This is a genomic window from Bacteroides sp. AM32-11AC, assembly GCF_003603515.1.
Classification (GTDB): domain Bacteria; phylum Bacteroidota; class Bacteroidia; order Bacteroidales; family Bacteroidaceae; genus Bacteroides; species Bacteroides uniformis.
In genome coordinates, this window is the sequence record NZ_QTNH01000004.1 from 1 (window position 1) to 115,343 (window position 115,343).

Here is a 115,343-nt window from a genome sequence, read left to right on the forward strand (position 1 = left end):
GATAAACTCGCCGAACTTCAACAGAAAATTTGTGCCGTCAGACTGGTCTTTGCGAAGGAACATATCCTCCATTCCTTCAACGTAACCGGCTTTGTCCGCGTAACCGGCCTTTATCTTCTGACCATTTACCAATAGATAGTTCTCAATATATGAAAGCAACTCAAGCAAATCATAGTTACGGTGTTTGTGACCGACTCCACCACCAGAGCCATAAACGCGGGACATAAAATCTGCCAAAAAATAAGCAATGGCATCCACAGATGTTGTTGACCATTTTTCTGAATACGGATTTTGAACAGGAAACAGTGCCCCCCCGGATAACGATAGATGGGGAAATTCAGCAAGCCGAGGGGGCACTGTAAAAGAACCGACTTCAGGTACGGTAATGTTGAGAACGTCTGTAGGGACATCGGTTCGGGAAAGATTTAGTAATGGACGAGCGTCGGCATACTTGAATGTGAACGTATAATTGCTTGGAAGTTCGTGGTCTGTATAGCTGACATTGCTGTCTGTTACGACTATCCGGCGCAAATAATTACCGGCGTACAGATACTTGCCATTTGACGGGAAGAAATCAAGCAGCCATTTGCGCTCATCTCCATTCAGGTAACCAGTGTTTTTTTGAAACTTCCTCTCTGTGTCTACACGGTATTCTGAAAAAAATTCGTCAATTTCAGCAATATTATGCGTGTGTTCGCCATTGAATACAGTGTTACCATATGCCCGGAATGTATCGACACCTCCCAAAGAGTTTTCAAATAATATCCACTGTTCCTGCTCGGAGCGCATATCCTCAGCATAGTAACGCTGTATATATGTAAGACGCTGGCCGGAGGTGTTCTCGACCCATACATCATAATATGCAGGTAATTTATGTTCCAGCCATCCCGCAACGACAGAGTATTGTAGAGGCATGGTATAAGCTATACCTGGCATCAATTCTGTAACAGTATAATCACTCTGAGATTTAACAGTTCCAGACTCATCAGTAAAGTATGCGCGGAGTTTGACTGTACCGGCAACCACAGCATAGTAGGTCAGGAATTCCGGAGAATAATACGTGACCGACTTTACATTCGGTTGCCAGGTGAGGAAATTCTGTGTCAGAAAATTGGTGGGAGAGTCAGTCAAGCGGTCCACTCCAGAGCGGATAACGCGAAAGGTGATTTCAGTGGAGTCGATGACTGCTGTGAAATCGGCAACCAGGTTGGTTTGCTGATATACCTCTCCGATGTCTTTCAAGCTGTATGAAAGAAACGAGTGTACAATCTCATGTATATCTATCTCCATCACTCCGTTTTCATCAGGAGCATATACCTGAGACACCAGTTCTTTGTCGCCGGCCTTCAGAGTGAATGTCGTCTGCCGGGAAGAGCCGATGATGAAATTCTTCAGGTTCATCGAGAGCGACAGCATGTCGGGCTGTTGGATGATATTCATTTTACATTCTGTTTTTGGTGCGAATTTATGTGGATTGATTGCATGCAGAAAGGACAACGCATCATCAACCGCCTTAATCTGTAATCAATTGGGGAGTCATGTAAACGGACACTCTTCTATAACAGATTTCACCTTCTCCCCGGCGTGGATAATACATATAGCTGTAGTAGTCCGTCCGCTTGTGGTACTGTCCGCCTGCGGCATACTGTTTCTCGGTGGGCGGTGCAAGATAAACGATGGTCATGTCCACCAACGCGCCCGCCTCGAAGCCTGCTGCTGTCCATTCGTCTTCCGTCATTTCGGATAGCGTACAGTTTACCTTCCACTTGTAGGCAGGCATCTTCATCCGTTCGCTCTCGTCCATGGCCATGGTTACGGGCTCCTGGAGCTGCGTAGTGAGCAACGTTGTATCCATTGGCATATTGTTGCCTCCGAGAGTGTACTTCAGCACGTCGATGAGGTATTCCGAACCGCCCAGTGCCACTTTCCGGTAGACGGGGAGGGCTTGCTTCATTGTGTTCGTCATCAGTAGCGGAACTGTTACCTTGTGCAGGGCATTGCGCAGCAAGGTGTCGAAGTCTCGCCAGAATTTTTCATAGATACCGATAGGGCCGTTGTACAGAAGGGAGTAGCCACGCGCGGCATCGTGGTTTGCCCCGACGGGCAGTCCGGTACTGTTACTGTTACTCAAGGCGAAAGCCAGCATGGGATTCTGGTCATGGGAGGTTTCGGTCAGGTAGGGATCGCTTGTCGTTTCCTCACTTTCCTCACTTTTCGTACTTTCGTCCGCTACCCAGATAGTACTGTTGAGCATCCTTCCTTCTCCGATATAGGGGGCAGTTACGGAATTCCCGTATTCTCTTCCGTTGATAGTGCCCTGCACGAAGAACATTAGGCTGTCGAAACAGAACTGACTGTCGGGCACCTCCACTTCATAGTCATCCAGTCCTTCTTCTCCGGCATAGAACGGCAGGTTTCCGTCGGACACTACCCTGATAACGCCCTCCCTGCCATAGCCCATCCTTACGTATCTGCCGGATGCCATGTCATAGTAGGCCGTGGGGTATTTGCGCTCCAGCTCGGTGGTGCTGTCAAGAGTGCTTCCATTGCTGAGGGAGCTCTTTGACGATAGCTTCAGCTGACGGGCTGTCTCGTAATTGATTTCCGGTTGTCCGGCCAGACAAGCCGTCAAGTCTGTCGGGTTGCGTGCGGCTATCATGTCTTTGAAAAACTCTATGCGGACGGTCTTGGCCACTTCGTCTGGAACAAACTCGCAACAGAACTTCTTGCGGAAGACTTCGAGCAGGGTGGAGCATAGGCAGTCGGGCACCAGGTGGGCCAGCAGGATGGTGCCGTTCACCAGCGCATCGGCAGTATTGTTGATGAACACCATGCTTTTGAAAGGCTCGGTCTCGGTGAAAAAATTCGGTTGCAAGGTATAGCCGAAATAGGAGAAGATACGTTCCAGTAGGTAGGTGGCACGGATGAAGGGCGTAATGTAGTAACCGGGATCAAGTGTGATTATACGGCTGTCCACCTTCTCTGTACGGGCATATGAGTTGTATAAGCCTTGTTTCCTTGTGACTCTGGGACGGACCTGCATCGGCCTTCCATTCTCGTCCATTACGCAGGTGACGTTCACTCCGCGTTTTTCCCCGTCCAGCTCGATGATGACGGGGAAGAGGGTGAAATGCGGATTGGTGTTGTCGAGCAACGAACGGCACCAGTTGATACCCTGCTCTACGGTTTCTACTCCGGGTACGGTCTCGCTGCCGAAAACGGCCGGTACGGCAACTTTCTCGATGCGCGAAAGGAAACTGCCCTCGTTCATGTAGAATGTCGTCGTTATCTTCTCTTTCCGCTTGGCACCGAGTATGGCTTGCCGGGCGGTCACACAGTAGTCACCGTCTCGGATGCTGCATGTGATGTCTGTCTGCGGCTTTTTACGGTTGGCCACCATATCGGGGTAACCGGTCAGTTCCCGGTTCAGGTCTGTATCCGGGAGATCCACCGGAAGTGACTGCTCACCATAATCATTGAAGAACAGATTCGGACGTTCGATTTCAATTTGCGTGTCAGGTGCCAGTTGATAGGCTTTTCCTGAAGAATGTACTATTTTCATGATGAAATGTTATTTGCTTCCTATTTTACGCGAACGGTTCCGCAATTCCTGCTTGCGTTCAAGTTCAGATAGAGTGACGGATGCTGGGATGCCTTCTTCATCAATACGGATGATTGCATTGGCCAGGCGTTCCATCAGTCTTGGAGGCAGAGAGGTTCCTGATAGCGCAGGCGGTACCGGCACTGCAGATTTCTGGGCATCAATGGAGCCACCGGATGAATAACCGGCCATTCGAGCACGGATTGCCTGGTTAAGGTCAAGTGTCCTTATGGTACCGGCCTGCTGGGACTTGTCCAGTATGTCAAGTATCGGTGCGACGGTAGGGTTGCTTACAGCTGCATTGCTGGCCACCCATTCTTTGGATTGTCCGGAAGGCCCTTCACCTACTATGACAGTAGGACGGTCAATGAATCCCCGTGCATCAGGGTCGTAGTCGGCATCGGGAAAGAGCTTTCCATCCTGGGCGCGCCGGACATCAATCTTGCCTCCGGACTGGCGACCGGTGGCAACGCGTGCGCCGGTACCGGAACTGCCGGAATTACTGCCGGAAAGAGTCATATTTTTGATTTTATCCCGTTCAGCTTTGGCACTGGCCAATTGTGCGGCTCCGGTCACGCCCATAAGGGCTGCTGCGATTGAACCCGCAATCGGTCCCAAATCTGCATATGCTTTCATGATTGACACAGCTGTGTCTGCGATGATTTGTGATGCCTTGATTGCAAAATTCACGTCCGCATATTTTTTCTGTATATCAAGCTTTTTCTGGGCCTTTTCGTTTTCCAGACGTTCCACTTCTTCCGTATTACCTTGGGCTGCCTCAATTTCCGCATCATATTTTGCATCGACCTGGTCCATTTCCGCTTGCTGCAATGCTTGAATGGCTCCGGAAAACAGACTGGAATAATAGTCAAACTGCTTTTTATAACTGTCCCGTTTGAGGTTCTGGACGGCTTGCTCATATTGTTCCTCAGTCAGAAACTGCTGTTCACGTGCGAGCCTGAGCTGTTCCAGTTCCGCATTGAACCGTTCCTGCTGTGTAGATAAGCCATACTGGTCACGAATGGACTGGATACGTTGTTGATGTTCGGATTCAAGTTGTTCCTTAGCTCTAAGGTAGGCACTGTCCAATTCTGTCGTATCAAGATTGTTTTTCTCAGCCATTTCCTTACGCGCCTGGTAGGATGCCTCAAGAACCTTGAGTTGCGCGGCATAGTCTTCATCAACTGTAGTAACCTTGAACTCTGATTTGAAGTCCTTGACAAGGGTATTCAGCTTTTCCTGCAGTGAAGCACGCTTGGCATTCGCCGCCTTCTCCGCATCAATGACACGTTGATTGGACTTCCGGACGAGATTTTCCTTGGTTTCTGCATTGGAAATGGCCATGGATATGGCGTCCTCATAATAAGACTGTTCTATGATGAGCCTATTTTCCGCATACGATTTTTCAAGTTCGAGTACCAGCATTTCATTTTGTTCCTTACTCATTTTTCCTGATGCCAGAAAAGCTGAAAGAGCGGCAAACGAATCATTATACCATTTCTGTTGGGATTGCAGTTCTTCCTCCCTTAATGCTTCAAGAGACTTGGCGGCTTCCTGCTCCGTAGAGACTTTTGCTTTCTGCTCTTTTTCTGCAGCCGACTTTGCTTCTTTGGCAGCCTTTTCAGCCTTCTTCCTGGTCGCGTCAGAGTCCTCTGCCGGGAAACGTTTGTTGTATATTTCTTGGGCTATTTCCACATACTCACCGGCTGCATCCTTATTGTTCTTTATCCAGGCTTGCAACTGAACCTTCTCCATCTTGTTGAAGTTCTGGCGTACTTCTGCAAGCTTCTGCTGGTTCTTGACGGTTTCTTCAATAGTCTGGCCGTTCAGTTGTTTCAATTTCTCTTCGGCACCCAGAATGAGGTCACCATACTTTTTTATATCCTGCACTATTTGCGGAAGAGCTTCCGTATTGATGTATGCTGTCGGTGCGGCAAACATACCGTTGCTCTGGAAAACAGTCCTTCCACCTTGTTTCTGCTGTTCCAACAGATTCTTATACGCCTGGCGGTATTCTTCCAATTGCTCTGTTGTTTCCCGGATGGCTTTCTGATTCTCAAACTTTAGCAGCGCCCTTTGTTTCTTAAGGAATTCCTCCACCTTTTCGCCTGAAATTTCGATGGCATTCCCGTACTGGTCGAATGCTGTCGCTGCGCCAGGTACCATGTTCCTTATCTGGGCTATGACATTGGCCAACTCTTTCTGTTCCTCAGCGGAACGGGAGGACTTGCCGGTCAGTTCCTCGTATCGGTTCAACAGTCCCGGCAATGCGCTCTCAAGCTGTACCATCTTGTCGAAATGGTTCTCGTAAGTTTCCGTATAAGTGGTGAACATTTCCCCAAGTTTAGTGAAGAATCCATTGGCATACTTCAACATGGATTTCCAGAACGGCTCCAGCTTTTTTCCCACTTTATTGAAAAAGGCATCCATTGTGTCTCCAAGGTTGGACTGGATTCCTTCAAGTTCCTGCATCTGCACGGCCATGGAACCAGCAATGCCGTCGACACGACCGAGAGAAAGAAGATAATCCTTGATGGCATCCTCAGAATTGCGCACTTCGGTAGTCACTCCTCGGAAAGAGAACTTTGTAGTCTCTCCGGATTTGGAAGCCTTGATACCGAACTCCTTCAGACGTTCGTTCTCCCCGGTCATCGCATCAAGTATAGCCTCAATGAGCTGATCGACGGACTTTCCTTGGGAAGCGGCAAGGTCTCCCATGTTGACAAGCTCCTGGCTGGTAGGCTTGACCCCACGATTAACCAACTTGATATATGCTTCAGTCCATTCCTGCAAGGACGATGGGGTGTCTGCTGCCAATTGCTGAAGCATCTTCATGGCATCATTGGCCTTCTTCTGCGACTGGAAAGTATTCCGAAGGACCGCCTCGTATTTGGCGAATTCCTTGCGTGTCTCGTATGCCTGGTTATGGACATCCTTAAGCCATCCGACAACCTTAACGGCAATGAAAGCCTTGGCTGCCATTTTTAACTTGGACATCCAATTCACGCTGTTGCCGAACTCATTGTTCATGTTGTTACCTGCACTGCGTAACTCGCTCATGCGGGCACGGACTTCTCTGAGACGGGTATTGAGTTTGGCATATTCTTCCGGATTCGCAGATTCAGTCATATCATCCAAAGCAGCGGAAAGCTCCTTAGCTTCTTTCTTGAGCTGTCTCATGGTGAGATCGTTGACTTTCAAGTTACGGGTCAGCAGACTTATTTTCTCATTGTTTTTGGAAATTTTGGCAGTATAGTCTTTGCACTCTTTCGCAAGGTTCTGATAGTCTTTCGTGTTCTTTTTGCCTTGGGCTTCGAGCTCCACCATAGCCTTGCGGCGTTCGGCCTCTTCCTTTTTCAAAGCCTTGGTTTCCTTGGTCAGTGTATGCAGCTCTTCCTGAAGCTTGGAACTGTCACCTGAGATTATGAGTTTGATTTCGTCTTCGGATAAATGCTTTTTTGCCATAATGTTACCAGTTTGAGTTTTCATATTGAAGGGCCTGCTCCAGTTCCTTGCGAATATTGGTACGAACTTCTTCCGTGAAACCGTACTTTATTTCCGGGAATGTCTCATGATACAGCACTCCCCAGACCACCCGGTTATAAAGAGCAAGATTACGGCGAATATGACGGGAAATACGGTCACCGGCTCCACGACGATAATAGATGTCAAGGAAGCGGAGATATGGGAATATACGCAGATAATAGGCTTGTTTCGTATCTGATTCCTGGGCAATGAACGGACGTTTCTGAAGATGTGCCACCAGGTCACCAGACCGTGAGTTGAGATATGTACGCACAACTTTTTCTTGTGTTTCATAAATAAGGTTGATGCCTTGAGACATTATATCATGGACAAAACGTTCTCTGACAAGCTGGTCTGTAATCATATTCACTGTTATTTCCAGCGAAGATAGAATAGGGGAGGGGGTACGGAAAGGACATAAAACGAAGGGGCAACTATTCATCACGAACAATTACCCCCTATATGACAGTAGTATTTAGTTTCTCGCTTGGAGCATCCACCGGAAGTCCAGTCCTGATGAACCAGGACGGTTCTGGTATTTATAACCGGCATCAAGCATGGCTTGATGAACCTGCTCCTTACTAATATGCGCTCCAGGATCAATGCGACGAATGGCGTCGTAGACTTCATCCGTAGTGAACCAATGGGTGGCATGGCGTGCATCCGGGGCAGGTTTGAACGATGCGGACAAGGATGCTATATGGATACTGATATCGGTAATTTTCTGTTCTTGCTCTTTATTTTTCATTTTGTCCTCCTTTCTCATTAACATCAAGCGCATGCTGCAGGCAGGAAATGATTTCACGGGCATCCTCCGCAGAGATGTCACACATCACAAAGTTGCCATAATAAGCAAGGCAATATTTATACTCACTTGTTTCAGTTCCTGTGCAGAGACGTTCGGCTTGAACATAAATGTCTTTTTGTGTTATAGACTTGATACGATTCATTTGGCACCTCCTTTCTGGCACTTCTTTGCCTTATAAACGCACAATGCAGTGACCACAACCAATGGTGGGAACACCATTCCGGCACATGCCCATACGATGGCACGGAAGTACCAGCGGTCGGCTTCGGTCTTTATTTCGCAATCGGGAGCCAAAGCACGGTAGTAACGGCGCTGAAGGTTATTGACTTGCTCGGTAAGAGCGTTAACGGATTCGCCCACGGTAGGGATACCGGAGGCAGGCACGTTGAGAGTGCCAGAAATTTGATTTTTCATATACGAATAACTGTTGTAGCAATGGTAGAAAAAAGAACGGCTACCAAACCCGTTGCTACAACAGTTGATTCAACCCCGCCGAAGCGTTGGAATAAATGTTCGGGAATGATAGCCGTATAAGTATATATGCATACTTTACGCAATGTCTTCTTGTTCGTATATGAATTTGCTGGCGACATTCATGTCGGGAGCAAACCTATGGGCATAAAAAAAGCCCAAATTCGTATTTGGACAAATAGCCGTTTGTCCGGTCGGGGTTGAAAAAACAGCTCAACCAACTGTTGTAGCACTGCAAATATGGCAAAAGTTTTTGGAATGGCAAAAGAAAAGCGGAGTTTTTTAGACTCCGCTTTCAACATTTATTTGGCTTTTGCTTTGTTCACAGTAGCAATGGCAGATATTATGTTCCTATTAAAAACATCTTGCAGTTGCCATATACGATTCCTTGTTTCAAGATTAAACACAATATTTGGTTCTGAATATTGGTCGTTTATTTCTGTACATCCAGTGACATGTATTTTAGTTTGATTTAGTTCATCCATTATATTTATATCTACCTGCAGATTTCGATTTGCTACATTTTGAATATCATCTAATTTTAGACTTAATTGCTTAAATACTTCTTTGATGGTACGGGCATCATATTTACTTAAACAGATATCTCTACAAAAATCATTGTATTCATTTTTTATACATTGAAGTTCTTGAATGAAAAAATCTTTTAAACTCCGGTCATCATTCAATTTCTTAGGAACAATATAAGCTAATATACAAGCAACTGCCCCTCCCGTCAGTAAATCAACCACAATAGACAACCAATCCGTAAGCTGGCTTAAGAAAATTATGCAGAATGTACCCATACGTCTTCTAATAATTCTCCATTTATTAATCTATACCATGCATTATGATCCTTTTTGCTGGTTTTCAATGGTTCTTCATTATTCACTCTATGTTTTGCCCATTCAGGTATTACTTCATTACTAATAAGTTTCGTCCAAACATCTTCTTCTTTGGAAACAACTCGTAAATATGTTTTTACAGCTTCTTCTCCAAAATCATAAACTAAATTACCAATAGCTTCATCTAAGAAAGATGACATATAACCATCTGTTCCATCTAAATCTAAAACTAATTGTGCTGAATTTTTGTATGCTTCAGCAAACCTTCGATTCAGTACTTTATGGTAAAATTCCTCGCCAGAATCTGGTCCTTGCTTGCAATATCTTGGTCCCGGAGACATACTGAAATCAGATAAAACTTTAATTTGTTCAGCTATCATATTTTTATATTATTAACAAAATTATCAATGCATTCATTATCAACTTCCCAATAAAATAGTACGCCAGAGAAAGGATTGTTCATTTTATGCTTCTCTTTTATATTATTAAAATCCAAATATACATCATTTGTGATTACCTTCAAATTCTTAATCAAACCGGAGTTAAATTTATCTAAAATACAAGGTAATCCTTTATTACGATTGACTAATTGAGTCGAAGAGCCATATTTCCTTAAAAAAGCACGATATAATATATCGCTATTATCTTTCAACGTAACTGTATCTTTTATTTCCTTTAAAAATTTCCTATGAAGCGTTTTTAATATACCAGTACCCGTATCAGTCATGGTGAATGACACATGATCATCTACATAACAAATTCCTAAACGCCAATGTTTAGGCCTTTCGATATAAGCGTGTTCCACCGAGTTAGAACAAATTTCCATTGCTACGGTGTAAGCAGGTTGATATCTTTGTGGAGAACCTAATAGAAAACCAGATGCTTTTCGAACTGCTTGTGCAATATCTTTATTCCTCGTCTTATTAGTACCTGCTTCAACTATAAGATTAGGAACTTCAATTGCAAAATTCTTTCCATGACTATCTTTCATATGATTTAAAAAACCAGACTCTATGAAAAACTTCGCACAATCAGTTCTCTTTGGATAGTTACCTGTAACCTTGATGCCATAATTACTTAATTCACAAACTACAGATAATAAAAGACAAATCGCAGCAGAATCTATTGTTTGGACATCTGTTAAATCTAAATTAATTTCTTTCAATCTCCGATTAGAATGCATATCCAATAATTCTGCAACAAAAGCAAACACTTCATCTTGATTTGTCAATACTTCAAACTTTGAAGGCATTACTTTTGATATATGTTTGTCACGGATACATTTCTTATAAAGACGAGGATACCGAATAAAAGCTATTCCTTGAGCCTTACAAATCAACCGTTGCTTATGCTTTTTTTGGAATGCAATTTGCCTTAACATCAAATGCCTTGCCCTATTTGCTAAAGACTTTCTATATCTCGTTCTTCCTCCTATCATTAAAATTATATATGGCGAATCCCTTATCAAGACATGCCCAAAAGTCATAGTGCAAACTTTAACCCGATTTTACGGATTATATCTTGAAAAGGGATTCATATTATATCTTAATGTCATACTATTATTTATTGGGCATAGCAAATATGGTGAAAGTTTTTGGAATGGCAAAAGAAAAAGGTTATTTTTGGAATAAAAGAAAGAAGTTATGCAAGACCAATACAAATTAACTCAGTTGGAGGATAGAATCAATAAAGTATGTACGGATTTCAACTTATTGAAAGAATCTGTCAGCTGGCTTCCAATCATCATCATGATATGCTTTTTATCGGGTCTGATAATAGGACTCCTGATAGGCTTCCTATAAGTGCAAATATACCCCATTTCTGCACATGTTAAAATTTTCATGTGCAGAAAATGCATTTTTGTTCAATAAAGAAGAAATATATAAAATTTTCTTTATGGAATTTGTGCATAAAGAAATATTTATGTATATTTGCATTGTCATTAAAACAAAGAGATATGGAAAAAGAAACAAAAATGCAACTGGTTGCAAAGCTTACCCAGTTAAAATTGTTATCTAAAATGTATGAACACACTTTCAAGAATGCAGGAAACCAAATGAGTAGGCAGAAGATGGATGAACTCTTGGATGCAAAACTGGAAACAGACAAACAGATAGCACTTTTAGAAAAGGTTTTGAAAGAATTGGAAAAATGAAGTTAAACAAGCTCCCCATAAGGGGAGCACAAAACAATAAGCTTATGGCACTTAAAGATGATTTGAAGAAATTGCATGAAATCGCTCACTCCGGCACACCGGATGCCATGGAGAAATATGTTGCTCTCTCTGATGAAATAACCAGTAAATACACAGATCAAAAAGATGTTGATGCAATAGCCGATTTCCTAATCAATGGCTACAAGGAGGTTTCATCAGAAGCTGAAGAATTGAACAACTATATCACATTGAAGCAACAAATAGCTCCCTATACGGAAATCATTCCATTGGGATACATTGCCAAGAAGTATTTCGGTAAAAGTACCGCATGGCTTAGCCAACGTATCAATGGCAGCAAAGTCAGGGGTAAAGTTTATACGCTCAGCAAAAAGGATTTGGAGACATTCAACTTCGCTCTCCAGGATATAAGCAAACAATTAGGTTCACTCTCCATATCTTGAGAGACGTTTTATGACAACTTATCCCCGTAGTATGAACCGCTACGGGGATTTTTCGTTCTACCGACCACATCAATATAAAGAAGGCTTTCACACAAGTTGGAAGCCTTCTTTTGTTTGGAGGGGATTATTCTACTTTCATATACCCGTTGGAAAGCAAATCCTCCCAAAAATGCTCCGGGGTATCAGCTCGGACTACATGCCCCGTCTGGTCATGGAAACGGTCGGCGAAATGGTACATATATTCCTGGTCGGTACATTCACTGTCGAAACGGCTGCTTTCACGGAGTTTGGTTACAAAGTCTGCAGGGCAGGAGGCGGCAATTATACCGCCATCCTGCAAAGTGTAAGTTGTCATCATATTATGCTAATTTTTTGGTTCTCAATTTGAAAAATACTTTTTGGTCGGCTGTCAGAAAGGGGATATTTGAAAGCGGGCATCCCAAATTCACCATGCCGTGTTTTGCAAAGGTAATCATGTTGGCGGCAAACCGTATCCAATTTTCCATCTTTGTGAAATTGGTGGTACCCGAATGCTGGCGAAATTCAACTGTGCGGTGGCGTGCGTAAGCCTCAAGGTTCAATTTGTGGTAGCGGTCGTTTCCAAAGGCTGAACGTAGCTGCATGATGTTCTCTGCCTCCGTTATACTGCGTTCTGAAATTCCGGTAAGGCATTTGCAATATCTGTTGTTCCGGCGGGTACCCGGCATAAAGGAGTCGATTACCGGTTCGAGGCGGCGGTAAGTTATTGCAAGGTTGCGCCAGGTTTCAATGGTAAAGTCTGCAGCGTCCATGTGTATATGAAGGCCGCAGCTGTCGTTCACCTTCACATTGCAATAATCGAGCACCCAGCATACCTTCTGAAGTTCCTGCAATCCGGCTTCCCCTTCAAGTATCGGGCTTACCAGCTCGAAAGTATCGTTCCCTCTAAGACTTCTGTCTGTAACCAGCTTCCAATGGTCGCGGGTGTTATGGTTGTAACCTTCCACTGCAACTGCAATTCCGGCCTCACGAAGTTCACGGGCAAGAACTCCCTTTTCGCAGTTATATGCCTCTATCTCGATGCCGAAACGTCTGTTGAAAGTATAGTCCAATTCGGGGCAGGCTGCGATGGCCGGTTGCTGACCGAATCTTCCGGCTTCCAGCATTTTCTTGTATACGTTCTGCACGAAACCGTAATTTCCGTTTGTTACCAAATCGGCTATCTGGCGGCGGGTCAGACCTAAAAGAAGGAGCTGCTGTATCTTTGCCGTCTTTGTTATGCTTTGGTTAAGAATGTTTGTAACTTGTTCGTTCATAATGTTTTATCCTTTATTTTTCGTACAGCTAAGGTAACACTATTAACGCGCATAACGTAGTAATATCTTGTTTATTATCAGTGCATTAGCTTTGTTTAGCTTGAGTAAAAGAATGATTATTTCTCGTGGTAGGGATGACGGAAAAGAGTAATCATGAGTAGCTCCTGGTCGCGAACTTCGACAGCCCACGACCAGGATGGAAATAAACAACATGAACAAAAAGTTTCTGAATTATTTAATGATTGGCACAACAGTATCAGCTACTCATTAAGGGAAGGTTTAGCATTGAACAAATCGGTCGCGGCAGAACTGAACATGAGTGTCCAACCTATGGATTTGAATTCGGATGAGACAAAAGGGATAATGTCATGATTCTCCGATATCTTATCAAGCCATGGCAAATCCTCAGACCGTGAATCAAAAATAAGCCTTTTTCTGAGTTCCGCAAGGAGAGACAATGTTATTTCAGAGGCAATGGCCGTCTCAACCATGTCTGCGGAATCCGAAACTTTCATGGCTATGGTAGCTGCAAGTTTCTGGCTGTCAAGAATGGAGTTGTGTGTGTCACGGCTTGATGTGAATTCTCCGAAATCCACGAACAGATAGTTGCCGGTAATATTATCGACGCGCTTCTTTACGTAATCGTATGACTGCCCGAAAACAAGATTCTCAAGTTCGGGCATTATCGGTTCCGGGAGTTTTTTGACATACCCAAGCAGTTCCGTATATTGGATAAAGTCACTTGAGCCGTTGGCGAACATGGAGACAACCCCTTCCTTTTGGGGAAAACGGGCAAAATATCTGAGTAAATCAAGTATCATAGGATTTCATTTATTATGTGGATTGGAAGTCTGACTTCTCTGGCAATATCCGCTTTATCCATTTTGGCCGCATGCAGGCTGCGCACTGTATCAATAATTTTCTTCCGGAGGATGGTCAAATACTGGATGACATTCATCTGTTCGATGGTTTCAATATCCCCAAACCCGTCTGAACTCAAGTTGTACAGAGACTCAAGTGCACCCGTGGAAATGGCAGAAACTTTGGTCTCCTCAAGTTCTGTAAGCAACTTGAACTCAGTTTTGGTAAACAGATAATTGGTGAAGGCCTGAAAATTGAAGGCTATGGAAATAAGCTCATCCATCGGCATCCCAGTGAACTTCTGTGCCAACTTATGCGCTCCGGCAGATGAATACCGGTCCGGATAGTAAAGGATAGCGGCCAATAACGGAAGCTGTTCTTTCGGACATCCAAGGAGACCACGTGCCTCAATGAACTGGAGTGCCGTAAGCGAGCAAGTAAGCCGGTTGAACATGGTTTCTATATTATAGGCAAAAAAAGTTTCATCCTCAAGATGTATCGCCGGAACCAATTGTTTGCAGAAACATGAGTCGACTGCATATTTGTAGTCCAGTCTGTCCAGATACCTGGATATGGTTATTCCATGCAACCGGTGTGGTGGTATCTTCTTACAGAGTCTGTATGTTTCAGAATCCAGTTCCTGGAGTGCTGCATCATTATCCGGATAGACAATTGTGAAGGGAAATGTCACTTGCTCTGCAAGCCAGGCCACATTTGCCCATCCATCCGTATTCCTTATTTTTTGAAGATTCCATCCCATAATTCGGCAAACATAATTCACACGAACCATGCCGACGGATATTTTTCCATCCGCAAACCTTTGTATATCACGCATGAGTGCTTGGAAGTGATAAGGAGTTAATCCATCCCAGGAATTGGGGATGCTGTATTGCATTCCTTTTGCTATAAAATCTATTGTCAACATGGCATCAGCATTATTATGTCGTCCGGACGGTTAAAGGATGTGTTCGTATCTACAGAGCCGGAACTGTCCGTTGACAAAAGCAGATCTATATTGGCCAGTTCCCGCTTCACCTCTTCAAGCAGAGAGTCTGACAGAGCAAGTAAACGTTCTTGCTCTTGAGTACCATATCGCATAACTTTTGAGTCTTCAAATAAATTGCGAATCGTACTTGGAAAATCGAGAATATCAAAACGCCGCAGGGCAATGGCTATGGTCTGCTTGGCGAGGCATCGTTTGAGCAGACGCAGTATCTCTTCCTTTTTTTCTGCCCGCTCAAAATAGGCCGATATCCCGTCATCCAGCGCTTCGCTCTGGATCGGTATAGTCCGGAAAAAGAACAGATAGGACATGTCTATCGTATACAGCATGTCGAACTCCTCCGTACTCTTTATTTTAAGAACATCAAGCATCTTCTTGTATCTCGTTTCTTTCCAGGAGGGCACGGTCTGACTGTTATCAAGCAATTGGATGACAGTATCCATGGCATTATAATAGTTCTCAATATACGACCTGCGCATGCTTTCCTGCTCATGCTTGTATATATCGACATCATCCTTACGCTTGGATACAACATCAAAAATGAGCTGTTTGGCCATGGTCAGATTGGCCATCGCAAGACGCAGGGCCTCCTTCAATTCGCCCTCGTCTGCCGTCAGTTCGGTGTAGACATCTTTGGTAAGGATGATAACCATCTGCTTTTTCGCAGAAATGGCAGACGAATTGAGCTGGTCGAAAGTGACATTGCTCTCTGCATAGGGAGCATACTTCCGAAATTCCGAAATGGTGGTAAACAGTTCTTCCAATATTCTCATGACTGTTGCTGATTTAGTCTGTTTTGAGGTGAAACATCTTCCTGGCGTGCCGGAACTTCGCGATAGAATCCAAGACGGTACCCCTGGCTGTATAAATGGGGAAAGTTTATCTGTATGGCCATATTGAACGGTTCGGAGCAGATTTCGTCTTCCGATGTCAGTGACATAATGTATATCAGATAGTTGTAATACGCATCGGCTCCTGATTTGGATATGACCCCGTCCTTGCTGACACTGGATATGGAGGAGTCAAGTCCCACGCTTGACAGCAGCACCTCATCAGCGCGTTTGTCATAGGATATCAAGGCATCGATATATTCCTTGTATTTCAAATCAACCGTCTCTATCTTCCAGCGTTCCTCTTCGCCCTGGCTGTTCTTGAAGCTGATTGTCGCATACGCCTTACCCTGGTTGTCTGCACCGGACAGATAGCGGGAGATCTTGCGCAGTTCAGACTGCAGATACTTTATCAGGGTGGATTCCTTGAATTCCGAACCAATCACGATGCCATTGTACATCAGTTCTTCCTCATTGTTTTTCTTGCGCCGTTTATTCTCGTCGCAGAGTTTGGTTATCTGGATCCTCTTGGACTCAAGCCAGGCATTGGGGATGACAATGTGTATCTTGGCGGCAAGCGAATTACGTAAAAAGGAGTTGATATAATCAGCCGTATCGTTGGAACCCTTGATGTAGGAGCGGGTACCGGCATGGGTCTCGTTCACACCGTAGAACTCATCCACGGATTTTTCCCGGTGATGGGAAATGGCCGCGAATCTGTAATTGGCAAGCTCCGAAAAGGAAAACTTCGGATAGATGCGGAAAGTGGATGTGCCATACCCCCAACGCCCTACGGCAATGTAGCGGAAATCCCGGTAGTAGACAACATCTGTCGCCACATCCTTCTTGGTGGTGGCCAGCCGGCAATGTCTGTTCTCCATGGATTCAAGGCCGGCAACGGGCATCGTCCCTCTTGCTTTTCCCTTTGTGAAGCGCCACTTTACGAAACAGTCCCTGAAATAGTAGTAGTTCTTGATGATTGATTTGGCCACTTCCTTATAACCCGATTCAAGACCGCGCTGTTCCCAACTGTTGAGCCAGTCCATGATTTCCGGACAGTCAACCCACTGTTTCTGAAGTTTCCCGTCCACGATTGCCGGCTTGTACACGGCAAGCCCATGGCCATACAGCATGCTGACCTGCTTGGTAATCAGTCTTGGCAGAAGCCGGTTCTTCTTTATGTCGGACGCGACTTCCTCGCATTTCATGTTGTTGAAGCCACGGCTGCACACCTGGAATCCTTGGATGCTCTGCCACTGCGTATCCGGAAGACTTCCTCCACTCAGGGGGAACATCGGGTCCGGTTCCAGGACTGAAGCCATTGGCCTGTCTCCAATCTGGAAGGATATTACATTGTCATCGTCAAGATAGCAACCGAAGTTGCCTACCATTTTGAGATTGCTTTTACTCATAACCAATCTATTTTATGAAGTTTGAAACCATCTTGAGGAAAGCCCATGTACCTGATGAGAATACGGTAGCACATCTTGGGTTCCCCGTCTGCGTCTGTAAACAGAAAGAAGTTGTCACTGTCTATACTGAATCTTTCTTCAGGCAGTTGAGTACGCCATCTGCATCCTTCTTTAACTGTCAATGTGGCTGATGCCTCCCCCTTATGCCTGGAACACGGGAAGAAGGCAATGGTAAAGCAGCCGTTAGGCAGTTTTGATATCTCTTTGGCCCATAGCATCGCTTGAATACCGGTCATTGTCATTTCCATGCCCGAAAGTAGCAGGTTTCTACTGTGGGAAAAAGGACGAGAAGCACCCTCCGTCATATTTCCGAGGAATGCTGGAGGATGCCTTGCAATCCCAAAACTCAGCGATGCGTGCTAAACAGTCCCTCACGAAGAAAACGCTTTTCGCTTTCAAAAACATAAACACCTGGTTTCCAGATAAAAATCATTTGTTTCAATGTCAAACGACACCATTATTGTATCTTTACTGACTATTTTTATAGTGAAAAACAGCCGTTATATAGTCAGATTATCAGGTAAATTGTCCGGCATGGACGATAATTCACTCAACACTTTGTTTCCATAACGCCCGAAAAGAAGATAAATCAGGGCGCTGGGAAGCTGCGTTGTCAGTCCGGCCTGGTTCTTGAGAGGCACTTTCTTTTCCGAAGATTTGTCCAGCTCGATGCGACCTTCCGTTTTTTTCAACGGTGACAGCATAATGGCACTGCAAAGGTTCCTGCACTCGTTTTCGTCTATCAAAATTTCCGGCAAGGCATTGCTCCGGCCTCCAAACATAAGAAGCAACAACTTGAACTGTTGCCAATGATATACGGTGGCCTGCCCTTCGTTCATCAGTTCCACCTCAAAGCCATAACTTTCCAACTCACGCTTCAGGGCACGGCTGTCGGTGGTAATCTGCTCCAGTTCTTCACGACGTTTATTCCCGGCACGGTCAGGATAGAGGACGATACGTTTATTCAGAGCATCGGTACCGAAAAACTCGTAGAACTGACGGGCGAGTTCGGGCTGTTCATCCGGGTAGCAGCAATAGAACTCTTTGATTATACGGAGCTGACGGCCGTATTCCTTTTCCTGCCCGACAACAAGGCTGGAAAAGTGGCCGGGGTCATATCCTACCAGTAGCTCGTCACGCTTGTTGTAGTGCTTCAAATAGCGGGCTGTGAGTAGAAAATGTTCCCGCAGGTCAAGTCGTAGAATGGATTCATAGATATAGCTGTCTGCATACTGATGTTTCTCCTTGTTGTAGTTGGCGAAGAACTTGTTGATAACCTCCTTATGGCGGATAGCGCAGATGGAAGTGAGGAATTCGTCCATATCCAAGGTCTCAAGCTGCGTCTTGAAGAATTTCGGACCAAGAATATCCTTGTTGCAGAAGGAACTGGCACGGACGTACAACGTGGCGTTACGGCGCATGTCCGCCAGGCGGGGCTGCCATAAGGATATGATGCGATCCTGCCTGATGATTTCAAGACGGATACGCTCAAGGGTAACGGGGTTAGTCGTTTCCCGTTGTGAGTTTATAAGCTTGTATTTATGATAGATAGCTGCATTCACATGAAGCGCGACTGTAGATATTTCCTCCATCAGTTTCGTATCCATATTCTTCTCATATTCCTCGAACCAGTCATCTTCGCCGAGGTCCACACGCGCGGTATCGGATACGCCCGTGATTCCTTGGTAATAAGGTGACCGGCGTATTTCGGCACTGGCACCACGGAGGGAAGGGAACAAGCGGGTTTTCAATTTCTCCCCTTTGTTGTGTTTCATCTCTTCAATGATGGCGTGGACGGCAGAGCGTCCGGCAACGGACTCCGGCTGGTCCGAACTTACCAACTGGATGTGATGGCCATCCCGGAAAACGACACTGTGTTTGGGGTAGGATATGGGATATCGGGGCTTGCGGAAATGAGAAGGGAGCTTATTTTCGCCCACCACATAGTCAATACCATATTCCAGCATGGAACGCACCTTCCCACCTATGGTGACTTCCCTGGAGAAATAAGCCTGAAGGTTGGGCCATACGTTCGTCATCAGGGCAACGTAGGTCTTATGTACCAGAAACGACAGCTCGCCTGGCATGTCATTGGCCACACGGATGATACGTGGGCCGGTGATACCTTCCGTCTTGCCACCTGCACGCGCCACCTCGGCAAATATGTTGTTGGCATCGATGACATTGACCAGTATCTGCATCTGGTTCATGTAGTATTCCTCAAACCGGGAAGTGGTTTCAATATCTGTTTCCATTTCACTCTTCATTAAGTTCTTCGTATTCAGCTTCCTCAATATCCGCATCGCGCAGCAGGCGCTTCTTCTCGGCCTTCTCGATGGGAAGGTTCTCTATCAAGTTCAGATAGAAGCCTTTATTGTGCTTGGAGGCAATCTCCTTCAGGGAGGCCTTGCTGTATCCCAGGTCTTCCGGAGTAAGTTCGGGAGATATCAGGAAGACGATCCCCAGGTTACGGTCGGCTTCGGCAATCTCGGCGGCACGGCGACGGCACTCCAGGGCGGCGGCATAGCACTTGCCCTGGGTCTTGTAGTCACCGGCAGCCGCACATAGTTTGGCAAGATCCTCGTACTTGTCGGCATAGTTGGACTCCCACACCTTGATGGACACATTGTTGTCGATATTGAAGTAATTGATGGCCGCATAAATGCGTGCCTTACATGTACGTTCATCCACATTTATCTGCTGCTGGGCATTGATGCGCTGGCGCAGCTGCTTGGCGGCACGGGTGATGTTACGCTCGTATTCGTAAATCTCCGCTGCCCATTGCAGCTGCTTGAGGAATAACTGCACATCGGCAGGAATGCCGTCACACTTCCCGGTGGTGAGGAATGCGGATATCAAGTCCGGATGTATCTTATCAAGGGTGTCGAGTCTGGTCATATTCCAAATAGTTGGTTTCTTAAGTCTTTGACTGTCCGTTCCTGCTTACGTGTTTCCAAGGTCTCAATGGCCGACACATCACCGGTCTCGGCTTTCTTGGCAAGTTCGGCATCGATATTGTATTCTCCCAGGGCACAACCGTTACGGTAGGCGTCGTAATATACGTCACCGGGTATCGACAGACGGACTATAAGTGCCGTTTTTCCTTTTCCACGCAGGCCGAGAAGCGTACATATACGTTGGGGAGTGTACCCCAAGGCACCGAAAGTACGCACTTGGGATACATATTCGTCACCTATCAAGGTGGCCTTATCGACATTTGAAGTTGGACTGATTTCATTTTTCATGTTATTGTTCTATTTCGTTGATGGTCTTATATATCTGATATATCACTTGCGGCACCATGGCATTTCCATAGGCTTTTATCGCTTCTGTCCTCCATCTGGAATAAGGGTTTTGACGGATGGACCGGGAGCCTTTAAAAATGGCATCAGTATCCAATAAGTCGGAAATCCCATCATCTCCTCGACAAATAGGGGGTTGAGTTGGGAAGTCTTCCCAATACCGTAATCCGCATGTATTTCCCCACGCAGACTCGTTCTCTGGAGAGAGGGGTTTTTCCTTGTCGAGCCTCCCTTCCAATCCGATGCAGTCGGTGTGCTCATCAGATGGAAAATCCTTCCAAGTCCTACACTTCCGTTCGAACCGTTCTGATTCACTTTCCGAAACATCCCGTTCTTCGTAATGATAAAGCGGTCGTTCTGTCCTATTACTGCACCAATTGAACTGTCTGCCGCTTGAGGAGTAGGAAGAAGTCCCCCATAAACAAGCTGGCTTAGCAGACTGTTGTATGTCGTTCCGTTCTTGTATCCCTTTTTGAGTGCCCTTTCCTTCATTTTTTCCGGTGCTTCGCAACGTTGGACAGTCGTGGGAGTCTGCAACAAATTCGTACGGAGGTATTCTGCCATCCGTATCCGATTTTCCTTCACTCTTTTTTTTTCGTAATCTGAAGCTGTTGTTACAAGCGATGAACCAGACTCTGTCTCTTCTATGGGGCGCACCGACGGCACAAGCCGGTATAACAATCGGTTGGACAGTATATCCTTCGGCTTCAAGGTCCTTGCAGATGGTTTCGATGACAAACTCCTGTTTATCCTCATGCTCCGTAGCCGGCATACTTTCCATGTCAGCCTTCTTGCTGGGTTGTACCATTGATAAGATGCCAGCAACATTCTCACCAACAACCCAAGGCGGTCTGATTTCCCGTATGGCACGTTTAAATTCCGGCCAGAGATAGCGGTCATCTTCTGCTCCCTTTCTCTTTCCGGCCACACTGAACGGTTGGCATGGAAATCCTCCCGTGAGGACATCAATTGTTCCTTGCCATTCTCTAAAATCTGTTTTTGTGATATCCTCATAACTTTTTGAATTAGTGAACCAATAATTAAGTACTTGTCTACAAAATGGGTTGATTTCACAATGGAATACATTTTCCCAACCCAACCAATAAGCGGCCAATTCCGGCGCACCTATTCCGCTGAAAAGTGATGCATGTCTCATTGGATTACCTTGTTTTGGTCAGCTATCATATCAGCTGTCTGTTCCACATCCAGTAATTCTCCGTTTCGGACTAACCGGACGGGCTGTTCAGGGAACATGGCGCGGTACCGGTGAATGGTGGCTGTAACATATTTCGGATCAATCTCCATAGCATAACAGATACGGTCTATCTGTTGGCATGCCATGAGGGTTGAACCGGAACCAGAGAAGATGTCGAGGACTATCTGACCGAGAGTGCTGGAATTGGATATGGGATATGCCATAAGGGCTATGGGCTTCATTGTCGGATGTATGGCATTGCGCTGCGGCTTGTCGAAATTCCAGACGGTAGTCTGCTTACGGTCGGAATTCCATTGATGTCCGGCACCCGGTTTCCAGCCATAGAGACAAGGTTCATGCTGCCATTGATAATCCTGGCGTCCCATCACCATAGTATTCTTTACCCAGATGCAGCATTGTGCAATCTTGAATCCCGCTTTCCTGAGAGAAGCCCGGAAATTCTCGCCTTCACTGTCCGCATGGAATATATAGTAGGATCCTCCCGGCTTGAGTACGGCGAACATGACAGAAAACACTTGCCTGAGAAAGGTGGCGAACAAGTCGTTTTCCATGGAATCGTTCTGAATGGTGAGTTCCTCCTCTGTACTGCCTTCATAGTTCACGTTGTACGGCGGGTCTGTGACGCACAAGTCCGCATGCTGCCCGTTCATTAGCGCCGTGATGTCCGCTTTGGAACGGCAATCGCCACACATCAGCCGATGACTGCCGAGCAACCATATATCGCCGGGTCTGGCAATTACAGTATCTTCAGATGCAGGAACATTAAAATCGGTGGCATCTTCCTGCACATTTTCCGACTCATGCTCTTGGGCAAACAAGGGAGATACCTGCCCGAAATCAGTGGTCTTGACCTCATAACCCAGGTTGAAGCGCTGCAGGGTGTCAGAATCTATATTATATTTTTTGAACAGCAGGGTATCCGGATTCCTGGTGGCAAACTCGGAATTATAGGCTGCGATTTCCTCTACCGCTTCCTTCTTGTCTGCCGCAAAAATGGGTTCATAAGGTATTTCCGGTATTGTAAACCCGGACTTGCGCAATGCAAGCAGTGCTTTCCGTCTCTGATGGGCATCGATAATCCAGAGCTTTCCGTCCGGATCCTGCCAGGCTTTGAACGCATACTTGAAACCACGGGTGATGATAAGCATCTGCAGTTTCGATAATTTGTCAGGATCAGACTTCTTGAAGTCCTCCTGAAGCTCCAAGAACGAATCCAGCGGGGCAGTAGGCAAACCACCCAAATTAAATACTTCTATCAGCTTTTCCATTTTACTTCGAATTGAATTTTTGCAATATTGTTTTGAACAGTGATTCCCGTTCACGGTGACGTCGGAGATTCTCCTTGTCTTGGGTGCGCTTGTTTTGCCTGTCAGCGCGTTTCAGGTAACACTCGTATCTGCGGATATTGTCCGTCACGTTCTTATGCAGGCGCAGGAACTCCTGCGGGTCCGTCTGCAGCAGCTTCTCCAGTTGTGCTCTCTCTGACTGGTGGGCTATGAGCGGATGAATGTAGAGGAACTTCCCAGTGTCGTTGAACGATTGCAGCTCATCGAATGCCTGGAGATTACGGATACGCAGTTCCACCATGTCCATGATGTCACGCTTCTGCGGTTTTCTTTCCAGACTTTCGTCGAGCTGCTTCATCTGTTTCCAAGTGACCACACGGTCGTTGTAGATGAGTGTGGCTATTTGGACTTGCGGGTCGAAGAGGTTGTCCCAGTCGATTTGCGGGTATTCCTCTTGTTTTTGGACTTTTCCGGAGTTTCTTTGGCCGGCTCTTTTTTTTTCTCTTCTTCCAGAGCCTGCTCAGTCTCCTGGGCACGGGCTTCCGCTTCATCCCTGGCTTCCTCCGCTTCATCGGCACGCTGTTCGGCTTCTTCAGCACGGGCTTCCGCTTCCTCAAGCGCTTGTTTCAACTCTTCTGCCGAGTTGTCTGCCGGAGCTGCTTCAGGCTTTTCCACGTCATCATGTGGACCGGTCTCTTCAGTATGTGTTGTTTCCCCTTCGGGCATTTGCTGTTTTTTTTCGGCCGTTTTTTTCGTAGCAGGACCTTTTGTTTTCTTTTCTCCGGCATCTTCAGCCTCTTTTGCGATCATAGCCCGGCGATACTCACGTATCTTCTCACGTGTAGCACAATCTAACAGTGCATAAAGGATATCATCGGCATAACGTTTGGGATTGCGTGAGAATGTGGCAAGCTGCGGAAATCCAGGAACTTCTTTAGCCAGTAACTCAAGGTCATATTGTGCCACATCCGGATTCCGGAGAGCCACGAAATGTGTCTTCTTTTCTTTGAAACTATACATAACATACAGATTTAAGTCTTACAAGCCAACACGCTGCCTATAAGGGAATTCTGCTGACTTGTAAGAGGTGTTTTTTACTAAGCTGTCTGCACACGGCTGCCGGATACCTCGACAAGTGTAGAGGCATCAAGCACCATGAAGGTGATGGAAGAACCCGCTTTGGCTGTCCAGGTGGCGCCGTCCTCAAGCACAAAGCTGTTGCCGTCGGCAATGGTGGCCGCCTTGTCGGTACCGGTACCCTCAAGTGTGATGTAACGTCCCTTATCATTGGCTGTCAATCCGCTGACAGTGGAAATGGCGTATGTGCCTTCACTGCCATCGGGGATGGTATAACGGTTGTTGGTGGATTTAATGGCAAGTGCCGTTGCGCCAGCCGTGTGAGCCGCTGCCGGAGCACGGACAATATCGCCCGTATACTTGTAGTACTGGTCAATGCTTGTACGTGTGAAGGTATAGGTTACATAACGCCCGTCCTTGTCATTTTTGGACTCGAAGGAGGAGAGTACCATCGGACGGTCATAGTTGCCGAGGATGTACCACTGCGCATCGCCCACTTCCTTGAAAAGGATGATGAACTTGCCTCCGGCATGCTGTTCAATGAAATCGAGCAGCTGGTCACGCATGCCGCCCATGACGGCAACAAAAGTGTTGGTACCGCTGGTGGTAATGTCACCTTTCTCACCGGTTGAAGTGTAGGTGGGAATATCGTGCGCCGCAAAGTACTTCATGTATTGTCCGGCTTTCATCGGGATGGTGCTTATCTCTCGTTGCTGGTTAGGAAGCGGAAAGGGCACATCGGAATTTACCTGGTCGATATCCACCAAATAAATCTTATAGGCGATGTTTGAGCCATGCGTCTTACGGTCGGATACATCGTCCACGTCACCGATGACCATCATGGCGGCCAGTGTGGTACCGGAAAATCCGTAAATTCCCAGCACAGAACCGGGAGACATGACCATGTCAAGAATAAACACGAGTGCCAGAAGCACCATCAGCGAAAGGAAAAACCGGACCTGCATCTTACGGGCGGCCTGGTTCCCTTTACGGAAAGGATTTGAAATTCTTTTTGCTTTCATACAATTTTAATTTTTAAGTTATAAAAAACGGAGCGGGCTTAAGTGGACCCGCCCCGCGCTACCTGAAAACAATCTGTTCTTATAGACAACCAATTATCTGACTCCAGGAATGTTGGGCTGGAGTGCAGCGTTCACCTTGCGTACACCGCCTACCTGACGTTCCAGTTCCAGGAAGTTCCCCTTGCTGTTCAGGATTATCATGATATAGTCACCCTCTTTGGTAGGAGTATAAGCTTCCGTAATATCGGCGAACTTGTCCGACTTGGCGATGGTAGTGGCATTCTCTGTGCTGCCACATTCAATGATGTAGGCTACACCGGCTTTGGCTCCCGTAATGTCCGTAATGGCTTTGGCGGCAGTGTTGGCCGCTGTTATCTGCCAGAATCCCTTTGAAGCATCGACAGTGGTCGCGTCCGCTGCCATATCGACGGCAGGTTTGTTCATGAAGATCTGCTGCCATTCGTAATTGTTGGCCTTCAGTTTTTCCAGGCTGTCAAAACGGCGGCCGGTGAACGAAGCGGCGGTACCTTCTTTCCAGGTGGACCATGCCTTTACCAGTTCCATGTCCTCTTTCACCTTGATGGAGAGCATCTCTCCCGGTACGAATTCCAGGAACTGGAGGTTGCCCGGAATATCCATGAACATGAGGGGAAGCTGGCCGAGGTAAGGCAACCAGATGATACGCATATTCGTGTCAGGTACCACATTGCGGTAACTGTCCGGACCGGAAAAATCAATGTCCTTTCCATATTTGGCGCGGACATTCTTAATCCACCAGGGCAAATGGGTTTTATTCAGATAGAGGACGTGGCGGTCAAGGTCCATGTCTTCCGTGCAGGAAGCCACCACATCGCCGACAAACTCCTGAACGGAATCCAACATGTTGGAAGCCGTGTAGCTGCGATAGGACTCATCGTCATGGGGAAGAATCTTAAACTCATGCATGTAGCGGACCAGCGTGTATATGATTCCGGTCGACGCGTTCAAGTAATTGCCTGCAACACCCGTTTCCGGCTTGACATAGATCCCCCGCATACGGCGTTTGTTCTGCTCCACCTGCGCAGTTTCCAATGAGTTCAGGATGCAGAACTCGATCATGTTCCACTTGATAGGATCGGAGCCTTCCTTGTTCAGATAAGCGATGTACATGCGCTCCAGTTCTTTCATCGGACCGAACTTGAGCTTGATCATCGCATCATCCACATGACCCATCTCGTTCTCAAGCTTCATGTCACCCTTCCAGATTTCACCCTGCTGGTAAGCTTGGGAAACTTCGGAGAAGAAGGCATTGAACACGAGGTCATGGTCTTGAATTCCATAGCGGACGGGAAAATACTGCGTGAGGTCGCGGACTGAGAGTACACGGGCAATCAAATAGTCCTGACGCAGGACCACATACTGGTTGCCCACACCGGCTGTATCCACCCCTTCGTAGTTCGTACTGAATTCTCCGGCTGCCAGACGTTTGGCGTCAAGCATGCCGTTTCTGTGCAGATAATCGTAACGCTGCTGCAGTGAACGGGAGAAAGTAACGGCCTGGCGACGGAAAGCGGCCCCTTCAATCTCTTCATTCCATGGACCGTAAGAAGAAGCGGAGGCCGGATTGACAGCAATCTTGTTCCAACGTTCGGACATGGAGAACATCTGGTTTTCGATACCGAAAAGATACCGGGAACGGTCTGCCGGTCCCGTGAACATGATGGAAGCGGCTGTCACTGTCCGGGAAGGGATATCATCCTCCGCGCGGTTGTTCATATTGTCAACCAGGCTCTGCACAGCAGTGGCCAGTTGCACCAGACCTTCACCGTTGGCTGGCTGTGAAATGGTCTGCACCGGTCCATTCCCGCCGTTTCCCTCTTCCGTGGCTGTTGAATTGGTTTGTACCGGATTGACGATACTTCCAAGAATGGACTGTACCTGGTCAATCTGTTCCTGGGTGACGGCAACCGTTTGCCGTTGCGCCGCCTGGTCCGCAGCCAAGTCATCCTGAAGGATAGACTGATACTCCTGATTATAGGAGTTGACTATCTGTCCCCATTCTTCCTGGGTCAGTTGATTGGCTTTCGCTTTGTCCAGCAGATTCAGTTTCTGCAGGACGGTCTGAATTCTTTCCTTTAAATTCATGATAAACAAAAGTTAAGTTATAAATAGTTGAGAGCACTTCTTTTTATATTCTCAATCTCCATATAGCTGCGACCGAGTTCTACAGCCTTAGCCACAGCTTCGGGAAAAGTCATGGAGGCGTCAACCAGCCCTTTATCGATGGCATGCGGAGTATCGAACGTTTCACCACGGAATACCGGATCGTCTTCCGGCAGGTTGCCCAGTTGCGGTCTGGACGCAAGAACGGCGGCAAGGAACTGTTCATTGGGTGGATCCAGTTCTTCTTTGATGTACTGTTCCGGTTTCCCTCTGAGCAAGTCATCCGTCTTTTTATTCTTCAGGTCTGATTTCGTGGCTTTGGCCTGGATGAGTTTGAGACCCATCTTTTCGAACCATCCGTCATAGTTACAAGTGGAAATCATGGTTCCTATGCAGCCGATGGTATCATAGGCCGTGAGTGCGGCAATGAATTTGGAATGGCAGGTTATATAATAGCTGGCCGAACAGTTGCATTGCTCCACCAATGTCATGACAGGCTTGCCGAGTGAGCGCATCGTTTCACTGAGTCTGTCCATATACCATGCTTCCCCTCCCGGAGAGTTCACATGCAGGAAATGGCAGGTTATGGCCGGATTGGCTTCTGCCGCAAGCAGGTCCCGTTCGAACTGCTTGGAGGAGAAATACCACTGACAATCTGAGGTGATGAATCCCCAGATACGGTGATAGGCGATACTGCCTTCAGGAAGTTCGTCAGAAGAGAAGTCATCGGTGACGGTTATACCTTGGAGTTCTGAACGGGCCTTCATTTCCTGCTGAAGAAGTGAAAGGGCCTTTTTCGATGTCTCCTTATATGTGGGGGGATTTTCATTGAAGAAAAAGGATGTCGGCTGCAGACTGTCAGCGGACACCAATGGAAAAGCCTCTATCATGGCAGAAGACAAGCCCTCTGCCGTGATAAGAAGCCGGTGTATATTTAAAGTAAGAAGCTGGCGTAGATAAGTTCTGTTCATTGCGTATCTTTTCAGCGAAGATAGGCAGCCTGCAGAAAGGGGTGAAGGACGCTACAATAGCGGGGAACTGAGCATTTTGCACTCAATTTTCAGAGTCGCCGAATTCAGATTGGGCGATATCGAGACAATGGCGGGTATTTTTTTGTCCCCGATCCGGAAACTCCGGTGCCTGGTGTCAGTGAACTCGACAATGCAGAACCTGCCTGCCAGGAAGTCTTTCATCACTCCGGATGGAGGAAGGCTTATGCTTATATCTTTATTGCAATTGAAACAGCGGCCCGCCTCTGAGGATTCCGGTACCGGAGTAAACTCAAACTCATCGGCCATGAACCGATAGACATCCTGGCGCATGTTACTCACCGGATAGACTTTAATCTGAATGGAAAGTTCTTTCATATTAGGATATTTATTTGTAATTCAACAAGTTCGCCATACATAGGACATCTTGTCCGCCATTTTGGGACAAAACGCATAGTTCGGTCGGTGATTTTTTAGCCGTTTTTTAACTTCTTTTTATATTCGCGGCGTTTTTTCCGCTTGCGGATGTTCTCCCGCCACCGATAGAAGTTCTTCAGCAACGCATCCTCACTGATGCTGTCTATGCAATACGCACATAGGAAATTGTGAACGATATCGAGATTGTTCAACTCATGCCCGTTCAGGTCGTTCTCGTCCATTGCCGTATGAAGTTCCCGGTTGAACATCCTGCGTATTTCCGTTTCTATGATTTTGGCCGACCGTGGAGACAGATAGTTGTATATTTCCGGATCCTTACCGATACGCCTCTCCGGGAGTATGATAGTCAGATTACCGTCATCTATGGGAGACTGGTTCTGATGACGCCGCGACATCAGCGTCCATATCACATGGTACAAGTCCGTATTGTCAGGAATACGGAAAGGTTCATCCGCACCGTTGTTGTACTTTCCACGCAGATATTCAGCCAGGTAAGGTGTAATTGAAATACTCGTCGTAATCATGCTCATTTCCTTAAAAAAATTTTTTGAAACCGTTTTTGTTTATTTTTGCTTCCAACTGTCCTACAGTCCAACAGCATTATTAAAGTTACTGATTATTATTTAGTTATACAAATTTACTATAAAGAAAATACTGTTGGAGGACGTCCAACACGTCCAACAAGCCGCATTTTTTGCCGTTTTTGTTGGACGGAGCCAGTTGGATGGTTGAAAAATGGCAATCCAACACGTCCAACAGCGTCCAACAAGACAACGCCATTGTAGTATATATATATGATTAAATAGAAAATATATACTACTATACAACAGAGAGTTACATTTTAAAATTCTTTCTCTTGTTGGACTGTTGGACTGTTGGACGCCTCTTTTGAAATATTTTCTTTTCAAAACTCCCTCTATATTGCTTATCTTTTTATTCCAGGGGGTCCGGGGGATGGAGTAGGGAAGTATCATAATATACCAGGGTGATGAAACCGAACGAAATGTCCGTAAATCAGAATATAAAAAAGCATTTATTCCCGATGGGGCGGCCACCGGGAATAAATGTCTGGTTTGTGATATAGGAAAATGTAACATCAGAACTTCAGCTCTTGGGGGGCACCGATTGCTCCGATAGGGTCATTGTCGGGATTATCGTCAACACGGGATTCTTCAGAACCGCGTTGTAAATCAATGCTATATAATTCTCTGAAAATTTCGTAGTTGATAGCTATGCAACTGGAATTGGTACACTTCTTCTCAACTTTACGCACCATGTCATTGTTGAGCTTTACCGGAATTCCGGTTTCATTGGGAGTATCTTCCTCGAAACCGCCGCGTGGTACCTCCACGACTTCATACCAATTGAACCGGCGTGCATGGACAAAGCCCAGGTAACTGGGATGGGAGCGGAGGTTCTGCTCGATGGTCGACTGCGTTGAGTCTTCCTGATTGTAAGAAGAACGTGCGTACTGCGTATAGATGGTACTGACGCGTAGGAATAACACGCGGGTTCCTGCAGGAATAGGAACCTCCTTCTTCTCTCCTCCGGGCAGCTTGATGGTGATTCGTTCCGGTGTATCAATGGCGAAGTCCCTGCCTTCCCTGATTGCCTTGGTATCAATCATCACATCCATAGCCTTGAAGAATGTGGCCAGCTTATCCGTCTTGGAAATCAGTTCCACCTGAAATTTGATTTTATCGCAGGCTATTTTAAAAAACTCCTCATAGGTGAACGGCATTTTCAACTCTGTATAATCCTCAATCAGTCTGCATGTTGCCAGAAACAATGATGCAGTCTTCATGAGCCGGTCAATCTCACCGGCATTCACCAGTGCCTGCTTCAATTCATCATAGGATTTCTGCTTCAGTGCCCGGAAATGCTGCATTACCAGCGGACGCAGCTGAAGGACTTCAAAGAGGACATTCGACAACCCGATTTTGACCGGATCTTCTATATCCTTGAGTTTGTTGAAAAGCTCCACTTCCTCCCTGGTCCGGTTTTTCGGTTTGGGGACTTCGCAGACTATAATACGTGACATGAGTGCATTGTCATCACGTTGGGGAGTTTCCTGGCCGCAAATGATAACCGGCGCGTACACCTTGTCGTTTTCTATCTCCTTGCCGGATGTGCCTTTACGCTTCTGTCTTCCATCGCCATCATATACTATTCCTTTAAGTGCCTGGAACTTTATATCTGATATATCCTTATTGTTGTATTCATCAAGGACAACCGGAACATCCCGGAAAGTGCTCATCAATGTGGACATGGCTGCATCGGTACCGATGTTCAGGTTGAAAATTGGTATTTTCGGAGATATGAACAGGGAACGGATGGATATCGCAATCTGTGTTTTTCCGGATGACATCGGTCCCATAAAGAATGGCGCTGTAAACAAACGGTCTATGCAGTGTATATTGCTTCGGAAAGCGCACATGATGGCAAAGAGAATGGCCCATTTCCCGTTGTCATTGATTTTATAGACACGGTCCATCAGTGAGGCCCATTCGTCGAAAGTACAACGTTTGTCTATAGGGATTTCCTTATAGACAAGCTGTGAAATAAGTTCATACTTGTCGGACTGCTTGCCGGAACCGGCATATATGGTGGAGAATGCCGGCAGATAATAGTTCTTGCCATTGTGGGTGACCACTCCAAGCTCATTTACCGCATCAAATCTCGGTATTCCGTCAACAACATGGAAGATGCCGTTGGCAAAGGCAAAAAACTGTTGGTCATCCCGTCGGGAAAAACCGTCTTCCTGCTGGTTCCCGTATGTGGAAACCTCTGTGCAAGTAACATAATGTCTGCTCATATATTCACGTATTTTAGTCCAATGTTTCTCTTCACCATTGGTGAAGTTGACTGCTTCCAGCATAATCAGCTTCTCCTCAATAGTGCTTTTCTTGGCCAAGACTTTGGAATTCACCTCAATGTAAAGTGGTGTCTTGTAATAACGGCGGTTTATTCTAAGGACACGTTTGTTTTCCTCATCGTTGTCCGAGTAAATATGCAAGAGTGGAATCATATAGAAGTCACCGACCATGGTATGGCCGGACTTCTCATTCTTGAAAAGGTAGCATACCGGTTCCCCCTGCTTGTTTAACTTCGGATAGTAATTGCATTGCTGGAACATCTGCAGATATTCCGGATTGTCCTGGACATAACGGGGAAGTTCGTCCGGGTCATAATTCTCTTCAGTATAGTCATCGTCCGTCCGTTGTGCATTGATGGCCATGCGTGATTTGCGTTTGGCCAGATAGGGCTTGAGTATTTCATTCAAGGCTTGCTTGGTCAGTCCCAGGCAATTCTGAAAGTAGGTAAAGTTGATGATGCGTACCGAATCTTCCGCGTAGCTGATTATTTCAGCACAACGTTCGATATAGGGAGCACGCTCGCCATTATAGGTCTTAAAAAAAGATTTGTGCAGGAATACATAGAATTTCGCGAAATTGAAAGTCTCGATGATATCGTTTGCCTCCCCGTCCATATTTTCCTCGTCGTCACTTCCTTCCTCATCATTATCATCCTGGACATCCCGTTCGACCGTTATGGTGATATTGGAGAGCCCGGCACGGAAAATGGCAGATAATCCGGCAAGGTAACCGGATTCCGTACCGTCCTTTGCAATGGTAAGACCATCGCTGTCAGAGGTGAACATCTGGCTTGCCTGACGCAACTGCTGTATGTCGTTCATTCCAGGAATGCCATGGACGTATGCTATGGGGGCATCTCCATACAAGGTGAGGAATTCTTGATAATCTGATGTCAGGATGCAAGGCTCATTTCCGCTACGTGCCTCCGCAATCATATCGATACCATATATGCCGGGAGCCATCTTGTCTTTCTCCTTGATGGAAGCTGTCTTCCGCTGTCGCAAGATGGAATTCACTTTCCGCTGGATGACTTCTGTGTTGCTGCCGAAAATCCCGGCCATTATCTCTATGCACTTGAGAAGAAGCGTTTCCGAAGGGATGACAGATATGAGGGTTGAAAGCCGTTGCATTGCCTCTTCCTCTCTGTTTGGGTCGGTTCCGGGATTCTTGCCTCGTAAGGAGATGGCAAAATATTGAAGGAAATTCTGTTCCCGGTTTGCAAGCCATTTCCCGGTTTCAAGTTTCTGCTCCTGGGCAATATTATCAGGATCTTTCCCTTCAGGAAGCGGAACTGCACTGACCTGGAAACCCGCACGCAAGAAAGCCTCACAGTTGGCCAGTGACGCTTTCAGCCCGGCTGCATCCGCATCATATACAAGTATCACGCGATGGGTGAACCGGCCAAGCAGCTGTATCTGTTCCGGAGTCAGTGCGGTTCCGCTGGTGGCAACGGTATTGCAGACACCGAACTTGTGCATGGACATGGCATCGAACTGACCTTCGACTATATACGCACAATCATACCTTGCAATGGCAGTACGTGCCTGGTACAGACCGAAAAGGTGAGTGCCTTTCTTGAACAACGGCGTGTCCCCGGTATTGACGTACTTGCCGGTGTTTTCCTGCGGGATCAGCCAGCGTCCGGTATATCCGTTTATGTTGCCCTTGATATCAAAATAGGGAAACATGATGCGGTCCTTGAAAGTGTCGAAGGTGAAGTTCTTCTCGCTTCTCTTCAGAATGTCCGTTTCAAGTAGCTTCTGTTCGGAAAATCCGGCTGCAAGCATCTCCTTTTTAGCCAGGTTACCTGCCGGGGCATATCCAATTCTGAAATCCTTCAGGACCTTGTCATCCAGACTGAACCCTCTGTCATGCAGATAAAGTTGCGCCTCCGGAAGATGCTTCTCGAAAAAGAATGCGGCGCCTTTCATCGCTATACGCTGCGCTTCACGTTCTTTTACCCTGGCCGTTTCCTCGTCGGACATCACCCGTTCAGGGAGAGAGATTCCCGCACGGCCAGCCAGCCAGGTGACAGCCTCGTTGAATGACATGTTCTCATGATCCTGGACAAACTGGATAACATCCCCTCCCTTGCCGCAGACGAAACACCTGTATGTCTGTCTTGACGGACTGACGGTCATCGACGGATGCCGGTCCGGATGAAACGGGCAGATCCCTATATAATTGATACCTCTCTTGTGAAGGGATACAAACTGGCCGATCACGTCCGTAATCTCGTTGGCATCCTTTATTCTCTGTTTTAATTCGTCATCAATCATTGTTCTTCAAATATGCAAAGTTGACGCGCTGCGAATGCCTCCTCCAGTGTTATGCCGAAATACTTCGACAACGCGATATATTCTTCTTGGTTTATATTTTTTCGGCCATAGAAAATATCCCACCAGCGCATCTGGTTGATGCCTACCTCCTGGTAGAAGGCACGGTTGGGCATGAAATTTTCCGGATGCCGGAATTTCAGTCGGAGAATCTCCTGCACCAGATTCCGCTTGACTGTCTGTCCCACTACAATATGCTTCCGGTGCATATATAACTGTACAGCCAATGCGGATCTTCCCAAATGCTCCGCCATTTGTTCCAATGTCTTCTTATTGACATTTTCCCGGACGTATCTGTCCTCATCGGGTTGCCATCTTCCATTGTTCATAGCTTTCTTTCCTCCATATCTGTGTATAGTCTTCATTGAATTCGTATTCAGAGTGCCCGGTGATATAGCAGCAACAGAATTTGATAAATAGTTCCTGCTGCTCCGGTATGACCGAGCCCCCGATATCATAGTAATGCATGACCTTGAGCTTGTCGAGGGCACTATATACCCTCGTCTCAAACTCAAGAAAAGCGTCGACGCCAAGCTTCTCCAAGAAACGGTCTATCCAATCAAGATTTTCCATTCTATATTTCAATAGGCTTTCCATATCATCAAGGACGTTATCCGCTCCTACAGTTCCCGCGTTTCCTTCAGGCTCCCAATGAACAAGCTCATCAGTCTCGCATATAGTCCGGAAGCTTCCTTCAGATTATCCGGATTCTTGCCTGTAAGCTGTACATCCATCTTGTTCTTGAAATAATCATTCCGTATGAGTAGATGCAATTCCCGGTTCCGGTCATCAACTACCGAGACCTTCACTTCCTCCACCACACTCCCCAGTTCTGAGGCATCCAACCACAAATATGACTTTTCATCTGTCTTCAGATGGCAGTATCGATTTACCTTGCCACCTTTACGAATTAACTCCACTTCGACGATTGTTGCTACCTGATTGGTACGCAGGATGCGCACCTTCTGACCTTTCTTCATTGACCTTTCTTTTTTATTCATTACTTGATTGTTTTTAGCCGAACAGCATTGGGCTCAGTTCATAATTACTTATCAAAATTTCTGTTTTATGCTTCGCCTCCGTTAGATTGGCGACCTTGAGAGGCATATCTATCTTTTCTACATGCCATTTATTCACAGTAACGAAATACCGGAGTGTTTGACACCAAAAGTTAGATAAAATGAACTTTCCTTTTATTTCCTGCAGGAGAGTAAGCAGCTGGAACAATTCTTCGTGAGTATATCCACGGTAATGACCTTGAGTACATCCTGGATATGGTGGGTCAAGGTAGAAAAACGTATCGGATGTATCTCTTTGTTTTATTACATCCAGCGCATCCCGACAAGAAATTTGCACATCCTGCAGGCGATTCCTCAATGCGGAATTAAACTCTCTACGCTTGTTTCGCATGAACACACCGGTATGGCTTCCTGCCGAACCATTACACCATTTCCAACCGCCGTGCATACTTCCGGAAAAAGAACCGTTTGTTATTATGAATACAGCCCAGGCTATATCAGTATCTCCGGCCGGAACTCTTCCGTTATAGTAATCTTTAGCCAGATAGTAGTCAGATTCGGAACAAAGACTATTGTCAATCTTTTCAGCCAGTTGCTCAAAATTAGTCGCAACCTGCCGATAGAACGTAATAAGTTTATCGTTCTTATCATTAATCACCTCAAGATAGCTTTTGGGCTTTTGAAAAAAAACAGCACCTCCACCAAAAAAAGGTTCACAATAAATTTTGTGAGCCGGCATCATAGAAATAATTTTGGCTGCCAGCTGCTGCTTACCCCCGTAATATGTGATTGGAGTTCTCATTTAGTTCCTTTCTTTATAGTTTTAAAACTGATACCAATAGTCTGCAATCTCTTTAAGGCTTGTTTCTCATAATCCTTTTTAATTTTCTCGCTGATTTTTTTATCCCAGCAATCGACACAAAAAGTTCCATCGGGAGTATTATAGCAACCACCTTTTATCGGCTTCCCACATCTCTTGCATTGTAATTCACTATCCATTGGGTTCATATCTATTTTTTTACATTACAAAACATACACAGCTATATGTTCCACTTTCAGGCAGTTCCCCGAAGTTAACCCTGATACACAACTCTCCGCAAATGACAAAAGGCTTATCGCTCATCACCTTGCCATAGGCACCATAATGTTCGTGAAAGACCTCTGACCCCGGTTTCATTGAGTCCAGTGCCGTTTTCATTTTCTCGGAGGTATAAACGGTTATCCATCTGTTTGCATAATTGTAATAAAGCAGTCCGGTACCGAGAGAATCGCACATCTTCAATACGGTTTCTTCTACCTGCTGCCTGCTGAAGACAACGCTGGTCTGCAGCTTCTGCACCTTAACGTCCGGGAATTTCTTTTTGAATGTTGTTTTAGTAACCATGATTCTTGTCATAAGATTGTTATAATTCTTTAAATTCCTGCTCCATCCGGCACTTTCTCACGTAAAGTCCATCTATAATGTACTGGGTACAATACTTGGGAAGGGGGATAACAACAAGGTCACGAGTACCCCTATCGGCATCGCGATACACACAGCATTCCCTGCTGCTTTTTAGGATTGAATCAAGCAGGGAATCACACTTTTCAATCTCTTCCTTGAGGGTTTTGGCCCTCTCAAACGATTCATTGTTCATATTATCTTAAAAATAATGGTGTGATGTACATAGAGGTGGAAATTTTTGCTTGGTAGAATACCCCATAAACTCCAAGGTAAAGATGTCCTCTTCGATATCTTTCCACGCCGAATATACACCATACATACATTCACGCGCATAGAAAGGCGGCTTGTAGGGGTCGCATACGCAGATTATCTGCACATGTGATTTACTATTGTATGATACCAGCTTCGTCCTGGAATCGTCGAATAAATCTCCAACGACATGTTGCCCGGGCCGGATATTGTAACAGTAACTGTTGTCCTGATACACGTCAAGGGTCTCCCAAGGATATGTCGGGAAATCTGTCATTTTCAAATCTCTCATATTACCGCATATTAGATAGATACCCAATTGCAAATCCTATTATCCCAATATTTATCATCAAGACGATAATATCAAAGAGAAAGAGAATTCGGTAAGATCCGGATGCTTTCCGCATTGCCCAGACACATAGTATCAAGACTGCCACTATCACAATTAGTGATATCCACAAAAAAACAATCACATTACTCATCACTGTCCTATTTTTGCAAATTGATCTATCTTATCTGCCAAGGTATAATAGCCCATCACCTTTTCATAGGATATGATGCAGACAATGCTGTCGCTGTCATGCTCCACAAGAATAGTCCACTGTCCACCCTTGGCATTCTCATATACCTCGAGCCGAACCGGACGGCTGCGTGGGTATTTCTCATTCATAACCTTAATCTGATGCTCGATGTCACACTTCAGTGCATCCAAAGAACATTCGTCAGCAATCAGATGTCGGTCAAACTGTTGCACGTATATCTGTAATGCCCTGCCTTTTTTGTTGACATTGGCATAAGTCTTGATGTTATCTATAAAGTATCTCATAGCATTCAGATTTTATGTATTTACCAAGTATTGCTCCATAAGTTCGGGGATATCTTCTATCATCTTCAGCATACACTCATGCGGCGCATTAAGAAATGAAATAGCAAGGATACTAAAGTCCTGGTCTATCTGCCGAACTTCATCTACCTGCAGGTAGTCCAGCGCATCAACGGCATCGACGAAAGGAAGATGACTCTTGAGTGCAAATCCACAGTTGCATATTACTCTGCCCGAAGCCGTCGGACGTGGAATCCACATCCTGAACTGTCCGTCAGGAGTGGAAATGGAGGAAAAACCTTTGTTGTTATTCATGTATTCTGTTTATTAAGTTAGTAAATCATCGTCTCATATAGGGGAATCGAACCCCAGTCGCGGCAAATCTTAAGTATACCGCTACCATTTGAATGTAGTATGAGGGGCCGGACTATCTTCGCAGACCGCCACAGCCATAGAATACACATTAAACACAGATGGCACACCTCACGGTGGGCTTATTTCATTTGATTCCGATGCCAGTAGGAAATCATCTCACCCACATTACGAACCTTGATTTTTGCCTTGATATTCTCTCGATGGCGGTTAACCGTACAAGGCGAGATATGTAGCTCTGCCGCAATTTCATCAGTTTGGCAGCTGGAGGCAATGAGCCGGAATACATCCATCTCGCGATCGGTCAGTGCTGTATCAAGCTCCGGTCTGCATATCACCCCTTCATGTTCACATTCACCCCGTAACGGGCATTTGACCTCCTCGAATACAAACCGTCCATCCTTGTTAATGTCAAGATTGTACTGGTCATACTCTCCGAAATTGCATCGGATGAAACGATGAACTACCCGGAATTCATAATGCCACCGGTTCATCGTGCTGCTGGAGTAGAGCTGCATCAGCCGAGCATGTGCTTTCGGATATCTGTCTCTGATGACAGTAAGCATGTGTTCGATAGTCGGGCGGTCAGCCTCCTTGAGAACAACAGCCGGCTGCCCGAACTCTTTCATCATCACATCACCTTCAGGGGTGTTGTAGAATTCAATATTGGAGATAAATGCTACCATATAATTTGAGTTGCTACACGTCCTTTTCTAATTTTATACCCAACATCTAACAAAGCTCTTTCATATTCAGGTTTTAAATGTCTGCTACTTACCAGATATCTTTTTTTTCCACTGCGTATTGCTCTCTTTATATCATTTATTAAGTAATTGAATTCTTTTGGAATCGGATTCATTCCTTGTACAGAGACCATGTCTTTGATTTCGGGCGTTATGGTAATATTTTGTTCCATAATCTTAATAGCTTTTAGTTGTTGGAAATAATTCTTCTACACTCTTGCCGAGATATTCGGCGATAACTTTCTGCTTAATAAGTGGAGGATTGTTCTCTCCATTAATCCAACGATACACTGCCGCCGGAGTAGAATAAGTCAATTCGGCCAATTTCTTAATAGTTTCTTGCTGCTGATTAGGCAGGCTCTTCATATAGTCTGTAAATACCATAATTGATAAATAATTAAAGTTTTCTATTGATTTTGCATTTCGTTTCCCCAACTTAGTCGCGCGAATTTATTAACGCAGTGCAAACATAGAAATAATATTTCAAAATATGAAATCAATAATTGAATATTATGAAATTTTATTTCATAAAAGAAGATAACTTATTGATAACCAATTCATAACTTTAAATTATGAAAAAGAAGAATGAAACACCGATACATCCAGTGATTGAAAAGATACGTAAAATCATTGCAGATAGGGGGTTAACCCAAATTGTCGCAGCCGAATTTGCAGGAACATCACCATCTCAATTTAGCAAAATACTGGGGGGGGAAGTTCAACTAAGTTTATGGCAACTTTCAAATTTTGCAACGAACTTAGATATGGATATTATTGATGTTTTCACTTATCCTCAAAAATACACCCTCAACGGTAAGAGTGAAGAAGATTTGGAAGCAATTCTTCAGATAAAATTAAAAAAAGATCGGAAAGACCAAGTGCTTAAATTGGTTTTTGGTGATAACAACTTAGAAATACTAAATAAGTAATGAGAACAATAGAAATATTTTCTGTTTACAAAATTGATAGTTTCATAAAGAAATGGCGTAAGGCATTCCCAACTTTATCTATTCAGAAGGTGGATGAACCAACCTCTAATTGTTATGTACTATTTAAATATGATACTAATAAAACTATGAGATTTCCTTTTGAAGCTATACATGGAGCACATAAAGGGTTCATAGAAGGTTGGATAAAGGAATGCAATCCCCAGAAAATACTTCAGCCAGAAGAGCTTGAACATGAATTGCGAAAAATAGAAAAAGAAAATAATGATGATATACACTAATAGACAATAATAGAAGAATATACAGTTATACAGTTTTATACGCAACGGATTGTCAGCATCTTATTGTCAGTAGTGAAATTCCCGCTACCCCGACAGAAATTAATAAGCTACTGATTTTTCAGTAGCTTATTTTTGTATATACCCTCTTTCCCACTTATCCAAATAGCAGCGTAAAGCAACTCCCTTTTCCCACAATAGACTGCACCGTGATATTCCCTCCATGCCGGTTCATCACTTGTTTACATAAACTGAGCCCGATGCCCGAACCGGAAGGCTTGGTGGTGAAGAACGGTACAAAAATCTTATCTTGCACTTCCGGCAGAATGCCTTCACCATTGTCATTGACAGTGATTAGGCATTGCCACGAGAGGGCGGGTAGCATCTTCACTTCTATCCGGGGATGCTCTTTCCTGCTACATGCCTCTTTGGCATTTTTAATCAGATTAATCAGTACTTGTTCTATCTGTGTCCGGTCTATCTGGAGTATGCGGTCGGTCTCCGGAAGCTCTATCCGGATATACTCTTCCGAAAACAGCTTCTGCAAATCCTGCAACAGCTCGCGGACGGCAACCGGACGACGGACGGGGGCGGGAAGTCTTGTCAGCTTCCGGTAATTCTCCACAAACTCCAACAACCCCTTACTACGGCGGTGGATAGTCTGCATTCCCTGCCGCATGACGGGATAGTTCTTTTCCGACATTTCCCGCTCGCTCAAGGTTTCGGAGAGGGAGATGATGGGAGTGATTGAATTCATTATTTCGTGCGTCAGCACACGTATCAGCTTTTGCCACGCTTCCATCTCATTGCGTTCCAGCACGCGGGTACGGAAATTCCTCATCGCTTCGGAAAGCTCGTCCACCATATCCTCCATAGACCGGTTCTTGTAGGGAGAACGGAACGACAGCATCATGTCGTCATAGCGCAGGCTCTCTGCCAGATGGCGCATCATGCGCACCTGCATCATCTGCAGGCGGTACAGATGAACGGCAATCGCCAGCAATATCAAAAAAGCCATCAGTGCACTGAACCACAGTCCGGCATCCACCAGCAGATAAACGCCGACCGAAAGGAAGGCTATGCCGATGATGTGCAGTGCCACAATCAATGAATATCGTTTCATAAGCCCAGTTTTTCAAGTTTCCGGTACAAGGCGAAGCGAGTAATGCCCAAGTATTCGGCGGCACGGGTCACATTTCCTTCACTGAGCCGCATGGCACGTTCCACAGCCTGCCGTTCCAATTGCTCCAAGTTGAGGACTTCTTCTTCCTTCTTCTGACGGGAAACAGAAGCTTGGAACATAAAGTTCTCCGGACGAAGCAGAGAACCGTCTCCCAATATGACAGCACGTTCCACTGTATGCTGCAACTCACGTACATTACCCGGCCAGGCATATTTCAACAACTTGTTTTTCGCCTCCCGGGTCAGCCCGCGCATCTCTTTCTGATATTTGCGGGCATACCGTTGCAGGAAATACTCTGCCAGCAGGAGGATGTCGTTTCCGCGTTCCCGCAGAGGTGGAATATGCAACTCGATGGTGTTGATGCGATACAGCAGGTCTTGGCGGAAGTCTCCTTCGTCCACCAGCCGACGGATGTCTGCATTGGTGGCGCAGATGAGCCGCACATCAATGGGCGTAGCCTGCGTACTTCCCAAACGACTGATACAACGCTTTTCGATGGCAGTCAGCAATTTGGCCTGCATGGGCAGGGAAAGGTTACCTATCTCGTCCAGAAAAAGCGTACCGCCGGTTGCCACTTCCATACGTCCAGCTTTCGCTTTCCGTGCATCGGTGAAGGCGCCTTTCTCGTAGCCGAACAACTCGCTTTCGAACAACTGTTCGGGGATACTGCCGAGGTCTATCGTGACAAACGGCTTTCCATAGCGGGGAGAATTGCGGTAAAGCATACGGGCAATCACATCCTTTCCAGTTCCATTCTCACCTAATATAAGAATGTTGGCATCCGCATCGCGCAACTTCTCCACAGTAGAGAAAACTTGCTGCATGACGGGAGAATCACCGATAATAATCTCTTCGGAGCCTCCCGTTGTGGCATTGCTCAGTACTTCCACCTGCTCTTTCAGCAGATTTATCTCGGTGCGCGAACGGCGCAACTTCATGCCCGAAGAAAGGGTCGCCAACAATTTTTCCTTCTCCCACGGCTTGGGAATGAAATCCGTAGCCCCCGCTTTGATGGCACGCACTGCCTTGTCCGTATCCGCGTAGGCAGTCATGAAGATGACCACTGCTTGCGGGTCGATACTCAGAATCTGCTTCAAGCTGTCGAAACCTTCCTGACCACTGATGGCATCACGGCTGAAATTCATATCCAGCAGAATAATGTCCGGACGGAAAGTGGTCATAAAATGCTCGATGCGGTCGGGGGTCACCGCCACCTTTATCTTCTCGGCGTAGGGTTCGAGAAGAAGGTTCAGTGCAAAAAGCACATCCTCGTTATCATCTACAATCAATATTTTACCAAACTGCTCCATATCTGTTTTCTTTTCGTGCAGGCAAGGCCTACACAATCCCACATCTCTTGTACGGGCAAAGATAAGTATAATATCCATGTGTTGTGCGTGCATTATCGCACTATTTTTGTGCGCAACTGCACACGTTTGGAAAGCTTCGAACCACAACAAACACTTATAATACAACAACTTATACTTATGGCATAGAATTTGAACTTTATAGAGTAAAGAAAACAACTATGCACCGGAATATATTTTTATTGCTTATTACATTCAGTCTGACGTCGAGTGCCGTTGCCCAAGAGCACACGTTGGAGCTGACTTTGGAAGAAACCATCGAGCAGGCCCGCCAGCAGTCGCCCGACGCCCAAAATGCCCGCCATAGCTTCCGTTCCGCTTATTGGAACTACAAATACTACTGTGCCAACTACCTGCCGACGCTCAAGCTTACTTCCAATCCCTATCTGGACCGTGCTATCAACAAAGTGACCCAAAGCGATGGCAACGTCAAGTTCATAGAGCAGAACCTGCTGAGCACTGACCTAACACTGAGCCTGACACAAAACGTGCCGTGGACCGGAGGAACCTTTTTCATTGAAACGGCTGCGCAGCGCCTCGACCTTTTCAGCAGTGACACCTATTCCTGGCAGACTTCACCCGTCAACATCGGATACAGCCAGTCCTTGTTTGGCTACAACAGCCTGAAGTGGGACCGGCGCATCGAACCTATCCGTTATCGCGAAGCCAAGAAAACCTACGTAGAAACCCTTGAGCTTGTTGCCGCCAATGCCACAGAGAAGTTCTTCAACCTGGCCAAAGCACAAAGCAACTACGAAATAGCCAACGCCAACTACGCCAATGCCGACACCTTATATATATATGCGCAAGGACGATATAACATCGGCACCATCAGCGAAAACGAAATGTTGCAGCTCGAACTCAACAAACTGACCGAAGAAACCAACTGCATGAATGCCCGCATCGAAGTGGAAAACTGCATGCAGGAACTCCGTTCCTACCTCGGCATCCAAGAAGACCTCCTTATAAAGGTGAGAATAGACAACCGCGTGCCCGACCTGCACATCGACCTGGATGCCGCGCTGATGCTTGCCAACGAAAACAGTCCGGAGATACAGAACATGCTACGCCGCAAGGTGGAAAGCGAGAGTGCCGTGTCGCGCGCCAAGGCCAATGCCGGACTGAAGGCAGACATCTACCTGCGCTTCGGCTTGACACAAACTGCCGACAAGCTGAAAGATGCCTACCGGAATCCACTGGACCAGCAGTACGTCAGCTTGGGCATTACCCTCCCAATCCTGGACTGGGGGCGCGGAAGGGGACAAGTACGCGTGGCCCGTTCTAACCGAGACCTTGTCTACACGCAGGTAGAGCAAGACAAGACGGATTTCGACTTGAACGTACGGAAACTCGTAAAGCAATTCAACCTGCAGGCGCAACGGGTAAACATAGCCGCCCGCACGGACCATACAGCCCAACGACGCGCCGAAGTAGCCCGAAAACTCTATCTGCTCGGCAAGTCCTCGGTACTCGACCTCAATGCATCCATCACGGAAAAAGATACGGCCCGGAGAAGCTATATAACGGCTTTGTACAACTATTGGAGTTTGTACTATGCACTGAGAAGCATCACGCTATATGACTTTGAAAAAGAGAGGCCACTGGCAGAAGACTTGGAAAGGGTTACTAATGAAGAATCTATACAGTAATAGAATCGTGGAATAGTTTTAGTAAAAACTGGCCGGAGATTTACTAAAACTCCGGTGACGATTTACTAAATCTCCGGTAAAGTTTTAGTAAAACTCGGAACCCTTATTCAGAAGTACTTCTGAAGGGGGTATCTGAAAAGTAAAAAAAGAGTATATAAAATATTGCATTATGGATATAAAACTTGAAAAGAAACCCTGGTACATCCGTTACCGCTACTATCTGGCGGGAGGCGTTGCCTTCCTTGCCTTCCTGATTTATGTAGTCACCCTTTCGCTGGGTCCCAGCAAACTGCGTATCGAGCAGGACAACATACAGATAGCCGAAGTCAAGAACGGCAAATTTATGGAATATGTAGATGTGGAGGGAGTGATTCAGCCCATCCTTACCATCAAGGTCAATGCACGTGAAGCCGGAAGCGTGGAACGCATCATAGGAGAGGAGGGGAGCCTGCTCCGGCAAGGAGATACCATCCTCGTCATGGAAAACCCCGACCTGCTGCGCAGTATCGAAGACCAGCGCGACGACTGGGAAAAGCAGCTTATCACCTACCGCGAAAAAGAAATTGAAATGGAGCAGAAAAGCCTGAACCTGCAACAACAAGCCCTGCAGACCGATTATGACCTCAACCGCCTGCGCAAGAGTTTTGCCCTTGACAAGGAGGAGTACCGCATGGGCATCAAGAGCAAGGCGCAGCTCGAAGTTTCCGAGGACGAATACAACTATAAAGTGAAAAATGCCCATCTTCAAAGGGAAAGCCTCCGTCATGACTCTGCCGTCACCGTCATCCGCAAAGACCTCATCAGGAACGACCGCGAACGGGAACGGAAGAAGTATGAACGCGCCTGCGAACGGCTCGGCAACCTGGTGGTGAAAGCTCCCGTCGCCGGCCAGCTCAGTTTTGTCAAGGTGACTCCGGGACAGCAGGTCGCTTCCGGTGAAAGCATTGCGGAAATCAAGGTGCTGGACCAATATAAAGTGCATACTTCCCTGAGCGAATACTACATCGACCGCATTATCACCGGATTGCCTGCCACCATCAATTATCAGGGAAGAAAATACCCGTTGCGCATCACGAAAGTGGTTCCCGAAGTCAAAGACCGCACGTTCGACGTAGACCTCGTCTTCACCGGTGACATGCCCGACAACGTACGTGTAGGCAAAAGCTTCCGGGTACAGATAGAACTCGGCCAGCCGGAGGAGGCGCTCGTCATTCCGCGCGGCAACTTCTACCAGAGTACCGGAGGACAATGGATTTACAAACTGAACGCCGCAAAGACAAAAGCCGTGCGCGTGCCGCTTGGCATCGGTCGCCAAAATCCGCAACAATACGAGATTACGGAAGGTTTGCAGCCCGGAGATTGGGTAATTACAACGGGATATGATACCTTTGGCGAGGCGGAAGAATTGATAATGAAATAAAACTACGCACTATGAGACAAATAATCTTAGCCATCAATGCATTGCTGAAATTCAAAGCATACACCCTTATCAATGTATTGGGACTGGCGTGCAGTTTGGCTTGCGTACTCACCGTAGCCCGATATATCCACCAAGAAAATACAGTGAACCAATGCTTTCCCGAATATAAACGCATTTGCCTGATAAAAACCTCTACCAGCAGTGGTGAAAACTTCTTGGGAGGCTACCGGTCGGGATTGGAAAAGGATCCTGCCGTAGAACAATTTACGGTGATTTATCAAATATCGGATATGCCCGTTCTGTTCGGTGAACAGGAAATTGCAGCGAACGCTTTTTCCGTAGACAGCACCTTCTTCAAAATCTTTCCATATAGGGTGATTGCCGGAAGCGGAAGAATAGTCCGCCCGAGGGATGTTGTCATCACCCGTTCTTTTTGGAAGAAGAAGCTGGGAGGGAAGAATGCCATAGGCGCTACTTTCAAAAACACAAAAGGGAATAAATTCACTATTATAGGAGTGGTGGACGACCCCGATACCAAGACATCATGGATGCCGGATATATTTATGTCGGATGAACTGGATGAATTCCTTTTTTTCGACCCTATATACGCCATGCTGATGGCACCGGATACAGACATTGCACTGCTGAATAAAAAGTATTCAAAAGAACACCCCCGCAGCAAATGGAGCACTTATGAGACAGTACGCTATCAGTATTTGCCTTTGAAAGATTTATATTACGATAAAGACCACGGAAAAGAAAACAAGAACTATCAATATGGCAACCAAAGCTATGTCCGGGTATTGATGGTAGTAGCCTTCCTGGTAGGTATCATAGGGCTGCTGAACTTCATCAACATCTACACTGTCATCATGTCCAAGCGGTCAAGAGAGTTTGGGGTGAAAAAAGTGTTCGGTGCAGGCAGGACAGACATTTTCCTGCAAATATATGCCGAGAACATCTTATTGACGGGACTGGCATTACTCCTTTGCTGGGCTTTAATAGAAATAACCAGGTTTTTCTTTTTCCATGAACTTTATATACCTACCACAACAGACTCAGGCTTTGACCGGAAGGTCTCTGCCATCGTACTTTTAGGATTGCCATTGCTGACTACTGTTTATCCGTTCTTGAAATACACATGTAGCAGACCCGTCAACTCCATACGCGAGCTGGCATCTTCACGCTTTTCCACACGGTCACGCATGATATTACTGTGTTTTCAATATGTCGTAACCATCTTTATAATAACCGTTTCTCTATTCTTTGTACGGCAGTTGGAGTATATGCTCTGCGCCGACCTCGGTTTCCGCTCGCACGATGTGATAACTTGCCGGATGTATGTCGATAAATTGGGCTTATATAAAACAACTAAAGAGGAGGGATTGGATGAAGGAAAAAGACAATATATAAGTAATGCTTTGGTCAATAAACGAATGAGTGAAAGCACTCTGTTTGAGCATTGGAGCAGAGGAAACGACTTGCTGTTCACCGACTTCCGTTTTGACAGTTTTGCGCTCAACAGAGCCGAAAACGGTTTCCATCCGGCATTATCTGCACATTTAACGACCCACTCCATGGCAATATACGATTTTCAACTTGTAGAGGGGCGCCTATGGAACGACTCCATAGATGAAGCGTTCACCAAAAACAGTTTCAAGGTAATTATCAACGAAACCGCTAAAAGAGTCTATGGAATAAAAGACATCACCAAAGACAAGCTGCAACCTGAAGAACCACACTACGCCTCAAGCAGCTTACCGGATTTCTACAATCCACCTTGCGAGATAGTAGGGGTCATAAAGGATTTCAATGTTCGGCACCTTTCACAATCCATCCAACCGGTTGTCATCTATTATCACGATGCAAGCATAGGCGGAATTTATACTGTTACAGCCTCGTATAAGCACGAGAATAAAGCCAAAGTCATTGATTTCCTGCGCCGCTTATACGAAGAATCTACGGGAAGAACCGACTTTGAATATACGCTGATAGAAGATGAACTCCAAAAGATGTATCGTGAAGACCGTCAAGTGGTGAACATTTATACGCTCTTTGCCGGAATAGCCATTTTCATCTCTTCATTGGGATTATTGTCAATATCCTTGTTCGATATTCGGCAACGTTACCGTGAGATAGGTTTACGCAAAGTGAACGGTGCGCAAACAAAGGATATTTACCCCTTACTCATTAAAAAGTATCTCTCGGTCATGGGAGTCGCCACTTTGCTATCCATACCCTTGTCATGGATTGCCATTACCCTCTATTTGCAGGATTTTGCCCACAAAGCCCCTTTGACATTCGACTTGTTTGCCGTAGCAGTAGCCATAACAACTGCCATCTCCTTGTTGACTATTATTAGGCAAATCAGCAAGGCTGCCAACATCAATCCGGCAAGCATTATGAAAAACGAATAAAAGACACGAATATGAAACTCATACTATTATATATCCGAACATTAAGTAGGTTTAAAGTATATACGGTAATCAATATTATCGGACTGGCACTGAGCTTGGCTTGTGTCATTATTATATTCCGCTACGTGAAGCAGGAAAATGATGTAGATTGTTATAGTCCCAACAAAGACCGGATAGGCATCATGGTGCAGGAATACAAAGATGACAACAATAAAACGGCAGTTATCGGAGGTCCCCTCGAAGATGCAGACATAGAAGCGATGTCCACTTTCGTATGGTTCAATAAAGACTATATCATAAAGGAAGAAAAACATATTGATGTAGAAACGATTGTAGCAGACAGCTTGTTTCTAATAGTGACTGATTTTCCCATGAAATATGGAAAAGCCGAATCATGGGCGGCGTCTCCACAAACCGCCTTTATCACAGAAGAGCTGAGTGAGAAACTATTCGGGAACATAAATCCTATCGGCAAAACCATTGAATACTCTACCGGTGACCCTCTTACGGTGACCGGAGTTATCGGCAAAGACAGAGGGAAACGCTCGCTTCATTTCGACTTGCTTGTTCCTGAAACATTGCAGAAGGATTGGGAGTTCCGTTTCCCGATGAAAATGGCATTAATTCATAAAGGGGCCTCCTTTACGAAGATAAATGCACGGCATGCAGCGTTCCGGCAATCTCCACGTGCTGCGGATGTTGAATTCAGGTATCAACTGCTTCCCATGCGTGAAGTGTATTTTCATCCAGCCATTGATGTTTGGCAGGACATGCTGCAAAGGGGGAATTTACCACAGCTACATCTATTGGCACTTGTTGCTGTACTAATTTTAATTGTAGGCATCTTCAATTTTATGAGTCTTTATACGGTTGTATTATTGAAACGAAGCAAAGAATTCAGACTAAAGAAGGTTTTTGGAAACAATTCAGCACAGCTATTCTCCCAACTATATATCGAGAATTTATGTCTGACACTTGTATCATTATTTATAGCCTGGTTCCTTGTCGAGATTTCCGTCTTTCCCTTAAATAAATATTTTGATGTCATTCAACAACCTAATGGTATATTTGACATAGGAATAACCATAGCTATCCTGATTTTACAGCCATTGACAGCTTCAATCTATCCGTTTTTTAAATTCAAATACAACACGCCTATCCATTCATTACGGAAAATAGGCAGTGGTGAAAAATCGTCTGTTGTAAGAAACCTCTATCTGAGTATTCAGTATATCGTGGCATTCATTCTAATAGTTGTTTCCATGTTCTTCGCCAAACAACTGTATGAAATGACTCATATAGATTTAGGCTATGACACAGACTCTATCGTTAAAGTCCATTTTGAACGCTATGAACGCAAACAGCCTACCACTGAAGCAGAATATCTGAAACAGACCTCCTTGCGCAAAGCCTCCAAAGAAAATATATCCACTGCAATGAATGCCTCTCCTTTATTCACGGCATGGAATTACTCTTTATCCCCTTATGAATATTTCACAGAATCTCCGGTACTTTTCCGTAAGCTCGGAGAAGCCAATTTCAAACAATTGTATTGCATTCCCATAACAGAAGAAGAAATAAGATTTCATGGCTTCCGTTTATCCCAGGGACGTTTATGGGATGCCGACATCGACCATGAAGGTGAAGCAAAACTGATTCTCAATCAAAAAGCCATGCAACTCTTCGGACTCGAAAGCGCAATCAATGCCCGGCTGGAACCCCAACAACCTTTATGGCCGCGTAGGGATTTGAGCCCTTATCAGATTATAGGTATCGTCGAAGATTTTTATTGCGGACATTTATCCCAACCGGTTCTTCCTATCGCTTTTATATACGGTGAAACATATCTTTCACAAATTCCTTTGCAAGCTAAAATTGCTCCAGGACATCAAAAAGATGCCGTTGCCTTCCTGGAAAACCTACACAACGACAATGCTGATGGAGCCTTCAATTATACTTTTGCAAAACAGGAAGTTGAGAATCTCTATAAGTCAGACAAGCAAATAACTATTACCTATTCCTTTTTCGCCTTTATGGCCATTCTAATATCCTCAATAGCTTTGTTTGGATTGTCCTTATTTGACATACAACAAAGATACCGGGAAATAGCTATACGAAAAGTACATGGCGCTACACATAAGGAAATTTTATTGTTATTACTCAAAAAATACATTATCATATTAGCAATGTCATTTTTGATTGCCATTTCTATATCTTATTGGGGAATAACCATTTATCTGAAAGATTTTGCCTACAAAGCCAACATCAGCAGTTGGTTGTTCATTATTGCAGCAATCATCATATCATTAATTTCCATATTAACATTGGTTTATCAAGTAAAAAAGGCTGCACGACAGAATCCGGCGGAAGTAATCAAAAGCGAATAATACAATAATGATACTATTATGATAAGACATTATATTAAAACAGCATTCAGAAACCTATTAAAGTACAAGGCACAGAATATCATCTCTATCATCGGACTGTCGGTAGGTATACTTTGTTTTAGTATCTGCCTATATTGCAGCCGCTATATAAATTCTACCGACAAGTGCTTTACCCACTGGGAACGCATTGCAGACATAAACCTATACACTCCAGCAGAAGAACCTTATTCCGGAACTCCCGCTACGTTGTTTGAGAGTCTGCGCCAATTGCAATTCCAAGAAGTAGAAGCATTTACTTTTGTTGCCTATCCCCGCCCACGTAGCTACAATGTGGAAACTATCGACAAGGAAGAACTGCCTTACGAAGATTTATATGCTATGGAAGTAGATACAGCCTACCATAGCGTGTTCACCCCGGAAGTATTACAAGGTTCATGGGCTGTAGCATCGCAAACTCCCAATGCCGTGATACTGACACGCTCTCTGGCACACAAAATATTTGGTCTCGGAGAGAATCCGATAGGAAAGCGAATGACCTTAGCACAACGGCTTTTCTCTTCACCTGATACCACACCACGAACAGGAGGTACCATCTATACCATACAAGCGATAATAGAAGATATTCCATTGAATACCAGCCTTAGCTTTCTCCAAAAGATTGATATGTTAATCTTGAACGACAGCGAAGGACTTATACAATTCGATGGACGAGACAGTATGACCGGTGGACTTACTTTTGCTCTTCTTCGTCCGGGCAAAACATCCGCGCAACTTGAAGCTAGTTTCCGTGCAATGGACTTGAAGCACACAATATTCAATGAGAAAAATACCGTATCAGCCTCGAATTTCGGAAAACTTTTTCGGGAGAAATCCGTTGCCCCTTACTTTGCCGGAATCACATTCATTGTCGGCCTTTTGATTCTACTGACTGGTCTACTCAACTTTTTTCATTTTTTGACGGGGAGTTATCTGAACCGTTCGCACGAGTTCGGCATTCGTAAAGTGAATGGAAGTAATGGCAACAAACTATTTTGGTTACTTTTTACCCAAGCCATTATCATTTCGTTCATAGCCTTCTTATTGACTTTCTGTCTGATAGAAATATTTACCCCTTACCTTTCATTCTCTTTATTTGATTTCACATTAGTCATTGAACGGGACCTATTATTGATACAGACAATAGAATATATGGCAGGCGTTATTTTACTATGCTTATTACTCTGCTTGTTTACCGTATGGAGGATGAAGCATGCCTCCATCCAGTCAAGTATTTACAAGAACAAATCCAAACGCCACAAACAGAAGATACGAAATTGTCTTTTGGGTATCCAATTTTTCATCTGTTGGTTATTCATAGTCTTTACAGTCGCTTTATATTTGCAGGCTAACAAGACCGGTTCCACACTGTTCAACACACTGACAGAAAAAGAAAAGTCCGAAATCATCAGTATTCCTATGGATTACCGTTTTATGAAAAATGACGAAAAGCTTGCTCTCATAGAGCGCATCAGTCAACATCCGGATATAAAAGATAAAATGCTGACAGATATTAATTATCTGAAAGGTATTTCGGGAACAAGCATGCAGACAGAAAAAGATAACCGGGAAAGTAGCCTTGAAGTCAATATAATGAATGTTCCTAATAACTTTTTCGAGTTTATGAATATCCCCATTCTCTCCGGGCATGTCCTGAAGACAAATAGTGACATGGTAGCAGACCGTAAATTGGTAGAACGTATAAAGAAGGATTTACTGGGAACCACCTTGTACAATTATCAAGATAGCTACACGGTATGCGGCATTTGTTCCGATTTTGTAGCCGACACTTACAATCAGAGCCAGGGCTTCGTCTTTCTGCCTTGTGATTTCAAATATTATGTAGGTCATTGCTATTTGAAGTGTGTACCCGGAAAAGCAGAAGAAGTAGAGGCTTTCGTTAAGAAAATGCTGGAAGAGAATCTTCCACCGAGTATACAATTACACATTTCGACCTTGCAGGAAGACATTCACCAAGCGCAAGCCATCGAGAACAACATGAAAGGGATAATCTTATTCTTCTCATTTGTCAGCCTTATAATCACTTTATTAGGCGTCTATTCGGCAATCACACTGGATACGGAACGCAGACAAAAGGAAGTGGCAATCCGTAAAGTAAATGGTGCAGGATTGAAACAGATTATCATATTGTTTGCCCGTACGTATATTTATCAGCTTGTACTCTCGGCAACAATGGCATTTCCTTTATGTTATGCCATACTGCAGTTATGAAAAAACATGTATATCGTATTCTTTAATGATGGCCCGCTATTTTGGATTTCAATCTTCATAATCGTAGCTGTCATTACTACTCTGACTATTATTTTCCGTATTCTGAAAATAGCAAGGACAAATCCGGCAGAAGTCATTAAAAACGAATAAGAAAATATATTTACCTAAAGATTATGACCATACTTACAATCCTAAAAATAATTACCCGCAGTTGGTGGAGAAACAAAGTTTTCTTCTTCATTTCTATAGTCAGTCTGGCTATAGGGCTAGCATGTACAAACTTGCTGTTCACCTATTATGTACATGATTACAATATAGAGAGTGGCAATCGGGACAAGAACCGTATTTTCTGTCTGCGTCAGGATAATCCGATGCAGGACGGAAGCAAGGTGGCCTATGCTGATGCCAATATTCCCCCTATGCTGAAAGAAAAATATGCAGAAGTGGAAGACTACCTGCGTATCAATTCTCTGGTTCCACAATATTGTAAATATGGAGGGGAGATTTACCACGATATAACCTTTATATCTGCCGATACTACTTTGCAACATTTCTTCCACTATCATCCCATTGCCGGTAGTTTAAAGCAAGTATTGGAACAACCGGGCAAAGTAGCACTCAGTGAAGCTTTTGCACATAAACTGTTTGGAGATAAAAATCCATTAGGAGAATTGCTGGAAATAAAAACCATGACTGATACCCAAAGTTATGAAGTGGCAGCCATATTAAAGTCACGGTCACAATCATTGCTCCAATTCGACATGATTACCGGGAATAACAAAGACTTTTGGGGTGGAATGACGTTTCTGAAACTAATTCCAAATACCGATGCCCAACAGTTTACCGAAAAAATCAACCACGACAAAATTCCCACTTTGATTCCGGAAAAGACACAATATTACGTCGACCCTCTGTCCGACATCTACTTTACTACACCGGACTACGATACACAACAACCTCTGCCGTATATCAATCAAAGTAATGTGCAATTATTGTATATCAGCCTTGCTGCCGCCTTGTTGGTACTTATCATAGCCTGCTGCAACTATACCAACATGAGCCTGAGCCGTGTATTGCAACAGCTCAAAATGATACATGTGGAGAAACTGATGGGAAGCAGCTTGAAGGATATCCGCATCCAACTGTTTGGTGATGCATTCCTCACTGTGCTGCTGGCATTCGGATTATCTTTACTCATCATCAACGACTGTCTGTCTTTTTTCAATGGATTATTTGCATCCCATTTAAACGTACATTTCTTTTTCAGCCTACAGATGCTACCCTTGTTAGTGCTCTTTGTACTAGTTATGTCCATTGTCCCTGCTTGGTATATCAGCCATAGACTTTCACAACTCTCATTCAGCGAATACAAGACACTTTACGGAGGTAAAAAGAAACAACGTTTCATAGCTTTGCTGGTCATTCTTCAGTTTTCCATTTCTATAGGGCTGATATTCGCTACTCTCGTTGCCAATGAACAAATCAATCTCATCAAGGAACGGGCCTACTGTTACGAAAATCGGATTGAAATAGGAGATTTCAATGCCGCACCGGCTACAATACTTAAAGAAGAGCTGGAGAAACATGTACAAGGAATAGAGTCCATCGCCCTGTCACAAGGCTCCATATTGAATTCATGGATACGTGAGCTATCCATCAAACAAGCCGACGGTACGGAAAAAAGTTCCTACCTATTAATGCTGTATAGTGATGCCAATCTGGTAAAAACGATGGGGTTCAAACTCTTGTCCGGTAACGCTCCCGAACAACTGCAAAAACAATATGCCTATCCTGCACTGGTCAACGAAAGCTATGTCAGAATGCTGATTCCAGCAGGAATAAATGCCATTGGAAAACCTTTGAAAGAATTTGACCAGTCTGCCGATTCTTTATACATCATCGGCGGTGTATTAGAGGACTTCCCGTTCAGTTCATTGGAAAATGAAATTACCCCGGTCATACTTTACCTTCCACCTACAGAGAGAATGTCGGGTGCCAACTATCTGCAGATTAAGCTGATTGAAAGCAATAAACAAGAAACACTACATCAAATAGCCCAAATATGGGAAAAGATGAATGAAGGGGAGATATTTCAATACACAGACATGCACCAAGACTTTATGAAACGCAATGGTAAAGTCTTGTCTCTCTCCAAACTCCTTATCGCCTATTCTCTGATTGGCTTGATATTGACCTGCTTCGGCTTATTCGGCATTTCATGGTATGCCACTCGCCAGCGTATCCGCGAAATCAGCATTCGCAAGATTCATGGAGCAACATCCCGACAAATCGTGCTGTTGCTGAATAAACCATTCTGCCTGCAAATTCTGCTTGCATATATTCTAGCTGTCCCCATTGTCTATTGGCTCATGCACCATTGGCATGAACAGTTTGCCTATAAAGCCCCCTTCACCGTTATGGACTTTCTATTGCCACTATGTATTGTCTGGATAATATCTGCCGTCACAGTGTGTCTGCAAAGTTATTTGCTGAACAAAACAAATCCGATTGACTGCATCAAATCCGAGTAAGAAATGAAATATTTATAAACCATAAAAACCAAAGCATTATGATTAAGACAGTAAATTTACAGAAGATTTTCAAGACCGAGGAAGTACAGACTCTGGCTTTGAACGACGTAAACATTGAAGTGAAAGAAGGGGAGTTTGTTGCTATCATGGGACCTTCAGGCTGCGGAAAATCCACTTTACTGAATATCCTCGGTCTGTTGGACAATCCTACATCCGGAGAATATTACTTGAATGGGACGGAAGTATCCAAATATACAGAAGCCCAACGTACCAACTTGCGTAAAGGAGTCATCGGCTTTGTATTCCAAAGTTTCAACCTGATTGATGAGCTGAATGTATACGAAAACATCGAACTGCCGTTACTCTACATGGGCATTCCTGCCACCGAACGCAAGCGCCGGGTGGAAACCGCTATGGAGCGTATGGCAATCATGCACCGCAGCAAGCACTTCCCGCAACAATTGTCCGGCGGACAACAGCAACGCGTGGCAATCGCCCGTGCAGTCGTATCAAACCCTAAACTGATACTTGCCGATGAGCCTACCGGTAACCTCGATTCAAAGAACGGAAAAGAGGTAATGGAACTACTGAATGAACTGAATAAGGAAGGTACTACGATTGTCATGGTGACACACTCACAACATGATGCCGGATTTGCCGGACGTATCATCAATCTGTTTGACGGGCAGGTGGTGACGGAAGCTAACTTATAATTCCCGCTTCTCCCGATTTATATGCAGGTTGCAATGTTTTTTCCATTGTAATCTGCATGTTTTTTGGAAATAGCTTTCCTTTTTTTTGTTTCTGTCGTCCGAAATGCCTAATATTGCTACCAATAAACTTTTTACTTCCACATTTTAAATAACAGAAAATGAAAACATACACACCGTCCCCTTTGAACACAGAAAATATCACTTTACCGGATAATTTGACGGAACTCACAGAAGCCATGGCACGCAATGTACATGAAGTATGGGCTTTGGGAAGAGTGAAAGAAGGATGGAAATACGGAGAGACACGCAATGATGAATTAAAGACACATCCCGGACTTGTACCATACGAAGAGTTACCGGACTCAGAACGAGAATACGACCGGCAAACAGCCATACAGACACTGAAACTGATTATGAAACTGGGATTCGACATACAGAAGAAATAATAATCCAATATCTATTATAGTACTATGAGGACGAGTGAGAACAAGTATTATCCTATCCGGCACTGGTGGAAATTCGTGATTCCTGCCTTTATCATTCTCTTTCTGGTTGCAGCATTGATTGTGACATGCACTACATTCCAAAACCTTATTCAATTCTTTCCATCGCGTGGAATGACCTACCTGATGACACTCCATGCCATCATTTCCCTTAGCGTATGCATCTGTTTTTTTCTATGTATCAAGAGATTAATAGATGTATTCTCATTGAATCTGGAACAAGAAAGAAACATTCTTGCATCCTTGTACCAGGAAAAAGAAAAACGGGAGATTATCAATAACGATGAGAAAGAAATCAATAAACTGAAAGAGAATATCAGAAAAGAATTGAAACAAGAAACTGAAAAAAAGGAAACTGTCTAATGACAAAACAAATATGAATCTTTTAACAAGACTTTTTGCCCTTCATTTTGACCGCTCTTTTTCCGGAAAAGGATGGAGGCAGCTTGCTTGGCTTTTCGGAGTCATAGTAACTGTTTTCTTATTGATATATCTGGTAAGTTTTGCATTTATCTTTCCTGAGCCGTCTCTTGAAGAATGGACCGGTATTGATAAAGACGTACCTATGGGGCGTTTGCTTCAGTTGATTTGTCTGTTCATCGATCCGGGGAATATTGTGGAAGTACCACCTTATCTGCGTTGGTTCTCTCTATTGGTCGTAGTGCTGGGATTAATTTTGTTCTGCGGATTATTGATATCCGTAATCTCCAATATGCTGGAACGCAGAGTTGAGCGATATCGTGAAGGCGATATCGTTTACCCTTTGCAAAACCACATCGTCATTATCGGTTTTGACAACATGGTCCCCACTCTTATCCAGCAAATTTGCGATGACACACATTATGGGAATTGCCATATTCTGATTCAGAGTACCCAACCGGCACAAGAAATCCGTAGCAAAATCCATACGGAACTGGATGCCAAAAACGAAAAAAGAATTGTGGTGCTGCGTACCCGGCGCGACTCTATCGAGGAGTTGGAAAAACTCTATACTACCAAAGCGCGCGAAGTATTCCTTATCGGAGAGAGAGACGAACATGACCATGACTCACTGAACATAGACTGCCTGAAAAAGATAGTTGACATTCATAAACGATGCAATAAATGTTCCCTCATACCATTCACCGTTCTTTTCGAATATCAGACTACTTTTGCCGCTTTCCAACTGACCGATTTGTCTGCCGAATGGAGAAAATATATAGAATTCCATCCCTTTAACTTCTACGAGGGCTGGGCCAAAAAGATATTGGTAAGCCGGCAATACGGAAAAGGGGAGAACTGCATTGAATATCCTCCTCTCGACCGTGAGGCAATAACCTACGAAAGCGAAAAACATGTTCATCTTGTTATCATCGGTATGAGCCGTATGGGAGTGGCAATAGGAGTGGAAGCTGCCCATCTGTTGCATTTTCCAAACTTCTGCCGGGACAAGAACATAAAAAGTGTCATTACCTTCATTGATGAAAATGCCGACCGGGAAATGAATTTCTTTTGTGGACGATACCGCCATTATTTCGAGATATCGTCTACCCATTATTACGACATGAGCAAGGACGAAAGGCACGAGAGATTTGTCCTTCCCACCCGTTTTAAAGGAAAAGATGCAGACTTTCTGGATGTGGAATTCAAATTTATCAAAGGCCGTGCGGAAACTCCTGCCATCCAGAACCTAATTAAAGAATGGGTACATGACTCAGGCCAGGTATTGACGATTGCCGTCTGTCTCAATTATCCTCCTCAAAGCATGGCAATGGGATTATATCTGCCGGACGATGTATATGATGAAAACATCCCAGTTTTTGTCCGTCAGGAAACCTCCAGTGCACTGCTCAATATGCTTAACAGTAAAAAGAAAGATGAAGCGATTCATAAATATTCCCATGTTTTTCCTTTTGGAATGCTGGACAACTGTTACGACTTGGACAAAAAAAGCCGGAGGGAGGGACAAATCATCAATTATATATACGATTTCAAGAATAAATATGGAAATGTGCCTCAATCATGCCCACCTGACAATGAGCTGAAAGACTCATGGAACAAACTGTCCGTATCCCTTCAGTGGTCCAATTTGTACAGTGCATATTCCATTAGTCCCAAGCTACGCTCCATAGGCATTACGGATGGTTACGTGAAACTGGACAACGACCAGATAACATTGCTTGCCGAAGTCGAACATAACCGTTGGAACATGGAGAAGCTGCTGCTTGGCTTCCGTAAACCCACCGCCGAAGAAGAAGAGTTAATCTATGGCAGCAAGGAAATGGGAGACATCTTCAAAAAGAAACGCTTTGTGCATCCCGATATACGTCCGTATGATGAATTGAAGGAAAGCTCAAAAGCGTATGACAGATGTATCACAGCCGGTATTCCGCTAGTCGTAAACAACAACACATAGGAAGTAACCAACACTATATTATGAAAACATACCATGTATTTATAGCCTCTTCGCTGAGTTTTCAGAAAGAAAGGGATTTAATGGAAAAAGTCCTGACGGAAAGAAACAACAGCGAACTCAATATTGTAGTGCACCGGCACGAAAAAAATGGAGACAACGATTTAGCTAAAGGCGATACGCAGGAAATCATAAATTCAGAGATAAGGCAATGTGACGTCATCATCTTCTTCGCCGGAAACTGGATACGCTCCAAGACCATCGGAGAGTTTAATGTTGCCATCGAAAATGCATCCAACAAACATATCTATTTCTATCAGAATCCGACATTGGAATACACCCAAGAAGACTGGACAAACACTACTTTATGGAAAGACTTCTATGCGGAATACATGCAAAAGCACCTGGACGACGATACCGTTATCGAGCGGTATGAGAAGCAGTGCAATACGCTGGAGCAGCTAAGGGACGCGTTGGTCAAGGATCGTGAAAGTTTTCTCAATAATCCCTTTTGCGCAATCTCTTGTCATAAGATGGAGTATGATAAAATTATTCCCAACAGCCAAGCCAACCGTCGCAGAGGCAACCTGGACTACTATTTTATCCGTCCGGAAGTAGACAACAAACTTAAAGAGGAGTTTGACAGCACAAACAAGACAATCATCGTCACCGGTCAATCCACTTCGGGAAAGACTATTGCCGTTTGCCGAATGCTGAAAAAGCTCCCTCAGGAATATTATGTGGTCATTTTGAATGCCGATACGACCAAAGAACAGTTAGAACGGCTTTCTGTATCCCAATTCCAGCATGGCAAAAAGATTCTTCTACTGGACGATTTGCAGCTGTTGTTTTGGAAAGAAGAGAATGAAAAGCCGATACCCATTGACAGAGAATTACTTCGCAAGTTATCGGAAATCCTTCACATCGGCAATCCGGACTTCAAGGTTATTGCCACTACAAGCTATAGCTTCAAGGAAGTGAAATCCATGCTTACTTTCAATGAAATGGTTCCTCCGGCCATAGTCGAAGTGGGCATCAAACCTTTATCCTTCAAAAAAATAAATGAATATGCCCGCGAGCTTAGGACATACGGCTATCTTAAACTCCGACCCGAAGCCGGCATGACTATCGGTTCCTTGTTTTTCGACATAGACAGAATCAAGACCAGATATAACAACCAGTTCCAGAACAGCAATTTAAGCAACCTGCAGAAATCCATGCTTCGACAACTCTGCCACGCCATAAAATGTTTGTGGATGTGGAAAAAGAGAAGCCGCAATAAAATAGACCTATTGCTCGATTTCCTCAAATTCACCTATGAGAACAGTTACGAAAAGGCCGACAGAAGCACCATCTGTGAATTGGCAGGCAAAGTAGATGATTTGATTTATTATCAGGACATTGAAAAGGACACATTTGAAGTTGAAGACATCATAGTAACCCAGGTTTTCCAGTACTATAGCAGTGAACCGTCCGATGACCTACTGGCAACTGAAAAGAAAGCCATAAAGGGCATATTCCGCTATATCTACTACAAAGACAGACCGAACTTTTTCAAAAATACAACCAAGATCCTGCATCGGGTGAAAAACTGTTCGGTAAATGCCCCCGAACTCCAACAGTATATCATCAATGATGTTGTAAGCCGCATTTATAAAAACGAACAAACGCTATATACAAGTAAGGAACTGGGAACAAACCCGGAAGGCGTTTCCATTGATTGGGTGGACGCCTATATTGGCAATATAGCCAATTTTGCTCCTACCAATGCAGAGGCCATCCATATTTGGAAATTAACAAAAAAATATAATAGGAGAGAGCTGAATGTGCTGCGGTGGCTTTTGCCCAGACTGCAGACACAACAAGATAAGGACATTGTACACAAGGATTTGCTCAATGAACAAGGGCAAATGCAAGACAAGTATATAGAAAACTCGTATATTGAATTTCAGACAGAATTGGTACGGTTCCTCGACATGGACGAAGCCAAAGAAATATACCTCAACGCTTCCTTTATATACGAAGCTTCCCCAAGTGCCGATGATGACGACATAGATGATTTCTTCTCCGATTCTGCAGAGAGCGCCCATGGGCAGGAAAGCAACAATGAGACTTATCTGACAGAACTGAAAGAGAAAAGAATACGTAATTTCGCCAGGCAGCTTATGCATAAAGCACAGACTCTGGCTGACATACACGACATCAAGAACTTCTTGCAGAAGAATGATAAAGGGGTAGTTCCCCACGACGATGCAGTCTTTTTCTTCAACTTTATTGCTCCCTACACCTGGCTGGAAGTTTTCAAAAGATTCAGCCAGCCGGAAAAGCTGGTTGCATTCTTCAACGAACTGACAGAACTGTCTGTCGACAAAAAAGAGGATACCAGTATGTTCCTGAACAAGACCGAAGTGTTGAATGGAGCACTCGAAAACATACCGTCCTCTTATGCCTATGATTTATGGAACCGTATGGGGAATAACTGTGATGGCTACTCATTGAACTTTATGCTCCAAAAGGCTAAAAATTTTGAGCAAGCCAAAGGAATCTTCAACACTTTTATGGAAAGGTTGGAGCAGCAAGAAGAAGAAAACAAGACCAAACTGAAAGTGGGTGAAATCTACTTGAACGACTTATTGGATACGACCTCCACTTATAGCGGGATTAAGGAATGCGAGGAACTGTTCCATAAATACCATTTACTGGAAGCAGACCAGTCTTTACTGGATTACCCGAGCCAGCACACACAAGGTATCCTATACCAACGCATGACCCTAAAGGAAATCAAGGCACATATGAAGAGACATCGTCCCCAAAACGGCGATGAATCTCGAAATATAAGAACAATCGTACAATTCATTCTGAAAATATCAAATTATGAAGAGGCGTATCAGGCACTGTTCGGAGAAACTCCCGATTGTATTACTCCGGAAGAACAACAGATTTTGAATCATTCGCCCTACGTTGTCTCCGAAATGTTCAATAAGGTAAAGACTCCGGAAGAAGGAGGAGTCGCAAGGGATTTCTTCGAGAACCGGCTGGACAAGTCACTGCTCAATCATCCTGATGCCAATATCTTGAATATCATTATCAATAACCGGTTCATATATCCCTATTATGAACAAAAAGTGGACATGATAAAGCGGATGTCCGAAAAATACACCGTACAACAGAACAGTTATACACATAAACATTTACTCTATCACCTGACCAACCACACCCAAGATTCACTTCCTCCGGAAGAAATACAACTGATTATAAATGAGGAAATAATGAAAAGCCTGGATGCGCCAAAGGATGTATTGAAGCAAATGCTTATCCAGCGATACTATGCCGGAAGAGCACAAGACAACGTTCCGCAGCCTTTTCCCATTTATACATCGGAAGGGTGGAAAATTAAAGAAAGCACTATTCTGGAATATGTGTATTGTCTGCTGGACGTGGGCGTATATGATGGAGGAATTATCTTCTGTTGCATGAAGGCATTGCTCCGTCAGAATGATAAGGAAAACGCCCAACGGCTGCAAGAGCAAGCAATCAGTAAAAAGGTTTTTATCAATTACGATTCATATTGTATGTTGAAAAAGGTAGGAGCCGTCATTCCCAAACCCTACCTATTTGTCGAACATTATCCAATTATGAAGGACATATGCTATCAAATGCGGGAACGCGGCATGACCTTCGAAGAAGCCGAAAGCCGTATAAAAGAGATGGAAGATGATTTACATATTTCCATTGCACGCACACAAATCTACTGGAACAATGTCATCAGCCGCATGGCCAACAACAGAACAAACAAAAAACTGGTGCTTCAGAATACTCTGAAATTCATTGATGAACACCATGTGCCGATGAGTCCGGAAATATATTACTCCCTTTTACACACAATCACTTCCATTGAAGACTATACAAAAGTCAAAGGTTTATATAAAGGCGAATTGAATATAGGACATATCTTCGTACTTCTAAAGAAGATTCCAGAATTTGCCAAATATAGAATTGCCGAATGGGCATTTGTCGCCTGCTTGCGTCAGGAGTTTGATGAATGGTATGACATTCTATGTTCCATCAGTGAGAAAGAACAGGAGAAAAGAATTAAAATCATGTTACAGTCCGAGCGCTACAAGCAACTGCAAGTCATCACCCCCAAAGGGTATCTTAACCAGACTTTCTTGTTCTGGTGGACTATCCGCTACGCCGTCTCAGAGACTGAAGAGCAACGGAAGGCAGAATTGGATACCCTTGTCACAATGATACCCAAACCCTTTGTACCTCAGTATCCGAAAATGATAGAGAAGTTCTTTATACCTTATCCGCAAGACTTGCTTGAAATCATTCGAGAATATATAGGCCGGATTATTTCATCCGAGCCGCAATAGCCAGCAATACCCCGAGCACCACACCCAATATCGCTGCAAACAGCACCCGCATTTCTCCCGGCAGGAGGAATGTGATGGTGTGTGCCGGATACCAGAAGAAAGGAATTGTTTTCTTGAAGACAAAATTCCATTGTGCATCCCAATTCAGATGCGTAATGATGCGGGTCATCGGGATAGGAGTGAGGAGGCTGCGAGGCGAACCGCCACAATCCAAGATATGCGTATCCGTAATCTTATGGAATGTCATGAATACCGGAGCGAAAATGGTATTCATAGCAACTGAAATGGCGAAGGCTATCCATAATTTGTCCAGGCAGAACTCTCCGTTTATAATGGCGGCGGCATTTGCCATTCCCATATATTCCATAAATTGCGGCACACCTTTGGAGAAGATTATCATGGCCGCATTGATACCCATTCCCAGCAGTCCCCACACTACGGCACGCGGCAGTACGCCAAATCCTTTTCGGTTATAGACTCCGGCACTGATACGAAGTCCCAGCATCTCACCCAGTGTAGCAAGAATTCCAAATTTAATGAAACTCATCACCATGCCATGAGCAGCGTTGAAAGACTTATACCAATCGTAGATGGATTCACTCACAAAGAATGGCAGGAATATTATCACCAGAACAAAAACAAAGAGGAAGTCTTGTTTTTTCATACAAAAGTCATGTTTTTCATAAATAATGTGGCAAACATACTAAAATTATTCTAATTTAAAAGCAAATAAGTAAATAAAAGAAGTTTTACCAAACAGAACAAAGTGTTTCCCTTAACCGAACAGTGTGTTTCATTAAAGAGAACACTTCGTTTCCCTTAAAAGAACAGTTTGTTTCAAATAGAAAAACACTTTGTTTTCTATAGCTAAAACAAAGTGTTCAGCACTGTGAACTAACGAATTATCCCATTAGCTCCCTCAGAAGCCCATATCATAGTCTCGGCACAAAAAAAGTGGGATTCAGAGAAACCTCTGATCCCACTTCATCATAGTAAGCAACGGATAGTTATTTCTTATCCTTCATATATTCATCCGCTTTCTCCTTGGCACGTGCCACGCGCTTGGCTGTATCCGGATGAGAAGAGAACATCTTCTGGAACTTGGATTCCTTCGGTGCTTCCGCTGAAAGTTCAAGCAATTTGTTCAAAGCATTGTACATGGCATACGGATCGAGATTATTCTTGATGCAGAATTCAAAGCCGTAATCATCCGCTTCCGTCTCCTGCTTCTGGGAGTATTGAGCACCTGCCAATGCCTCGGCCATGGCACCCAGTTCAGAATCACTCAATTTGGATACCGTAGAACTTGCCGCACCGGCAGCATTCTTCACAGCCGAACGAAGGTAAGCATTCTTCATCGCATCTTTGGAATCCGTATGGATGACGTGACCTATCTCGTGGCCGACAACTGCCATCACTTCATCATCCGTCATGATGTCCATCAGTCCGGCACAGATGCGTACACTACCATCACCGCACGCAAAGGCATTCACATCTATTACTTCATAAACACCGAAGTTCACCTTCAAGCCGTCCACTTCCTTGATATTTCCGGTCAGCTTCTCCAGACGCTTGCCGTAATCCGTATCGGGCTTTGTCAGCGGATTGTGCGTATCCATCCATTCCATATATTCCTTGCTCATCGCTGCAATGTCAGCATCGGACAATGAAATGGCCTTGACGGCATCTGTACCGGCTTGGACAACTTTGGTCACATTGATTTTCTTTCCACCGATTTTGAACTGCGCATAGGCAGTGGTGGTACAACTCATTCCGCATACTACAGCAGTAATGATGAAGAAGTTCTTTTTCATGTACTTTACGATTTAATTTTAATCCTACTTCGCTTTGTCTATAAAAAAAACCGCCTAATCATTATTAAACGGTTTTCCGAATATCTGTTTAAATCAAGTTTACTTGATGATACCCAATTCCTTGAAACATTTAGTCAATTTTTCTACAGCATAATCCACTTGTTCGACCGTATGGGTAGCCATCAACGCTACACGCACCAGTGTATCTTGTGGAGCACATGCAGGTGGAATAACGGGGTTGATGAAGATACCTTCGTCAAAAGCCAGCTTCGTTACTATAAATGTCTTCTCTGTATCACGCACATAGAGAGGAATGATAGGAGATTCTGTCTCACCGATTTCGAAGCCTGCATCGCGGAACTTCTTCAAGGCATAGTTAGTGATGTCCCACAGACGTTGGATGCGTTCAGGTTCGGACTTGATGATGTGAAGCGCCTCGCGGGCTGCAGCCGTAGCAGCAGGTGTGCTACTTGCCTGGAATATATAGGAACGGGCATTGTGGCGCAGCCAATTGATTACCGCCTTGTCTCCAGCAACAAAACCACCGATGGAAGCCAATGACTTGCTGAATGTACCCATAATCAGGTCTACATCTTCGGTAACACCGAAATGGTCGCACACACCACGGCCTTGTTTTCCGAATACACCCAAGCCGTGAGCTTCGTCCACGTAAATGCTGGCATTGTATTTCTTCTTCAGGCGGACAATTTCGGGCAGATTGGCCAAGTCACCTTCCATGGAAAATACTCCATCCACAACAATCAGCTTTACAGCATCCAGTTCGCATTTCTGGAGTTCTTTTTCCAAAGCCTCCATATCGTTATGCTTGTACTTCAACTGAGTGGCAAATGCAAGACGGCGGCCATCTACAATGGAAGCGTGATCACGGTCATCACAAATAATATAATCCCCACGGCCTACAACGGCAGGAATAATACCTTCGTTTACAGTAAATCCGGTAGAAAAACAGAGTGCTTCATCTTTTCCTACGAATTCAGCCAATTCCTTCTCCAGTTCAACATGTATATCGAGTGTTCCGTTCAGAAAGCGGGAACCTGCACAACCGGTGCCATATTTTTCTGTGGCAGCTATCGAGGCATCAATGATACGCTTGTCATATGTCAGTCCCATATATGCATTAGAGCCGAACATCAGAACCTTTTTACCATCCATCATTACCTCTGTATCCTGATGGCTGTTAATTGTGCGGAAATAAGGATATACGCCTTTTGCCATAAACTGCTGCGGCAGGTCGTATTTCGCAAATTTGTCTTGTAGTAAACCCATGAAATATCTTTTATATAATGAATATTTAATTCTATTAAATACAAGTCTTAAAAAACAGGGGGCAAAGATAGCAAAATATGTCGGTATATGTTCTATTTACATTAAAAAAACTACTTATACTTATTTTAAAAAGAATTATGTGGTTAATTTTTCAGATATTTATATTACTTTTGCCAGTTGGAAAACCTGCATAGCAACAACCCTTGCATGAACGAAAACAAGAAGAAAATAGCATTCATCATAAACCCCATATCCGGCACTCAGAGTAAGGAGCAGATACTGAAGTGGCTCGATGAAAAGCTGGATAAGGAAAGGTATGCACAAGAAGTGATTTATACCGAACGGGCAGGCCATGCCGTAGAGATAGCGGCACAGAAGGCACAAGAAGATGCACATGCCGTCATCGCCATAGGAGGAGACGGCACCATCAATGAGATAGCTCGCTCACTGGTACATACAAAAACCGCTTTGGGCATCATTCCCTGCGGTTCCGGCAACGGACTTGCCCGCCATCTGCAGATTCCGATGGAGCCGAAAAAGGCCATCGACATCATCAATGACGGACTGATAGACATCATTGACTACGGAAAAATCAACGATGTCCCTTTCTTCTGCACCTGCGGCGTGGGATTCGACGCATTTGTAAGCCTGCAATTCTCCAAGGCGGGAAGGAGAGGACCACTCACTTATCTGGAAAAGACTCTGCTCGAAAGCCTGAAGTACCGTCCGGAAACCTATGAACTGGAAATGGACGGCAGCACCCTGCGATACAAGGCGTTCCTAATAGCCTGCGGAAACGCATCGCAATATGGAAACAATGCGTATATTGCCCCACAAGCCACCTTGAACGACGGACTGCTGGACGTCACCATACTCGAGCCGTTCACTGTGCTCGATGTACCGTCGCTCTCTTTCCAGCTCTTCAACAAGACCATTGACCAGAACAGCCGGATTAAGACGTTCCGTTGCCAGACACTCCGTATTCACCGTTCTAAACCGGGGGTAGTCCACTTTGACGGCGACCCGATGATGATGGGAGAGAATGTAGATGTAAAGATTATGAAGAAAGGACTGCAGGTCATTGTTCCCCGGGATGCGGAAAAAGACACTTCGAATGTCTTGCAGCGGGCACAAGACTATATCAACGGACTGAAACAAATTAATGATGCTTTTGTGGAAGACATCGCCCATAAAAACAAGATGATACTGGATAAAGGCAAAAGGCAATTCAAGAAACTGACAAAAATGTAATGTTGTAAAAAAGGTACTAAAGGAGTTTCTGAAAATAACTTTCCCCTTTTGATGCGCCATATAATATGTTTTATGTATTTTTGCAAAGCCAAAATAGTAAATAAGTAAATCGTCAAACAGTAAATAAAAAGATGTATAGATCACACACCTGCGGAGAACTCCGTATCTCCGATGTTAACAAGCAAGTGACGCTGGCAGGTTGGGTACAGCGCAGCCGTAAGATGGGAGGCATGACTTTCATTGACCTCCGCGACCGTTACGGAATTACCCAATTAGTGTTCAACGAAGAGGTGAATGCCGAACTTTGCGAGCGTGCCAACCGCTTGGGCCGTGAATTCGTAATCCAGGTTAAAGGTACCGTAAACGAACGTTTCAGTAAAAACCAGCATATCCCGACGGGAGACATTGAAATCATCGTATCGGAACTGGATGTTCTGAACTCATCGCTGACCCCTCCCTTCACCATCGAGGAAAATACGGACGGTGGCGACGATATCCGCATGAAGTACCGTTATCTAGACCTGCGCCGTGCCAATGTACGCAGCAATCTGGAGCTTCGCCATAAAATGACAATTGAAGTACGCAAATACCTGGACAGCCAGGGATTCATCGAAGTGGAAACTCCGATTCTGGTAGGCTCCACACCCGAAGGTGCACGCGATTTCGTCGTTCCTTCACGCATGAACCCGGGACAATTCTATGCCTTACCTCAAAGCCCGCAGACACTGAAACAGTTGTTGATGGTTTCCGGTTTCGACCGTTACTTCCAGATAGCCAAATGCTTCCGTGACGAAGACCTGCGTGCCGACCGCCAGCCGGAATTCACACAGATTGACTGCGAAATGTCTTTTGTGGAGCAGGATGACGTCATCAACCTCTTCGAAGGCATGGCCAAATATCTGTTCAAGGAAATCCGTGGCGTAGAGATGAACGAGCCGTTCATGCGCATGCCATGGGCAGACGCCATGAAATATTACGGCAGCGACAAGCCCGACCTCCGTTTCGGCATGAAGTTCGTGGAACTGATGGACATCATGAAGGGACACGGATTCCCGGTATTCGACAATGCCGCCTACATCGGCGGTATCTGCGCAGAAGGCGCCGCACACTATACCCGCAAACAGCTGGATGTACTGACCGAATTCGTGAAAAGACCGCAAATCGGTGCCAAAGGTATGGTATACGCGCGCGTAGAGGCAGACGGCAACGTAAAATCAAGTGTCGACAAGTTCTATGCGCAGGAAGTATTGCAGGAGATGAAGGCTGCTTTCAACGCCAAGCCGGGTGACCTGATTCTGATTCTGAGCGGTGACGATGCCATGAAGACCCGCAAGCAACTGAACGAGTTGCGCCTTGAAATGGGTAACCAACTGGGATTACGCGACAAGAACAAGTTCGTCTGCCTTTGGGTGGTTGACTTCCCGATGTTTGAGTGGAGCGATGAAGAAGGCCGCCTGATGGCTATGCACCACCCGTTCACTCATCCGAAAGACGAAGATATTCCTTTGCTGGATACAGACCCGGCAGCTGTCCGTGCAGATGCATACGATATGGTGTGCAACGGTATTGAAGTGGGTGGAGGTTCCATCCGTATCCACGATGCACAGTTGCAGGCCAAAATGTTCGAGATTCTCGGATTCACTCCGGAGAAGGCTCAGGAGCAGTTCGGCTTCCTGATGAATGCCTTCAAATACGGTGCACCTCCTCACGGTGGTCTGGCATACGGTCTGGACCGTTGGGTCAGCATCTTCGCAGGTCTCGACAGTATCCGCGACTGCATTGCATTCCCCAAAAACAACAGTGGACGCGATGTAATGCTGGATGCACCTTCAGTTATTGACCAGAAGCAGCTGGACGAACTGAATCTGATTGTTGAAGTGAAAGAGTAAAAGCAGGTACAGAGTAGGAGAGTGAAAGAGTCTGCACGCATTTTTCGTTTTGCGGTAATCGGCACGCTGAATGCCTTGATTATGGCTGTTACCGTTTGGGTAATGATGGACGAACTGGACATCAACTATATGCTCTCCAATGTAACCGCATATATACTTGCACAGATACACAACTTCATCTGGTGCAAGTACTGGATATTCCCTACAGAAAAAAAGAGCAACACTTGGCGACAAGTGCTGCTCTTTTCCATAGCTTTCGGAATGGCTTACGGAGCGCAATTCCTTTTCCTCATAGGGCTGGTGGAGGGACTGGACTGCAATGAATACCTTGCCCAGTTCCTGGGATTATTCATCTACGGAAGTGTCAATTTCCTGATGAACAAACGGGTGACATTCCGTTAGTTCTCCCCCAGAGATCCCCGTCGTTATCAGTCAAGAAATCGTTTTGTCAATCCGGCATAGGCATCAATTCTGCGGTCGCGCAGGAAAGGCCACCAACGGCGTACATTTTCCGAGCGTTCCAAGTCCACCTCTACAACGATATTTTCCGGCCGTTCGTTTCCTGCTTGGGCCAGGAACTCGCCTTGCGGTCCGGCCACAAAACTATTTCCCCAAAACAAGATACCATTGGTCTGCATGGAAGGATCCGGCTCATGTCCCACACGGTTCACTGAAACAACCGGCAAGCCGTTGGCCACAGCATGTCCACGCTGGGAGATAATCCAAGCATTGAGCTGACGCGCCTTTTCATCATCCGTATCACTGCTTTCCCAACCGATAGCCGTAGGATATATTAGTATTTCAGCTCCCTTCAGCGCCATCAGACGTGCTGCTTCCGGATACCATTGGTCCCAGCACACCAAAACTCCCAATTTGCCCAAAGATGTCTGAATAGGTTCGAAGCCTATATCACCGGGAGTAAAATAGAATTTCTCATAATAGGCGGGGTCATCAGGAATATGCATCTTCCGGTATTTCCCGGCAATGCTGCCGTCACGTTCAAAAACAACCGCTGTGTTATGATACAATCCGGGAGCGCGTTTCTCGAACAGAGAAGTGACCAGCACAATATCGTTGGCAGCAGCCAACTCTGAATAGAATCCCGTAGAAGGACCGGGAATCGGTTCTGCCAAGTCGAACAACTGCGTGTTTTCCGTCTGACAGAAATACAGAGAGTTATGCAGCTCCTGCAAAACAACCAATTGAGCCCCATGCGCCGCACATGCCTCTATACTTTTGGCCAAATTCATTAAATTAGTCCTGAGGTCCTTGGTATTGGCCTGCTGGATAATACCTACTTTTATTTTTCTTGTCATCTTATTCTATGGTTTATTGTTTTACTATGTATAATCGACATTACTTCAACACCCCTACGGGATATTGCATGGTAACACAATGCAAAGAGCCGTGTTGCTTAATCAAAGCACGGCAATCTATCCCGATAATTTCATAACCGGGAAAAGCCTCCCGCAACACTTCCCCCGCGCGGGCATCATTCTCCGGCTGGCGATAGGTGGGGTAAAGCACTGCATCATTCAGAATCAAGAAATTAGCGTAAGTGGCAGGAAGCCGTTCCCCTTCCTCTTCTATCTTATCGGCCATGGGCAAAGCCAGCAAACGGTAAGGTTCCCCCTTCAACGTACGGAAAGTCTTCAGTTGCTCCTCCATGCGATGCAGTTCTTCGTAATGCTCATCATCCGCATCCTTGCATTGTACATAGGCTATCGTGTCGGCAGGGCAGAAACGGGCCAGCGTGTCTATATGACTGTCCGTATCGTCACCTGCCAAATAACCGTGGTCCAGCCAAAGAACACGTTGCAGGTGAAAAACGGAACGAAGATATTCCTCAATTTCCACCCGGTTCATCTGTCCGTTCCGGTTAGGCGAAAGCAGGCATTCGGAGGTGGTGAGCAACGTACCCATGCCGTCACTTTCGATGGAACCGCCTTCAAGGACAAACCCCAAGCGATTTACATACTTTCCTTTCATCACTTCCGACTCCACCGCACGACGCGTAATCAAATTATCCTTATCGGATGCAAACTTCAATCCCCACCCGTTGAACTTAAAGTCGAGCAGAGATACACCGTCAGCATCCAGTAGGGTGATGGCTCCATGGTCGCGTGCCCAAGTATCATTCGTCTCACACTTCAGGAAACGGACATTTTCCATATTCACCCTGCCGAGAATCTGTTTCTTCACCTCATCCGGTTCTGGGGTTACAATCAGCAATGTCTCCCGGGCGGCTATTTCGTGGGCAATGGCTACAAAACATTCCTGCACTTCGTCCAACATATAGGTCCAGTCTGTACCCGCATGGGGCCATGTAAGCTGTATGCCGCTTTGCAAAGCCCATTCGGCAGGCAAGTGGGGAGCACGTGTCTCTACCTGAAAAGTCATATTCTTGCCAAAACGCACCTGACAGTCCTTCTCTGCGGCACCACCCAGCGGCAGTCCTACAAAATATCCCATATTATTTATCTTTTCTAATTCGTTACTTTTTAAGTTAGCAGAGAGAGGGAGAATAAACCTTAGGTTTAGAATTGCCAAACCTCTACTTCAGACTTCTAAACCTCTACTCTATGATTGTAAACCTCTACTCGTCAATTATCACTTATCTTCCTTCGGTTTCCGGTCGAAGAATGGATTCTTGGAGGATGCACTCACCGGAATGGCAAAGACAGTCTTGCATCCTTTCAGCCAATCCAAACGCTGAGCGGCAAGTCCGGCAGAAAACATGACACGGGTATCCACCCTCAAATCGGCAGCCATGGCACAAGCCGAACCTACAGCTATCCCTACATCCACCGTATTCAAAGCACAAGGTACTCCCTCCGGACGACCGGCACAAGTGGGAAAACCGCAGTGTCCGCAATTCAAACCTTGCGTCTGCTCGCGCGTACCTATTATAATTACACATTCAGCCTGCAAAATGTTGTCCGCATCACGGAGAAAGAACTTCATACCGTGCTCTTCAACCATAGCGACCATCTTTTCAGACAGCTTCTTAATGTCTTCACCCGTAACCAGCGCAGCTTCAATCACATCAATACCTTTTCCTTTCGGTGCCGTGCGCGCAGCAGTCAGCATTTGCCTTGCCACGTCAAGCACATGTTCGTGGCGGCAATCCCGTTCATTCTGTATCATAGTCTTTCTTTCCTGAATTAATTAGTGCGTCAAAGATAGCACAAATATTTTTTTGCACTATCTTTGCGATACAGAAAGATTAAAGGAACACCATGCTGCAAATAGAAAATGCCAGTATCGCCTACGGCAACGATATACTTTTCTCGGGTTTCAACCTGCAATTGGAAAGGGGAGAGATAGCCAGTATCTCCGGCCCTTCGGGATGCGGAAAGTCGTCACTGCTGAATGCCATACTTGGATTTACTCCGTTAAAAGAAGGACGCATCGTCTTGAACGGCATTCTGCTGGATAAAGGAAACGTCGACGTTGTCCGTAAGCAGACTGCATGGATTCCACAAGAACTGGCATTGCCGCTGGAATGGGTAAAGGACATGGTACAATTGCCCTTCGGTTTAAAGGCAAACCGGGGTACACCCTTTTCTGAAACCCGTTTATTTGCATGTTTCGAGGATTTGGGTCTGGAACAAGAGTTATATTACAAACGGGTGAACGAAATATCCGGAGGCCAACGCCAACGGATGATGATAGCCGTAGCCTCAATGATTGGCAAACCACTGACCATTGTCGATGAACCGACTTCCGCTCTCGACTCCGGTTCCGCGGAAAAAGTACTCTCTTTCTTCCGCAGGCAGACAGAAAATGGAAGTGCCATACTGACCGTATCCCATGACAAAAGATTCGCCAACGGATGTGACCGACATATAATCATGAAATAACATACACACTATTGGGAACCATAGATATATCATACCTCAGCCTGGGCATCGGATTATTGCTATTATTAATACCGCTGTTTTACATCTGGAAGTTCAAGACCGGACTGTTGCGCGCTACTGTGATAGGTACGGCACGCATGATTGTCCAGTTGTTCTTCATCGGCATATACTTGAACTACCTCTTTTTATGGGATAACCCGTGGATAAACTTTCTATGGGTAATTGTCATGATATTTGTAGCATCGCAGACGGCATTGGCACGAACACAATTGAAGAGGAAGATTCTGCTCCTGCCCATATCCGCAGGTTTCTTATGCAGTGTAGTATGTGTAGGCTTGTACTTTATCGGAATAGTACTGAGAGTGGAAAACGTATTCAGCGCCCGGTATTTCATCCCTATTTTCGGCATACTGATGGGCAACATGCTATCCAGTAACGTCATAGCCCTCAACACCTATTATAGTGGACTGAAACGGGAACAACAGCTTTACCGGTATCTTCTCGGCAATGGTGCTACAAAAGCGGAAGCACAGGCACCTTTCATCCGCCAAGCCATCATCAAATCCTTCAGTCCGCTGATTGCCAATATATCCGTGATGGGGCTGGTTGCTTTTCCGGGAACCATGATTGGCCAGATATTGGGTGGCAGCAGCCCGAATGTGGCCATCAAATATCAGATGATGATTATGGTCATCACCTTTACCGCCTCCATGCTGTCACTGATGATTACAATCTCTCTGGCTTCCCGCAAGTCGTTCGATGCCTACGGCAAGCTACTGCCGGTGATGGTAGAGAAGAAGGGAAAAAAGGAGCATAAATAACTTCAACGGTGGTGGGCATCCAGTTTTCCGGGGAGATAGCGTAGCTGCACATATTGTACGCCCGGTTTCACAAAGCCGCTGTCCAACATCACTTTCTTTACACGGAATTCTTCAAGCCTATACTGCAGGTAACTTTTGATGCGTTGACTTTGCGGCTTGGTATATGCCAGCAGATTAACTTTTCCCAGCGAATCAATCTCTACCCTTGCCTTGACGGTGCGTAGAGAAAGAGGACCGTCTTTTTTCTTAGCCTGATAATCTTTATCCTTGTCTACCCAAAAGATAGCCGTAGCCTTGGGAGTAGTATCTACCGGCTCCTCCATATCCTCAGATACATCTTTACCGGAACAGTTCGTATCCTGACAAGACAATAACGATAAAAGGAAAAGAAACAAAACAAGTAATGTTTTCATAATAAAGGAGATTAATGTGTCCAACTAATCAAACGTACCCGATGAAGCATATATTATCGGATATATAAAATGTTCTTCACCTTCCGTTTGCGGTTGTTCAAACAATTGTTTGTAGATAGGTTCCGGCTCTGTTTCAGAGAAAAAATCTGCATCAGCAGGATAAATACCATAATACCACCAGGGAGTTCCTTCCATATTATAAGGCTCAATACCCTCGATTACAAACTTATATAATCCAACTGTATCACCATCTTTTATAATGCTTGTATAGGTTCCATAATTGGTCCCCATATTATATCTCAATCCTTTTAAAGGAGCATATTCTTCTTCAGTAAACTCGCCTGCTACATATTTTTTTCTTTTGCATGCAAAAGGAATCTCATATTTTCCTCCATCAGGAGAAAGAATAAAAGGATTGGGTCCATCAACCTCTATTGTATATTCATATTCTACTCCGACTTTTGATAACACCTCGACCAGTTCGTATGCAATATTACTGGCATCGGCGGGAGGGTTGAGCAAAGTTGTTTTTTTCACCAATAAGGTGTATTCATACCCCTTGCTATAATCAAACCCGGCAATTCCTAAAAAGTCCAACGCTTCATATTCATTTTTACCTTCCTCCTTTACCAACATACAATCAATGAAATGATCACTTCCCCAAGGCTGGTAAGTGCCAATCTCGGAAGAGACCTTCATTTTAATGTTTTCTACATTGTCTTGTGGAGTATCACTGTTACAAGAGGTCACACCAATTATAATCAAGAGCGATAAAATTCCGAATAGTTTTTTAGTTTTCATAGATTTAGTTTTATAATAATCGCTCGCAAAGATAGTCTTTTTCGTGATAAAACATTTTTCGATAAGAGTTTTTGTTGGAAGAAAACCGTCTATTACTCAAATTTGTTACTGATATTTTATAAAAAGAATAAAAAACATTCTCAATCCATTGCTTTTTACTATATTTGCAACCAAATTTTCTGTTCACAATGAAAATTAAGGAATTAGTAAGCGCCCTTGAACGGTTCGCGCCTCTGCCATTGCAAGACGGATTTGATAATGCCGGCCTGCAAATCGGATTGACAGATGCGGAAGCAACAGGGGCTTTGTTGTGTCTTGACGTTACTGAAGCTGTACTGGATGAAGCCATTGCATTGGGATATAATGTGGTTATATCACATCACCCTCTCATTTTCAAAGGGTATAAATCCATCACGGGCAGGGATTATCTGGAACGTTGTATCTTGAAAGCCATCAAGAATGACATCGTTGTTTATGCTGCGCACACTAACCTGGATAATGCACCGGGAGGAGTGAACTTCAAGATTGCCGAGAAAATCGGTTTGAAGAATGTCCGTATCCTGGAAGCCAAGGAAAATGCGCTGGTAAAGCTGACCACATTTGTACCGACCGCCCAAGCGGAAGACGTGAGGAAAGCCTTGTTCGACGCTGGATGCGGCAATATCGGCAACTATGATTTGTGCAGTTATAACATGGAAGGCGAGGGGACATTCCGAGCCCGGGAAGGTGCCACCCCATACTGTGGAGCGATAGGGGAGCTGCATACCGAACGTGAAGTACGTATTGAGACAATCATACCCGCCTACAAAAAAGCGGCAACTGTCAAGGCACTGCTTGCGGCACATCCATATGAAGAACCGGTCTATGATATTTATCCCTTGCAAAACTCATGGCCACAAGCCGGAGCCGGTGTCATTGGCGAATTGGAAGTACCGGAGACAGAACTTGAATTCCTGAAACGGATAAAGAAAACCTTCGAAGTAGGGTGTCTCAGACATAACAAACTCCTCGGGCGGGAAATACAGACTGTTGCATTATGTGGCGGCGCCGGCGCTTTCCTAATGCCGCTTGCCATCCGCAACCGTGCAGATGTCTTTATCACCGGCGAGATAAAATACCATGACTATTTCGGACATGATACCGATATATTATTGGCTGAAATAGGGCATTATGAAAGTGAGCAATATACGAAAGAAATATTTTATACAATAATCCGGGATTTGTTTCCTCATTTTGAGGTCCAAATGACCAAAGTGAATACAAACCCCATAAAATACATGTAAGTAAAATGGCTAAAGAAGCAAAAAAAGATCCTCAGGAATTAACCGTAGAACAGAAGTTGAAAGCTTTGTTCCAATTGCAGACAATGCTGTCCAAAATCGATGAAATCAAGACGTTGAGAGGTGAACTTCCACTGGAAGTACAGGACTTGGAAGACGAAATAGCCGGTCTGAGTACCCGTATAGACAGAATCAAGGCAGAAGTTGCCGAGTTGAAATCCTCCATTGCAGGAAAGAAAGTTGAAATTGAAACCGCAAAGGCTTCTGTAGCTAAATATAAAGACCAGCAGGACAACGTACGCAACAACCGCGAATATGACTTCTTAAGCAAGGAAATCGAATTCCAGACATTGGAAATCGAACTCTGCGAAAAGCGTATCAAGGAATTTGCCGCACAAGAGGAAGAAAAATCTCAAGAAGTAGCAGAAAGCACTGCTGCTCTGGAAGAAAGACAAAAAGACCTCGACGTAAAGAAGAGCGAACTGGACGAAATCATCTCCGAGACCAAACAAGAGGAAGAGAAGCTGAGAGACAAAGCCAAAGAACTGGAAACAAAGATTGAACCCCGTCTGCTTCAGTCCTTCAAACGTATCCGTAAGAATTCACGCAATGGACTGGGTATTGTATACGTACAGCGTGATGCTTGCGGTGGTTGCTTCAACAAGATTCCGCCCCAGAGACAATTGGACATCCGCTCACGCAAGAAAATTATCGTTTGCGAATATTGTGGCCGTATCATGATTGACCCGGAATTAGCAGGTATAACTCCTGAACAGAAAGTGGAAGTTGTAAAGGAAAAGCCAGTAAGAGCCAAAAGAAAAATCGTACATATCGGCTCAGATAATTAAAAATAGAACATTTTCTATATATAAAACGGCAATAGTAAAGCACCTATTGCCGTTTTTTTGTTAAATAAGCTCATAAAAACCTGCTATTAGAGAAAAAAGAAGTAGTTTTGTTGCTTGAAAAATTAATAGAATTAAATTAAAAAGCATGAGACTAAACAAATTATTCATACTCTATTCACTTTTCGGAATATTGATGGCATCGTGCATAAAAGATGAAGCACCCAATGCTGAAGCTGATATAACAGGCATCTCTTTTGAAGAAGATGTACTGGCAAGCGCTCGTTTCAATTTAAATCCGTCTTACAATGATAATCTGCAGGCCTACCCCATATTAGTAAAAGTAAAAGAGGGCACTCCTTTAAACAAACTATCCCCCCTGTTTGAGTTGACGCCGGGCGCTACCATTAGTCCGGAAAGTGGTAGTGAACACGATTTCTCTGACGGAAAAAGGGTAAAGTATACCGTAACTTCCGAGAACAAGGCTTGGCAGCGAGTATATTCCATCGGTGTACGCGAACAATCGGTATCAGACATCCCAAATGAATTCCATTTTGAAGACATACGACTTATCAATGGAATTAACCCCAAATACAAATATCAGGAGTTCTATGAAGAACAAGACGGATTGGAACTGACATGGGCCAGTGGAAATGAAGGATTCAACTGGGCAGCCAGTTCATCAGCTACTGAAAATTACCCTACGTCACAATATGACAATGGTAAAAACGGAAAGTGTGCCAAATTAGAAACTCGGCTTACCGGCTCTCTGGGAGCAATGGTAGGTATGCCGATAGCTGCTGGAAATTTGTTTATCGGTGAGTTTGATATGACGAATGCTCTCACCAGCCCATTGAAAGCCACACATTTCGGCACTCCTTTCTGTTATAAGCCCTCACGTCTAAAAGGTTGGTACAAGTACAAAGCCGGTGAACGTTTTTATGAAAACGGTGGATACACCGACCGTAAAGATGTGATGAACATCTATGCAATCTTTTATGAAGGCGAAAGTTACAACGAAGCAGGAGAAGTTACGGAAGTAATATTGGATGGAAATCTGCCAAACCAGAACTATGAACATCCCAGTATGGTAGCTTTAGCTCTAATATCCAATCCCCACGAAACCGATGATTGGGAAGCTTTCGACATTCCTTTTGACTATCAGAGATATGGAAAAGAAATAGATGAAACCAAACTGGCAAAAGGAAAATATAAACTAAGTATCATTTTTGCATCCAGCAAGAACGGTGCAACTTTCGAGGGTGCGCCCGGAAGTACCCTTTTAGTGGATGATGTGGAACTGATTTTCGAATAAGAACCCTGTAGAATTGGAATACAACATGATAAAGAAAATAGTAGCATTTATCGCATTGGCAGTTTACATGCAAACCGCCCTATACGCTCAAGAGAATCAGAATCGTACGCTTATAAACGCTGCCCTGCACGGATGGGAATATGAGATAAGGGCCGGTGTCAGCATCGGTGGTACTTCCCCGCTTCCATTGCCCGTAGAAATACGGAGTATCGATGCCTACAATCCTACTTTAGCTCTTATGCTGGAAGGAAATGCCATCAAGTGGTTAGGAAAAACTAAAAAATGGGGAGTAATAACCGGGGTAAGACTGGAAACCAAAAATATGATTACCAAAGCGACAGTAAAGAACTATGGCATGGAAATCATAGGAAATGACGGTAACCGCTTGAAAGGTAACTGGACGGGAGGAGTAAAAACCAAAGTACGCAATGCCTACATTACTGTCCCCGTACTTGGAGCATATAAAGTCAACTCACGATTGCGAGCCAAAGCAGGTGCATATGTATCCTACCTGATGGATGAGGAATTCTCCGGATATGTATATGAAGGTTATCTGCGTGAAGGTAATCCTACCGGAAAGAAAGTCAACTTCTCCGACGGTGCCATTGCCACTTACGACTTTTCGGATGATTTGCGCAAGTTTGCCTGGGGCGTGCAAGCTGGTGTAGACTGGCGTGCCTTCAAACATCTGAGTGTATTTGCCGACCTTACATGGGGATTGAATGATATTTTCAAGAAAGATTTCAATACAATTACCTTTGCCATGTATCCCATCTACTTGAATGTGGGTTTCGGGTATGCCTTCTAAGATACTCGGGTATACCGAGTAAATACTCATAAACAAATAAAGGTTTAGGTTGTTATCAATCCCATAAAAAGATAACCACCTAAACCTTTATTTATGAATATAAAAGTTTGGAGCACTGCGTTGCTCATATTATGCCTATGTCCTGCGGCTATGGCACAGAAAGCCAACCGCTATCTTGAGAAACCACTCCCACAAGGCTGGGGAAAGGACGCCTCCCATGCCATTCCCGGAGATGACAATCTGTTCAGCGGACAAATACCACCCATTGACGACAAGTGGTGGAAAGCCTTCGATGACCCGATGCTGGATTCATTGATTACGGTAGCCTCCACTCAAAACTATTCCGTACTTTCTGCCATGGACCGTATGGATATGGCTAAATCCAATCTGCGGATAGAACGCGGCAGCTTTTTCCCTTCCATCTCATTGGACGGAGGATGGGCACGGCAGCAAAGCAGCGGCAATGTCAACGCACTTCCGCAATCCATTACCGGTGCATACAGCGCCTCGCTCAACGCCAGTTGGGAGCTGGACGTATTCGGAAGTATCCGCCAACGGGTAAAGGCACAGCGGGAAACCTTCATGGCAAGCAAGGAGGAATATACCTCTGTCATGGTATCCCTCTGTGCCCAGATAGCTTCTGCCTACATCGGACTCCGCGAACTGCAGCAAGAGCTAAGTGTAGTGACCCACAATTGCCATACCCAGGCAGCTGTACTTAACATTACCGAAGTACGCTACAAAACCGGACTGGTGTCCAAACTGGACGTTTCACAAGCCAAATCCGTATATTACAGTACCAAAGCCTCCATCCCACAACTGGAGGCTGGCATCAACCAATACATCACGACGCTCGCAATCTTACTCGGTACTTACCCCCAGCATATCCGCCCCATATTGGAGAAGCCCAGCAAACTGCCCGACTATATGGAACCCATAGGCATCGGTGTTCCTGCCGACCTGCTGCTCCGCCGCCCCGATATACGGCAAGCCGAACGCCAAGTCAACGCGCAGGCGGCAACACTCGGCGCATCTCAAAGTGACTGGCTGCCGCAAGTGTTCCTAAAAGGTTCCATCGGCTATTCCTCCCATGACTTGAAGGACTTGACTAAACGGAACAGTATGACGTTTGAAATTGCTCCAAGCATCAGCTGGACCTTATTCAGCGGTACCAAACTGGTGAATGCCACCCGTCTGGCACGTGCCCAGCTCGATGAATCCATTCACCAGTTCAACCAGACAGTGCTTACCGCCGTGCAGGAAACGGATAATGCCATGAACTCCTATCGCAACTCCATCCAACAGATTGTTGCCATGCGCGAAGTATGCAACCAGGGAGAAGAAACTCTGAAACTCTCCCTCGATTTGTACAAACAAGGACTTACTCCCTTCCAGAACGTACTGGACGCACTACGCTCACTCCTGACATACGAAAATCAGCTGGTGCAGGCACAAGGCAGCTCCTTGCTGCATCTGATAGCCTTATACCAGGCATTGGGAGGTGGATATGAAATGAATCAGAAATAAGAATATAAACTAAACCGAACCGTATATGAAAAATCAAATGTACATCACCCTGCTCATCCTGCCATTGCTGGCAACGGGATGCGGGGGAAGGAAAGAAACGGCACAAACGATGCCCGTTCCCGAGATAAGCGTGGCCCGTCCGACAGTGCAGAACATTACGCTGACGAAAGAATATCCGGGCTACCTGACTTCTGAAAAGACCGTAGACCTGGTAGGCAGAGTCAGCGGAACCTTACAGACCATCGCTTACGCTCCCGGCAGCCGGGTACGCCAGGGACAAGTACTTTTTGTCATCGAACCGACAGTCTATCAAGACAATGTGCGGCAGGCAGAAGCAGAACTCAACACTGCCCGCGCCAACCTGGAATACGCCCAAAACAACTACACACGTATGCAGGAAGCCGTGAAAAGCGATGCTGTAAGCCGTATACAAGTGCTACAAGCACAATCCAACGTGGCAACTTCGCAGGCTGCAGTGAGCAATGCGGAAGCAGCCCTGAACACAGCACGCACCAATCTGAGCTACTGCACCGTCCGTGCTCCCTTCGACGGCACCGTAAGCCGTAACCTGGTGGATGCCGGAGGCTATGTAGGCGGCAGCGTGCAGCCCGTCACATTGGCAACCATCTACAAAGACGACCATTTGTACACCTACTTCAATGTGGCAGACAACCAATGGCTCTCCATGCTGATGCAGCAGGGAGACAGTATCCCCCGGCAAGTGAGTGTCAGCCTGGGTAAAGACGAACTCCTCACTTATCCCGCACAGCTGGACTATCTTTCGCCCAACGTAGACTTGAACACCGGAACTTTGAACATCCGCGCCCGTCTCGACAACCCTAAAGGACTGTTGAAAAGCGGCCTCTACGTCAGCATCACCTTGCCCTACGGAGAGCAACAGCAGGCTATCCTGCTGCCAGACGCCTCCATCGGTACCGACCAGTTGGGGAAATACATATACGTAGTCAACGATTCGAATATAGTGCGCTACCGCCATATAGAAACCGGACAACTGATAGGAGACAGCCTGCGCCAGATAAGGGCAGGCATCACTCCCCGGGAGCGCTACGTCACCAAAGCACTGATGAAGGTAAGGGATGGAATGAAAGTACATCCCATTGACAACTAATATGAATTGATTAATACCAAAGCCTATGTTTTCAAAATTCTTCATAGACCGTCCTATCTTTGCTACCGTATTGGCGCTGCTCATCGTCGTAGCAGGACTGGTCACACTGGGCATCCTGCCCATTGCCCAATATCCGGACATCACACCACCCACCGTGCAGGTCAGTGCCGTATATCCCGGAGCCAATGCGCAGACGGTGGCACAAACCGTCGGCATCCCCATCGAGCAGCAAGTCAACGGAGTGGACGGAATGCTTTACATGTCCTCCAACTCCAGCTCATCGGGCGCTTACTCTCTTACCATTACTTTTGCCGTAGGCACAGACATTGATATGGCTACCGTGCAGGTCCAGAACCGGGTAAGCGTGGCCCAGTCGTCACTACCTACTCCCGTTGTGGTGCAAGGCGTCACTGTACAGAAACAGTCATCGAACATCGTGATGTTCCTCACGATGACGTCGGACAGCAAAGACTACGACGGACTTTACCTCAGCAACTATGCCAAGCTGAATCTCGTAGACCAGTTAACACGCGTGCCCGGTGTAGGCGCCGTCAATGTGATGGGAGCAGGGGACTACTCCATGCGTATCTGGCTCGACCCTGCCGCCATGCGCATCCGCTATCTTTCGCCGGCCGATGTATACCAAGCTATCCAATCACAGAATGTGGAGGTCAGCGCAGGTAACGTAGGGCAACCCATCGGCACAGACAATAAAAATGCCTATCAATACAGCCTAACCGTAAAAGGGCGCCTTACCTCACCCGAAGAGTTCGGCAACATTATCCTGCGTACCGAAACCGGAGGGAAGATACTCCGTCTGCGCGACGTGGCGCATATCGACCTGGGCTCGGCCTCTTACAGCGTAGTATCCCAACTGGACGGGAAACCCACCGCTGCCATCGCTATCTATCAGCAACCTGGCAGCAACTCGCTGGACGTTTCCAAAGGAGTAAAGGCAAAAATGCAGGAACTCTCGCAAAATTTCCCTGCAGGCATACAATACAATGTAACCCTGGACACTACGGATGTCATTCATGCTTCCATAGACGAAGTGATGGTGACGTTCCTTGAAACAACCCTGCTGGTAGTTCTCGTCATCTTCCTGTTCCTGCAGAACTGGCGGGCGGTCGTCATTCCCTGCATCACTATTCCGGTATCACTCATCGGCACACTGGCCGTCATGTCCTTGTTCGGCTTCTCCATCAATACGCTGACACTATTCGGACTGATACTTGCCGTGGCCATCGTGGTGGATGATGCCATTGTGGTGGTGGAGAACTCCACGCGTCTGCTGGACACGGGGCGCTACACCTCCCGCCAGGCTGTGACCGAAGCGATGGGAGAGATTACCGGACCCATTGTCGGGGTAGTGCTGGTGCTGCTTGCCGTATTTATCCCGACAACACTCGTCAGCGGCATATCAGGACAACTGTATAAACAGTTTGCCTTGACCATTGCAGCCAGCACCGTACTTAGCGGATTCAACTCACTGACCCTTACTCCGGCACTCTGTACCTTGATGCTGCAACCTACCCGGCCTTCCAAAAATCCCCTATATCGGGGGTTCAACCATCTGTACGACAAGACACAAGGAGTCTACGACCGGATAGTGGAGTACCTGCTCCAACGCCCTGTCGCTTCCATCGTTTCATATGCGGTTTTCACATTGATTGCTGTCCTGCTGTTTGTCAAATGGCCGTCCACATTTGTTCCGGAAGAAGATGACGGCTATTTCCTCGCAGTGGTACAACTTCCCCCTGCATCGAGCCTGGAGCGCACCCAAGCCGTAGGAAAGCAGATAAATAAGATTCTCGATTCTTACCCCGAAATAAAGGACTACATCGGCATATCCGGCTTCTCCGTGATGGGAGGTGGAGAGCAAAGCAATGCGGCCACTTACTTCATCGTACTGAAAAACTGGAATGAACGCAAGGGAAAGGAACATACGGCTGAAGCCGTAGTACAGCGCTTCAATATGGAAGTATATGGCATCCAGGAAGCAGAGATATTTGCCATGGTCCCGCCTGCCATCCCCGGACTGGGAGCTACCGGAGGCCTGCAACTCCAATTGGAAGACCGCCACAACCTCGGCGCCACCGAGATGCAGCGTGCTGTAGAGACCTTGATGGAGCATTACCGCAATTATCCGGCACTGGCATCGGTCAGCAGCCAGTACCAAGCCAATGTACCGCAATATTTTTTGAATATAGACCGCGACAAGGTACAGTTGATGGGTATCCCGCTGAACAGTGTATTCACCGCCTTGGGTTACTATATGGGGGAGGCCTACGTCAACGACTATGTACAGTTCGGACACATCTACCAAGTGAAATTGGGGGCGGGCGACCGTGCCCAGCGTGTCATCGACGATGTTCTGAAATTGAGCGTTCCCAATGCATCGGGAGAAATGGTACCTTTCTCTTCCTTCACCCGGGTGGAAGAGCAGTTAGGCATGGACCAGATAAACAGATATAACATGTACTCCACAGCAGCCGTGACCTGCAATGTGGCTCCGGGCAGTAGTTCGGGAGAGGGTATCCGGCAAATGGAAAGTCTAATCAAAGAGCATCTCGGAGACGAGTTCGGCTATGAATGGACTTCGGTAGCCTATCAGGAGACGCAGGCGGGAACCACGACGACTGTCGTATTCGTCATGGCACTGCTGGTTGCCTTCCTTGTACTCGCCGCACAATACGAAAGCTGGACCAGTCCGGTAGCTGCCGTAATGGGACTTCCGGTTGCACTGCTCGGTGCCATGCTGGGATGCTATGTCATGGGGACTCCGGTCAGCATCTACACACAAATTGGAATCATTCTGCTTGTCGCCTTGTCTGCCAAAAACGGTATTCTGATTGTGGAGTTTGCACGTGACTTTCGTGCACAAGGCAATTCAATCCGCGATGCGGCATTCCAGGCCGGACATATCCGCCTGCGACCTATTCTGATGACATCGCTTGCATTCGTATTCGGGGTTATGCCGCTGCTTTTTGCAACCGGAGCAGGGGCGGGAAGCCGTATTGCACTGGGAGCCGCCGTAGTGTTCGGTATGGCACTGAATACCTTGCTTGCCACGGTCTATATTCCTAATTTCTACGAATTGATGCAGAAGTTGCAGGAGAAGTTCAGTAAGAAACAATAGGGAGGATGAGCTACAAGTTATGGATTATGGGTTATAAGCTATCACACTTATAGCCCATAATCCATAACTCATTTTAGCAACTTGCTGCTAAAAGTTGTATCTTTGCGTGCGAATTGCCTCTTAAAGAAATTGAAGTTATGAAAGCATATTTCATCGCCATACTTACCTTATTCACTTGTATAGCTACCGTCGTCCGGGCGCAGCAAATGTCTGAACTTGAAAACCGGATTGACAGTCTGCTCAATGGCAAGAAAGCCACCGTTGGTATAGCCGTATGGACAGACAAAGGAGACATGCTCCGGTATAACGACCATGTACACTTCCCCTTGCTCAGTGTATTCAAATTCCATGTGGCACTGGCCGTACTGGACAAGATGGATAAGCAAAGCATCAGTCTGGACAGCATTGTTTCCATAAAGGCATCCCAAATGCCGCCCAATACCTACAGCCCCCTGCGGAAGAAGTTTCCCGACCAGGATTTCACGATTACGCTTAGGGAACTGATGCAATACAGCATTTCCCAAAGCGACAACAATGCCTGCGACATCTTGATAGAATATGCAGGAGGCATCAAACATATCAACGACTATATCCACCGGTTGAGTATCGACTCCTTCAACCTCTCGGAAACAGAAGACGGCATGCACTCCAGCTTCGAGGCTGTATACCGCAACTGGAGTACTCCTTCCGCTATGGTCCGACTACTGAGAACGGCTGATGAAAAAGAGTTGTTCTCCAACAAGGAGCTGAAAGACTTCTTGTGGCAGACCATGATAGATACTGAAACCGGTGCCAACAAACTGAAAGGTATGTTGCCAGCCAAAACCGTGGTAGGACACAAGACCGGCTCTTCCGACCGCAATGCCGACGGTATGAAAACTGCAGATAATGATGCCGGCCTCGTTATCCTTCCCGACGGCCGGAAATACTACATTGCCGCCTTCGTCATGGACTCATACGAGACGGATGAGGACAATGCGAACATCATCGCCCGCATATCACGCATGGTATATGATGCGATGAGATGAGAGAGGCAAGGGGGCTATTGGTAGCTCCTCCTATAAGTTTTGATACTCGGGTATATCCTGCAGAAAAGTATAGCTGTTGTGCTCGTAATCTATGCGGCAACAATAATGCTGAAGCCCGTTGCTGACAATCAGATAATCCACTTTCAGCACCATGTTGTAGCGGGTAATCTGGTCGAAAACCTTTTGGGTGATTTCTATTTCAGGCGCCTTGTATTCCACAATCATCCGGGCGGTAAGGTCGCGTCGATAGAGCACTGTATCACAGCGTTTCTTTGTACCGTTCAGCTGTACCTGCACCTCATTTGCCATAAGCGCCTGCGGATACCCCTTGTGAGCAAGAAGAAAGTGGACGAAGTGCTGCCGCACCCATTCTTCAGGGGTCAAGGCGACATAACGACGACGGATTACATCGAAAATAACATTTTTTCCGTTCCTTGCGGCAATTTTAGCATCGAATGCTGGTAGGTTTAACGATAACATTTACTACATTTGTAAGTTAAATAATGGTTCCCGTCTTTTGGGAACACAAATTTAATGAAATCTTATGAAAACAAAAGAAGAAATCGTAGCCAATTGGCTGCCCCGTTACACAAAGCGTAACCTGGAGGATTTTGGAGAGTACATTCTGTTGACCAACTTCAACAAGTACGTAGAGATTTTCGCAGAAAAGTTCAATGTTCCCATTCTCGGTAAAGATGCCAACATGATATCTGCCAGTGCAGAAGGAATGACCATCATTAATTTTGGTATGGGAAGTCCTAATGCCGCCATTATCATGGACTTGCTGAGTGCTATCAAGCCCAAGGCATGTCTGTTTCTGGGTAAGTGCGGCGGTATAGACAAGAAAAATAGAATAGGGGACCTCATCCTTCCCATTGCCGCCATCCGTGGCGAGGGTACCTCCAACGACTACTTCCCACCTGAAGTCCCGTCACTCCCGGCATTTATGCTGCAACGTGCCGTTTCTTCTGCCATCCGCGATTATGCCCGTGACTACTGGACCGGTACCGTATACACCACCAACCGCCGCATTTGGGAACATGACGAGGAATTCAAAGAATATCTGAAGAAAACCCGTGCCATGGCTGTCGATATGGAAACGGCAACCCTATTCAGCTGCGGTTTTGCCAATCATATTCCCACGGGAGCTCTTCTGCTGGTTTCAGACCAACCGATGATTCCGGAAGGTGTAAAAACCGATAAAAGCGACAATCTGGTGACCCAGAATTATGTAAAGGAGCATGTTGAAATCGGCATCGCATCCTTGCGCATGATTATTGATGAAAAGAAAACCGTAAAACACTTGAAGTTCGACTGGTAATCCGTTACGGGACATCCCTCGTATAGCACTTACTTTATTATATGGCAAAACAAGAAACAACCTGTGATGATATTCTAAAAGAGTTGAGAGCCAAGCAATACCGCCCCGTCTACTATCTCATGGGCGAGGAATCGTATTACATAGACCTCATCTCCGACTATATTGTAGACAACGTTCTCACTGACACCGAAAAGGAATTCAACCTGACCGTAGTCTACGGTGCAGATGTCGATATAGCCACTGTCATCAATGCGGCCAAGCGCTATCCGATGATGTCCGAACGCCAGGTCGTAGTCGTAAAGGAAGCGCAGGCCATCCGCAACATGGAGGAGCTTTCATACTACCTGCAAAAACCGTTGAACTCCACCATTCTTGTTCTATGCCACAAACATGGGGTGCTGGACAGAAGAAAGAAGCTGGCGGCCGAAATAGAGAAGGTGGGAGTTCTATTCGAATCCAAGAAGGTGAAGGATGCCCAGTTACCGGCATTCATCACCTCATACATGAAGCGCAAAGGTGTAGACTTGGATCCTAAAGCCACCTCCATGCTTGCCGATTTCGTAGGTACGGACCTCAGCCGCCTTACAGGAGAACTGGAAAAACTGATTATAACTCTTCCAAAAGGTCAGACACGCGTCACCCCCGAACAGATAGAACGTAACATCGGAATCAGTAAGGATTATAATAACTTTGAACTTCGCAGTGCCATTGTAGAAAAAGACATACTAAAGGCCAATAAAATAATAAAATATTTTGAAGAAAATCCGAAAACAAACCCTATCCAGATGACTTTATCTTTACTTTTCGGCTTCTTCTCCAACTTGATGTTGGCTTATTATGCACCCGAAAAGACGGAGCAGGGTATTGCCAGTTTCATAGGATTAAAGACTCCCTGGCAGTCGCGCGAATACCTAAGTGCCATGCGCCGTTACAGCGGAGTAAAGACCATGCAGATAATCGGAGAAATTCGATATGCAGATGCCAAATCCAAAGGAGTAGGAAATTCCTCCCTAAGCGATGGAGATATCCTCCGGGAATTGGTCTTTAAGATTCTACACTAACTTCCATACAGCATACTTTTCCATAAAAGGGAAAAAGCATAAAACAGACTGATTTGATATCATTATGTCATTTTTAGGGGGATTTATCCCCCTTTTTTCTATTTCAGTCCTTATCATAGACAGTAAAATAGGAGATAATAATCACATTTACAGTAAATTACGCTCATTTATAAGCTCTGAGAATCGCGTCTTTATAACGAATCAACCAATTATACAGAAATAAAGCAAGGATTTAAGTCTTGAAGACTAGACAATAAATAAAGCCATCTTGTTTTCTCATTTATGTCACATTTTTTCTCCTTTAGTAAAAAAGAAAAGATGGAGCAATTCAGCTTTAAATCGCCATATAAGAAATCTGTTACACTTTAAGAGTACAATAGTTGTAATACACAACTAGGATAATTGACTATTGTGAATTCAACACATTACATAAATATCTATATAACGAGTGTATTGTAACATATGTAATATTACATTTGAAAACACTAATGTAATAAGTGATATTTAATATCGTAAACTGATGGTTTACAAAAATAATAGAGTAGGGGTTAACCCATGTAGTTAAAAGCAATAAATATATATATATCAATTGTATATGATGATTAATCAAATTATTAAATTATATATTATATAAAATGAGTGGCAAACAAATGTAATACAGCATTTACTATCAAAAAATAACTGATATAACACGCTAATAACTAGATAAATATATTATTTTATTAAACTTACAATAAATACCTATTTTACTCATAATTTGTATTATAGCATTTGTAATGATGAATATTGTAATAACAACATTTCATTTGTAAACCACAAAATATTACATTTTTAATTTGCTTTTGTGATGCCGTTTTTTTACTTTTGTAATCCAATAAATAGCATGTACAATTGTAATAACACATAAACCATGAGTATAAAAGATAGGTTCAAAATGGTTATGGACCGAGAGAAACTGACAGCAGGAGCTTTTGCCGAGAGTATTGGCGTGGCCCAAGCCACCATTTCCCACATCTTGGGTCCGCGTAACAAATATCCAAGTACGGAAGTTATTCTCCGATTACATCAACGCTACAATGATATAAACTTGGAATGGCTGCTTACCGGAAAAGGCAATATGAGTAATAATCCGGATTCACCCGAAAACGATGGATTCGACTATCCTCTATTCGCCGAGAATTCGGAAAATCTGTCCAACGGGACGGAAGAATCTGAAAATCGCAAGGAAATTGCATTAGGAACAACCCTAAAGTCGCCTAAAGAGATTGTAAAACAAGAGATTATCTACAAAGAAAAGCCTCCCAGAAAAATCACCGAAATAAGAATTTTCTTTGATGACAATACCTACGAGACTTTCAAACCAGAAAATTAGGGAATGAGAATGGAAATAGACTAACGCCCCGGCATAAAAAAGAAACGGGTTCATTTTATTCTGCACTCGGTTTACACTATCTTTGCACCCGAAAGAAAAACATCCCTCTTTATAGATATGAAAAAGTATATTTTAGATCTGACAGTGACAGAGAACCTCCGCTTGCATGCCAACTACGTGTTGTTGAAGCTGACTTCTCCGTCCCCACTTCCGGAAATGCTTCCGGGACAATTTGCAGAGATTCGCGTGGACGGCTCGCCTACCACTTTTTTGCGCCGCCCCATCTCCATCAATTATGTAGATAGACAACGGAACGAAGTATGGTTCTTAATCCAACTTGTAGGCGACGGAACCAAGCGATTAGGAGAAGCAAAAGCAGGCGATATAATCAATGTAGTGCTTCCGCTGGGAAACTGCTTCACAATGCCTGAAAAAGCCTCAGACAAGCTCTTATTGGTAGGTGGAGGTGTAGGTACAGCTCCTATGTTATATTTAGGCGAACAGCTCGCCAAGAAAGGTTGCAAGCCAACATTCCTGCTGGGTGCCAGAAGTGACAAAGATTTGCTTCAATTGGAACAATTTGCCGCCTATGGCGAGGTGTATACCACCACCGAAGATGGCAGCCACGGAGAGAAGGGATACGTAACACAACACTCCATATTAAATAAGGTGTGCTTTGAGCAGATATATACTTGCGGCCCCAAACCGATGATGATGGCAGTAGCAAAGTATGCCAAAAGTAAAGGCATCAGTTGCGAAGTATCTTTGGAAAATATGATGGCGTGTGGCATAGGCGCTTGTCTATGCTGTGCAGAAAATACCACGGAAGGTCATTTGTGCGTATGTAAAGAAGGTCCGGTTTTTAATATAAACAAACTATTATGGCAGATTTAAGTGTAAATATTGGTGAATTACAAATGAATAATCCGGTGATGACTGCATCCGGAACATTCGGATATGGTGAAGAATTCGCCGATTTCATCGAACTATCGCGAATAGGCGGTATTATTGTAAAGGGAACCACTCTTCACAAACGTGAAGGCAATCCATATCCGCGCATGGCAGAGACTCCTTCGGGTATGTTAAACGCTGTGGGACTGCAAAATAAGGGTGTTCATTACTTTGTTGAACACATCTATCCCCGCATCAAGGACATTCAGACCAACATGATTGTGAATGTTTCGGGTTCTGCCATCGAAGACTATGCCGAAACAGCCGCAATCATTAATGAACTTGACAAAATTCCTGCCATAGAATTGAACATCTCTTGCCCCAACGTGAAGCAAGGAGGAATGGCATTCGGTGTTACCGCCAAGGGCGCCGAAGAAGTGGTGAAAGCCGTGCGCTCAGTTTACAAAAAGACACTTATCGTAAAGCTCTCCCCGAACGTTACCGACATCACTGAAATAGCCCGCGCAGCCGAAAATGGCGGTGCAGACAGTGTTTCCCTCATCAATACCCTGCTGGGAATGGCTATAGACGCGGAACGCAGGCGTCCGATACTCTCCACTGTAACCGGTGGCATGTCCGGTGCGGCCGTGAAACCCATTGCCTTACGTATGGTATGGCAAGTAGCCAAAGCGGTAAAAATCCCCGTCATAGGCTTGGGAGGTATCATGAACTGGAAAGATGCTGTGGAATTCATGCTTGCAGGTGCCTCTGCCATCCAGATTGGTACGGCAAACTTCATTGATCCGGCGGTTACAGTGAAAGTGGTAGAAGGAATAAATGACTATCTTGACAGACACGGTTATCAGTCTATAAAGGATATTATCGGTGCACTCGAGGTATAAAGAATAACAAGAGATTGCCATTCGCAATATATATTCATAAAAAAGGACATTCATTGACGAATGTCCTTTTTCTTTTTATTTACATCAGTAAACTTACTCTCCCAACAAATCCGGACGCAATCTACGGGTCCTTTCCAACGACTGTTGCAGCTCCCATTCCTTAATCTTGGCCTCATGTCCGGAGAGTAAAATATCCGGAACCTTCCATCCATTGTAATCAGCGGGACGTGTATAGACCGGTGCGGCCAGCAGATTGTCCTGAAAAGAATCTGAAAGTGCAGACTGCTCATCGGAAATCACTCCCGGAATGATACGGACGATGGCATCTGCCATGACAGCCGCCGCCAGTTCTCCGCCAGTCAACACATAGTCGCCGATACTGATTTCCTTGGTGATGAGATGCTCGCGAATCCGGTAATCTATCCCTTTGAAATGCCCGCAGAGAATGATGAGATTCTGGGCAAGGGAAAGAGTATTTGCCATCGGCTGATTGAACTGCTCACCATCGGGGGTCGTAAAGATAACCTCGTCGTAATCCCGCTCGGCCTTCAAGGCGTTGATACACCGCTCTATCGGCTCTATCTTCATGACCATTCCGGCAAAGCCGCCAAACGGATAATCGTCTACACGACGGTACTTATCTTCCGTATAATCACGAAGATTATGGATATGTATCTCTGCAAGCCCTTTATTTTGAGCACGTTTCATAATGGAGCAGTTAAAGAATCCCTCAATCATCTCCGGCAAAACTGTGATAATGTCAATGCGCATATAACTTTATTTTAGCTATTTCAAGCTGCAAAAGTACAAATATTCGGGGAGAAACCCGTATTTTTGCGTTCAAACAATCCGAAAACCCTATGACTGTAAAAGAAAAAATAGACCAGCTCCGTGCGGAATTACACCAGCACAACTACAATTATTATGTGCTGAATGCTCCTGAAATATCCGACAAGGAGTTTGACGACCTGATGCGCGAGCTACAAGACTTAGAGAAAGAACATCCTGAATACCAAGATGATAATTCGCCCACGATGCGTGTAGGGAGTGATTTGAATAAGAACTTCACACAAGTGGCACACAAATATCCCATGCTTTCATTGGGAAACACCTATTCTGAAAACGAAGTGACCGACTTTTACGAACGGGTAAAGAAAGCGTTGAATGAGGATTTTGAAATCTGCTGCGAGCTGAAGTATGACGGTACTTCCATCTCGCTGACTTACGAGGATGGCAAACTGGTGCGTGCCGTCACCCGTGGCGACGGCGAAAAGGGCGATGACGTGACGGACAATGTAAAGACAATCCGAACGATTCCACTGGTCCTCCATGGGGATTATCCTAAATCATTCGAAATCAGAGGGGAAATCCTGATGCCCTGGGTGGTTTTCGAAGAACTGAACCGGGAAAAAGAAGCACGTGAGGAACCGCTTTTCGCCAATCCGCGCAACGCTGCTTCCGGTACCTTGAAGTTGCAGAATTCCACCATCGTAGCATCCAGAAAGCTGGATGCTTATCTCTACTATCTATTGGGAGAGGAATTGCCCTGCGACGGCCATTACGAGAATCTGCAAGCCGCCGCCAGCTGGGGATTTAAAACATCAGAGCACACCAGAAAAGCTCACAGCCTGGAGGAAGTCTTCGAATACATCAATTATTGGGACACGGAGCGTAAGAACCTTCCGGTAGCTACTGATGGTATTGTACTAAAAGTCAACAGCTTGAGACAACAAAAGAATTTGGGATTCACAGCCAAGTCCCCCCGGTGGGCCATCGCATACAAATTCCAGGCAGAACGTGCACTGACACGCTTGAATAGGGTTACCTACCAAGTAGGACGTACCGGCGCAGTCACTCCGGTTGCCAATCTGGACCCCGTACAACTGTCCGGCACCATTGTGAAACGTGCCTCCCTGCACAATGCAGATATTATCGAGGGGCTGGACCTGCATATAGGCGACATGGTGTATGTGGAAAAAGGCGGTGAAATCATCCCCAAAATAACCGGTGTCGATAAGGATGCCCGCAGTATACTTATCGGTGAAAAAGTGAAGTTCATCACCCATTGTCCCGAATGCGGCAGCAAACTGATACGTTTTGAAGGAGAAGCAGCCCACTATTGCCCCAATGAAACCGCTTGTCCTCCGCAGATTAAAGGGAAAATAGAGCATTTCATCAGCCGCAAAGCCATGAATATAGACGGACTGGGACCTGAAACAGTAGATATGTTCTACCGATTGGGACTGATAAAGGATACTGCAGATTTATACCAGCTCAAAACCGATGACATCAAGAACCTGGAACGGATGGGCGAAAAATCGGCAGAAAACATAGTCAACGGTATTGCGGCAAGTAAAGAAGTGCCATTCGAAAGAGTACTCTTTGCACTGGGCATACGCTTCGTGGGAGAAACGGTTGCCAAGAAGATAGCCAAGTCCTTTACGGACATCGAAGAACTGGAAAACGCAGACCTCGAAAAGCTGAAAAACATCGATGAAATCGGTGAAAAAATAGCGCAGAGCATTATAACCTACTTCTCCAATCCTGCCAACAGAGAGCTGGTGGAACGGCTGAAATCGAACGGTCTGCAACTCCACCGGACGGAAGAAGACCTCAGCGGATACACCGACAAACTGGCGGGCCAGTCCATTGTCATCAGCGGCGTATTCACCCACCACTCACGGGACGAATACAAAGAGATGATTGAAAAGAACGGTGGGAAAAACGTCGGCAGTATCTCCTCCAAAACCAGCTTTATCCTGGCCGGAGAAAATATGGGACCTGCCAAACTGGAGAAAGCGCAGAAACTGGGAGTAAAGATTATGAGCGAAGATGAGTTTTTGGCATTGCTATCCTAACAAATTTCCACAAAAAGCTTTTTTATGGCTTATATTTGTAGGGTAAATCGAAAAAATTCGTACTTTTGCGAGTCATTTAATTAGAGATTACTTTATAATACTCATGATACAGACAAGATTGAAAGGAATGGGGGTAGCGCTGATTACTCCATTTAAAGAGGATGAAAGCGTTGATTACGATGCGTTGATGCGTTTGGTAGACTATCAACTTCAAAACAATACCGACTTTTTATGTGTGCTCGGCACCACGGCAGAAACTCCGACTCTGACTGAAGAAGAGAAAAAGAAAATCAAGAAAATGGTCATCGAGCGAGTGAACGGAAGAATTCCTATCCTGCTGGGCGTAGGTGGAAACAACACCCGGGCCATAGTGGAAACACTGAAAAATGACGATTTCACCGGAGTAGATGCCATTCTCTCCGTTGTTCCATATTATAACAAGCCCTCACAAGAAGGTATATATCAGCATTATAAGGCCATTTCTGAAGCAACGGATTTGCCGATTGTGCTTTATAATGTCCCCGGTCGTACCGGCGTGAACATGAAGGCAGAAACAACCCTGCGCATTGCACGTGATTTCAAGAATGTGATAGCCGTCAAAGAAGCTTCGGGCGACATCACGCAGATGGATGACATCATCAAAAACAAACCGGCCAATTTCGACGTTATTTCGGGCGATGACGGCATCACCTTCCCTCTGATTACCCTGGGGGCCGTCGGCATTATCTCGGTCATCGGAAACGCGTTCCCACGTGAGTTCAGCCGTATGGTACGTCTGGCACTGCAAGGGGACTATGCCAATGCATTGACCATTCACCACAAATTTGCCGAATTATTCAAGCTTCTGTTTGTAGACGGCAACCCTGCCGGAGTAAAAGCCATGCTGAATGTAATGGGAATGATTGAGAACAAGCTCCGCCTGCCATTGGTGCCGACCAGAATCACTACTTTCGAAGCCATGCGCAAGATTCTGGATGAATTGAACATCAAATGCTAAGGTCTTATACCGCCCCTATAGGATATTAATTTCCAGTATACAACATATTAATATCAGATATGCAAGGAGTTAATTTTGTGGAAACACGGAATTAACTCCTTCTTTTTTTCCTATGTGACTATATTTATCAGTACAATAATCCCAAAACAGTCTACTGATTACGTTATAAAGCAAAAAGACATCTGGTTAAATCGAGAAAAAGACATCTCTAGCTCAATCAAGACAAGACTATTATTTCAGCTAATCTATTAGTTCACAACACTGAACACTTTGTTTCAGCAGAGAAAAACACTTTGTTTTTATATGATGGAACAAAGTGTTCTGTCAAGGGAAACAAAGTGTTCTCCATAATGAAACAAAGTGTTTAGTTAAGGGAAACAGTTTGTTTCATTATAGAGAACACGCGCCAGTGCCATACAAGGGGAGAACATCAACTATATGCCATTGCTGTAAAAACAAAGAACCTCCGCAAGAAAACTTGCGGAGGTTCTTTGTGATCGCGACAGGATTCAAACCTGTAACCGGCTGATCCGTAGTCAGCTACTCTATTCAGTTGAGCTACGCGACCCTTAAAAAAATTATGAAAACTTGTGACCGCGACAGGATTCAAACCTGTAACCGGCTGATCCGTAGTCAGCTACTCTATTCAGTTGAGCTACGCGGCCTCTTTGTTTAACGGGTGCAAAGATACGTACTTTTTCCGAATTAGCAAACGATATACAAACTTTTTTTGAAGAAATTTATTCGACAAAGCGATAATTAAACAACTGCCAGCCGATGGTCATCCCCACATTCCACTCCCTTCTCGGTGAGCTATAATGATTTACATAAGCAGAGATGGCTCCGAAGGGCAAATGACAAATAACAGAAACTTCTCCCATATACTCAAAGCGGGAGAATGCTTTTCCATAATATGCTTTATTCAATGCATTCTTTTTTATCGGAAAAATCGGTGTAAAGCCATAAAATTCTGTCCGGAACTGGAACATGTCGTTCAAAACATATATGGGTTTGATACCGGCAGCCACATACTGGTTGGCACGAAAAGCTTCATTGTACATCAGTTTACTATGCGGAGTCGGTGCAAATTCTCCTGCCTGCATCATGGTTGCCGTATAATTCTCAGAGAAATTCTTCGATGAATACAGTGCTTCTGCCATCCATCCCAGGGTGAATTTCGGCCCCATCGTGTGATATGCCTCTTTCATATAAGAGATTTGTAACCATGATTGCCGCTCTTGCGGAGAAGGACTGTACCCTTCTTGCGGATTCCCCGGTTCAAATCTTTCCCTCCCGGTAAATACCTGGGCTATCAGTTTCTCCAGATAACCTTTTGTCGCGTATTGCCGCGTATTTAGGGTGCTCCCATAGAAACCGATGGAACCTCCCAAAAGTTTGTAGGTACTTCTGTCCGAACGGTCCTTATCGAAATCTATTACACTGGATTGAAAGTAGTTATCTTCCAGTTGGCCATATCCCAGACTGAACTCCGCACGCTTATTGGCCAAAAACGGCAAGGCAACCATCAACTTCACAAAACGTTCGTCCTTTGAATTGAATGAAGGTTTGTCATTCCTGGAAAACAGCTTGTCCTTCTTGTAGTAATCGAAGGTACTGATTGAAGCAATAAAACGAAAGGACGTAGGTATGTTGGTAGGCAAATCAATCTTACCCATCAACTGGGCATTATTATAAATCTTACCCAACTGACCGTCAAAAGTGATTTCCTTGGAATAATAATTCAAGTTCTGATATCCTATTCCCAAATAGATTTGATTTGAGCTCGTGGTAGAGACACTGCCCCCCAGACGCACGGAAAAATTATCCTCCATCTTCACCTTCAAATGCAGCTCATACAAATCGGATTCCGAATCATACACAGCATGAGGAACTATTTCCGAAATCATATTATCTGCCAGCAAACGAAAATACCCGCGCTTCAAGTCTTCATAAGTAAAGACTTCATGCTCTTCATCATGGAACTCTTTTTTGATGTAGGCTTGCTGTTGGGCATTCGCCCCTTCAATAATAATATCCCGAAAACGGAATTGAGGCAGGTTACTCCGGAAGACAAGGCGCCTCAAACGCACATTATCAGCATTCACCCTACGGTGAACACGGCTTTTGATGGAATCCATCATATTAAGAGTACGGTTGTAGCCTATATCGTGCAATTCCTGCAGACGGTCAAAATCCAGCAGGTTGACATCATCGTACTTGAAGGTCATGACTATGCCCAACGAGTCCGGAATGGAGTAATCGGTCTTCTGCATAATCATATTCTCCAATTGGCTCATCAGGTCATTCTCCTTCGGCTTACCGGGATTGGCCGCTACCACACTGCCAATAATGACATCCGGATGAAAATCCTCCCGCATCACATCCGTAGGGAAATTATTGTAAATGCCGCCATCATAAGCAAGCGTACTGTCTATTTCTATCGGTTTGAAGACAAATGGAAAGCTCATGGAAGCACGTACCGCATCTCCCAAATCCCCTTTACTCAATACCAATGGCTTTTTATTGTACACATCGGATGCTATACAGCGAAAAGGAACAAACAGTTTGTTGAAATTACCGCCACATGCAGCCGTAGCACGTGCAAACAATTCCACAAATACCAGGTTCATCTGTATGGGGTTGACCATGCTTGTGGGAAGTATCTGGGGCTTTATATGCAGCGAGTCCCTAAAAGCAAAACGGATATTAAAAAATTCCGGTGAAGGACGATTCTTCTTAAAATAATACTCGTATTTAGGCTCCACTTTGCCCGAATACCAACGCTTAAAGTCGGGAGAGCGCAACAGCGCCTCCATATCGTCCGGGGAATACCCCATAGCATACAGAGAACCGATGATAGCTCCCATAGAGGTTCCGGTTATATAATCAATGGGGATATTATTCTCTTCCAAAGCCCGGATAATGCCTATATGAGTCATGCCTTTTGCTCCACCGCCACTCAGTACAAGCCCCACTTTCTGAGCTTGTAAAATAAAGCCACATAGAAGAAACGAAAAAAACAATAAAACTCTTTTCATAACTATGCTATTCCGAGTAAGATAAATGTTCATTGCCCCAAATATAAACAATAGTTTCTAAAAATGCCGTATTCAACGAAGAAAATCACACCCTAATTGGTGAAAATGAATAAAAAAAGGGTATTGCGACTCCGAAGAATCACAATACCCTTGCATATATTAAATGCAAATTTAAAGGGGCTTATTTTATCAGGTCAATGCTTCTCTTGACAAAGTTGTTCAAAGCTTCACCTTTCAACATACCATTCTGCAGCAGTGCCAAATCTATCAGTTGACGGACAACCTTATTCTTGGCAGCATAATCGGCGAAGATGCCTTCTTTCTGTGTTTTCAGTTCGTCCCACTTCTTATCCAGCTCATTCACTTTATCCTTTTCGGCAGTCGGTATATCCTCATCTTTCTTGCCTTCCTGCTTCTTTTTCAGGTCAGTACGCTGCTTGTTCACTTCATCCATCTCTGCCTGAACCGGAGCAACGGCAGCAACACATTCCTTATCTTCATCTGCCAGAACTTCTTTTACCAGCTTATGGTCTGAATTCAATACCAGGTTAAACATATCCGGCATTTCGCCATAGAAGCTCATTCCAGCCTGGATATTAGCCATTTCCTTCATACGGCGCATGTACTCGCTCTGAGTTATCATGATAGGAGTGGCATTTTCGCCCAAAGCCTGCGCCGTGATGTTGAACTCCGTCTTATCCATCTTGGGCAACTGGCTCTTGAAGATGGAAGAAAGAACTTCCTGCTTGCCGGCTTCCAACGCTTCGTTCTTCTTGTCTTCCTTGACAATCAGATTATCAATAATATCGCTGTCTACACGAGTGAAGCGAACCTTTTCGAACTTCTGTTCCAACATGCTCACCACCGCAATGTCCAGCTGTCCATCCATCAACAGCACATTGTATCCTTTATTCGTAGCGGCCTCTATGTAGCTGTATTGTTCATCTTTATTGTTGGCATACAGATAAATCAGATTTCCATCCTTATCCGTCTGGTTATCTTTAATCAACGTCTTATACTCTTCGAAAGTATAATATTTGCTGTCTGTATCGGTGAAAAGGGCAAAATCCTTGGCTCTATCATAGAAATCTTCCTGCGTAAGCATTCCGTAGTTGATGAAGATTTTCAAGTCATTCCACTTTTCCTCAAACTGTTTACGGTCATTCTTGAAGATAGACTGCAAACGGTCTGACACCTTCTTCGTGATATATGTAGAAATCTTCTTCACGTTGGCATCGCTCTGCAAATAAGAACGGGAAACGTTCAATGGAATGTCCGGTGAATCGAGCACACCATGCAGCAGGGTCAAGAAGTCGGGAACAATACCTTCCACCGAATCCGTCACATATACCTGGTTGCAATAGAGCTGAATCTTATTCTTGTTCAACTCGATGTTGCTCTTCACTTTGGGGAAGTACAGAATACCGGTAAGGTGGAACGGATAATCCACATTCAGATGAATCCAGAATAAAGGTTCGTCGGACATAGGATAAAGGTCACGGTAGAACTTCTTATAATCTTCATCTTTCAATTCGCTGGGTTTCAGCGTCCACAACGGGTTGGAATCATTGATGATATTATCCTCGGCAGTTTCAACCTGCTTGCCGTCTTTCCATTCTTTCTTCTTGCCGAATGCAACCGGGATAGGGAGGAAGCTGCAATACTTCTTCAACAAAGAGGAAATGCGCGCTTCTTCAAGGAATTCCTTGCAGTCATCGTCTATGTAAAGAACGATATCCGTACCACGTTCTGCCTTATCAGTGTCTTCAATCGTAAACTCCGGACTGCCATCGCATGTCCACTTTACAGCCTGGGCGCCTACCCGATAGGATTTAGTGATGATTTCGACTTTCTTGGCAACCATAAAAGCCGAATAGAACCCCAATCCAAAATGACCGATGATGGCATTAGCATCGTTTTTATATTTCTCAAGGAAGTCATTGGCGCCAGAGAAAGCTATCTGGTTAATATACTTGTCTATTTCTTCAGCCGTAAGCCCGATACCATGGTCGGACACTGTAATGGTATCTTTTCCCAGCGAGACATGTACGGTTAAATCGCCAACTTCACCCTTGAACTCACCGATAGAGGAGAGTGTTTTCAGCTTCTGTGTAGCATCAACCGCATTAGAAACCAACTCACGGAGAAAAATTTCATGATCACTATACAAGAACTTTTTAATGACGGGGAAGATATTCTCAGTAGTTACCCCAATATTACCTTTTTGCATACTACATTTATATTTTTTAGATTTATATTTTTAATTATTCCGGCAGATATAGCACAAAAAAAATGCCAGCCCATAAGGACTGACATTTTGACGGTTTTTATAAAGAACAGCTTATGCCTTCTTGATGCTCAGCTCGTCTTTTTCTTTGTCTACTGATACGTTTACCGTATCACCCGGCTGTAACTCCGCCGCCACTATCAGCTCGGAAAGTCCATCCTCCAAGTGGTTCTGAATAGCACGCTTCAATGGACGCGCACCAAACTGTACATCGTACCCTTTCGAAGCAAGGAATGTCTTTGCATCATCCTCCACAACCAGCTTGTAACCAATTGCTTCAACCCGTTCGTACAAGCCTTTCAGCTCAATGTCCACAATCTTTGTGATGGCCTCCAAGGAGAGCTGGTCGAAAGTAATGATTTCATCCAAACGATTCAAAAATTCAGGAGCAAAGGTCTTGTTCAGAGCCTTTTGTATCACGCTGCGCGAATGTTCATTGTCATCCGTGCGGTTTTGCGCCGCAAAACCTACGCCACGGCCAAACTCCTTCAACTGCCGCGTACCGATATTGGAGGTCATAATGATAACCGTATTCTTGAAATCAATGGTTCTGCCATAATTGTCAGTCAAACGGCCTTCATCCAGTACCTGGAGCAAGATGTTGAATACGTCCGGATGGGCTTTCTCAATTTCATCCAACAAGACAATGGAATACGGCTTGCGACGAACCTTTTCGGTCAACTGGCCGCCTTCCTCATAGCCCACATATCCCGGAGCGGCACCAATCATACGAGATACGGTGTATTTCTCCATATACTCGCTCATATCGATACGTATCAAGGCATCGGCAGAGCCAAACATATATTTTGCCAATTGCTTTGCCAAATGTGTCTTACCCACACCAGTAGGGCCAAGGAACATAAAGGTTCCAATGGGATGGTTCGGGTCTTTCAACCCTACACGGCTACGCAAGATTGCTTTGGTAAGTTTCTCTATCGCAGCATCTTGAGCTATCACCTTCGCCTGTAGTTCTTCCTTCATTCCGGCCAGTTTAAGTCCTTCTGCCTGCGCCATGCGCTGTACGGGTACACCGGACATCATCGAAATAACATTGGCTATTTCCTCTTCACCTACCGTTTGGCGGTCATCCTTCAAACGGGCTTCCCACTCAACCTTCATCTCCTCCAAGCGGACAGAAAGTTCCTTCTCACGGTCGCGGTAGCTGGCAGCCAGCTCAAAATTCTGTGACTTTACAGCTTCAGCCTTCAGGCTACGTGCCTCTTCAATCAGCTTTTCCTGCTCCTCAATTTCTTTCGGAACATTAATATTCGTCAAATGCACACGCGAACCCGCCTCGTCCAAAGCATCAATAGCTTTATCCGGGAAGTTGCGGTCGGTTATATAGCGTGCTGACAACTTGACACATGCTTCCAGGGCTTCATCCGTGTAGCTCACGTTATGATGGTCTTCATACTTCTCCTTGATATTCTTCAATATCTGAAGCGTTTCTTCAGCTGTGGTAGGCTCTACAATCACCTTTTGGAAACGACGCTCTAAAGCACCGTCTTTCTCGATATTCTTTCTGTATTCATCGAGAGTGGTAGCTCCAATACACTGGATTTCACCACGCGCTAAAGCCGGTTTCAGCATATTGGCAGCATCCATGGAACCGGCAGCAGCACCAGCGCCTACAATCGTATGGATTTCATCGATGAAAAGAATGACATTCGGATTTTTCTGCAACTCGTTGATAATAGAGCGGATACGTTCCTCAAACTGACCACGGTATTTTGTTCCCGCCACCACAGAGGCCATATCAAGCATCACCACGCGCTTTTCAAACAAAATGCGCGAAACTTTCTTTTGCACAATACGCAATGCCAAACCCTCTACGATGGCAGATTTTCCGACTCCTGGTTCACCGATAAGCACCGGATTGTTCTTCTTGCGGCGGCTCAAGATTTGCGCCAGACGTTCAATCTCGCGTTCGCGACCCACAACTGGGTCCAGCTTGCCTTCTTCGGCAGCACGGGTCATGTCTACGCCGAAATTGTCCAGCACGGGGGTATCATTGGACGGCTTTCTGGATGCAGTCTGTGCAGCCGAAGCCGAACCAGCCCCCCCAGTACGGGAAGAGCGGGACATACTCATGTCTTCTTCATCCTCTTCATCATCCTCAGTAAATCCCATTCCCGCATTCGGATTGGTCGATTTCATCGAAAGCTGTTCAAATACAGCTTGATAATCCACCCGGTGTTCTTCCAAAACAGTTGCAGCAAGATTGTCGCCATCTTTCAAGATAGCCAGCAATACATGTTCCGTATCGGCAGTTGCACTTTTCAGCAAACGCGCTTCAAGCATACACATCTTCAATATCTTAGCCGTCATCGGGGACAAGGGCACTTCAGCGTCCGGCAAGAGAGTATCGTCCTCGGCATCCTTCAGGAAACCCTCCAGACGACTTTTTACTCGTTTTAAATCTATATCAAGTTTCAACAATATTTCAATAGCTTTCCCTCCGCCATCACGCAGCATGCCGAGCAGAAGGTGTTCCGGACCAATATAGCGATTCCTCAATCGATTGGCTTCTTCCTTGCTATAAGTAATTATGTCTGAAACTCTTTGTGAAAATTGATTGTTCATATTTTATAATTCTCCTCAATTAAAAAGGTTATCCACGACAAAGATACGCATTTATTAATTCAGCGTATCATATTTAACTGATTTAATAGTATACAAATCTCGTGCCATAAATTTCAAATCTGTTTTTCCATTCTATACCTTATATATTAATAGCAATTTGGAGAGGAAGGGAGGGAGTACTTCCATATTTATGCTGCAGGCAACAAAGTTTATGGAGGAAAACTTTTGTATATCGTAAAAAAGCAGTATTTTAGCGTGGTTTTTCACAAACCCGAAAATGTATAATTAATAATCTTTTTAAATGCTTGAACAAGACAGAATTATAAAGATTAACATCGAGGAGGAAATGAAGTCATCGTACATTGACTACTCTATGTCGGTCATTGTTTCACGTGCCCTTCCGGATGTTAGAGATGGTTTTAAACCCGTTCACCGAAGAATTCTTTTCGGAATGATGGGATTAGGAAATACCTCCGACAAACCTTATAAAAAATCAGCCAGAGTTGTAGGTGAAGTATTAGGTAAATATCACCCTCATGGCGACTCGTCCGTTTACGGAGCTCTTGTACGTATGGCTCAGCCTTGGGCAATGCGTTACATGTTGGTAGATGGACAAGGTAACTACGGTTCAGTAGACGGTGACAGCGCTGCTGCCATGCGTTATACAGAGTGTCGTTTGCGAAAAATTGGTGAAGACATGATGACAGACCTTGAGAAAGAGACTGTTGACATGCAGAACAATTTCGATGACTCTTTGCAAGAGCCTACCGTCATGCCGGCCCGTATTCCGAATCTTTTGGTAAATGGTGCATCTGGTATTGCCGTAGGTATGGCTACCAATATGCCGACCCATAATCTATCTGAGGTTATTGACGCTTGTATTGCATACATCGAAAACAATGACATCGATATAGAAGAGCTGATGACGTATGTCAAAGCTCCTGATTTCCCGACCGGAGGCTATATATACGGTATGAGCGGTGTTCGCGAAGCCTATCTCACGGGACGCGGACGTGTCATAATGCGTGCTAGAGCCGAAATTGAGACTGGTTCGACGCACGATAAAATCGTTGTGACAGAAATTCCCTATGGTGTCAACAAAGCTGAATTGATTAAGAATATAGCCGATTTGGCCAACGAAAAGAAAATTGAAGGTATTGCCAATGCTAATGACGAATCCGACCGTGAAGGTATGCGTATCGTTATTGATGTAAAACGTGATGCAAATGCCAGCGTTGTACTCAACAAGCTCTACAAGATGACAATGCTGCAGACATCTTTTGGTGTGAACAATGTTGCATTGGTACATGGCCGTCCACGTCTGCTGAATCTGAAGGATTTGATAAAATACTTCGTTGAGCACAGACACGACGTAGTCATCCGCCGTACTCAGTATGATTTGCGCAAGGCCAAAGAACGTGCACATATTCTGGAAGGATTAATCATTGCATCTGATAATATCGACGAAGTAATCAAGATTATCCGTGCTGCTAAAACACCGAATGATGCTATATCAGGTTTGATGGAGCGCTTCCAACTCACTGAAATTCAGTCACGTGCTATTGTTGAAATGCGTTTGCGCCAGCTCACAGGATTGATGCAAGACCAGCTGCACGCCGAATATGAGGAAATTCAGAAGCAGATTGCTTATTTGGAAGAAATCCTTGTCAATGACGAACTCTGCCGCAAAGTCATTAAAGATGAACTGATTGAAGTAAAAGAGAAGTATGGTGACGAACGTCGCTCGGAAATTGTCTATTCATCAGAAGAATTCAATCCGGAAGACTTCTATGCAGATGATGAAATGATTATCACCATCTCGCACATGGGATACATCAAACGCACACCGCTGAGCGAATTCCGTGCGCAAAACCGTGGTGGGGTAGGCTCCAAAGGTACCGAAACCCGCGATGCAGACTTTGTAGAGCATATTTATCCTGCAACCATGCATAATACCATGATGTTCTTTACACAGAAAGGTAAGTGTTACTGGCTGAAGGTATACGAAATCCCCGAAGGTACTAAGAATTCGAAAGGTCGTGCCATCCAGAATTTGTTGAATATCGACTCTGACGATGCTGTAAACGCCTATTTGCGTGTGAAGAATCTGAACGACCAAGAGTTTATCAACAGCCATTATGTATTGTTCTGTACTAAGAATGGCGTCATTAAGAAAACATTGCTTGAGCAGTATTCACGTCCTCGCCAAAATGGTGTAAATGCTATCACTATCCGTGAAGACGACCGTGTAATCGAAGTGCGTATGACAAACGGCGACAATGAAATCATCATTGCCAACCGTAACGGACGTGCCATTCGTTTCCATGAAAGTGCTGTGCGCGTTATGGGACGTACAGCCACCGGTGTACGTGGTATGACATTGGATGAAGACGGTCAAGACGAAGTAGTAGGTATGATATGCATCAAAGATCCTGAGGCGGAAACAATTATGGTTGTATCGGAACAAGGATATGGCAAACGTTCGGATATTGAAGATTATCGCAAGACCAATCGTGGAGGTAAAGGTGTGAAAACAATGAATATCACCGATAAAACGGGTAAATTAGTAACTATCAAGTCTGTTACAGATGAAAATGACTTGATGATTATTAATAAATCCGGTATTACCATCCGTCTGAAAGTTGCCGATGTTCGTATCATGGGACGTGCTACACAAGGTGTGCGTCTAATCAACCTTGAGAAACGTAATGACGAAATCGGCTCTGTATGTAAAGTCACTTCAGAAAATGAAGAGGAACTTATAGAGGAGGGGGAAGAAAATACCCTTGAAAGCCCTCAGAACGAGGTAAACAATGAAAATGAAGAATAGACATAATATTAATTTAAATTTTCTACAATCATGAAAAGAGTATTATTTTCAATGGTTTTACTACTTGTCGCAAGCTTTACTTTCGCCCAAGAAAAGAACGTAAAAGAGGCTAAAAGTATTGCTAACGGAGTAAATCCTGACTTTGCCAAAGCAGAGGAACTGATAAATCAGGCTTTAACCAATCCCGAAACAAAGGACAATGCCGAAACGTGGGATGTAGCAGGTCTTATCCAAAGAAAAAGAAGTGAAAAAGAAATGGAAAATGCCTATCTGAGAAAACCTTATGACACTCTTCAGGTATATAATAGCGCATTGAACATGTGTAAATTCTACTTCAAATGTGACGAATTGGCACAAATTCCCAATGAAAAGGGCAAAATCAAGAATAAATATAGAAAATCTAATTCTGCTACAATTTTAGCAGAACGCGGTAATCTGATCAATGGCGGTATCCAATTCTTTAATTTGGCCTCACAGAAAGAAGGCGATGCAGCCAATGAAGACAATAAAAAAGCATTAGATTTCTTTGCAACATACATTGATATTGCTATCAACCCGATGTTTGAAAAGGAAAATCTATTACAAACAGATACTGTATTACCCCAAATAGCATATTATGCAAGTTTAGCAGCTGCTAAGATGGAAGATTATCCTAGTATTTTGAAGTATGCTCCTTATGCGCAAGATGATAAAGAAGTTGGGAAATACGCAATGGAATTTATCTCTACTGCATTGAAAGCTGAAGGTGATACTGTTAAATGGATTGCTTCTTTAAAAGAAGGTATCCAGAAATATCCTGAACATTCATTCTTCTTCGGTCACTTGATTGATTATTATAGCAATAACAACAAATATGACGAAGCTATGCAGTTTGCTGATGATATGTTGGCTAAAGATCCTAACAATACATTCTATTTGTATGTAAAAGGCTACCTTTATCACAATATGAAGGACTATGATAAAGCTATTGAATTCTATAAAAAAACTATAGAAGTAGATCCTAATTATGCAGAAGCATACTCTAATTTAGGCTTGATTTACTGCTTACAAGCACAAGATTTCTCAGAAAAAGCAACTACAGATATTAATGATCCGAAGTATAAAGAAGACCAGGCTACTCTGAAGACTTTCTATGAAAAGGCAAAACCTTATTATGAAAAGGCAAGAGAACTGAAACCTGATCAAAAAGATTTGTGGTTAAATGGTCTGTATAGAGTGTATTATAATTTGCAAATGGGCCCTGAATTCGAAGAAATTGAAAAGTTGATGTAATACTTTCATAATAATAAAAGCCTAATTAAATTATTAATTAGGCTTTTATTATTGTTATATCATTAAGTAAAGAATGTTATTTCTTAAGTGAGGGAGAGAAGAAATTAAAATTAGATTAAATTATTCCAGCGCTATATTAAACATAATGCTGATATTGAACAGAAACCATATTATCCATATTCAACACCTAATTCGGTCTTCCATAAATTACCAACAATGGTGTATCAGAATGGAAAATCATCTTTCTGGCAATGCCAGGGTTAAATAAGCGCGAAAATATATTTCTTTTATAAGAAGTTAATGTTATAATATCAATATGATTACTCTTGATATAACTGTCTAAACTACTAAGCAGATTATCGTTCTTTACCACATCATAGTATATTTCCAATTGTGGATATTGTTTTTGAAAATATTCCTTAATACCAGCCAGTTTTATTTCATTCCATGTATTCTGAACATCTGAAAGATGTATCAGAGACACTGAAAACTTAAATGATTTCAGATTATTTATTAGCGAATCAAAAGCTATTAAATCACGCTGGTCAAAATTAGTAATGAATGCAATACGCTTAGCTTCAGAAAATTGCTTGAATGGAGTATTTTCAGGAATGGCCAATACCGGTACACGGCTACGTTCAATCACTTCAGCCGTTACACTGCCGATCAAATCAATATCCTTCTGACTTTTACCACGAGTTCCCATTATGATAATGCGTGGCCGATATTCCTTGGTATAGCGGAGTACCTCTTCTTCAGGAATACCTTCACGCAAAACACAAGTATATTTAATATCTGGAAACTCGCCGGAAGCTACCTTCTCTTTTACTTTATCAGATAATGCATTCAAATCAGCATGAACTTTTTGTAAGATACTCCTTACATTCTCCTCATCACTTAGCTGATAGTTAAATACGTCTCCGTATGGCAAAGAAGTTGCATATATAGGAGTAAAATAAACATGTAGCAAAACAACTTCTGCACCTATATTCTGAGCGAAATTGAAACCGAACTCGCAAGCCTTCAAAGAATAATTGGAAAAATCCACTGGAATCAGCACTTTATTACTAACCTTCTCCAGTTTAGGTGACTTCCCCCCCACTACCTCTTCAGATAACCACGCAGAGCTTTCAGTAATTTTCAGAGCATGAGGTAAGTCACTCTCCTTAATACGTACACGTACGCCAGAAGAAACAACCGGTTGTATCTGGTTTACATTGTGAATATAAGTCTCAATACCTTCATTTTCAAGAACATTTTTCAATATTTGAGCTTTCGCGTACGTTAAGATTGCCAAAGTAACTAATTTATCTTCCATATATCATTGATTTTGAGATTAAAACAAACAAGAAATCCCAATTGTTGTCAGCAATTGGGATTCTATCTAACTTTCTCTTCTTAAGCTCGAACAGCTTCTTCAGTCTTACCTGCCATTTCATCTAAAATTTTTAAAGCTCGCTCTAAAACAGTAGTATCATCAATCATAACCAATCCACCATCTGGTCCAGGTTCCAAGTGAATCCCAACACTTTTCCCCTCCTTAAAATTGTGTCCACCGAAAAAATTTCTTACAGTGTCAACATTCAGTCCAAGTTCATCGGCTATTCTATGCATACTACCACTAGGCAATGAGTCTTTAATCTTACGTAATTCATTAAATGTTATTGTTCTCATATTCATAAATTTAATGGTTAATACTCTGTACTTTTTATTATCACGCTATAAACTTAAGGAAAAAAAAGGATAAAACAAACTATTTCTTTATCTTTTTTCAAAAAGAATATTGCCTCTCCAAAAAATAATCATTTTCAAGTATGCAGAATTATAAGTACAGAGAAAAAGCTCCTAAAAATAGACAGAAACAGCTCGTATAAAGCAGAATTATCGGGTTTATACGAGCTGTTTTTAGAATACAGGGAAAATTTAAATACCTTCTATGGCAGAAGCTGGAACCCACCCTACTTTACCATCTTCCAAACGAATTTCTTTCCATTCACGCATAGAGTTGTCTTTTATCTCAACTTTACGTCCCTCATGAAGAATGAACAGACTTGTACCACTTTCACTGGGAGTACTACGCACTGTGACACTAGGTACCAACACTATAGCTTCGTTACGTTCCATCAGTTCGCCTTTTTGCTGAGCAGCAAACACATTACTCAATATAACAAGAACCAGGAATACTATTCCTGCAATAAATCCCACTTTCTTTCCCGTAATCTGTTTTGAAAAGAAAAAGAGATAGAACGAAACGAGTAATAGTACAAAGAACACAATCCCCAACTTAGCCCATGCGTCTACGCTAAGACAATTAATCAACGATTTAGTCCAAGATACAAAGAAAACCTCAGGAACTGGGATTACCTTATCGATTGTCTTAGAACGTGCTATCTCCAAATTTGCACGAATATCAGCATTACCAGGTTCCAACAACAAGGCACGCTCATAATTCAATATAGCTCTTGCTATATCATCTGCCTTATAATAACTGTTGCCAAGATTATAATAGACCTCTGCAGCCTCTCCCTTCTTTAACAGATTCTCATATATTTGAATGGCAGAAGCATAATCATTCCGTATATAAGCGCTGTCACCTTCAGCCTTTGTCACATTGCTTTCTTGCCTTGCAGCAGAGAATTCCGCATGTGAACCGACGGATGTAGAGTCACTAGCAGTCTGTAATGTATCTACAGATGCAGAATTCTGCCCATAGGCAGTAATTGCCATCACTAGACTAAGAGTAAAAAACAATATTTTATTCATTACCATTTCCTCCTGATTAATGTTTTATCGAGTTTTCCATTTTACTGATAACTTCCAAAGAAGCTGAATATACCTTATCCATAGCCTGGTTATCATCACCCGGAGCAAAGCGGGCAAACTCACAGTTATTCAATGCATCGAGGAATTCCTTTATCAACGCATCATTCACACCATAATTACGAAGTTCCTCTTCGATATTATCCTTAGACAAACGGGATACCGGAATGTTCAGTTTATCACTGATATACCCCCAAAGAGCCTTCAAAACCTCATCATAAAACGCATCTTTCTTATTCTCAGCCAATAATTTACCAGCTTGTTTCATACGTTTCACCGCCACTTTATTGGCTTTCTTGGTACGCATCTTTGCTACATTTGCATTGGCTGCTATTTGCTTACGATAGATGATAAAGAATGTAATGAATGCAATACCCGGTATCAAATAAAGCAACCAATACGTCAACGAACCGAAGAAGAAATCACCTTTGGGAGACAGAGTAACATTATTCTGCTTGATAAAACGAATATCCTCGTTCAATACTTTCAACTCTTCCTTGCTTGTAAAGTTTGCAATAGTCTGAGCAGCATTGCCTGCTCCCTTTTCCACATGCAATTCATACTCTTCCGTAGTCAACGTTTTATACGAACGGGAATTAATATCAAAATAACTGAACTTTACGGCAGGAATCTTATAAGTTCCCGCATTACGAGGAATTGCCAGATACTCAATGACCTTGCTACCGGAGAGGCCCGAATTTGTCAGACGGAATTTATTGTCCACCTTCGGATCATATACTTCAAAATCCTCGGGGAATTTAACTTCCGGATTAGAGAGCAATTTCAGATTACCGGTACCAGAAATGACAAGTTTGACAGTAACAGCATCATTGGTCTTGACATTTGTACTATTGATAGAAGAAGTTATATTGAACTCTCCCACTCCTCCCGAAAAATCGGCTGGCTTACCTGCCGGCAAGGGCTTTACGTCAATTGTCAGTTGCGGAGTCAAAATTGTCTTTTTAACTTCTACGTAATTGCTTCCTCCATTGAAAAATGCCTCGAACGGATCAGCAACTTGTGTAGCCTTTGCAATGGAAGCATCAAAGCGTGCTGCATCAATTGTCAGCTTACCGGCTTGTTGCGGGAACAACACAAACTGACGATAGATTGTAGACTGATAATTTCTACCTTTATAATGCTCCAATCCCCATCTTCTGTCATTAGGCAATTCTACTTCCTGAGAATGGAATCCTTTGAAGTCAGGTAATTTCACATTATCAAACATACGTAAGTCCACCAAGGTATATATCTTGTATGTCAGCAGAAAAGCCTCTTGTTCATACACCGTCATCTTACTGGCAGTAGCTGTAATAAACAAATCACTATTCGATACAGATGTCCCGGAAGAAGCGCGGCTGGCAGTGCCCTCACTCTGTTTGCCACCATTTCCAGAAGCTCCATTAGCAGCCTGATCTGCCGGAAGAACCCTTACTTGTACAGAATTCGAAACCATTTGGTTACCATCAGCAGTGATAGTGGCTCCTGGAATGGTAAAATCACCTTCTGCAGTCGCCATTAAAATATAAGTGAATGTAATACTGCTGGTTGAAGTCGTCTGCCCATTAATCATCTGCACGCTACTCTGTTGCGAGCGGCTGGGCCCCATCAACACATCAAATCCCTTCATAGAAGGAGCACGAAAATCCCTTACCTTTTGTGTAGTCACCGTATACGACAGTCTGAACTGGTCTCCTACCGCCACAGCGTCAGGAGCAGACGCAGTAAACGATACCTTGCCATCGGCAAAGACATTCATACCGACTGCAATCAGTGCTATCCATAAGAAAACTATTTTTCTCATATATTATTTCCTATTATGTTTGTTACCAATCTTTTTCCAGACGACCTCCTTGAAGTACCTGCTGCTTTTTCACTTTATCCTGCACATCCTTCTCGTCTTGCATGACAGAGTTCAATAGCTGCTCGGCATTTTCCTTAGACATCTCATTATCTTTCTTTTCCGGCTGAGAAGGTTGTTGTTGCTGGTCTTGATTCTGTTGCTGGTCTTTCTGCTGATCCTGCTGTTTATCCTGCTCCTTCTGTTGGTCCTGTTTATCCTGATCTTGATTCTGATCCTGGTTCTGCTGCTGGTCTTGCAACTGTTTCTGTGCCAAAGCAAGGTTATAGCGCGTTTCATCATCTTTCGGATTATTGCGTAACGACTCCTTATAGGCTTCTACCGCTTTTGCATAATCCTTCTGAGAATGAAAGATGACTCCCATATTATGATAAATCTGTGCTAAGTTCGATTTGTCTTTTTCTATCTTGGTAGCTCCCACATATTGCTCCATCGCTTCCTGCAGCTTGTTCTGCTGGGTCAATGTATTTCCCAGGTTGAACATGGAAACCGTTGACTTCGGGTTTACCTCCAAAGCCTTCCGATAGTTCACTTCTGCATCCACATATACGCTATCCTTAAAAAAACGGTTTCCCTTACGGATATAATCGCGTTCCGCCTTCTGTGCAGAAGCTGAAACTGCCACTAACAGCAGCAAAACTATTCCAATATATTTTTTCTGTAACATACGCATCATTTCTTATTAGAGAATAAATGAATGTTGCGGAACAGAGGATTCTTGCGCTCCAATATCAACATCTCAGCCAGTAACAACAGCAGAATAATCCATGCCACTGCCTGAAACTGTTCATTGAATTCCGTGTACACCTGTGTTTCCACATCTGCCTTTGCCATCTTGTTGATTTCCTGACTAATCGCTTTCTGTGCACCGTTGGTATTGTCTACGCGCACATAAATACCATTTCCTGCCTGAGCAATTTCCTGACACATCTGCTCATTCAAGCGAGTAACGATTACATTACCTTCACGATCACGACGATAATCATTAGTACCCTCTATTGGAATGGGGGCACCCTCAGGCATACCTACCCCTAATACATTGACCTGGATACCTTTCTCTGCAGCAGCCTTAGCAGCTTCTACGGCACCACCTTCATGGTTTTCACCGTCGGTGATGACAATAACAGTACGTCCCACTCCTTCTTGAGGTGTAAAACTCCGGGCAGCCAGATTTATTGCAGCTCCAATTGCCGTACCTTGCTTGGAAATCAGCGAAGGATCGATGGACTCCAAAAACATCTTGGCAGAAATATAATCACTCGTAATAGGTAACTGGGTAAATGCGTCACCTGCAAAAACAATCATACCGACCTTGTCATTCTGCATCTTATCTACCAACTGCGCCACCAGCCGTTTTGCCTTCTGCAAGCGGCTTGGCTGTACGTCTTGTGCCAGCATGGAATTGGATATATCCAACGCAATCATCACTTCCACTCCCTGGCGTTTTACCGTCTCCAGTTTGGAACCAAACTGCGGACGTGCCAGCAGTACCGTGAACAACCCGATAGCCGCAAAAACCAACCAAAACTTCACATCCGGACGGTATTTGGAAACATCCGGCATTAGCTGTGCCATCAGTATAGGGTCACCAAATTTACGAATGGCTTTCCTCCTCCGATAATTGGAGTACAAGTAGAAGGCCGCCAATAAAGGCAGCAGCAGCAACAAGTACAAATATGCAGGTTCTTCAAATCGAAACATCTTTTTATTTACAATTTAGCAATTTACAATTTACAATTTGGCTACGCAATGACTGATACACTAAAAGACATTCTCCGTTTTTACGGTATCTTCTTCAATATAGAGTTGCGTAACAGTACCTCCAGTAATACACACAAGAAAGCAGCCAACGCAAACCAGCGGTACTCTTCCTGGCGCTTGCTGTATTCTTTTACATTCAATTTTGTTTTCTCCAGCTTGTCTATCTCCTCGTACACTTCCTTCAACTTCGAGTTGCTGGTGGCACGGAAATAGTTACCTTCCGTTGTTCCGGCAATCTGTGTCAAAGTCTTTTCATCAATTTCGACGGGCATATTGACATATTGCACTGTTCCGCCTACCGGATAAGGATAAGGAGCCATACCATTGGTTCCTACCCCAATAGTATAAACGCGAATGCCAAAACTCTTGGCTATTTCAGCAGCCGTCAAAGGAGAAATATCACCTTTATTATTGACACCGTCCGTCAGCAGAATAATGACTTTCGACTTTGCCTTGCTATCCTTCAAACGGGTAACGGCATTGGCAATACCCATACCGATTGCCGTTCCGTCTTCAATCAGCCCACACTTCATATCTTTAAGCAAGTTCAACAATACGGCATGGTCTACTGTCAACGGACATTGCGTAAAGCTTTCTCCAGCAAACAAAGTTATACCTATATTGTCATTCGGACGTCCGTTAATAAACTCTGCCGCCACATCCTTCGCCGCTTCCAACCGATTAGGTTTCAGGTCTTCGGCCAGCATACTGGTAGAAACGTCCATAGCAAGCATGATATCAATACCCTCAATCTCACTGTTCTGCCAGCTATCGGTGGTTTGCGGACGTGCCAAAACAAGAATAATCAGTATCAAGGCAATTATCCGCAATACAAACGGTACATGCAACAAATAGTTCTTATAGCTTTTAGGGGTATGGGCATACACACGGGCATCCGAAATCTGAAGCGTAGCTTCACTACTCTTCCGCTTCATAATATACCATACTATATAAGGTATAAGCAACAGCAGCAAAAATAAATATTCAATATTGGCAAAAACCATATTTATGTACGATTTAACGATTTACAATTCAGCTTCGCTCCAAACATCCTTCATTTTTCACTCATGTATATCCGATTGAAGTCACTTTTCCAGCATTAAGCAAAATAATTATACAACTCCAATCCGATATATATCAATGAACAGGCAAGAGCTACAGCCAACACCACAATACCCGCTCCCAGCAAA

General features: G+C 44.5%; 99 protein-coding genes, 2 tRNA genes and 2 pseudogenes (1 of these 103 running past the window's edge). 37 read left to right on the forward strand and 66 right to left on the reverse strand.

Annotation, left to right across the window (positions count from 1 at the left end):
* From DW800_RS05160 to DW800_RS05210, 10 genes and pseudogenes are all read right to left on the reverse strand, one after another.
* Positions 1–1,440 (reverse strand): annotated as a pseudogene (locus DW800_RS05160) (hypothetical protein); the annotation flags it as partial.
* Between the two features lie 73 nt (positions 1,441–1,513).
* Entirely contained in the window at positions 1,514–3,562 is a 2,049-nt protein-coding gene (locus tag DW800_RS05165; protein ID WP_119957854.1) for a hypothetical protein, read from the reverse strand.
* 9 nt (positions 3,563–3,571) lie between these two features.
* Positions 3,572–7,066: a hypothetical protein gene (locus DW800_RS05170; protein WP_119957855.1), complete on the reverse strand. Its 3,495-nt coding sequence runs from the start codon at positions 7,064–7,066 to the stop codon at positions 3,572–3,574.
* A gap of 4 nt (positions 7,067–7,070) precedes the next feature.
* The gene (locus DW800_RS05175) at positions 7,071–7,490 is read right to left on the reverse strand and encodes a hypothetical protein (protein WP_044468282.1); all 420 of its coding nucleotides are present in this window, start codon (positions 7,488–7,490) and stop codon (positions 7,071–7,073) included.
* Between the two features lie 111 nt (positions 7,491–7,601).
* The gene (locus DW800_RS05180) at positions 7,602–7,874 is read right to left on the reverse strand and encodes a 5-formyltetrahydrofolate cyclo-ligase (RefSeq protein ID WP_117599745.1); all 273 of its coding nucleotides are present in this window, start codon (positions 7,872–7,874) and stop codon (positions 7,602–7,604) included.
* Positions 7,864–8,076 carry a hypothetical protein gene (locus DW800_RS05185; RefSeq protein ID WP_119957856.1) on the reverse strand — a complete coding sequence of 71 codons (213 nt, stop codon included), beginning with the start codon at positions 8,074–8,076 and terminating at the stop codon, positions 7,864–7,866. Before DW800_RS05185 ends, DW800_RS05180 begins: the two co-directional genes overlap by 11 nt.
* Positions 8,073–8,348 (reverse strand): hypothetical protein, encoded by a 276-nt coding sequence (locus DW800_RS05190; protein ID WP_119957857.1) that lies wholly within the window; start codon positions 8,346–8,348, stop codon positions 8,073–8,075. Before DW800_RS05190 ends, DW800_RS05185 begins: the two co-directional genes overlap by 4 nt.
* Before the next feature lie 359 nt (positions 8,349–8,707).
* Complete coding sequence (locus DW800_RS05200) at positions 8,708–9,208, reverse strand: hypothetical protein (RefSeq protein ID WP_119957859.1); 501 nt, start codon at positions 9,206–9,208, stop codon at positions 8,708–8,710.
* Positions 9,190–9,627, reverse strand: coding sequence for an STAS-like domain-containing protein (locus tag DW800_RS05205; RefSeq protein ID WP_119957860.1), 438 nt, complete (start codon positions 9,625–9,627; stop codon positions 9,190–9,192). Before DW800_RS05205 ends, DW800_RS05200 begins: the two co-directional genes overlap by 19 nt.
* Positions 9,624–10,733: a hypothetical protein gene (locus DW800_RS05210; RefSeq protein WP_119957861.1), complete on the reverse strand. Its 1,110-nt coding sequence runs from the start codon at positions 10,731–10,733 to the stop codon at positions 9,624–9,626. Before DW800_RS05210 ends, DW800_RS05205 begins: the two co-directional genes overlap by 4 nt.
* 471 nt (positions 10,734–11,204) lie before the next feature.
* Between DW800_RS05210 and DW800_RS05220 the strand changes: the two genes are divergently transcribed.
* Both DW800_RS05220 and DW800_RS05225 read left to right on the forward strand, forming a co-directional pair.
* Positions 11,205–11,402 (forward strand): hypothetical protein, encoded by a 198-nt coding sequence (locus DW800_RS05220; protein WP_117599675.1) that lies wholly within the window; start codon positions 11,205–11,207, stop codon positions 11,400–11,402.
* Positions 11,403–11,446: 44 nt separating this feature from the next.
* Complete coding sequence (locus DW800_RS05225; protein WP_044467566.1) at positions 11,447–11,863, forward strand: DUF5053 domain-containing protein; 417 nt, start codon at positions 11,447–11,449, stop codon at positions 11,861–11,863.
* A gap of 124 nt (positions 11,864–11,987) precedes the next feature.
* Here the strand turns inward: DW800_RS05225 and DW800_RS05230 are convergent, their stop codons facing one another.
* From DW800_RS05230 to DW800_RS05390, 31 genes are all read right to left on the reverse strand, one after another.
* The gene (locus DW800_RS05230) at positions 11,988–12,221 is read right to left on the reverse strand and encodes a hypothetical protein (RefSeq protein WP_119957864.1); all 234 of its coding nucleotides are present in this window, start codon (positions 12,219–12,221) and stop codon (positions 11,988–11,990) included.
* Position 12,222: 1 nt separating this feature from the next.
* Positions 12,223–13,158, reverse strand: coding sequence for an amidoligase family protein (locus tag DW800_RS05235; protein ID WP_119957865.1), 936 nt, complete (start codon positions 13,156–13,158; stop codon positions 12,223–12,225).
* Between the two features lie 260 nt (positions 13,159–13,418).
* Positions 13,419–13,979, reverse strand: coding sequence for a hypothetical protein (locus DW800_RS05240; RefSeq protein ID WP_119957866.1), 561 nt, complete (start codon positions 13,977–13,979; stop codon positions 13,419–13,421).
* Complete coding sequence (locus DW800_RS05245) at positions 13,976–14,944, reverse strand: hypothetical protein (RefSeq protein WP_119957867.1); 969 nt, start codon at positions 14,942–14,944, stop codon at positions 13,976–13,978. Before DW800_RS05245 ends, DW800_RS05240 begins: the two co-directional genes overlap by 4 nt.
* Complete coding sequence (locus tag DW800_RS05250) at positions 14,938–15,795, reverse strand: hypothetical protein (RefSeq protein WP_117599679.1); 858 nt, start codon at positions 15,793–15,795, stop codon at positions 14,938–14,940. Before DW800_RS05250 ends, DW800_RS05245 begins: the two co-directional genes overlap by 7 nt.
* Positions 15,792–17,264: a hypothetical protein gene (locus DW800_RS05255; RefSeq protein ID WP_119957868.1), complete on the reverse strand. Its 1,473-nt coding sequence runs from the start codon at positions 17,262–17,264 to the stop codon at positions 15,792–15,794. The genes DW800_RS05250 and DW800_RS05255 overlap by 4 nt, the downstream gene beginning before the upstream one ends.
* Positions 17,261–17,560, reverse strand: coding sequence for a hypothetical protein (locus tag DW800_RS05260; protein WP_243634906.1), 300 nt, complete (start codon positions 17,558–17,560; stop codon positions 17,261–17,263). The genes DW800_RS05255 and DW800_RS05260 overlap by 4 nt, the downstream gene beginning before the upstream one ends.
* A gap of 264 nt (positions 17,561–17,824) precedes the next feature.
* Positions 17,825–19,579: a hypothetical protein gene (locus DW800_RS05265; protein ID WP_119957917.1), complete on the reverse strand. Its 1,755-nt coding sequence runs from the start codon at positions 19,577–19,579 to the stop codon at positions 17,825–17,827.
* A gap of 1 nt (position 19,580) precedes the next feature.
* Complete coding sequence (locus tag DW800_RS05270) at positions 19,581–20,222, reverse strand: hypothetical protein (protein ID WP_044467555.1); 642 nt, start codon at positions 20,220–20,222, stop codon at positions 19,581–19,583.
* A complete protein-coding gene (locus tag DW800_RS05275) occupies positions 20,219–20,569 on the reverse strand; it encodes a hypothetical protein (RefSeq protein ID WP_119957870.1) in 351 nt (116 codons plus the stop codon). The genes DW800_RS05270 and DW800_RS05275 overlap by 4 nt, the downstream gene beginning before the upstream one ends.
* Position 20,570: 1 nt before the next feature.
* On the reverse strand, positions 20,571–21,782 hold the full coding sequence (locus tag DW800_RS05280) for a DNA cytosine methyltransferase (RefSeq protein ID WP_119957871.1): 1,212 nt from the start codon (positions 21,780–21,782) through the stop codon (positions 20,571–20,573).
* Positions 21,779–23,110: a DNA-methyltransferase gene (locus DW800_RS05285; protein WP_119957872.1), complete on the reverse strand. Its 1,332-nt coding sequence runs from the start codon at positions 23,108–23,110 to the stop codon at positions 21,779–21,781. The genes DW800_RS05280 and DW800_RS05285 overlap by 4 nt, the downstream gene beginning before the upstream one ends.
* Position 23,111: 1 nt before the next feature.
* Positions 23,112–23,486 carry a hypothetical protein gene (locus tag DW800_RS05290; protein WP_119957873.1) on the reverse strand — a complete coding sequence of 125 codons (375 nt, stop codon included), beginning with the start codon at positions 23,484–23,486 and terminating at the stop codon, positions 23,112–23,114.
* A 41-nt stretch (positions 23,487–23,527) separates the two neighbouring features.
* Positions 23,528–24,148, reverse strand: a complete 621-nt coding sequence (locus DW800_RS05295; RefSeq protein WP_119957874.1) for a hypothetical protein — start codon at positions 24,146–24,148, stop codon at positions 23,528–23,530.
* A gap of 77 nt (positions 24,149–24,225) precedes the next feature.
* Positions 24,226–25,227, reverse strand: a complete 1,002-nt coding sequence (locus DW800_RS05300) for a hypothetical protein (RefSeq protein WP_117599686.1) — start codon at positions 25,225–25,227, stop codon at positions 24,226–24,228.
* 93 nt (positions 25,228–25,320) lie between these two features.
* Complete coding sequence (locus DW800_RS05305) at positions 25,321–27,351, reverse strand: hypothetical protein (RefSeq protein WP_119957918.1); 2,031 nt, start codon at positions 27,349–27,351, stop codon at positions 25,321–25,323.
* Between the two features lie 17 nt (positions 27,352–27,368).
* The gene (locus DW800_RS05310; protein ID WP_119957875.1) at positions 27,369–28,340 is read right to left on the reverse strand and encodes a S49 family peptidase; all 972 of its coding nucleotides are present in this window, start codon (positions 28,338–28,340) and stop codon (positions 27,369–27,371) included.
* A 491-nt stretch (positions 28,341–28,831) separates the two neighbouring features.
* A complete protein-coding gene (locus DW800_RS05320; RefSeq protein WP_119957919.1) occupies positions 28,832–29,320 on the reverse strand; it encodes a hypothetical protein in 489 nt (162 codons plus the stop codon).
* 572 nt (positions 29,321–29,892) lie between these two features.
* On the reverse strand, positions 29,893–33,951 hold the full coding sequence (gene dnaG / locus DW800_RS05325; protein WP_119957876.1) for a DNA primase: 4,059 nt from the start codon (positions 33,949–33,951) through the stop codon (positions 29,893–29,895).
* Positions 33,948–34,373 (reverse strand): XRE family transcriptional regulator, encoded by a 426-nt coding sequence (locus DW800_RS05330; RefSeq protein ID WP_233534024.1) that lies wholly within the window; start codon positions 34,371–34,373, stop codon positions 33,948–33,950. Before DW800_RS05330 ends, dnaG begins: the two co-directional genes overlap by 4 nt.
* Positions 34,309–34,581, reverse strand: coding sequence for a hypothetical protein (locus DW800_RS05335; RefSeq protein WP_119957877.1), 273 nt, complete (start codon positions 34,579–34,581; stop codon positions 34,309–34,311). Before DW800_RS05335 ends, DW800_RS05330 begins: the two co-directional genes overlap by 65 nt.
* Positions 34,582–34,628: 47 nt before the next feature.
* Positions 34,629–34,988 carry a hypothetical protein gene (locus tag DW800_RS05340; protein WP_119957878.1) on the reverse strand — a complete coding sequence of 120 codons (360 nt, stop codon included), beginning with the start codon at positions 34,986–34,988 and terminating at the stop codon, positions 34,629–34,631.
* 34 nt (positions 34,989–35,022) lie between these two features.
* The gene (locus DW800_RS05345; protein ID WP_119957879.1) at positions 35,023–35,829 is read right to left on the reverse strand and encodes a DNA adenine methylase; all 807 of its coding nucleotides are present in this window, start codon (positions 35,827–35,829) and stop codon (positions 35,023–35,025) included.
* Complete coding sequence (locus DW800_RS05350) at positions 35,826–36,035, reverse strand: hypothetical protein (RefSeq protein WP_119957880.1); 210 nt, start codon at positions 36,033–36,035, stop codon at positions 35,826–35,828. The genes DW800_RS05345 and DW800_RS05350 overlap by 4 nt, the downstream gene beginning before the upstream one ends.
* Before the next feature lie 10 nt (positions 36,036–36,045).
* Positions 36,046–36,423 carry a hypothetical protein gene (locus tag DW800_RS05355; RefSeq protein ID WP_133303828.1) on the reverse strand — a complete coding sequence of 126 codons (378 nt, stop codon included), beginning with the start codon at positions 36,421–36,423 and terminating at the stop codon, positions 36,046–36,048.
* Positions 36,424–36,670: 247 nt separating this feature from the next.
* Positions 36,671–37,012, reverse strand: coding sequence for a hypothetical protein (locus DW800_RS19525; protein ID WP_133303829.1), 342 nt, complete (start codon positions 37,010–37,012; stop codon positions 36,671–36,673).
* A 189-nt stretch (positions 37,013–37,201) separates the two neighbouring features.
* Entirely contained in the window at positions 37,202–37,546 is a 345-nt protein-coding gene (locus DW800_RS05370; protein ID WP_117599698.1) for a hypothetical protein, read from the reverse strand.
* Between the two features lie 12 nt (positions 37,547–37,558).
* Positions 37,559–37,858 carry a hypothetical protein gene (locus DW800_RS05375; RefSeq protein WP_117599699.1) on the reverse strand — a complete coding sequence of 100 codons (300 nt, stop codon included), beginning with the start codon at positions 37,856–37,858 and terminating at the stop codon, positions 37,559–37,561.
* A 179-nt stretch (positions 37,859–38,037) separates the two neighbouring features.
* Entirely contained in the window at positions 38,038–38,601 is a 564-nt protein-coding gene (locus tag DW800_RS05380; RefSeq protein ID WP_119957883.1) for a response regulator transcription factor, read from the reverse strand.
* Positions 38,595–38,831: a hypothetical protein gene (locus tag DW800_RS05385; protein WP_119957884.1), complete on the reverse strand. Its 237-nt coding sequence runs from the start codon at positions 38,829–38,831 to the stop codon at positions 38,595–38,597. Before DW800_RS05385 ends, DW800_RS05380 begins: the two co-directional genes overlap by 7 nt.
* 4 nt (positions 38,832–38,835) lie before the next feature.
* On the reverse strand, positions 38,836–39,042 hold the full coding sequence (locus DW800_RS05390; protein ID WP_119957885.1) for a helix-turn-helix domain-containing protein: 207 nt from the start codon (positions 39,040–39,042) through the stop codon (positions 38,836–38,838).
* A 188-nt stretch (positions 39,043–39,230) separates the two neighbouring features.
* Between DW800_RS05390 and DW800_RS05395 the strand changes: the two genes are divergently transcribed.
* Positions 39,231–39,587 (forward strand): helix-turn-helix domain-containing protein, encoded by a 357-nt coding sequence (locus DW800_RS05395; protein WP_240056309.1) that lies wholly within the window; start codon positions 39,231–39,233, stop codon positions 39,585–39,587.
* Positions 39,587–39,886 (forward strand): hypothetical protein, encoded by a 300-nt coding sequence (locus DW800_RS05400; protein ID WP_117599702.1) that lies wholly within the window; start codon positions 39,587–39,589, stop codon positions 39,884–39,886. Before DW800_RS05395 ends, DW800_RS05400 begins: the two co-directional genes overlap by 1 nt.
* A gap of 154 nt (positions 39,887–40,040) precedes the next feature.
* Here the strand turns inward: DW800_RS05400 and DW800_RS05405 are convergent, their stop codons facing one another.
* Positions 40,041–41,006 carry a sensor histidine kinase gene (locus tag DW800_RS05405; protein ID WP_117703306.1) on the reverse strand — a complete coding sequence of 322 codons (966 nt, stop codon included), beginning with the start codon at positions 41,004–41,006 and terminating at the stop codon, positions 40,041–40,043.
* Complete coding sequence (locus tag DW800_RS05410) at positions 41,003–42,376, reverse strand: sigma-54-dependent transcriptional regulator (protein ID WP_034532868.1); 1,374 nt, start codon at positions 42,374–42,376, stop codon at positions 41,003–41,005. The genes DW800_RS05405 and DW800_RS05410 overlap by 4 nt, the downstream gene beginning before the upstream one ends.
* Before the next feature lie 218 nt (positions 42,377–42,594).
* Here DW800_RS05410 and DW800_RS05415 point away from each other — a divergent pair, with 218 nt between their 5' ends.
* The 11 genes and pseudogenes from DW800_RS05415 to DW800_RS05465 all read left to right on the forward strand — a co-directional run bounded on the left by DW800_RS05415 (position 42,595) and on the right by DW800_RS05465 (position 63,089).
* Complete coding sequence (locus tag DW800_RS05415; protein ID WP_008664553.1) at positions 42,595–44,082, forward strand: TolC family protein; 1,488 nt, start codon at positions 42,595–42,597, stop codon at positions 44,080–44,082.
* A gap of 169 nt (positions 44,083–44,251) precedes the next feature.
* Positions 44,252–45,502 (forward strand): efflux RND transporter periplasmic adaptor subunit, encoded by a 1,251-nt coding sequence (locus tag DW800_RS05420; protein ID WP_005837154.1) that lies wholly within the window; start codon positions 44,252–44,254, stop codon positions 45,500–45,502.
* An 11-nt stretch (positions 45,503–45,513) separates the two neighbouring features.
* Entirely contained in the window at positions 45,514–47,919 is a 2,406-nt protein-coding gene (locus DW800_RS05425; RefSeq protein WP_117703305.1) for an ABC transporter permease, read from the forward strand.
* Between the two features lie 11 nt (positions 47,920–47,930).
* Entirely contained in the window at positions 47,931–50,306 is a 2,376-nt protein-coding gene (locus DW800_RS05430) for an ABC transporter permease (RefSeq protein ID WP_057258609.1), read from the forward strand.
* An 18-nt stretch (positions 50,307–50,324) separates the two neighbouring features.
* Positions 50,325–52,724, forward strand: a pseudogene (locus DW800_RS05435) (ABC transporter permease).
* Positions 52,725–52,747: 23 nt separating this feature from the next.
* Positions 52,748–55,105, forward strand: coding sequence for an ABC transporter permease (locus DW800_RS05440; protein WP_005837160.1), 2,358 nt, complete (start codon positions 52,748–52,750; stop codon positions 55,103–55,105).
* 38 nt (positions 55,106–55,143) lie between these two features.
* Positions 55,144–55,818, forward strand: a complete 675-nt coding sequence (locus DW800_RS05445; RefSeq protein ID WP_005837161.1) for an ABC transporter ATP-binding protein — start codon at positions 55,144–55,146, stop codon at positions 55,816–55,818.
* 158 nt (positions 55,819–55,976) lie between these two features.
* The gene (locus tag DW800_RS05450; RefSeq protein WP_008664544.1) at positions 55,977–56,264 is read left to right on the forward strand and encodes a RyR domain-containing protein; all 288 of its coding nucleotides are present in this window, start codon (positions 55,977–55,979) and stop codon (positions 56,262–56,264) included.
* Positions 56,265–56,288: 24 nt separating this feature from the next.
* Positions 56,289–56,684 carry a hypothetical protein gene (locus DW800_RS05455; protein WP_034529763.1) on the forward strand — a complete coding sequence of 132 codons (396 nt, stop codon included), beginning with the start codon at positions 56,289–56,291 and terminating at the stop codon, positions 56,682–56,684.
* 13 nt (positions 56,685–56,697) lie between these two features.
* Positions 56,698–58,716 (forward strand): hypothetical protein, encoded by a 2,019-nt coding sequence (locus DW800_RS05460; protein WP_057256501.1) that lies wholly within the window; start codon positions 56,698–56,700, stop codon positions 58,714–58,716.
* Between the two features lie 20 nt (positions 58,717–58,736).
* Positions 58,737–63,089, forward strand: coding sequence for a hypothetical protein (locus DW800_RS05465; protein WP_119957886.1), 4,353 nt, complete (start codon positions 58,737–58,739; stop codon positions 63,087–63,089).
* Here DW800_RS05465 and DW800_RS05470 read toward each other — a convergent pair.
* From DW800_RS05470 to spt, 3 genes are all read right to left on the reverse strand, one after another.
* Positions 63,067–63,753 carry a hypothetical protein gene (locus DW800_RS05470; RefSeq protein ID WP_119957887.1) on the reverse strand — a complete coding sequence of 229 codons (687 nt, stop codon included), beginning with the start codon at positions 63,751–63,753 and terminating at the stop codon, positions 63,067–63,069. The two genes, DW800_RS05465 and DW800_RS05470, sit on opposite strands and share 23 nt — an antisense overlap.
* Positions 63,754–64,096: 343 nt before the next feature.
* On the reverse strand, positions 64,097–64,903 hold the full coding sequence (locus DW800_RS05475) for a M48 family metallopeptidase (RefSeq protein ID WP_009038390.1): 807 nt from the start codon (positions 64,901–64,903) through the stop codon (positions 64,097–64,099).
* A gap of 99 nt (positions 64,904–65,002) precedes the next feature.
* Complete coding sequence (gene spt, locus DW800_RS05480) at positions 65,003–66,190, reverse strand: serine palmitoyltransferase (protein WP_005827830.1); 1,188 nt, start codon at positions 66,188–66,190, stop codon at positions 65,003–65,005.
* 207 nt (positions 66,191–66,397) lie between these two features.
* Between spt and DW800_RS05490 the strand changes: the two genes are divergently transcribed.
* From DW800_RS05490 to DW800_RS05500, 3 genes are all read left to right on the forward strand, one after another.
* Positions 66,398–67,441, forward strand: coding sequence for a diacylglycerol/lipid kinase family protein (locus tag DW800_RS05490; protein WP_005827827.1), 1,044 nt, complete (start codon positions 66,398–66,400; stop codon positions 67,439–67,441).
* Positions 67,442–67,572: 131 nt separating this feature from the next.
* Positions 67,573–69,330 carry an aspartate--tRNA ligase gene (aspS, locus tag DW800_RS05495; RefSeq protein WP_005827825.1) on the forward strand — a complete coding sequence of 586 codons (1,758 nt, stop codon included), beginning with the start codon at positions 67,573–67,575 and terminating at the stop codon, positions 69,328–69,330.
* A gap of 21 nt (positions 69,331–69,351) precedes the next feature.
* The gene (locus DW800_RS05500) at positions 69,352–69,732 is read left to right on the forward strand and encodes a GtrA family protein (protein WP_005827823.1); all 381 of its coding nucleotides are present in this window, start codon (positions 69,352–69,354) and stop codon (positions 69,730–69,732) included.
* A gap of 26 nt (positions 69,733–69,758) precedes the next feature.
* On the opposite strand, the gene DW800_RS05505 is transcribed toward DW800_RS05500, so the two are convergent.
* The 3 genes from DW800_RS05505 to DW800_RS05515 all read right to left on the reverse strand — a co-directional run bounded on the left by DW800_RS05505 (position 69,759) and on the right by DW800_RS05515 (position 72,477).
* Entirely contained in the window at positions 69,759–70,646 is an 888-nt protein-coding gene (locus tag DW800_RS05505) for a carbon-nitrogen hydrolase (RefSeq protein WP_005827821.1), read from the reverse strand.
* Positions 70,647–70,686: 40 nt separating this feature from the next.
* Entirely contained in the window at positions 70,687–71,802 is a 1,116-nt protein-coding gene (locus DW800_RS05510; protein WP_005837171.1) for an agmatine deiminase family protein, read from the reverse strand.
* Between the two features lie 138 nt (positions 71,803–71,940).
* Positions 71,941–72,477 carry a ferredoxin domain-containing protein gene (locus tag DW800_RS05515; RefSeq protein ID WP_005827817.1) on the reverse strand — a complete coding sequence of 179 codons (537 nt, stop codon included), beginning with the start codon at positions 72,475–72,477 and terminating at the stop codon, positions 71,941–71,943.
* A gap of 92 nt (positions 72,478–72,569) precedes the next feature.
* Between DW800_RS05515 and DW800_RS05520 the strand changes: the two genes are divergently transcribed.
* Positions 72,570–73,193, forward strand: a complete 624-nt coding sequence (locus tag DW800_RS05520) for an ATP-binding cassette domain-containing protein (RefSeq protein ID WP_005827815.1) — start codon at positions 72,570–72,572, stop codon at positions 73,191–73,193.
* Between the two features lie 11 nt (positions 73,194–73,204).
* The gene (locus DW800_RS05525) at positions 73,205–74,014 is read left to right on the forward strand and encodes an ABC transporter permease (RefSeq protein ID WP_005827813.1); all 810 of its coding nucleotides are present in this window, start codon (positions 73,205–73,207) and stop codon (positions 74,012–74,014) included.
* A 2-nt stretch (positions 74,015–74,016) separates the two neighbouring features.
* Here DW800_RS05525 and DW800_RS05530 read toward each other — a convergent pair whose 3' ends face one another.
* Complete coding sequence (locus DW800_RS05530; protein WP_005827811.1) at positions 74,017–74,427, reverse strand: DUF4891 domain-containing protein; 411 nt, start codon at positions 74,425–74,427, stop codon at positions 74,017–74,019.
* Between the two features lie 24 nt (positions 74,428–74,451).
* Positions 74,452–75,228 (reverse strand): DUF4377 domain-containing protein, encoded by a 777-nt coding sequence (locus tag DW800_RS05535; protein ID WP_005827810.1) that lies wholly within the window; start codon positions 75,226–75,228, stop codon positions 74,452–74,454.
* A gap of 188 nt (positions 75,229–75,416) precedes the next feature.
* Between DW800_RS05535 and DW800_RS05540 the strand changes: the two genes are divergently transcribed.
* The 8 genes from DW800_RS05540 (at position 75,417) to DW800_RS05575 (ending at position 86,299) form a co-directional block, all read left to right on the forward strand.
* A complete protein-coding gene (locus DW800_RS05540; RefSeq protein ID WP_119957888.1) occupies positions 75,417–76,511 on the forward strand; it encodes a Nif3-like dinuclear metal center hexameric protein in 1,095 nt (364 codons plus the stop codon).
* Positions 76,512–76,516: 5 nt separating this feature from the next.
* Entirely contained in the window at positions 76,517–77,356 is an 840-nt protein-coding gene (locus tag DW800_RS05545) for a zinc ribbon domain-containing protein (protein ID WP_005827804.1), read from the forward strand.
* Positions 77,357–77,501: 145 nt separating this feature from the next.
* On the forward strand, positions 77,502–78,668 hold the full coding sequence (locus tag DW800_RS05550; RefSeq protein ID WP_005827802.1) for a PCMD domain-containing protein: 1,167 nt from the start codon (positions 77,502–77,504) through the stop codon (positions 78,666–78,668).
* A 25-nt stretch (positions 78,669–78,693) separates the two neighbouring features.
* The gene (locus DW800_RS05555; RefSeq protein ID WP_035449279.1) at positions 78,694–79,476 is read left to right on the forward strand and encodes a porin family protein; all 783 of its coding nucleotides are present in this window, start codon (positions 78,694–78,696) and stop codon (positions 79,474–79,476) included.
* A 93-nt stretch (positions 79,477–79,569) separates the two neighbouring features.
* Positions 79,570–81,003 (forward strand): efflux transporter outer membrane subunit, encoded by a 1,434-nt coding sequence (locus tag DW800_RS05560; protein ID WP_035448557.1) that lies wholly within the window; start codon positions 79,570–79,572, stop codon positions 81,001–81,003.
* A 25-nt stretch (positions 81,004–81,028) separates the two neighbouring features.
* Entirely contained in the window at positions 81,029–82,132 is a 1,104-nt protein-coding gene (locus tag DW800_RS05565) for an efflux RND transporter periplasmic adaptor subunit (protein WP_005837177.1), read from the forward strand.
* Positions 82,133–82,157: 25 nt separating this feature from the next.
* Positions 82,158–85,271, forward strand: coding sequence for an efflux RND transporter permease subunit (locus tag DW800_RS05570; RefSeq protein ID WP_119957889.1), 3,114 nt, complete (start codon positions 82,158–82,160; stop codon positions 85,269–85,271).
* 137 nt (positions 85,272–85,408) lie between these two features.
* Positions 85,409–86,299, forward strand: a complete 891-nt coding sequence (locus tag DW800_RS05575; protein WP_005827792.1) for a CblA family class A beta-lactamase — start codon at positions 85,409–85,411, stop codon at positions 86,297–86,299.
* A gap of 30 nt (positions 86,300–86,329) precedes the next feature.
* Here DW800_RS05575 and DW800_RS05580 read toward each other — a convergent pair whose 3' ends face one another.
* A complete protein-coding gene (locus DW800_RS05580) occupies positions 86,330–86,779 on the reverse strand; it encodes a type I restriction enzyme HsdR N-terminal domain-containing protein (protein WP_005827787.1) in 450 nt (149 codons plus the stop codon).
* Positions 86,780–86,843: 64 nt separating this feature from the next.
* Here DW800_RS05580 and DW800_RS05585 point away from each other — a divergent pair, with 64 nt between their 5' ends.
* The 5 genes from DW800_RS05585 (at position 86,844) to DW800_RS05605 (ending at position 91,846) form a co-directional block, all read left to right on the forward strand.
* Positions 86,844–87,620, forward strand: a complete 777-nt coding sequence (locus tag DW800_RS05585; RefSeq protein ID WP_005827785.1) for an AMP nucleosidase — start codon at positions 86,844–86,846, stop codon at positions 87,618–87,620.
* A gap of 41 nt (positions 87,621–87,661) precedes the next feature.
* A complete protein-coding gene (holA, locus tag DW800_RS05590; RefSeq protein ID WP_005837183.1) occupies positions 87,662–88,681 on the forward strand; it encodes a DNA polymerase III subunit delta in 1,020 nt (339 codons plus the stop codon).
* A 910-nt stretch (positions 88,682–89,591) separates the two neighbouring features.
* Positions 89,592–90,053 (forward strand): helix-turn-helix domain-containing protein, encoded by a 462-nt coding sequence (locus tag DW800_RS05595; RefSeq protein WP_044468088.1) that lies wholly within the window; start codon positions 89,592–89,594, stop codon positions 90,051–90,053.
* A gap of 117 nt (positions 90,054–90,170) precedes the next feature.
* Positions 90,171–90,947, forward strand: a complete 777-nt coding sequence (locus DW800_RS05600; protein ID WP_057281048.1) for a dihydroorotate dehydrogenase electron transfer subunit — start codon at positions 90,171–90,173, stop codon at positions 90,945–90,947.
* Positions 90,935–91,846 carry a dihydroorotate dehydrogenase gene (locus tag DW800_RS05605; protein WP_009038379.1) on the forward strand — a complete coding sequence of 304 codons (912 nt, stop codon included), beginning with the start codon at positions 90,935–90,937 and terminating at the stop codon, positions 91,844–91,846. Before DW800_RS05600 ends, DW800_RS05605 begins: the two co-directional genes overlap by 13 nt.
* A gap of 93 nt (positions 91,847–91,939) precedes the next feature.
* Here DW800_RS05605 and trmD read toward each other — a convergent pair whose 3' ends face one another.
* On the reverse strand, positions 91,940–92,617 hold the full coding sequence (trmD, locus tag DW800_RS05610; protein WP_005837186.1) for a tRNA (guanosine(37)-N1)-methyltransferase TrmD: 678 nt from the start codon (positions 92,615–92,617) through the stop codon (positions 91,940–91,942).
* An 89-nt stretch (positions 92,618–92,706) separates the two neighbouring features.
* Here trmD and ligA point away from each other — a divergent pair, with 89 nt between their 5' ends.
* Positions 92,707–94,704: an NAD-dependent DNA ligase LigA gene (gene ligA / locus DW800_RS05615; protein ID WP_119957890.1), complete on the forward strand. Its 1,998-nt coding sequence runs from the start codon at positions 92,707–92,709 to the stop codon at positions 94,702–94,704.
* 103 nt (positions 94,705–94,807) lie between these two features.
* Positions 94,808–95,701: a 4-hydroxy-tetrahydrodipicolinate synthase gene (gene dapA, locus DW800_RS05620; RefSeq protein ID WP_005827769.1), complete on the forward strand. Its 894-nt coding sequence runs from the start codon at positions 94,808–94,810 to the stop codon at positions 95,699–95,701.
* 494 nt (positions 95,702–96,195) lie between these two features.
* Here dapA and DW800_RS05625 read toward each other — a convergent pair.
* The 5 genes from DW800_RS05625 to DW800_RS05645 form a co-directional block, all read right to left on the reverse strand.
* A tRNA-Arg gene (locus DW800_RS05625) sits at positions 96,196–96,269 on the reverse strand.
* A gap of 23 nt (positions 96,270–96,292) precedes the next feature.
* Positions 96,293–96,366 (reverse strand) — tRNA-Arg (locus DW800_RS05630).
* Between the two features lie 75 nt (positions 96,367–96,441).
* The gene (locus tag DW800_RS05635; RefSeq protein ID WP_057097898.1) at positions 96,442–98,739 is read right to left on the reverse strand and encodes a patatin-like phospholipase family protein; all 2,298 of its coding nucleotides are present in this window, start codon (positions 98,737–98,739) and stop codon (positions 96,442–96,444) included.
* A gap of 181 nt (positions 98,740–98,920) precedes the next feature.
* Positions 98,921–100,969: a molecular chaperone HtpG gene (gene htpG / locus DW800_RS05640; protein WP_119957891.1), complete on the reverse strand. Its 2,049-nt coding sequence runs from the start codon at positions 100,967–100,969 to the stop codon at positions 98,921–98,923.
* Between the two features lie 111 nt (positions 100,970–101,080).
* Positions 101,081–103,609 carry an ATP-dependent Clp protease ATP-binding subunit gene (locus tag DW800_RS05645; protein WP_087333152.1) on the reverse strand — a complete coding sequence of 843 codons (2,529 nt, stop codon included), beginning with the start codon at positions 103,607–103,609 and terminating at the stop codon, positions 101,081–101,083.
* A gap of 301 nt (positions 103,610–103,910) precedes the next feature.
* Here DW800_RS05645 and gyrA point away from each other — a divergent pair, with 301 nt between their 5' ends.
* Entirely contained in the window at positions 103,911–106,439 is a 2,529-nt protein-coding gene (gene gyrA / locus DW800_RS05650) for a DNA gyrase subunit A (protein WP_119957892.1), read from the forward strand.
* Positions 106,440–106,469: 30 nt separating this feature from the next.
* Positions 106,470–107,711 (forward strand): tetratricopeptide repeat protein, encoded by a 1,242-nt coding sequence (locus DW800_RS05655; protein ID WP_005837195.1) that lies wholly within the window; start codon positions 106,470–106,472, stop codon positions 107,709–107,711.
* A gap of 187 nt (positions 107,712–107,898) precedes the next feature.
* On the opposite strand, the gene DW800_RS05660 is transcribed toward DW800_RS05655, so the two are convergent.
* The 8 genes from DW800_RS05660 to DW800_RS05695 form a co-directional block, all read right to left on the reverse strand.
* The gene (locus DW800_RS05660; protein ID WP_005827758.1) at positions 107,899–109,029 is read right to left on the reverse strand and encodes a universal stress protein; all 1,131 of its coding nucleotides are present in this window, start codon (positions 109,027–109,029) and stop codon (positions 107,899–107,901) included.
* An 80-nt stretch (positions 109,030–109,109) separates the two neighbouring features.
* Positions 109,110–109,385 carry a DNA-binding protein gene (locus tag DW800_RS05665; RefSeq protein WP_085929906.1) on the reverse strand — a complete coding sequence of 92 codons (276 nt, stop codon included), beginning with the start codon at positions 109,383–109,385 and terminating at the stop codon, positions 109,110–109,112.
* 249 nt (positions 109,386–109,634) lie between these two features.
* A complete protein-coding gene (locus DW800_RS05670; RefSeq protein WP_117703298.1) occupies positions 109,635–110,480 on the reverse strand; it encodes a tetratricopeptide repeat protein in 846 nt (281 codons plus the stop codon).
* A 10-nt stretch (positions 110,481–110,490) separates the two neighbouring features.
* A complete protein-coding gene (locus tag DW800_RS05675) occupies positions 110,491–112,335 on the reverse strand; it encodes a BatD family protein (RefSeq protein WP_117703297.1) in 1,845 nt (614 codons plus the stop codon).
* A 22-nt stretch (positions 112,336–112,357) separates the two neighbouring features.
* On the reverse strand, positions 112,358–113,068 hold the full coding sequence (locus DW800_RS05680; protein WP_008664501.1) for a tetratricopeptide repeat protein: 711 nt from the start codon (positions 113,066–113,068) through the stop codon (positions 112,358–112,360).
* The gene (locus DW800_RS05685) at positions 113,065–114,093 is read right to left on the reverse strand and encodes a VWA domain-containing protein (RefSeq protein WP_005827751.1); all 1,029 of its coding nucleotides are present in this window, start codon (positions 114,091–114,093) and stop codon (positions 113,065–113,067) included. Before DW800_RS05685 ends, DW800_RS05680 begins: the two co-directional genes overlap by 4 nt.
* Before the next feature lie 80 nt (positions 114,094–114,173).
* Positions 114,174–115,157, reverse strand: a complete 984-nt coding sequence (locus DW800_RS05690; RefSeq protein WP_117681144.1) for a vWA domain-containing protein — start codon at positions 115,155–115,157, stop codon at positions 114,174–114,176.
* 95 nt (positions 115,158–115,252) lie between these two features.
* Positions 115,253–115,343, reverse strand: the end of a protein-coding gene (locus tag DW800_RS05695; RefSeq protein WP_035448568.1) for a hypothetical protein. Its footprint extends 989 nt past the window's final position; the window shows 91 of its 1,080 coding nt (coding positions 990–1,080); its start codon lies off the right edge, out of view — the gene reads right to left on this strand; it ends in the stop codon at positions 115,253–115,255.

What these genes read in the sequence shown, in the direction of transcription:
- DW800_RS05665 (WP_085929906.1), bottom strand. Translation starts at nt 109,385, where the DNA reads ATGAGAACAATAACATTTAATGAATTACGTAAGATTAAAGACTCATTG.
- DW800_RS05425 (WP_117703305.1), top strand. Translation starts at nt 45,514, where the DNA reads ATGAGACAAATAATCTTAGCCATCAATGCATTGCTGAAATTCAAAGCA.
- DW800_RS05255 (WP_119957868.1), bottom strand. Translation starts at nt 17,264, where the DNA reads ATGAGTAAAAGCAATCTCAAAATGGTAGGCAACTTCGGTTGCTATCTT.
- DW800_RS05280 (WP_119957871.1), bottom strand. Translation starts at nt 21,782, where the DNA reads ATGAGACATGCATCACTTTTCAGCGGAATAGGTGCGCCGGAATTGGCC.
- DW800_RS05545 (WP_005827804.1), top strand. Translation starts at nt 76,517, where the DNA reads ATGGCTAAAGAAGCAAAAAAAGATCCTCAGGAATTAACCGTAGAACAG.
- DW800_RS05585 (WP_005827785.1), top strand. Translation starts at nt 86,844, where the DNA reads ATGAAAACAAAAGAAGAAATCGTAGCCAATTGGCTGCCCCGTTACACA.
- DW800_RS05420 (WP_005837154.1), top strand. Translation starts at nt 44,252, where the DNA reads ATGGATATAAAACTTGAAAAGAAACCCTGGTACATCCGTTACCGCTAC.
- DW800_RS05295 (WP_119957874.1), bottom strand. Translation starts at nt 24,148, where the DNA reads ATGTATAGTTTCAAAGAAAAGAAGACACATTTCGTGGCTCTCCGGAAT.
- DW800_RS05470 (WP_119957887.1), bottom strand. Translation starts at nt 63,753, where the DNA reads ATGAAAAAACAAGACTTCCTCTTTGTTTTTGTTCTGGTGATAATATTC.
- DW800_RS05690 (WP_117681144.1), bottom strand. Translation starts at nt 115,157, where the DNA reads ATGGTTTTTGCCAATATTGAATATTTATTTTTGCTGCTGTTGCTTATA.
- DW800_RS05235 (WP_119957865.1), bottom strand. Translation starts at nt 13,158, where the DNA reads ATGAACGAACAAGTTACAAACATTCTTAACCAAAGCATAACAAAGACG.
- DW800_RS05205 (WP_119957860.1), bottom strand. Translation starts at nt 9,627, where the DNA reads ATGATAGCTGAACAAATTAAAGTTTTATCTGATTTCAGTATGTCTCCG.
- DW800_RS05465 (WP_119957886.1), top strand. Translation starts at nt 58,737, where the DNA reads ATGAAAACATACCATGTATTTATAGCCTCTTCGCTGAGTTTTCAGAAA.
- DW800_RS05345 (WP_119957879.1), bottom strand. Translation starts at nt 35,829, where the DNA reads ATGAGAACTCCAATCACATATTACGGGGGTAAGCAGCAGCTGGCAGCC.
- holA (WP_005837183.1), top strand. Translation starts at nt 87,662, where the DNA reads ATGGCAAAACAAGAAACAACCTGTGATGATATTCTAAAAGAGTTGAGA.
- DW800_RS05390 (WP_119957885.1), bottom strand. Translation starts at nt 39,042, where the DNA reads ATGGTATTTACAGACTATATGAAGAGCCTGCCTAATCAGCAGCAAGAA.
- DW800_RS05675 (WP_117703297.1), bottom strand. Translation starts at nt 112,335, where the DNA reads ATGAGAAAAATAGTTTTCTTATGGATAGCACTGATTGCAGTCGGTATG.
- DW800_RS05310 (WP_119957875.1), bottom strand. Translation starts at nt 28,340, where the DNA reads ATGAACAGAACTTATCTACGCCAGCTTCTTACTTTAAATATACACCGG.
- DW800_RS05230 (WP_119957864.1), bottom strand. Translation starts at nt 12,221, where the DNA reads ATGATGACAACTTACACTTTGCAGGATGGCGGTATAATTGCCGCCTCC.
- DW800_RS05260 (WP_243634906.1), bottom strand. Translation starts at nt 17,560, where the DNA reads ATGACCGGTATTCAAGCGATGCTATGGGCCAAAGAGATATCAAAACTG.
- DW800_RS05370 (WP_117599698.1), bottom strand. Translation starts at nt 37,546, where the DNA reads ATGAGATACTTTATAGATAACATCAAGACTTATGCCAATGTCAACAAA.
- DW800_RS05250 (WP_117599679.1), bottom strand. Translation starts at nt 15,795, where the DNA reads ATGAGAATATTGGAAGAACTGTTTACCACCATTTCGGAATTTCGGAAG.
- DW800_RS05575 (WP_005827792.1), top strand. Translation starts at nt 85,409, where the DNA reads ATGAAAGCATATTTCATCGCCATACTTACCTTATTCACTTGTATAGCT.
- ligA (WP_119957890.1), top strand. Translation starts at nt 92,707, where the DNA reads ATGACTGTAAAAGAAAAAATAGACCAGCTCCGTGCGGAATTACACCAG.
- DW800_RS05515 (WP_005827817.1), bottom strand. Translation starts at nt 72,477, where the DNA reads ATGATACAGAATGAACGGGATTGCCGCCACGAACATGTGCTTGACGTG.
- DW800_RS05655 (WP_005837195.1), top strand. Translation starts at nt 106,470, where the DNA reads ATGAAAAGAGTATTATTTTCAATGGTTTTACTACTTGTCGCAAGCTTT.
- DW800_RS05555 (WP_035449279.1), top strand. Translation starts at nt 78,694, where the DNA reads ATGATAAAGAAAATAGTAGCATTTATCGCATTGGCAGTTTACATGCAA.
- DW800_RS05660 (WP_005827758.1), bottom strand. Translation starts at nt 109,029, where the DNA reads ATGGAAGATAAATTAGTTACTTTGGCAATCTTAACGTACGCGAAAGCT.
- DW800_RS05645 (WP_087333152.1), bottom strand. Translation starts at nt 103,609, where the DNA reads ATGAACAATCAATTTTCACAAAGAGTTTCAGACATAATTACTTATAGC.
- DW800_RS05240 (WP_119957866.1), bottom strand. Translation starts at nt 13,979, where the DNA reads ATGATACTTGATTTACTCAGATATTTTGCCCGTTTTCCCCAAAAGGAA.
- DW800_RS05550 (WP_005827802.1), top strand. Translation starts at nt 77,502, where the DNA reads ATGAGACTAAACAAATTATTCATACTCTATTCACTTTTCGGAATATTG.
- DW800_RS19525 (WP_133303829.1), bottom strand. Translation starts at nt 37,012, where the DNA reads ATGAGAGATTTGAAAATGACAGATTTCCCGACATATCCTTGGGAGACC.
- DW800_RS05380 (WP_119957883.1), bottom strand. Translation starts at nt 38,601, where the DNA reads ATGGTAGCATTTATCTCCAATATTGAATTCTACAACACCCCTGAAGGT.
- DW800_RS05475 (WP_009038390.1), bottom strand. Translation starts at nt 64,903, where the DNA reads ATGAAAAAGAACTTCTTCATCATTACTGCTGTAGTATGCGGAATGAGT.
- DW800_RS05535 (WP_005827810.1), bottom strand. Translation starts at nt 75,228, where the DNA reads ATGAAAACTAAAAAACTATTCGGAATTTTATCGCTCTTGATTATAATT.
- DW800_RS05635 (WP_057097898.1), bottom strand. Translation starts at nt 98,739, where the DNA reads ATGAAAAGAGTTTTATTGTTTTTTTCGTTTCTTCTATGTGGCTTTATT.
- DW800_RS05175 (WP_044468282.1), bottom strand. Translation starts at nt 7,490, where the DNA reads ATGATTACAGACCAGCTTGTCAGAGAACGTTTTGTCCATGATATAATG.
- DW800_RS05210 (WP_119957861.1), bottom strand. Translation starts at nt 10,733, where the DNA reads ATGACTTTTGGGCATGTCTTGATAAGGGATTCGCCATATATAATTTTA.
- DW800_RS05405 (WP_117703306.1), bottom strand. Translation starts at nt 41,006, where the DNA reads ATGAAACGATATTCATTGATTGTGGCACTGCACATCATCGGCATAGCC.
- DW800_RS05330 (WP_233534024.1), bottom strand. Translation starts at nt 34,373, where the DNA reads ATGAAGACTATACACAGATATGGAGGAAAGAAAGCTATGAACAATGGA.
- DW800_RS05200 (WP_119957859.1), bottom strand. Translation starts at nt 9,208, where the DNA reads ATGGGTACATTCTGCATAATTTTCTTAAGCCAGCTTACGGATTGGTTG.
- DW800_RS05350 (WP_119957880.1), bottom strand. Translation starts at nt 36,035, where the DNA reads ATGAACCCAATGGATAGTGAATTACAATGCAAGAGATGTGGGAAGCCG.
- dapA (WP_005827769.1), top strand. Translation starts at nt 94,808, where the DNA reads ATGATACAGACAAGATTGAAAGGAATGGGGGTAGCGCTGATTACTCCA.
- DW800_RS05285 (WP_119957872.1), bottom strand. Translation starts at nt 23,110, where the DNA reads ATGGAAAAGCTGATAGAAGTATTTAATTTGGGTGGTTTGCCTACTGCC.
- DW800_RS05320 (WP_119957919.1), bottom strand. Translation starts at nt 29,320, where the DNA reads ATGATTACGACGAGTATTTCAATTACACCTTACCTGGCTGAATATCTG.
- DW800_RS05455 (WP_034529763.1), top strand. Translation starts at nt 56,289, where the DNA reads ATGAGGACGAGTGAGAACAAGTATTATCCTATCCGGCACTGGTGGAAA.
- DW800_RS05490 (WP_005827827.1), top strand. Translation starts at nt 66,398, where the DNA reads ATGAACGAAAACAAGAAGAAAATAGCATTCATCATAAACCCCATATCC.
- DW800_RS05225 (WP_044467566.1), top strand. Translation starts at nt 11,447, where the DNA reads ATGGCACTTAAAGATGATTTGAAGAAATTGCATGAAATCGCTCACTCC.
- DW800_RS05510 (WP_005837171.1), bottom strand. Translation starts at nt 71,802, where the DNA reads ATGGGATATTTTGTAGGACTGCCGCTGGGTGGTGCCGCAGAGAAGGAC.
- DW800_RS05530 (WP_005827811.1), bottom strand. Translation starts at nt 74,427, where the DNA reads ATGAAAACATTACTTGTTTTGTTTCTTTTCCTTTTATCGTTATTGTCT.
- dnaG (WP_119957876.1), bottom strand. Translation starts at nt 33,951, where the DNA reads ATGATTGATGACGAATTAAAACAGAGAATAAAGGATGCCAACGAGATT.
- DW800_RS05375 (WP_117599699.1), bottom strand. Translation starts at nt 37,858, where the DNA reads ATGAATAACAACAAAGGTTTTTCCTCCATTTCCACTCCTGACGGACAG.
- DW800_RS05165 (WP_119957854.1), bottom strand. Translation starts at nt 3,562, where the DNA reads ATGAAAATAGTACATTCTTCAGGAAAAGCCTATCAACTGGCACCTGAC.
- DW800_RS05460 (WP_057256501.1), top strand. Translation starts at nt 56,698, where the DNA reads ATGAATCTTTTAACAAGACTTTTTGCCCTTCATTTTGACCGCTCTTTT.
- DW800_RS05265 (WP_119957917.1), bottom strand. Translation starts at nt 19,579, where the DNA reads ATGGAAACAGATATTGAAACCACTTCCCGGTTTGAGGAATACTACATG.
- DW800_RS05300 (WP_117599686.1), bottom strand. Translation starts at nt 25,227, where the DNA reads ATGAAAGCAAAAAGAATTTCAAATCCTTTCCGTAAAGGGAACCAGGCC.
- DW800_RS05505 (WP_005827821.1), bottom strand. Translation starts at nt 70,646, where the DNA reads ATGACAAGAAAAATAAAAGTAGGTATTATCCAGCAGGCCAATACCAAG.
- aspS (WP_005827825.1), top strand. Translation starts at nt 67,573, where the DNA reads ATGTATAGATCACACACCTGCGGAGAACTCCGTATCTCCGATGTTAAC.
- htpG (WP_119957891.1), bottom strand. Translation starts at nt 100,969, where the DNA reads ATGCAAAAAGGTAATATTGGGGTAACTACTGAGAATATCTTCCCCGTC.
- DW800_RS05540 (WP_119957888.1), top strand. Translation starts at nt 75,417, where the DNA reads ATGAAAATTAAGGAATTAGTAAGCGCCCTTGAACGGTTCGCGCCTCTG.
- gyrA (WP_119957892.1), top strand. Translation starts at nt 103,911, where the DNA reads ATGCTTGAACAAGACAGAATTATAAAGATTAACATCGAGGAGGAAATG.
- DW800_RS05565 (WP_005837177.1), top strand. Translation starts at nt 81,029, where the DNA reads ATGAAAAATCAAATGTACATCACCCTGCTCATCCTGCCATTGCTGGCA.
- DW800_RS05270 (WP_044467555.1), bottom strand. Translation starts at nt 20,222, where the DNA reads ATGACCAGACTCGACACCCTTGATAAGATACATCCGGACTTGATATCC.
- DW800_RS05180 (WP_117599745.1), bottom strand. Translation starts at nt 7,874, where the DNA reads ATGAAAAATAAAGAGCAAGAACAGAAAATTACCGATATCAGTATCCAT.
- trmD (WP_005837186.1), bottom strand. Translation starts at nt 92,617, where the DNA reads ATGCGCATTGACATTATCACAGTTTTGCCGGAGATGATTGAGGGATTC.
- DW800_RS05560 (WP_035448557.1), top strand. Translation starts at nt 79,570, where the DNA reads ATGAATATAAAAGTTTGGAGCACTGCGTTGCTCATATTATGCCTATGT.
- DW800_RS05275 (WP_119957870.1), bottom strand. Translation starts at nt 20,569, where the DNA reads ATGAAAAATGAAATCAGTCCAACTTCAAATGTCGATAAGGCCACCTTG.
- DW800_RS05685 (WP_005827751.1), bottom strand. Translation starts at nt 114,093, where the DNA reads ATGTTTCGATTTGAAGAACCTGCATATTTGTACTTGTTGCTGCTGCTG.
- DW800_RS05450 (WP_008664544.1), top strand. Translation starts at nt 55,977, where the DNA reads ATGAAAACATACACACCGTCCCCTTTGAACACAGAAAATATCACTTTA.
- DW800_RS05600 (WP_057281048.1), top strand. Translation starts at nt 90,171, where the DNA reads ATGAAAAAGTATATTTTAGATCTGACAGTGACAGAGAACCTCCGCTTG.
- DW800_RS05580 (WP_005827787.1), bottom strand. Translation starts at nt 86,779, where the DNA reads ATGTTATCGTTAAACCTACCAGCATTCGATGCTAAAATTGCCGCAAGG.
- DW800_RS05415 (WP_008664553.1), top strand. Translation starts at nt 42,595, where the DNA reads ATGCACCGGAATATATTTTTATTGCTTATTACATTCAGTCTGACGTCG.
- DW800_RS05385 (WP_119957884.1), bottom strand. Translation starts at nt 38,831, where the DNA reads ATGGAACAAAATATTACCATAACGCCCGAAATCAAAGACATGGTCTCT.
- DW800_RS05340 (WP_119957878.1), bottom strand. Translation starts at nt 34,988, where the DNA reads ATGAAGAAAGGTCAGAAGGTGCGCATCCTGCGTACCAATCAGGTAGCA.
- DW800_RS05335 (WP_119957877.1), bottom strand. Translation starts at nt 34,581, where the DNA reads ATGGAAAATCTTGATTGGATAGACCGTTTCTTGGAGAAGCTTGGCGTC.
- DW800_RS05395 (WP_240056309.1), top strand. Translation starts at nt 39,231, where the DNA reads ATGAAAAAGAAGAATGAAACACCGATACATCCAGTGATTGAAAAGATA.
- DW800_RS05430 (WP_057258609.1), top strand. Translation starts at nt 47,931, where the DNA reads ATGAAACTCATACTATTATATATCCGAACATTAAGTAGGTTTAAAGTA.
- DW800_RS05670 (WP_117703298.1), bottom strand. Translation starts at nt 110,480, where the DNA reads ATGGTAATGAATAAAATATTGTTTTTTACTCTTAGTCTAGTGATGGCA.
- DW800_RS05445 (WP_005837161.1), top strand. Translation starts at nt 55,144, where the DNA reads ATGATTAAGACAGTAAATTTACAGAAGATTTTCAAGACCGAGGAAGTA.
- DW800_RS05170 (WP_119957855.1), bottom strand. Translation starts at nt 7,066, where the DNA reads ATGGCAAAAAAGCATTTATCCGAAGACGAAATCAAACTCATAATCTCA.
- DW800_RS05305 (WP_119957918.1), bottom strand. Translation starts at nt 27,351, where the DNA reads ATGAATTTAAAGGAAAGAATTCAGACCGTCCTGCAGAAACTGAATCTG.
- spt (WP_005827830.1), bottom strand. Translation starts at nt 66,190, where the DNA reads ATGGGTTTACTACAAGACAAATTTGCGAAATACGACCTGCCGCAGCAG.
- DW800_RS05290 (WP_119957873.1), bottom strand. Translation starts at nt 23,486, where the DNA reads ATGAAGCAGCTCGACGAAAGTCTGGAAAGAAAACCGCAGAAGCGTGAC.
- DW800_RS05570 (WP_119957889.1), top strand. Translation starts at nt 82,158, where the DNA reads ATGTTTTCAAAATTCTTCATAGACCGTCCTATCTTTGCTACCGTATTG.
- DW800_RS05595 (WP_044468088.1), top strand. Translation starts at nt 89,592, where the DNA reads ATGAGTATAAAAGATAGGTTCAAAATGGTTATGGACCGAGAGAAACTG.
- DW800_RS05190 (WP_119957857.1), bottom strand. Translation starts at nt 8,348, where the DNA reads ATGAAAAATCAAATTTCTGGCACTCTCAACGTGCCTGCCTCCGGTATC.
- DW800_RS05245 (WP_119957867.1), bottom strand. Translation starts at nt 14,944, where the DNA reads ATGTTGACAATAGATTTTATAGCAAAAGGAATGCAATACAGCATCCCC.
- DW800_RS05220 (WP_117599675.1), top strand. Translation starts at nt 11,205, where the DNA reads ATGGAAAAAGAAACAAAAATGCAACTGGTTGCAAAGCTTACCCAGTTA.
- DW800_RS05355 (WP_133303828.1), bottom strand. Translation starts at nt 36,423, where the DNA reads ATGACAAGAATCATGGTTACTAAAACAACATTCAAAAAGAAATTCCCG.
- DW800_RS05520 (WP_005827815.1), top strand. Translation starts at nt 72,570, where the DNA reads ATGCTGCAAATAGAAAATGCCAGTATCGCCTACGGCAACGATATACTT.
- DW800_RS05605 (WP_009038379.1), top strand. Translation starts at nt 90,935, where the DNA reads ATGGCAGATTTAAGTGTAAATATTGGTGAATTACAAATGAATAATCCG.
- DW800_RS05410 (WP_034532868.1), bottom strand. Translation starts at nt 42,376, where the DNA reads ATGGAGCAGTTTGGTAAAATATTGATTGTAGATGATAACGAGGATGTG.
- DW800_RS05680 (WP_008664501.1), bottom strand. Translation starts at nt 113,068, where the DNA reads ATGATGCGTATGTTACAGAAAAAATATATTGGAATAGTTTTGCTGCTG.
- DW800_RS05440 (WP_005837160.1), top strand. Translation starts at nt 52,748, where the DNA reads ATGACCATACTTACAATCCTAAAAATAATTACCCGCAGTTGGTGGAGA.
- DW800_RS05400 (WP_117599702.1), top strand. Translation starts at nt 39,587, where the DNA reads ATGAGAACAATAGAAATATTTTCTGTTTACAAAATTGATAGTTTCATA.
- DW800_RS05185 (WP_119957856.1), bottom strand. Translation starts at nt 8,076, where the DNA reads ATGAATCGTATCAAGTCTATAACACAAAAAGACATTTATGTTCAAGCC.